The 92,499-nt window shown below is 64.5% G+C and carries 87 protein-coding genes, 1 tRNA gene and 6 pseudogenes; 30 read left to right on the forward strand and 64 right to left on the reverse strand.

All coding sequences use genetic code 11. The annotated features are described in order from the left end of the window. The 3 genes and pseudogenes from WKW82_RS33545 to WKW82_RS33555 all read right to left on the reverse strand — a co-directional run. A pseudogene (locus WKW82_RS33545) lies at window positions 1-178 on the reverse strand (IS1634 family transposase); the annotation flags it as partial. A 138-nt stretch (window positions 179-316) separates the two neighbouring features. Next, on the reverse strand, window positions 317-1,354 hold the full coding sequence (locus WKW82_RS33550) for a DUF1254 domain-containing protein (protein WP_340347301.1): 1,038 nt from the start codon (window positions 1,352-1,354) through the stop codon (window positions 317-319). Between the two features lie 117 nt (window positions 1,355-1,471). After that, a complete protein-coding gene (locus WKW82_RS33555) occupies window positions 1,472-2,173 on the reverse strand; it encodes a glutathione binding-like protein (protein WP_340347303.1) in 702 nt (233 codons plus the stop codon). Window positions 2,174-2,202: 29 nt separating this feature from the next. On the opposite strand from WKW82_RS33555, the gene WKW82_RS33560 reads away from it, so the two are divergent. Beyond that, complete coding sequence (locus tag WKW82_RS33560; RefSeq protein ID WP_340347305.1) at window positions 2,203-2,319, forward strand: TauD/TfdA family dioxygenase; 117 nt, start codon at window positions 2,203-2,205, stop codon at window positions 2,317-2,319. An 18-nt stretch (window positions 2,320-2,337) separates the two neighbouring features. On the opposite strand, the gene WKW82_RS33565 is transcribed toward WKW82_RS33560, so the two are convergent. The 10 genes from WKW82_RS33565 to WKW82_RS33610 all read right to left on the reverse strand — a co-directional run bounded on the left by WKW82_RS33565 (window position 2,338) and on the right by WKW82_RS33610 (window position 11,414). Further along, the gene (locus WKW82_RS33565) at window positions 2,338-2,934 is read right to left on the reverse strand and encodes a malonic semialdehyde reductase (RefSeq protein ID WP_340347307.1); all 597 of its coding nucleotides are present in this window, start codon (window positions 2,932-2,934) and stop codon (window positions 2,338-2,340) included. A gap of 10 nt (window positions 2,935-2,944) precedes the next feature. After that, a complete protein-coding gene (locus tag WKW82_RS33570; RefSeq protein WP_340347309.1) occupies window positions 2,945-3,934 on the reverse strand; it encodes an aliphatic sulfonate ABC transporter substrate-binding protein in 990 nt (329 codons plus the stop codon). Between the two features lie 242 nt (window positions 3,935-4,176). Continuing rightward, window positions 4,177-4,479 (reverse strand): DUF971 domain-containing protein, encoded by a 303-nt coding sequence (locus WKW82_RS33575; RefSeq protein ID WP_340347311.1) that lies wholly within the window; start codon window positions 4,477-4,479, stop codon window positions 4,177-4,179. Then, window positions 4,469-5,482, reverse strand: coding sequence for a HEAT repeat domain-containing protein (locus tag WKW82_RS33580; RefSeq protein WP_340347313.1), 1,014 nt, complete (start codon window positions 5,480-5,482; stop codon window positions 4,469-4,471). The genes WKW82_RS33575 and WKW82_RS33580 overlap by 11 nt, the downstream gene beginning before the upstream one ends. An 11-nt stretch (window positions 5,483-5,493) precedes the next feature. After that, window positions 5,494-6,342 carry an ABC transporter ATP-binding protein gene (locus WKW82_RS33585; protein WP_340347315.1) on the reverse strand — a complete coding sequence of 283 codons (849 nt, stop codon included), beginning with the start codon at window positions 6,340-6,342 and terminating at the stop codon, window positions 5,494-5,496. Next, on the reverse strand, window positions 6,339-7,142 hold the full coding sequence (locus WKW82_RS33590; protein ID WP_340347317.1) for an ABC transporter permease: 804 nt from the start codon (window positions 7,140-7,142) through the stop codon (window positions 6,339-6,341). The genes WKW82_RS33585 and WKW82_RS33590 overlap by 4 nt, the downstream gene beginning before the upstream one ends. Window positions 7,143-7,185: 43 nt before the next feature. After that, complete coding sequence (locus WKW82_RS33595) at window positions 7,186-8,595, reverse strand: ABC transporter substrate-binding protein (RefSeq protein ID WP_422823654.1); 1,410 nt, start codon at window positions 8,593-8,595, stop codon at window positions 7,186-7,188. 39 nt (window positions 8,596-8,634) lie between these two features. Further along, the gene (locus tag WKW82_RS33600; protein WP_340347318.1) at window positions 8,635-8,868 is read right to left on the reverse strand and encodes a 4Fe-4S dicluster domain-containing protein; all 234 of its coding nucleotides are present in this window, start codon (window positions 8,866-8,868) and stop codon (window positions 8,635-8,637) included. A gap of 22 nt (window positions 8,869-8,890) precedes the next feature. Continuing rightward, window positions 8,891-10,627 carry a fumarate reductase/succinate dehydrogenase flavoprotein subunit gene (locus WKW82_RS33605; protein ID WP_340347319.1) on the reverse strand — a complete coding sequence of 579 codons (1,737 nt, stop codon included), beginning with the start codon at window positions 10,625-10,627 and terminating at the stop codon, window positions 8,891-8,893. Then, the gene (locus tag WKW82_RS33610; RefSeq protein ID WP_340347320.1) at window positions 10,602-11,414 is read right to left on the reverse strand and encodes a GntR family transcriptional regulator; all 813 of its coding nucleotides are present in this window, start codon (window positions 11,412-11,414) and stop codon (window positions 10,602-10,604) included. Before WKW82_RS33610 ends, WKW82_RS33605 begins: the two co-directional genes overlap by 26 nt. A gap of 291 nt (window positions 11,415-11,705) precedes the next feature. Between WKW82_RS33610 and WKW82_RS33615 the strand changes: the two genes are divergently transcribed. After that, on the forward strand, window positions 11,706-11,978 hold the full coding sequence (locus tag WKW82_RS33615) for a type II toxin-antitoxin system Phd/YefM family antitoxin (RefSeq protein ID WP_340347321.1): 273 nt from the start codon (window positions 11,706-11,708) through the stop codon (window positions 11,976-11,978). After that, on the forward strand, window positions 11,975-12,295 hold the full coding sequence (locus WKW82_RS33620) for a type II toxin-antitoxin system RelE/ParE family toxin (protein ID WP_340347323.1): 321 nt from the start codon (window positions 11,975-11,977) through the stop codon (window positions 12,293-12,295). The genes WKW82_RS33615 and WKW82_RS33620 overlap by 4 nt, the downstream gene beginning before the upstream one ends. A gap of 13 nt (window positions 12,296-12,308) precedes the next feature. On the opposite strand, the gene WKW82_RS33625 is transcribed toward WKW82_RS33620, so the two are convergent. The 10 genes and pseudogenes from WKW82_RS33625 to WKW82_RS33670 form a co-directional block, all read right to left on the reverse strand. Beyond that, window positions 12,309-13,181 (reverse strand): CmcJ/NvfI family oxidoreductase, encoded by an 873-nt coding sequence (locus tag WKW82_RS33625; RefSeq protein ID WP_340347324.1) that lies wholly within the window; start codon window positions 13,179-13,181, stop codon window positions 12,309-12,311. An 11-nt stretch (window positions 13,182-13,192) separates the two neighbouring features. Next, window positions 13,193-13,966: pseudogene (locus WKW82_RS33630) on the reverse strand (SDR family NAD(P)-dependent oxidoreductase). Continuing rightward, window positions 13,963-15,312 (reverse strand): annotated as a pseudogene (locus WKW82_RS33635) (sulfatase family protein). Before WKW82_RS33635 ends, WKW82_RS33630 begins: the two co-directional pseudogenes overlap by 4 nt. 15 nt (window positions 15,313-15,327) lie before the next feature. Next, complete coding sequence (locus WKW82_RS33640) at window positions 15,328-16,416, reverse strand: ABC transporter substrate-binding protein (protein WP_340347325.1); 1,089 nt, start codon at window positions 16,414-16,416, stop codon at window positions 15,328-15,330. Window positions 16,417-16,452: 36 nt separating this feature from the next. After that, window positions 16,453-17,295 carry an ABC transporter ATP-binding protein gene (locus WKW82_RS33645; protein WP_340347326.1) on the reverse strand — a complete coding sequence of 281 codons (843 nt, stop codon included), beginning with the start codon at window positions 17,293-17,295 and terminating at the stop codon, window positions 16,453-16,455. Window positions 17,296-17,320: 25 nt separating this feature from the next. Further along, window positions 17,321-18,139 (reverse strand): annotated as a pseudogene (locus WKW82_RS33650) (ABC transporter permease). Between the two features lie 3 nt (window positions 18,140-18,142). After that, complete coding sequence (locus WKW82_RS33655; protein ID WP_340347327.1) at window positions 18,143-18,994, reverse strand: ABC transporter permease; 852 nt, start codon at window positions 18,992-18,994, stop codon at window positions 18,143-18,145. 14 nt (window positions 18,995-19,008) lie between these two features. Next, window positions 19,009-19,230, reverse strand: a complete 222-nt coding sequence (locus WKW82_RS33660) for a TOBE domain-containing protein (RefSeq protein WP_340347328.1) — start codon at window positions 19,228-19,230, stop codon at window positions 19,009-19,011. Window positions 19,231-19,238: 8 nt separating this feature from the next. Then, a complete protein-coding gene (locus tag WKW82_RS33665; protein ID WP_340347329.1) occupies window positions 19,239-20,264 on the reverse strand; it encodes a sulfonate ABC transporter substrate-binding protein in 1,026 nt (341 codons plus the stop codon). A gap of 123 nt (window positions 20,265-20,387) precedes the next feature. Next, window positions 20,388-20,840: a DoxX family protein gene (locus WKW82_RS33670; RefSeq protein WP_340347331.1), complete on the reverse strand. Its 453-nt coding sequence runs from the start codon at window positions 20,838-20,840 to the stop codon at window positions 20,388-20,390. A gap of 238 nt (window positions 20,841-21,078) precedes the next feature. On the opposite strand from WKW82_RS33670, the gene WKW82_RS33675 reads away from it, so the two are divergent. After that, the gene (locus WKW82_RS33675; protein WP_340347333.1) at window positions 21,079-22,407 is read left to right on the forward strand and encodes an LLM class flavin-dependent oxidoreductase; all 1,329 of its coding nucleotides are present in this window, start codon (window positions 21,079-21,081) and stop codon (window positions 22,405-22,407) included. A 210-nt stretch (window positions 22,408-22,617) separates the two neighbouring features. Here the strand turns inward: WKW82_RS33675 and msuE are convergent, their stop codons facing one another. Beyond that, a complete protein-coding gene (gene msuE / locus WKW82_RS33680; protein ID WP_340347334.1) occupies window positions 22,618-23,196 on the reverse strand; it encodes an FMN reductase in 579 nt (192 codons plus the stop codon). Between the two features lie 132 nt (window positions 23,197-23,328). On the opposite strand from msuE, the gene WKW82_RS33685 reads away from it, so the two are divergent. Then, window positions 23,329-24,393: a PLP-dependent cysteine synthase family protein gene (locus tag WKW82_RS33685; protein WP_340347336.1), complete on the forward strand. Its 1,065-nt coding sequence runs from the start codon at window positions 23,329-23,331 to the stop codon at window positions 24,391-24,393. Next, entirely contained in the window at window positions 24,390-25,436 is a 1,047-nt protein-coding gene (locus WKW82_RS33690) for a lipocalin-like domain-containing protein (RefSeq protein ID WP_340347338.1), read from the forward strand. The genes WKW82_RS33685 and WKW82_RS33690 overlap by 4 nt, the downstream gene beginning before the upstream one ends. Before the next feature lie 165 nt (window positions 25,437-25,601). On the opposite strand, the gene WKW82_RS33695 is transcribed toward WKW82_RS33690, so the two are convergent. The 12 genes from WKW82_RS33695 to WKW82_RS33750 all read right to left on the reverse strand — a co-directional run bounded on the left by WKW82_RS33695 (window position 25,602) and on the right by WKW82_RS33750 (window position 38,804). Continuing rightward, a complete protein-coding gene (locus tag WKW82_RS33695; RefSeq protein ID WP_340347339.1) occupies window positions 25,602-26,555 on the reverse strand; it encodes an SMP-30/gluconolactonase/LRE family protein in 954 nt (317 codons plus the stop codon). Further along, window positions 26,552-27,538, reverse strand: coding sequence for a branched-chain amino acid ABC transporter permease (locus WKW82_RS33700; RefSeq protein WP_340347340.1), 987 nt, complete (start codon window positions 27,536-27,538; stop codon window positions 26,552-26,554). The genes WKW82_RS33695 and WKW82_RS33700 overlap by 4 nt, the downstream gene beginning before the upstream one ends. A gap of 8 nt (window positions 27,539-27,546) precedes the next feature. Beyond that, complete coding sequence (locus WKW82_RS33705; protein WP_340347341.1) at window positions 27,547-28,422, reverse strand: branched-chain amino acid ABC transporter permease; 876 nt, start codon at window positions 28,420-28,422, stop codon at window positions 27,547-27,549. Between the two features lie 66 nt (window positions 28,423-28,488). Beyond that, a complete protein-coding gene (locus tag WKW82_RS33710; RefSeq protein ID WP_340347342.1) occupies window positions 28,489-29,682 on the reverse strand; it encodes an ABC transporter substrate-binding protein in 1,194 nt (397 codons plus the stop codon). A gap of 45 nt (window positions 29,683-29,727) precedes the next feature. Beyond that, window positions 29,728-30,924, reverse strand: a complete 1,197-nt coding sequence (locus tag WKW82_RS33715; RefSeq protein ID WP_340347343.1) for an ABC transporter substrate-binding protein — start codon at window positions 30,922-30,924, stop codon at window positions 29,728-29,730. A gap of 36 nt (window positions 30,925-30,960) precedes the next feature. Then, entirely contained in the window at window positions 30,961-31,671 is a 711-nt protein-coding gene (locus WKW82_RS33720; protein ID WP_340347345.1) for an ABC transporter ATP-binding protein, read from the reverse strand. 171 nt (window positions 31,672-31,842) lie between these two features. Continuing rightward, window positions 31,843-32,613 carry an ABC transporter ATP-binding protein gene (locus WKW82_RS33725; RefSeq protein ID WP_340347346.1) on the reverse strand — a complete coding sequence of 257 codons (771 nt, stop codon included), beginning with the start codon at window positions 32,611-32,613 and terminating at the stop codon, window positions 31,843-31,845. Between the two features lie 150 nt (window positions 32,614-32,763). Continuing rightward, a complete protein-coding gene (locus WKW82_RS33730) occupies window positions 32,764-33,780 on the reverse strand; it encodes a hypothetical protein (RefSeq protein ID WP_340347347.1) in 1,017 nt (338 codons plus the stop codon). A gap of 10 nt (window positions 33,781-33,790) precedes the next feature. Further along, the gene (locus WKW82_RS33735) at window positions 33,791-35,353 is read right to left on the reverse strand and encodes a DHA2 family efflux MFS transporter permease subunit (RefSeq protein WP_340347348.1); all 1,563 of its coding nucleotides are present in this window, start codon (window positions 35,351-35,353) and stop codon (window positions 33,791-33,793) included. A gap of 23 nt (window positions 35,354-35,376) precedes the next feature. Continuing rightward, on the reverse strand, window positions 35,377-36,753 hold the full coding sequence (locus tag WKW82_RS33740; protein WP_340347349.1) for an HlyD family secretion protein: 1,377 nt from the start codon (window positions 36,751-36,753) through the stop codon (window positions 35,377-35,379). A 31-nt stretch (window positions 36,754-36,784) separates the two neighbouring features. Further along, the gene (locus WKW82_RS33745; RefSeq protein WP_340347350.1) at window positions 36,785-38,272 is read right to left on the reverse strand and encodes an efflux transporter outer membrane subunit; all 1,488 of its coding nucleotides are present in this window, start codon (window positions 38,270-38,272) and stop codon (window positions 36,785-36,787) included. Continuing rightward, window positions 38,253-38,804, reverse strand: coding sequence for a MarR family winged helix-turn-helix transcriptional regulator (locus WKW82_RS33750; protein WP_340347352.1), 552 nt, complete (start codon window positions 38,802-38,804; stop codon window positions 38,253-38,255). The genes WKW82_RS33745 and WKW82_RS33750 overlap by 20 nt, the downstream gene beginning before the upstream one ends. 79 nt (window positions 38,805-38,883) lie before the next feature. Here WKW82_RS33750 and WKW82_RS33755 point away from each other — a divergent pair, with 79 nt between their 5' ends. After that, the gene (locus WKW82_RS33755) at window positions 38,884-40,671 is read left to right on the forward strand and encodes an ABC transporter transmembrane domain-containing protein (protein WP_340347354.1); all 1,788 of its coding nucleotides are present in this window, start codon (window positions 38,884-38,886) and stop codon (window positions 40,669-40,671) included. Between the two features lie 80 nt (window positions 40,672-40,751). Here the strand turns inward: WKW82_RS33755 and WKW82_RS33760 are convergent, their stop codons facing one another. Further along, the gene (locus WKW82_RS33760; protein WP_340347355.1) at window positions 40,752-41,996 is read right to left on the reverse strand and encodes a chitinase N-terminal domain-containing protein; all 1,245 of its coding nucleotides are present in this window, start codon (window positions 41,994-41,996) and stop codon (window positions 40,752-40,754) included. 606 nt (window positions 41,997-42,602) lie between these two features. Here WKW82_RS33760 and WKW82_RS33765 point away from each other — a divergent pair. The 14 genes and pseudogenes from WKW82_RS33765 to WKW82_RS33830 form a co-directional block, all read left to right on the forward strand. Continuing rightward, window positions 42,603-43,127 (forward strand): annotated as a pseudogene (locus WKW82_RS33765) (carbohydrate-binding protein); the annotation flags it as partial. A gap of 228 nt (window positions 43,128-43,355) precedes the next feature. After that, complete coding sequence (locus WKW82_RS33770; RefSeq protein ID WP_340347423.1) at window positions 43,356-44,723, forward strand: chitinase; 1,368 nt, start codon at window positions 43,356-43,358, stop codon at window positions 44,721-44,723. 186 nt (window positions 44,724-44,909) lie between these two features. Continuing rightward, window positions 44,910-47,030, forward strand: coding sequence for a glycosyl hydrolase family 18 protein (locus WKW82_RS33775; RefSeq protein WP_340347356.1), 2,121 nt, complete (start codon window positions 44,910-44,912; stop codon window positions 47,028-47,030). 256 nt (window positions 47,031-47,286) lie between these two features. After that, window positions 47,287-47,706 carry a type II secretion system major pseudopilin GspG gene (gene gspG / locus WKW82_RS33780; protein ID WP_340347358.1) on the forward strand — a complete coding sequence of 140 codons (420 nt, stop codon included), beginning with the start codon at window positions 47,287-47,289 and terminating at the stop codon, window positions 47,704-47,706. A 15-nt stretch (window positions 47,707-47,721) separates the two neighbouring features. Beyond that, window positions 47,722-48,891 (forward strand): type II secretion system F family protein, encoded by a 1,170-nt coding sequence (locus WKW82_RS33785; protein WP_340347360.1) that lies wholly within the window; start codon window positions 47,722-47,724, stop codon window positions 48,889-48,891. 1 nt (window position 48,892) lies between these two features. Then, the gene (locus tag WKW82_RS33790) at window positions 48,893-50,563 is read left to right on the forward strand and encodes a GspE/PulE family protein (protein WP_340347361.1); all 1,671 of its coding nucleotides are present in this window, start codon (window positions 48,893-48,895) and stop codon (window positions 50,561-50,563) included. Next, complete coding sequence (locus WKW82_RS33795; protein WP_340347362.1) at window positions 50,544-51,329, forward strand: hypothetical protein; 786 nt, start codon at window positions 50,544-50,546, stop codon at window positions 51,327-51,329. The genes WKW82_RS33790 and WKW82_RS33795 overlap by 20 nt, the downstream gene beginning before the upstream one ends. 8 nt (window positions 51,330-51,337) lie before the next feature. After that, entirely contained in the window at window positions 51,338-51,868 is a 531-nt protein-coding gene (locus tag WKW82_RS33800; RefSeq protein ID WP_340347363.1) for a hypothetical protein, read from the forward strand. Beyond that, entirely contained in the window at window positions 51,865-52,422 is a 558-nt protein-coding gene (locus tag WKW82_RS33805) for a hypothetical protein (RefSeq protein ID WP_340347364.1), read from the forward strand. The genes WKW82_RS33800 and WKW82_RS33805 overlap by 4 nt, the downstream gene beginning before the upstream one ends. After that, window positions 52,419-52,955, forward strand: a complete 537-nt coding sequence (locus WKW82_RS33810) for a hypothetical protein (RefSeq protein ID WP_340347366.1) — start codon at window positions 52,419-52,421, stop codon at window positions 52,953-52,955. The genes WKW82_RS33805 and WKW82_RS33810 overlap by 4 nt, the downstream gene beginning before the upstream one ends. Then, the gene (locus WKW82_RS33815) at window positions 52,952-54,838 is read left to right on the forward strand and encodes a secretin N-terminal domain-containing protein (RefSeq protein WP_340347367.1); all 1,887 of its coding nucleotides are present in this window, start codon (window positions 52,952-52,954) and stop codon (window positions 54,836-54,838) included. The genes WKW82_RS33810 and WKW82_RS33815 overlap by 4 nt, the downstream gene beginning before the upstream one ends. 43 nt (window positions 54,839-54,881) lie before the next feature. After that, window positions 54,882-55,355 (forward strand): type II secretion system protein, encoded by a 474-nt coding sequence (locus WKW82_RS33820; protein WP_340347368.1) that lies wholly within the window; start codon window positions 54,882-54,884, stop codon window positions 55,353-55,355. Further along, window positions 55,342-55,740 (forward strand): type II secretion system protein, encoded by a 399-nt coding sequence (locus WKW82_RS33825; RefSeq protein WP_340347370.1) that lies wholly within the window; start codon window positions 55,342-55,344, stop codon window positions 55,738-55,740. Before WKW82_RS33820 ends, WKW82_RS33825 begins: the two co-directional genes overlap by 14 nt. Before the next feature lie 31 nt (window positions 55,741-55,771). Next, window positions 55,772-56,272 (forward strand): type II secretion system protein, encoded by a 501-nt coding sequence (locus WKW82_RS33830; protein ID WP_340347371.1) that lies wholly within the window; start codon window positions 55,772-55,774, stop codon window positions 56,270-56,272. A gap of 239 nt (window positions 56,273-56,511) precedes the next feature. On the opposite strand, the gene WKW82_RS33835 is transcribed toward WKW82_RS33830, so the two are convergent. The 26 genes and pseudogenes from WKW82_RS33835 to WKW82_RS33960 all read right to left on the reverse strand — a co-directional run bounded on the left by WKW82_RS33835 (window position 56,512) and on the right by WKW82_RS33960 (window position 80,699). Next, a complete protein-coding gene (locus WKW82_RS33835; RefSeq protein WP_340347373.1) occupies window positions 56,512-56,937 on the reverse strand; it encodes a DUF1178 family protein in 426 nt (141 codons plus the stop codon). 11 nt (window positions 56,938-56,948) lie between these two features. Continuing rightward, the gene (locus WKW82_RS33840) at window positions 56,949-57,539 is read right to left on the reverse strand and encodes an NUDIX domain-containing protein (RefSeq protein ID WP_340347374.1); all 591 of its coding nucleotides are present in this window, start codon (window positions 57,537-57,539) and stop codon (window positions 56,949-56,951) included. Beyond that, window positions 57,532-57,846, reverse strand: coding sequence for a DUF2818 family protein (locus tag WKW82_RS33845; RefSeq protein ID WP_340347375.1), 315 nt, complete (start codon window positions 57,844-57,846; stop codon window positions 57,532-57,534). Before WKW82_RS33845 ends, WKW82_RS33840 begins: the two co-directional genes overlap by 8 nt. A 5-nt stretch (window positions 57,847-57,851) precedes the next feature. Further along, window positions 57,852-59,342: an NADH-quinone oxidoreductase subunit NuoN gene (gene nuoN, locus WKW82_RS33850; RefSeq protein WP_340347376.1), complete on the reverse strand. Its 1,491-nt coding sequence runs from the start codon at window positions 59,340-59,342 to the stop codon at window positions 57,852-57,854. A 22-nt stretch (window positions 59,343-59,364) separates the two neighbouring features. Continuing rightward, on the reverse strand, window positions 59,365-60,840 hold the full coding sequence (locus WKW82_RS33855) for an NADH-quinone oxidoreductase subunit M (protein ID WP_340347378.1): 1,476 nt from the start codon (window positions 60,838-60,840) through the stop codon (window positions 59,365-59,367). 24 nt (window positions 60,841-60,864) lie between these two features. Continuing rightward, window positions 60,865-62,892: an NADH-quinone oxidoreductase subunit L gene (nuoL, locus tag WKW82_RS33860; RefSeq protein WP_340347379.1), complete on the reverse strand. Its 2,028-nt coding sequence runs from the start codon at window positions 62,890-62,892 to the stop codon at window positions 60,865-60,867. Between the two features lie 12 nt (window positions 62,893-62,904). After that, window positions 62,905-63,213: an NADH-quinone oxidoreductase subunit NuoK gene (nuoK, locus tag WKW82_RS33865; RefSeq protein ID WP_340347381.1), complete on the reverse strand. Its 309-nt coding sequence runs from the start codon at window positions 63,211-63,213 to the stop codon at window positions 62,905-62,907. After that, complete coding sequence (locus WKW82_RS33870; protein ID WP_340347382.1) at window positions 63,210-63,866, reverse strand: NADH-quinone oxidoreductase subunit J; 657 nt, start codon at window positions 63,864-63,866, stop codon at window positions 63,210-63,212. Before WKW82_RS33870 ends, nuoK begins: the two co-directional genes overlap by 4 nt. A 27-nt stretch (window positions 63,867-63,893) precedes the next feature. Continuing rightward, a complete protein-coding gene (gene nuoI, locus WKW82_RS33875; RefSeq protein ID WP_218509108.1) occupies window positions 63,894-64,403 on the reverse strand; it encodes an NADH-quinone oxidoreductase subunit NuoI in 510 nt (169 codons plus the stop codon). Window positions 64,404-64,417: 14 nt separating this feature from the next. Next, window positions 64,418-65,494 (reverse strand): NADH-quinone oxidoreductase subunit NuoH, encoded by a 1,077-nt coding sequence (nuoH, locus tag WKW82_RS33880; protein WP_340347385.1) that lies wholly within the window; start codon window positions 65,492-65,494, stop codon window positions 64,418-64,420. Beyond that, window positions 65,491-67,668, reverse strand: a complete 2,178-nt coding sequence (gene nuoG / locus WKW82_RS33885; RefSeq protein WP_340347387.1) for an NADH-quinone oxidoreductase subunit NuoG — start codon at window positions 67,666-67,668, stop codon at window positions 65,491-65,493. The genes nuoH and nuoG overlap by 4 nt, the downstream gene beginning before the upstream one ends. Window positions 67,669-67,684: 16 nt before the next feature. Then, window positions 67,685-69,025, reverse strand: coding sequence for an NADH-quinone oxidoreductase subunit NuoF (gene nuoF / locus WKW82_RS33890; RefSeq protein WP_340347389.1), 1,341 nt, complete (start codon window positions 69,023-69,025; stop codon window positions 67,685-67,687). After that, window positions 69,025-69,555, reverse strand: coding sequence for an NADH-quinone oxidoreductase subunit NuoE family protein (locus WKW82_RS33895; RefSeq protein WP_422823652.1), 531 nt, complete (start codon window positions 69,553-69,555; stop codon window positions 69,025-69,027). Before WKW82_RS33895 ends, nuoF begins: the two co-directional genes overlap by 1 nt. Beyond that, window positions 69,552-70,805 carry an NADH-quinone oxidoreductase subunit D gene (locus tag WKW82_RS33900; protein WP_340347390.1) on the reverse strand — a complete coding sequence of 418 codons (1,254 nt, stop codon included), beginning with the start codon at window positions 70,803-70,805 and terminating at the stop codon, window positions 69,552-69,554. The genes WKW82_RS33895 and WKW82_RS33900 overlap by 4 nt, the downstream gene beginning before the upstream one ends. Window positions 70,806-70,807: 2 nt before the next feature. After that, entirely contained in the window at window positions 70,808-71,416 is a 609-nt protein-coding gene (locus WKW82_RS33905; RefSeq protein WP_340347392.1) for an NADH-quinone oxidoreductase subunit C, read from the reverse strand. 6 nt (window positions 71,417-71,422) lie between these two features. Then, a complete protein-coding gene (locus tag WKW82_RS33910; protein WP_140839331.1) occupies window positions 71,423-71,905 on the reverse strand; it encodes a NuoB/complex I 20 kDa subunit family protein in 483 nt (160 codons plus the stop codon). Between the two features lie 2 nt (window positions 71,906-71,907). Further along, window positions 71,908-72,267, reverse strand: a complete 360-nt coding sequence (locus WKW82_RS33915) for an NADH-quinone oxidoreductase subunit A (RefSeq protein ID WP_340347396.1) — start codon at window positions 72,265-72,267, stop codon at window positions 71,908-71,910. 57 nt (window positions 72,268-72,324) lie between these two features. Beyond that, window positions 72,325-72,409, reverse strand: a tRNA-Leu gene (locus tag WKW82_RS33920). A gap of 118 nt (window positions 72,410-72,527) precedes the next feature. After that, on the reverse strand, window positions 72,528-72,956 hold the full coding sequence (secG, locus tag WKW82_RS33925) for a preprotein translocase subunit SecG (protein WP_340347398.1): 429 nt from the start codon (window positions 72,954-72,956) through the stop codon (window positions 72,528-72,530). A gap of 44 nt (window positions 72,957-73,000) precedes the next feature. Then, entirely contained in the window at window positions 73,001-73,756 is a 756-nt protein-coding gene (gene tpiA / locus WKW82_RS33930; protein ID WP_340347399.1) for a triose-phosphate isomerase, read from the reverse strand. A gap of 10 nt (window positions 73,757-73,766) precedes the next feature. Then, window positions 73,767-74,762: an NAD(P)H-quinone oxidoreductase gene (locus WKW82_RS33935; RefSeq protein WP_340347401.1), complete on the reverse strand. Its 996-nt coding sequence runs from the start codon at window positions 74,760-74,762 to the stop codon at window positions 73,767-73,769. Between the two features lie 89 nt (window positions 74,763-74,851). Continuing rightward, on the reverse strand, window positions 74,852-77,248 hold the full coding sequence (gene pnp / locus WKW82_RS33940; protein ID WP_422823653.1) for a polyribonucleotide nucleotidyltransferase: 2,397 nt from the start codon (window positions 77,246-77,248) through the stop codon (window positions 74,852-74,854). 205 nt (window positions 77,249-77,453) lie between these two features. Beyond that, window positions 77,454-77,720 carry a 30S ribosomal protein S15 gene (gene rpsO / locus WKW82_RS33945; RefSeq protein WP_007837783.1) on the reverse strand — a complete coding sequence of 89 codons (267 nt, stop codon included), beginning with the start codon at window positions 77,718-77,720 and terminating at the stop codon, window positions 77,454-77,456. Window positions 77,721-77,811: 91 nt separating this feature from the next. Then, window positions 77,812-78,054, reverse strand: a pseudogene (locus WKW82_RS33950) (EamA family transporter); the annotation flags it as partial. Between the two features lie 101 nt (window positions 78,055-78,155). Next, the gene (locus WKW82_RS33955) at window positions 78,156-79,319 is read right to left on the reverse strand and encodes a pyridoxal phosphate-dependent aminotransferase (protein WP_340347404.1); all 1,164 of its coding nucleotides are present in this window, start codon (window positions 79,317-79,319) and stop codon (window positions 78,156-78,158) included. An 84-nt stretch (window positions 79,320-79,403) separates the two neighbouring features. Next, complete coding sequence (locus tag WKW82_RS33960) at window positions 79,404-80,699, reverse strand: branched-chain amino acid ABC transporter substrate-binding protein (protein WP_340347405.1); 1,296 nt, start codon at window positions 80,697-80,699, stop codon at window positions 79,404-79,406. A gap of 136 nt (window positions 80,700-80,835) precedes the next feature. Here WKW82_RS33960 and WKW82_RS33965 point away from each other — a divergent pair, with 136 nt between their 5' ends. Together WKW82_RS33965 and WKW82_RS33970 are read left to right on the forward strand one after the other, a co-directional pair. Further along, the gene (locus WKW82_RS33965) at window positions 80,836-81,210 is read left to right on the forward strand and encodes an Hsp20/alpha crystallin family protein (protein ID WP_340347407.1); all 375 of its coding nucleotides are present in this window, start codon (window positions 80,836-80,838) and stop codon (window positions 81,208-81,210) included. Window positions 81,211-81,402: 192 nt separating this feature from the next. Then, a complete protein-coding gene (locus tag WKW82_RS33970; RefSeq protein ID WP_340347409.1) occupies window positions 81,403-82,140 on the forward strand; it encodes an alpha/beta hydrolase in 738 nt (245 codons plus the stop codon). Here the strand turns inward: WKW82_RS33970 and tsaD are convergent. Continuing rightward, entirely contained in the window at window positions 82,100-83,137 is a 1,038-nt protein-coding gene (gene tsaD, locus WKW82_RS33975; RefSeq protein ID WP_340347411.1) for a tRNA (adenosine(37)-N6)-threonylcarbamoyltransferase complex transferase subunit TsaD, read from the reverse strand. The genes WKW82_RS33970 and tsaD overlap by 41 nt on opposite strands. Window positions 83,138-83,197: 60 nt before the next feature. Here tsaD and WKW82_RS33980 point away from each other — a divergent pair, with 60 nt between their 5' ends. The 7 genes from WKW82_RS33980 (at window position 83,198) to nirD (ending at window position 92,341) form a co-directional block, all read left to right on the forward strand. Further along, on the forward strand, window positions 83,198-84,457 hold the full coding sequence (locus tag WKW82_RS33980; RefSeq protein WP_340347413.1) for a nitrate- and nitrite sensing domain-containing protein: 1,260 nt from the start codon (window positions 83,198-83,200) through the stop codon (window positions 84,455-84,457). A 498-nt stretch (window positions 84,458-84,955) separates the two neighbouring features. Then, window positions 84,956-86,200, forward strand: a complete 1,245-nt coding sequence (locus WKW82_RS33985) for a CmpA/NrtA family ABC transporter substrate-binding protein (protein ID WP_340347415.1) — start codon at window positions 84,956-84,958, stop codon at window positions 86,198-86,200. 11 nt (window positions 86,201-86,211) lie between these two features. After that, window positions 86,212-87,168 (forward strand): nitrate ABC transporter permease, encoded by a 957-nt coding sequence (ntrB, locus tag WKW82_RS33990; RefSeq protein WP_340347417.1) that lies wholly within the window; start codon window positions 86,212-86,214, stop codon window positions 87,166-87,168. Beyond that, on the forward strand, window positions 87,165-87,995 hold the full coding sequence (locus tag WKW82_RS33995; protein WP_340347418.1) for an ABC transporter ATP-binding protein: 831 nt from the start codon (window positions 87,165-87,167) through the stop codon (window positions 87,993-87,995). Before ntrB ends, WKW82_RS33995 begins: the two co-directional genes overlap by 4 nt. 35 nt (window positions 87,996-88,030) lie before the next feature. After that, complete coding sequence (locus WKW82_RS34000) at window positions 88,031-89,362, forward strand: globin domain-containing protein (RefSeq protein WP_340347419.1); 1,332 nt, start codon at window positions 88,031-88,033, stop codon at window positions 89,360-89,362. 25 nt (window positions 89,363-89,387) lie between these two features. After that, window positions 89,388-91,901, forward strand: coding sequence for a nitrite reductase large subunit NirB (nirB, locus tag WKW82_RS34005; protein ID WP_340347420.1), 2,514 nt, complete (start codon window positions 89,388-89,390; stop codon window positions 91,899-91,901). 14 nt (window positions 91,902-91,915) lie between these two features. Beyond that, window positions 91,916-92,341, forward strand: coding sequence for a nitrite reductase small subunit NirD (nirD, locus tag WKW82_RS34010; protein ID WP_340347421.1), 426 nt, complete (start codon window positions 91,916-91,918; stop codon window positions 92,339-92,341). Window positions 92,342-92,499 lie beyond the last annotated feature (158 nt).

A 92,499-nucleotide genomic window follows, 5' to 3' on the forward strand; every position in this document is an offset into this window, starting at 1 on the left:
GGACACTGGGCACGGCCACGCCGCCGCGCAGCAGTACCTTCAAGCCTTCGATGACCTCATCGGGCAGGCAAGACAGGTTGGCAAGGGTGCGTTTGCGGACCTTGCCGTCCTGGCGATAGGACTCACGCAGCAGCACTGCGGCGGGCGAGTTGCGGTTGGGCACGGACTCGATGTACATGACTTCATTTATAGGCGGATTCCATAGGAGATTCAAGAAAAAAGCAATCTGTTCACATGGCTACAAATTGAAGCGAGAAAAAGACCAAAACCCGCGCCAATGCTGGGTTACGGCCTGATCAATGGTTCAAAGTTCGGCTTAGTTCACAGGCTGGGGCTCGGGGAAACGCCAGGCGCCAGAGAGGATGTCTGCCCGTGGACGGTAGAGCCGCACCGTGTAGTTCCAGCCCTTGACGATGGGCAGGCAATTGGCAGCTTGGCCATCGCACCCGCCGAACTGGATGGCGATGGTGCCGTCGTCGCTGCGCCTGGCTGTCAGGTTGTTCAACGAGTAGGCGTTCGATGCGTTCTTTTCATAGTAGCCCTCGGCGTTGTAGACGCTGACGGACCAGAAGCCATCCACCGGCACATCCTTGACCGCGAGGCGGTAGACGGTGGTGCCGTCGTTCCTCGCGGGCGTGAAGTTGAGGTAGGTCGCGTCCTTGTCCGGGTTGCCGCCCCACGCGGCCGCCGCGCCGACCAGGCGGCGGACCGGGTCGACGTCGCCCCTGGTGCCGAATGCCTTCTTGAAGTCGGGGATCGTGGTGGACAAGGTGATCAAGGCGTCGCGCACCTTCTTCTGGCTCACGGGATCCCAGTTCGGCAACTCGAGCTGGCCCGGCGCCCGCTGCGTCACCTTGACGGCGTCCTGCAAGGCATGGACCTGCTTGATGTCATCGGGACTGGCGGGGTCCACCAGCGTGCGTATGGCGATGACCACGTAGCGCGTGCCGACGTTCTCGCGCGTCAGGGTGTAGGTGCCTGCGCCATAGAACACGTTCGGCGTGTAGTGGTCCTCGTTGATGACCTGCAGCGCCATGTAGCGTTTGCCGGGATCAGGCAGCGTGATGGTCACGGGGCCCGCATCGAGATCGAAGACCGCTGAAGAATAGAAGGTGTCGCGGTTCAAGCGGATCACCGTCTGACGCTCGATCGATGCCGGCTCGCGGCGATGCAGCAGCTTGCCGAGCCCGCCACTTTGCTTGGCCAGGGCAGCGACGTACAGGTCAGTCTCAGCCCGGACGAAGTTGTCCACGGTAACCGGCGCAGGCGCTCCGCCAGCGGGCTGGGCGTGGGCAAGGTTGGACAGGGCAAGAAGCGCGCCGAGGGCGCAGTCGGTCAGGAGTTTGGTGTGCATGCGCAGCAGCCTAAGCGGAACGAATTGTGCGCACAATATTCCGCGCGGCTGGCGCAAGCAACTTCCACCGCGGACATCCGGCTATCGCTTTCTGCGGCAGCCGCAAATGAGACCTCCCTACGAAGCAACCGGCGCCGGACGCGCGCGCTGGTTGTAGAGGATCTTGCGGCGCCGCGCCTGCTCCTCCGGTGTGACGCTGGCGGGGTCTTCCGGTGGTCCGGCCGTCACCGCCAGTCCCCGCTGCACTGCGGGCCGCGCGGAGATCTCCTCGAACCAGCGCTTGAAGTAGCGGAACTCGTTCAGGTCGATGCCCTGCAGTTGCCAGCTGACCGTCCACGGATAGGCCGCGATGTCCGCGATCGTGTACTCGTCGCCTGCGATATGGCGGCGATCATGGAGCCGGTTGTTGAGCACGCCGTAGAGGCGGTGGACCTCGTCGTTGAAGCGGCGCTGCGCATAGGCTTGGTCGCCGGCACTCTCGGGCACGCGCGAGAAGTGGCCGCGCTCGCCGAACTTCGGCCCCTGGTTGGCCATCTGCCAGATCACCCACTGCACGACCTCGTAGCGGGCGTGAAGATCCTGCCGAGGCCAGAAGCGGCCTTCCTTCTCGGCGAGGTAGAAGAGGGGCGCCCGATTCGAAGACGCACGCCGGACATCGTGCCGCTGACGCCCTTCGAAGCGCATCCGCTGGTGCGTACCCATCCCGACAGCGGCCGGCGCCTGCTGTACCTGAGCGAGCGCACCGAGGTCGAGGTCGTGGACGTCGAGCCGCGGTACGGCGCTGCGCTCGTCGCACGCCTGCGCAAGCAACTGCTGCAACGCGCTTTGCCTGCACGCACCGCTGGTCGGTGGGCGACATCGTCTACTGGGGCAACCACGCGACGCTGCATACGCGCAACGGCTTCGACAACGGCGAGCGGCGGGTGATGAAGCGGATCAGCCTGTCGGGCAGCAAACCGTTCTGAAGGGACGCCGTCGCCAGGTCAGAGGATCTGCGCAGCGTCGTCGAACGACAGCCGTGGCCCGCGCGGCTTCGTTCCGGAATGATCCGCCACGCCGATGTTGACCAGGAAGTTGCTGCGCCAGCGTCCGTCCGGGAAGAAGGTCTTGTCGACGAGTCCCGCGTCGAAGCCCGATTGCGGACCGACGTCCAGGCCCAGCGCCCTCGCGGCCAGCACGAGGTAGGCGCCTTGCAGGCTGCCGTTGCGAAAGGCCGTGGCCTGGGCCAGATCGGCGTTGTTCGCAAAGATCGGCCTGGCGTCGTAGGCCGGGAACTGGGCCGGCAGGTGTTCATGGAAGCGCGTGTCGTGCGCCACGATCACCGTGACGCCCGCCGCGAGCGTCTGGGCGGTGTTGCCCGCCGACAGCGCGGGCCTCAGCCGTTCCTTGGCCTCCGCGCTGCGCACGAAGATGAAGCGCGCGGGCTGCGCATTGAATGCGGTGGGGCCCCATTTCGCGAGGTCGTAGAGCGCACGGATGGTCTCGTCGCTGATGGGCACCGGCTCGAACGCATGGACGGTGCGCGCGCTGCGAAACAACTGGTCGAGCGCCGTGTCGGAAAGGGCATGAAGAGCGGTCATGGATGCAGCCTCAGAAAGCGCCAGCGGATGGCCGCCAGACGATGTCGCGCACGTTGAGCTTGCGCGGGATGATGCCGAGTGCGAAGAAGCTGTCGGCCAGTTGCTGCTGCTGCGTGACATGGACATCGGTCACAGGGCCGAAGCTGAACTCCGCACGGGCGAAGGCGGCGGACCACGACTTGGCGTCGATACCGGTGGCCTCGGCGGCCAGCGCGGCGAGTTCGTCGCGGTGCGTGCCGGACCATCGGGTGAGCTTGCCGATCTCGTCGAGCACTGCGCTCAGTACCGTGGGGTAGCGCGTGGCGAAATCCTTGCTGGCCATGTAGTAGGAGGCGCTGGCCAGGCGCTTGTCGGTGGTGTCGGCGATCACGCGGGCGCCATAGCGTTCCTCGGCGATGGCGTAGAACGGGTCCCACACGGTCCAGGCGTCGATGTTGCCGCCAGTGAACGCGGCCGTGGCATCGGCGGGTGCGAGGTAGGTCGGCACGATGTCATTGAGCGACAGGCCGGCCGAGGCGAGCGCCTTGATCGTCACGTTGTGTGCGCTGGAACCCTTGGCAAAGGCGACCTTCTTGCCCTTGAGATCGGCGATCGACTTGATGGGCGAGCTCTTGGGCACAAGCAGCGCGTGCTGCGCCGATGGCGTGGCGGCGGCGTAGACGAGGTTGGAATTGCCAGCCTGTGCGAACACAGGTGGCGTGTCGCCGACCGATCCGAGGTCGATCGCGCCGGCGCCCAGCGCCTCCAGCATCGGCGGGCCGAACTGGAACTCCACCCACTTGACGTTCTGCACGCCCAGCGCCTTCAGCCGCTTCTCGATCACCTCCTGCTTGCGGGCCAGCACAAGAATGGCCGAGCCTTTCTGGGTGCCGATCCTGACCTCGTCGGGCAAGGCGCCCTGCGCACGGGCGGGAGTGCCCAGGCCAGCGGCAGCACCCAGTGCAAGAAGCGCGAGGCCCATGTCTCTGCGACGCAGGGTGAAAGGAAGATCGTTGGGCAAAGCAGGCTCCTTGAACGCGATGAATTGGCGAATTGGCCTGCACGATAGGTGGCGGGCGCGCCGGTGTCGAACTCGCAATTCGCGTTTGCTTATGCGCTTTGTGCGGCGGGGTGCCAGATCCCTGCCAGCAACATTTAACGCGTCGGTCTCGCCGACGCGTCTATCCCCGTGCTGCGGAAAAAATACCTGCGCCGCCACTCGCGCAGGTCGCACAAGGTGCGAGTCCGGCGACAGCGGGCAACCTACGCGATGCGACGCTCCAGCAAGTCCCTCAAGAACACCCAAGGGAAGATGCCCCGATCGTGTCCATCGCTGAAGACGAACTGCACGCCATAGGCGCCAACCGGCTGGATGTCGGTCACGCGGATGTCGTCGGCCGATGACGATGTCGCGACATCCCGGCCGGCCGCGCGCAATGCCTTGCAGTCGGCACAAGGGCAACTCGACCGGAGCAGCCGGTACGCAGCGACATGTCTCGCGCCGCTGCTCCAGCAGAACTCCAGCGCCGAGCGCTCCCGGTGGTCGACGATGGATTCAGGTGCCACTCGGGGAGCCGATCCGGGCGATCTGGACGATCTGACTGATGGCCAGTCGCGCCGACTTGCGCACTTCGGGGTCGGGATCGCTGGCGGCGACCTGAAGTGAAGGCACTGCCGCCGCGTCGCCGATCTCGCCCAGAGCCAGCGCCGCCTCCTTGCGCAGATTGCTGATGGCATGCCCGAGCGCGCCAACCAGCGCCGAGACGCTTGCCACGCTGCGCAGGCGCCCGAGGCTGCGGGCCGCGCGCAGGCGCACTTGCCAGTAAGGGTCGTCGAGTGCTTGCAAGAGTGCCCCGGCAACCGCCGGCTGCTGCAGCTTGCCCAGCGCGGTGGCTGCTTCTTCGCGCACCTGCCAGCTGGGGTCCTGCAACGCGGCTTCCAGCGCGTCGCAAGCGCCTGCATCCCCGGTTGCAAACGCCATCGCCCCCACGGCAGCGCGGCGCACTTCGTCGATCGGATCGGAAGCGGCAAGTCCTGCGAGCACGGGCACGGCAGCCGCATGCTTCAGGTAGCCGAGCACACCGATGGCTTCGCGGCGCAAGGCGATGGTGTCCGCGGTGTCCCTCGCAGGACGCGCCTCCTGCAAAGCCGCCAGCGCAGGTTCGGCACTGACGGGCACGCGCAGTTCGCGCAGCGCCCGCAGAACGGCAGCGCGCACCCGCGCCGGCCCGCTGCTCGCCAGTGGCAGCAGCCATGCAGCAGACGCCGGCTCCTTCACTTCGGCCAGGCTGTGGGCCGCGGCCTCGCGCACCGGCGCATCGGGATCGTCGAGCGCTTGCGCCAACCCTTCGATGGCCTCCTGGTTCTCCATGGTTTCGAGCGCCAAGGCCGCAGCAGCACGTACGGCCGGCTCCTCGTCGCGCAACGCTGCGACGAGCAAAAACGTGTGCGCCTCATCGGCGAGGTCGCCGAGGTCGGTCACCGCGATGCGGCGCACTTCGGGGTCAATGGACGCAAGGCGCTGCGCAATCGCCTGCACTTCGGGATCGTCAAGGTTGGTGGAGTTCATGGTTCTTCGTTCTAGATGGCATAGCGCACCTGCGCGGCGGCCGGCGCGCCCAGCGGCGTCAGTCGCCCGAGCGGTGCGGCCGGCGCGCCATGCGGGTGCAGCAACTCAAGGCATTGCCGCTTCAGCGCAGTGAAGGCAGCAGAGGTGACCAGCGACGGATCGCGCGGCCTTGCGAAGTCCAGCGCGAATTCCGCGACGATGCGACCCGGTCGCGGCCCCATCACCAGCACGCGATCACCGAGGAACAGCGCCTCGTCGATGTCGTGCGTGATGAAGACGATGGTGGTCCGCACGCGCGCCCAGGCGTCCAGCAACTGGCGCTGCATCATCAGCCGCGTCTGCGCATCGAGTGCGCCGAAAGGCTCGTCCATCAGCATCACGCGCGGGCGGTTGATGAGCACCCGCGCGATCTCCGCGCGCTGCTGCATGCCGCCGGAAAGCTGCGAGGGATAGAAGCCTGCAAAGTCGTCAAGGCCGACCAGTCGCAGCATCTCGTGCGCCCTGGCGTGTCGCTCGGCACGCCCCACGCCCTGCATCTTCAGCCCGAAGGCGACGTTGTCCAGCACCTTCTTCCACGGGAGCAGCGTGTGGTGCTGGAACACCAGACCTCGGTCCGGATGCGGCCCGCCCACTGGCTCGCCGTCCACATCGATCGTACCGCTCGCAGGCTTCAGGTGGCCGGCCAGGGCGCCCAGCAGCGTCGACTTGCCGCAACCGGACGGGCCGAGCAGGCAAAGCAATTCACCAGGCGCGACATCGATGTTGATGTCCTCGATCGCGTTGAAGGCATTGGCGCCCTGCCCCAGGCGAACACGCAAGTCATGGATGGCGATGCGGCCGGTGCGAACGTCCGCCTTCAAGATCTCTTCTCCTGCGCGGGACGCCACGGCATCAGCACCTGCCCGATCCATCGCACCAGCGCGCTGCTGCCCATCCCGAGCACGCCAATGAAGAGCATGCCGACGACGATGTCGGCGTAGTTCTGGATCGTGTACGACATCCACGTGTAGTAGCCGATGCCGAACTGGCCGGAGATCATCTCGGCCGTGACCAGGCAGAACCAGGCCGTGCCCATGCCGATGGCCAGGCCGGTGACGATGCTCGGCAACGCACCGGGCAGGATCACCTCGCGGAACACCGCCAGCCGGCGCGCGCCCAGGCTGCGCGCCGAGGCAACCAGGCGCGCATCCACCGCCTCCACGCCGTGCACGGTGTTGAGCAGCACCGGGAACAGCGCGCCGACAAAAGTGATGAAGACCATCGACGCCTCCGAGGACGGGAACATCAGGATGGCCAACGGAATCCAGGCCACGGCCGGGATGGGCCTCAGCACTTCGAGCGGCGGCAGCAACGCGTCTTCGGCCCAGCGGGCGCGGCCGATGACGAGGCCCAATGCGACGCCCAGGAGCGCTGCCAGGCCGAAGCCGATGAACACGCGGCGCAAGCTTGCGCCCAGGTGCTCCAGCACCAGCGGAGATCGCACCAGCGACCAGGCGGACTCGGCCACCTCGCGTGGCGGCGGCACGTTCTGGAAGGTGATGAAGCCCAGGTTCATGCGCCGTTGCGTGGCGATGTGCCACACAAGTAAACAGGCGAGCAATGCGGCGAAGCGCCACGCGGAACGCGGCACGCCATTGCGCAGGTTGATGAGGGATGCCATGTCGAGAATTGCTGCTGCCCAGGAGCACGTCGCCGGTAGCGGGTCAGACAGCGTGCGCGGAACGCACGCCCGCAAAGTCCACCACCTTGCCGCCGTTCTTCGTCGCCCAGGCTTCGGCCTGGTCCTTCAGCAGGAAGGCGTCGACCTGGCCCTTGGCGCCGAGCACGAACCACGCGTCGCTCGCGAGCAGCTTGTTGCCGCTGTTGCGGTCCTGCGCATAGACCACGCGGGCCTTCTTGCCTGCCTTCTCCAGCTTCTGCAGGTCGGCAAATGCGTTCTCGGGCGACGCGTAGTGCCGCACCTTCTCTTCACCCGCCACCCAGACCTGCGCGACGCGGCTCACGTCGGTGATCGGCTGTCCGGTCGTGGCGTCCTTGGCCACGAGCGGCGCGCGGGCGTAGTTCTTCAGCTGCCTGTCGTAGTCCTGGCCCGCCTCCTTGAATGCGGCGCGGATGTAGCCATCCCGGATGAAGGCTTCGGCGTCGATGTCGTTGTCGGTGCGCTTGAGCAGGCGCAAGGTGTCGAGCGAGGTCTTGACCGCCTGGCGGTACTCGGGCTTCCAGCTCAGGTCGCGCGTCTGCAGGCCCAGCGGGCCGTGGAACAGGTAGTTGACCTCGGCCTCGATGCCGGTCACCTTGGCAATCAACTCGCTGTGCTTCTCCGGTTCGGCGGCCATGAGCCGATCGGCCTCGAGCGCGGCGCGCAGGTAGGCGACAACGATCTCCGGGTACTGCTTCGCATACGCCTCGTCGACCAGGCTGCCGTGGAAGGTGGGCGCGTTGGCCTGCGAGCCGTCGTAGATCTTGCGGGCAAAGCCGCGGTACGGAAAGAGTTCGGCAAAAGGCACGAAGTCCGCGTGCGCCTCGACCTTGCCGGCCTGCAGCGCCGGGCCGGCCACTTCAGGCGCCTGGGTGGTGATGTTCACGTCCTTCAGCGGGTCCCAGCCTTGCGCCTGGATCGCACGCAGCAGCATGCCGTGCGAGGTGGACGCGAAGGGCACGGAGATGGTCTTGCCCTTGAGTTCGGCCAGCGACTGCACCGGGGAATCCTTGGGCACCACGATGCCATTGCCGCTGCCGGTCGTGCTGCCTGAAAGCACGTTGATGAAGATGCTCTTGCGCCCCGCCTTCTGGAAGGCCGCGCCATTGAAGCTGCCCGGGAAGTCCGCCATCGAGCCGAGGTCGAGCTTGCCCGCCACCATCTCGTTGGTGAGCGGCGCGCCGGAGGTGAAGTTCTTCCATTCGATCTGGTAGGTCGCGTCCTTGTACTTGCCGGTGCGCGGCAGGTACTTGTCCAGCAGCTTGAGTTCACGGATCAACAGGCCGCCGGTGGCGCAATTGATCGTGGTGTCCTGCGTGCCGATGGCGATGCGGATGGTCTCGGCTCCCGCGGCCGGCATGGCCAGCGCAAAGACAAGGGCGCCCCACAGGACGGATTGCTTCGTGGTGCTCATCATGGGTGATTACTCCGGTTGAGATGCAAGGGCCGCGGCTCAGCGCAGCAGGTACGGGATGTCGACGGTGACGGCGCCGGTGGGGCAGTCCTTCTCGCAAGGCATGCAGTACCAGCACTCGTCGAACTTCATGTAGGCCTTGCCCTTGCTGAGGTCGATCGCGAGCACGTCGAGCGGGCAGACGTCCACGCAGACGGTGCAGCCCTTGTGGGCGATGCACTTGTCGTCGTCGATGCGCACGGGCACGCTGGTGGGGTGGAAGGCAATGGGCATGGGGGTTCTCTTCTGTGATCTCTCAGGCTTCGACCGGCGTGCGCACCGTCGCGGGCACACGGAGGTGCTGGTAGGCCGACATCTCCTCGCTTTCCAGCGGCACGATGTAGGGCTCTATGGGGCGCTTGAAGCTCACCATCGCGTCGCCCTGCTTCTGCAGTTGCGCGTGGCAAAACCAGTCGCGGTCATTGCGCTCGGGAAAGTCCACGCGGTGGTGGTACAGGCCCCAGCGGCTTTCGGTCCGGTAGAGCGAGGCGCGCGCGGCCATCTCGGCGCAGTCGCGGATGGCATGCACTTCCATGGCGCGCATCAATTCGTGCGGGCCGGGGGCGCTGATTTGCTCCAGGTCTTCCCGGATCTGCTCGAATCGCGAGAGGCCGATCTCCATCTTGCGCGTGACCTTGGGCGGCTGCAGGTAGTCGTTGACCATGCGGCGCAGCTTGTACTCAACCTGCGCGGGCGGCAGGCCACCGGTGCGCAGCAACGGCGCGCTGACGCGGGCATGCTCGCGTGCCACCTGCCCTTCGTCGAGTTCGGGCAGATCCACCTCTGCGCAATGCCGCGCCGCGCTTTCTCCTGCGAGTCGGCCATAGACGAAAGCACCGAGCATGTAGTTGTGCGGTACGCAAGCGAGGTCGCCCGCGGCATGCAGGCCCGGCACCGTGGTGCGCGCATGCTCGTCCACCCAGACGCCCGAGGCCGAATGGCCGCTGCACAGGCCGATCTCGGAGATGTGCATCTCCACCATCTGCTCGCGATAGTCCGTGCCGCGCCCGGCGTGAAAGCGGCCGCGGCTCGGGCGCTCGTTGGAGTGCAGGATCTGCTCGATGGTGGCGATGGTCTCCTCGGCCAGGTGGTTCAGCTTGAGAAAGACCGGGCCGTTGCCGCCCTGGAGCTCGTTGTAGAACTCCATCATCATCTGGCCGCTCCAGTAGTCGCACTCGATGAAGCGTTCGCCCTTGTTGTTGGTGGTGTGGCCGCCGAAGGGGCCGGTCACGTAGGCGCACGAGGGGCCGTTGTAGTCCTTGATCAGCGGGTTGATCTGGAAGCACTCGATGCCCGAGAGTTCGGCCCCCGCGTGGTAGGCCATGCTGTAGCCATCGCCCGCGTTGGTCGGGTTCTCGTAGGTGCCGAAGAGGTAGCCCGACGCCGGCAGCCCGAGGCGTCCGGCCGCGCCGGTGGACAGCACCACGGACTTGGCACGGATCACATGGAATTCGCCGCTGCGGCAGTCGAAGGCCATGGCGCCGGCGATGCTGCCATCGGCCGCGGTGAGCAGGCGCGTCACCACCAGGCGCTGCGACATCTCCACGCGGGTGCGCTTGAGGCGCCGGTAGAGCACGTTCTTGATGTTGTGGCCTTCGGGCATCGGCAGCACGTAGGTGCCCATGTGGTGCACCTTGCGCATCGCGTAGTCGCCGGTCTCGTCCTTCTCGAACTTCACACCCCAGCGGTCGAGTTCCTCGATCATCGAATAGCTGTTGCGCGCATAGGCCATCACCGTCTTCTGGTTGACGATACCGTCGTTGGCGGTGGTGATCTCCTTGACGTACTGCTCGGGCGTGGCAAAGCCCGGCACCACCGCGTTGTTGAGGCCATCCATCCCCATCGAGATGGCGCCGCTGCGCTTGACGTTGGCTTTCTCCAGGAGGAGCACGTCCAGCTTGGGATTGGCTTCCTTGGCCTTGACGGCGGCCATCGGGCCGGCTGTGCCGCCGCCGATGACCAGCACGTCAACGGTGCGGGTGATGATGTTCATGGCTTGCCCTTCGGGGGTGGCTGTCGTTGTCGCCGTGCTGCATGCGCGAGATGCGAAGGCGATGCTGGAAGGCATCGCCGCGGAAATAGAGGTCTTCGAAATCCAGCGGTTCGCCGTCGGCGGTGTGGGTGAGGCGTTCCACGCGCAGCACTGCGGTGCCTTCGGGTACGGCCAGGGCGCGCGCCAGCACCTCGTCGGCCAAGGTCGCGTCGATCTGCAGGTCCGCGTGGCCCAGGGCCAGGCCGCAGTCGTTTTCCAGGATCAGGAAGATGTCGCGCCCTGCGAGGTCGGCCTGCCGAAGCCGCTCGCCGATCGTGTGCGGCAAGTACGTCACTTCATAGGACACCGGCGCGCGGTTGAGGTGGCGCACGCGCTTGATCTGTGCCACCGGCGTGCCTTCCGCAATGCCCAAGTGCTGCGCCACGCGGGGGGACGCCGGCACCGTCTTGTGGCTCACGACCTGGTTGCGGATCTCGTAGCCCATGCGCACCATGGCCTCGGCAAAGCCTTCGAGCTGCGTGAGATGCTGGAAGGCCTTGGGCCTGGACACGAAGGTGCCCTTGCCGGGGATCTTGAAGATCAGGTTCTCGCGTTGCAGGTCGCTCAGGGCCTGGCGCACCGTGATGCGGCTGACCTTGAAGAGCGCGCCCAATTCGCTTTCCGAGGGCAACTGCGCATGGGGCGCGTAGACGCCGTCGAGGATGCGCTCGCGCAGCGTTTCACGCACTTGCGTGTAGAGCGGCACGGGGGAAAAGGCGATGGGCTCGAGAGCCTTGAGGGCGGGCATTCGGCTGACCTGTCATGACGGGATGAACAGAGCCGGATGCTAGGGAGCAATGCTTCTTTCGCTAAATAACGGAAACGTGCTTCGATATGCGAAAGGCGCGCATCGCTTTTCGTGTCACCTGGGTGCGGGTTTCAGTCGATGACTTCGTAGACATGCAGCGTCAGTGAGGGCGGGATCGACCAGTCCCAGTGAACGTGCAGGCTTGCCGGTGACTATCGGCAAGCGAGTCAGATCGCACAAGAGACTAAATTCAGACTATAAAGAGTCCGTTGTCAGGACCAAGGACGCGCCATGAAGTTCTCCACTCAAGTCAAGCCGATCAGCTACCTCAAGAGCCACGCGGCAGAAATCATCAAGGACATCTCTGAAAGCCGGGAGCCAATGCTCATCACCCAGAACGGCGAGGCAAAGCTCGTGGTGATGGACGTTCGCTCGTATGAAGAGCATGAAGAGGCCCTCGCTCTTCTGAAGCTCCTGGCATTGGGCAATCGCGAGATCGAGCAGGGTCAGTTTCGCAGCGCGGCAGATGTCTTCGCAGAACTGGACAAGGAAGATCCGCAATGAGGGTTGTGTTTCTTCGTTCTGCCGAAGCCGACCTCAAAGATCTGAGGAACTACATCGTCAAGAATTTTGGCAAGGAAGCCTGGCAACACAGCTACGCAAAAGTGAAAGAGTCGGCCGAGATGATCCGGAACCATCCGCTGATCGGCAGAGTTCCCCCCGAGTTGGAGAACCTGAACATGGCCCAGTACAGGCAGGTTCTTTCAGGCATGAACCGCCTCATCTATGAACTCCGAGGCGACACGGCCTACATCCACGTCGTGTGTGACGTCAGGCGAGATCTCCAGGGATTGCTGATGAAGAGAATCGTAGGCTCCTGATACGCAAACGCGTTCACGCCGAGGCATCCTCCCCAGCGGGCCAGAACACCAATGCCCGCAACTCGATGCTGCGCCGAGGCGGTGCATCGGAGGGAGTGTCCGGATGCTCGAACGCGCTGTGTGCAGTGAGGCGCGCGGTGCCGTCTTCCTGCGAGTCGTAGATCTTCAGCAGCAGCGGCTCGTCGCTGCGCAGGCGCGGGAACCAGTACCAGCGGTGGGCGGGGTTGTGCAGGAAGGAATAGATCTCGCCCACCTTGTCGGGGTAGACCAGGTCGCTCGGCACCAAGTCCTCTGGCGCGATGGAGCGCGCGTCGCACATCGCCAGTGGTAGCTGCTCGACAGTGTCCAGCGGTCGCCCGAGGTTGATGATGGCGAAGCGGTGCTTCAACCGCTCGGCCGCCTCCTCGGGTGACAGGTGGTCGCGCACGCGGCGTGGACCGGAGACGAAGGTCTGGTCGTTGTGCACCCGACGCACCGGTTCGCGCAGGGTCTTCGTGGTGCGCGAGCCGTTCGCGCTGTCCCGCAGGGTGTGGTCGAACACCACGACCTTCTCCGCGCCTGTCGCGGCGCGCAGCAGGGCGACGGACTCGGGGTAGTAGATGCTCCGTATCGCCGCGTCATCGGAGAAATCGGTCAATGCGCTTCGGTGTGCGAGCTTCGCGAACCCGCTCCTGTCGAGCGAAAGTTCTCCCAGTGCGGCCAGTGGGCGCGCGTCGTGGATCGCCACGGTCTCGGGCGCGAGTTCGCCCGTGGTCCAGGGCGTGCCCTCGGGTGGCTCGAAGGTATAGCTCACCGGACGGGTCACGCCCGGTGCGAGGTAGTTGAGTTCGGCCTGCACGGCATGGCTCGTGCTGACGCTCGGTGATGGGCTGAGAACTGCGCTCACGGGATTACTCCTCAGAAGGCTTCCTTGAAAGGCCGCAGGTCGAGTTCCTGCGTCCACGCGCTGCGGTGTTGCTGGTGCAGTTGCGAGTAGGTTTCGGCGATCGCGTCGAGGTTCAGCAGACCATCGTCGCCGGCCTGCGCCACGCGCTGTGGTGCGGCGCTGCGCACGCGCTCGCCATCGATGCCACCATCGATCACGACGTGCGCAACGTGGATGCCTTGCGGGCCGAACTCGCGTGCCAGGCTCTGGCTCAGCGAACGCAATCCGGCCTTGGCGGCGGCGAAGGCTGCAAACGGTGGCTTGCCGCGCAGGGCCGCGGTGGCGCCGGTGAAGAACAGGCTGCCGCGCCCGCTTGGCGCATGGGTGTCGGCACCGTTGTCCAGCAACAGCGGCAGTGCCTCGCGTGCGAAGACAAAGCCGCCGAGCGTGCCGGTGCGCCAGGCTTGGGTGAATTGGTCGACCGTGATGTCCAGCGTCGCCGCGCGCACCATGCCGGCGGCGTTGAACACGGCCACATCGAGCGCGCCGAGCGAGCGCACGTGCTGTGCGATGCCATTGATCTGGGCTTCGCTCGCCACGTCGCCTGCGAACGCATGGGCCTGTCCGCCCGCGGCTTAGATCTCTGACGCGACAGTCCCCAGTTGCGCCTGCGTGCGGCCAGTCAGCACCACGGTGAAGCCGCCCTGGGCGAAGCGCCTGGCTACGGCCGCGCCCAGGCCCGCGCTCGCGCCGACACCGGCGATCCAGGCGATGCGCGCACGGCCCGCGGAAGTCGGTTGGCTCATGTTGTCCTCGCTGCACCGGGCGCGATGCGTACCAGCGTGTGCGGCACATAGCGGTCGGCCTGGATGTCCGGCGTGACGCCGTGGGTGAACATCTCATCGGTGATCGGCAGGAAGCCTTCGTTCCACTCGTCCCATTGGCGCTTGAGCCGCGCGAACACTTCCGGCTGCAGGTTGCGAAGGTTGGCGCGCTCGCGCTGGTCCACGGCCACGTCGAACAGGAACTCGTTGTCGTTGATCTTCAGATACTTCCAGTCCCCGTCGCGCACTGCGCGTTGTGCCTGTGCCTTGTAGCGCCAGTACAGGGTGCGGGGATATACGGGCGCCTGGCCTTCGAGCACGGGCAGGATGTTCTCGCCATCGCTCGGATACGAATCGTCGGGTGCGAGGCCGGCGGCAGCCAGCAGCGTCGGCAGCCAGTCCATCGTGATCGTGATTTGCTCCTGCACCTGCGGGCGTATGCGTGCGGGCCAGCGCAGCAGCGTGGGCACGCGCAGGCCGCCTTCGAGCAACTCGGTCTTCTGGCCCACGAAAGGCCAAGTGTTGGAGAAGCGCTCGCCACCGTTGTCGCTGGTGAAGACGACGATCGAGTTGCCGGACTGGCCCGTGTCGTCGAGTGCGGCGAGCACCTGGCCCACGGCCGCATCGAGCGCGCCGACGATCTCGCCGTACTTCCGGAGGTTGCCGCCGTCGTAGTGAAACAGGTCCTTGATGTCGCGCGAGACCTGTTCGTCCTCCGGTCCTTCCCAGGGCCAGTGTGGCGCGGTGAAGTGCAACGACAGGAAGAAGGGCTTGCGCGAATCGCGGCGGTCGCGCACATAGGGTTCCGCCTCGTCCGCCAGGATCTGCGTGTAGTAGCCGGTGCGCTCTACCGGCACCTCGCCTTCGAACAGGTCGCGCGGCACCTGTGCGCCAACGCCGGGCTTGTGGGTGAAGTAGTCGACCGCGCCACCGAGATTGCCGAAGAAACGGTCGTAGCCGCTCTGCCGCGGCCCGTACTCCGGCGGCCTGCCGAGATGCCATTAGCCGATGAGCGCGGTGTCGTAGCCTGCAGCCTTCAACAGCGAGGGCAGCGTCGGGTGTTCGGGCGGCAGGCCCAGTCCCTTGCCGTTGCTGGCGATGGGCTCCTCCAGCCCACCCCGCAGCCGATATTGGTAGCGCCCGGTGATCAGCGCGAAGCGGGTCGCGGAGCACACTGCCGAGTTGGCATAGGCCTGGGTGAAGCGCACGCCCTGCCCCGCCAAGCGATCAAGGTGGGGTGTCGCGAAGCCGGTCTGGCCGTAGACACCGAGGTCGGCCCAGCCGAGGTCGTCGGCCAGGATGAAGATGATGTTGGGAGCGCTGCTCATCGGCTTGCGGAACCCTCAGCGCTTCGCGATCAGACCGGCCGCATTCGTCAGCGCCCAGAACGATTCGAGCTGCAATTCCTTGACGGCCCGGTTCACGAAGGTCGGGTCTGCCCAGCTCTTCGCATCGAAGGTCTGGCGGATGATGCCGACCTTCTTCGCGCCGTCGATGACGTCGGTGTAGTGCGACACGAAGCCGTCGTCGAGCAGCGGCGAATAGCGCTCCTTGATGGACGTGCCTTCGAAGTCGCTGGCGAACAGCGCGACGGGCAAGCCGCTGATCTCGTTGAAGCGTGCAAAGAGTGCATCGCGCTTCGAATCGTCGGAGGCGTTCCTGGCCTGCTGCACGATGACCTTGACCAGGCGCGTCAAGGCCTCGGGATGCTGTTTCGCGAAATCGTCGGTGGCGATCACGCCGCCGTTGATGCCGTAGATCGGGCCCTTGTTGCGGGTGCTGACCGGGATGTCAGCGGTGCCGGCGATCTTGAGCAACTGCAGGTCGGAGCCGCCGAAGGTCGCGTCGATGTCCTTGCTCACCACTGCCGCCTTGGAGGTGGGCCAGTCGAGGTTGGTGAAGCGAACGTCCTTCTCGGTCAGCCCTTCGTCTTCCAGCAGACGGTTGAAGGACAACTGGTAGGCCGTGCCTCGCAGCACCGCAACACGCTTGCCCTTCAGGTCCTTGAAGCTCTTGATGTTGGAGCCCAGCGCCGTCGCCAGGTAGCTGTTGCTGCCGCGACCGGCTGCGGCGACCAGCCGTGTCTTGAGCCCGCTCGCGCGGCCGATCACGCCGGCCAGGTCACCCAGGAACACGACGTCGAGTTGCCCCGTCGCGAGTGCCTCGTTGATCGCCGGGCCTGCGCCCTTGAAGAACTTCCACTCGACCTGCACGCCGTCCTTTGCGAACTCGGCTTCAAGCGCCTTCTGCGCATAGACCAGCGACACCGGGCCGGCACCAGCAAAGGACTTGCCCTGGCTGCCCTGCTCGGGCGCCGCGAGACGGATCACCTTCAGGTCGGCGGCCGTCGCGGCGCTGGCGCAGAGCAATGTGGCGAGCGCGGCAGCGGCCAGGAGTGGCCGGCGGCCGATGGAATGGAAAAAGCGGGTCATGCAATGGCCTTGAAGAGAGAAAGAGAAGAAGCGGTGTCAGAACACAGTCACGGGAACGTCTGGCGCGACCTTGGTGGCACGCGTGTCCTCGACAACGGGAGATGACGTTGCCGATAGCGCGGCATCGCCCGAGAACTCCGCCAGCACGTTGTCCTTGATCTCGGCGAATGCCAGCGTGGCGCGATTGCGCGGATGCGGCAGCGGCACCGGCACGATGCGCCGGATGCGCCCAGGCCGCGGCTCCATCACCACCACCTTGTCGCCCAGAAACACTGCCTCCTCCACGTCGTGCGTGACGAGGATCGTGGTGATGCCCTCGGCTTGCCAGATGCGCTGCAACTCCTGTTGCAGGTGCGTGCGCGTGATCGCGTCGAGCGCACCGAAGGGTTCGTCGAGCAGCAGGATCTCGGGCCGGTTGACCAGCGCACGCGCGATCGCCACGCGTTGCGCCATGCCTCCCGACAACTGATGCGGCCAGGCCTTCTCGAAGCCCTTGAGTCCGACCAGCGCGATGTGGTCGCGCACCTCGAAGCGCTTCTGCCCCGGCGTCAGCGGCGCGTTGAGCAGGCCCAGCGCGATGTTGTCCTCGACCGTGAGCCACGGAAACAGCCGGTGCTCCTGGAACACGATGCCGCGCTCCAGGCTGGTGCCGACGATGCGCTGGCCGTCGAGCAGCACGTCGCCCTTGTAGTCATCCTCCAGACCAACCACGAGCCGCAGCAGCGTCGACTTGCCGCAACCGCTGGTGCCGACGATGCTGACGAACTCGCCCGGCTCGATGCGCAATGAAATGTCGTCGAGCACCTGCAGCGGCGCGCCTTCGACTTCGTAGTGTTTGCTCAGGTGCCGGATGTCCAGCGTGCCTGCGTTGTTGGCCATGATGAGGTTCTTCGTTCTTTGCGATTCAGAATTGCGCGACCGAGTGGCCGCGCCATGCGAGCAGCCGGTGTTCGATGCGCGTGGCGATCCAGTTGAGCGAGAAGCCCACCAGCCCGACCACGATGACGCCGAAGATCACCAGGTCCATCTGGAAGTGCTCGCGGCCATCGATCATGGTGTTGCCGATGCCCTTGCCCGCGACCAGCAGGTACTCCGCGCCGAGCGTGGCGAGCCACGCGTAGATCAGCGCCAGGTGGATGCCCGCAAAGATGGACGGCGATGCGCTCGGCAGCACCACGCGCGACAGCATCTGCCCGCGGTTGAACTTGAGGACGCGTGCCACCTCCAGCAGTTCACGCGGCACGCTGCGAATCCCCTCGAAGGTGTTGAGCACCACCGGGAAGAAGGCGGCCAGCGAAAGGAACGCCACCTTGGCCGCATCACCCAGGCCGAACCACACCGAGATCAATGGAATCCAGGCGAACAGCGAGATCTGCTTGAGCGTATGGAAGCTCGGCCCCACTGCGCGCTCGAATAGGCGGGAGAAGCCGAGTGCCGCGCCGAACACCAGCCCGGCACTCGCGCCGATCGCGAAGCCGGCCAAGTTGCGCCACAGGCTGGAACCCAGCGCCACCTGCAGCTCGCCGCTCGCGGTTTAGCGCACCGCGCGATCCCACACCGCAGCCGGCGACACCAGCAATGCGGAAGTGCTCCAGCCGAAGTGGAATGCGGCCCACCACAACAGCAACAGGCCAATCGGCAAGACCCAACCGCGGACCGCCTTGGGGACAGGATGACGAGAACGACGTACCGCCGGCACTTCGATCGCTTGCGTATCGCTCATGCCCTAGAACCCCGCCCGACGCCAGCGCGTCAGCCGCGCCTCGATCAGCGCCAGCGCCTTGTCCAGCGCAAACCCAACCGCACCGACGACGACCACCGCGGCCAGCACCACATCGAGCTGGAACAGCTGCCGCCCATAGACGATCAGGAAGCCGATGCCCTCGCTCGAGGCCAGCAGTTCGACCACCACCAGCGCCAGCCACGCATGTGTGAACCCATAGCGCACCCCGTTCCAGATTGGCGCGAAAGCAGACGGGAACACCACCTTGGTCAACAGTTGCCAGCGTGTGAAGCGCAACACCCGCGCCACCTCGATGTAGCGCGTCGGCACGCCCTGGATGCCCTTGTAGGTATTGAGCGCCACCGGCACCAGCGCGGCCTTGGCGATAAGGATGACCTTGAGCGCCTCGTCGATGCCGACCAGCAGCATCAAGAGCGGCAGCCAGCCCAGCACCGGGATCTGGCTGAACGCCTTGAAGAGCGGATAGACGTAGTCCTTGAAAGTCGGCGACAACCCCATCGCGACACCCAGCGCCCCGCCCGCGACCAGACCGACCGTGAAGCCGGCGAACACGCGGAACAGGCTGACTTCCAGGTGCCCCCAGATCTCGCCCGTGCGAAACAGATCGACCAACGTGGCCCACACCGACGCGGGCGACGGCAACACCTGTGGCGCGATCCATTCGTATCGCGCCCCGAGGTACCAGAGCAGCAGCACCGCCAGCGGAAACGGCCAGCCGATCAGGTGCGGCAGTACGCGCTGTCGCAAGCGTTGCCAGAGTGGTCCGAACGAAGCCCCTGCCGCGGTGTCGGCCACCGCGACGATTGGAGGAAGACCCGCGGAAGAAGACGACATGGATGCGTGCGCGCTCACAGCGTGGCGATCGACACTTCGGTCGCCTTGACCAGCGCAACCACATCCGAGCCCACCTTCAATTGAAGCTCATCGACCGAACGCGTGGTGATGACCGAAGTCACGATGCCGAACGAGGTCTCGACGTCGATCTCGGAGACGACCGTGCCGCGGATGATCTCGCGAATCTTGCCGCGAAACTGGTTGCGGACGTTGACGGCCTGGATGGGAGTGGACATGAGACGGCTCAGGGTTGGGCCACGACGACGGCGTCGCTGACCTTGATGGCCTTCGGAATCAGCTTGAGCTGGAAGAAGGTGTCGGCGATCTTTTGCTGGTCGGCAGCAACAGCGGCCGTGATCGGCTTGACGTTGAATTCGTAGCGACGCAGCGCGGTCTCGACCACGTCGACCGGCAGGCCCTGCAGCGGCGCGATGAGTTCGGCTGCCTGGCGCAGGTTCTTCTTGAGCCAGATGTCCTGCGTCACCGAGTCCTCGAACAAGGCCGCAATCACCTTCGGGTTCTTCGCGACGAAAGTGCGCTCGCCCAGGTAGTACTGGTAGTTGTTGACCACGTTGCCGGTGCCATCGGCCAGGACGCGTGCGCCGGTGGCTTTTTCGGCCGCGGCCTGGAACGGATCCCAGATCACCCAGGCATCGACGTTCTTGCTTTCGAAAGCGGCGCGACCATCGGCCGGTGCGAGGTAGATCGGCTGGATGTCGGTGAACGACAGGCCGTGCTTCTCGAGCTGCTTCACCAGCAGGTAATGCACGTTGCTGCCCTTGTTGAGCGCGACCTTCTTGCCCTTGAGATCGGCCACCGACTTGATCGGCGAATCCTTCAGCACGAGGATCGCCTCGGCCTGCGGCGCCGCCGGGTCATTCCCGAAATAGACGAACTTCGCACCGGCGGCCTGCGCGAAGATCGGCGGCGCTTCGCCGACATAGCCGACATCGACCGCGCCGACGTTGAGGCCTTCCAGCAACTGCGGCCCGGCCGGGAACTCGACCCACTTCACGCCGAAGCCGAGCGGTGCAAGCTTCTTCTCCAGCGTGCCCTGCGCCTTCTGCAGCACGAAAAGGCTGGCCGACTTCTGGTAGCCGATGCGCAACTCGCCCTTGCCCTGCGCGTGTGCGGAAGTGATGGTCAGGAAGCTCGCGATCAGCGCAATCGCGCAGGCGACCAGCACACCGAGCGCGAAGTTGCGCAGCGCCTTCCAGGTGAGGCCGCGCGGTGGGCTGAACTCGATGTCTTTGGAGATGACGGGATACATGAAAGAAAGTCCTTGGGTCGACGAATAAAGGCGGGCGCGATTGTCGGAAGCGCAAGCCGCGAGGGGAACGACCGTTAAGTCAGTTGCATATAGCGAACTCAACCGTCGCGCCGGCCTTCGGGTTCAGGCAGCCTTTGGAATGCCTGCAGGCTCGGCAGCTCTTGCGCGGCGCGCGTCGACGCTCCACGGACCCGCACCTGCTGCGGCGATGTAGAGGAACACGAACGAGAACAACACGGCGGCCTCGCCCTGGTTCAAGAACGGCGTCAACACGAAGCCCTTGGTCGCATGGCCGATGAAATAGGCAAAGGCCAGCAGGCCAGACAGCACGAACGCAGTCGGCCGGGTGAACAGGCCGAGCAACAGCAGCACGCCACCGACGAGTTCCAGGACACCCGCCACGCCAAGAAGCGACACGAGTTGCAGGTTGTCGAAGTTCGCCACGTGCGGAATGCCCAGCAGCTTCGCCGACCCATGCTGGATCAGCAGGAAGGCAGAGACGATGCGCAGCACCGACAGCACGCTTGGCGCGAAGCGCTCAGGATTCCGGAAGCTTTCAGGAATTCGATTGGACATGCGGTGACCTCCAAGAGAGTTGAAGAAGCCGACCCCACACATTGCGGGATCGATGCGACCGATTCTGCGGAGCGACCTCGTGCTTGCCAAAGAACGATTGCGAGTTACCAGATGCGATTTGCGTTGATGCGATGCACAGGCGGCGCACATGCGCACAACCCATATGCTCGGCACGATTTCGTCTTTGTCACGCCGAGCGGGATGGCATAAAAGGGCAGGCTCCTCACCTTCGCCCCCTATGCCCTCCCACCGACAACTCAAGCTCGGCGCGTTCATGCGCCCGGTCAGCATCCACACCGGCGCATGGCGCTACCCTGGCGCCTTTGCCGATGCCAACTTCAACTTCGCCCACCTGAAGCGCTTCGCGCAGACGCTGGAGCGCGCGAAGTTCGATGCCTTCTTCATGGCCGACCACCTGGCGGTGCTCAACATGCCGATCGAGGCACTGAAGCGCAGCCACACCGTCACCTCCTTCGAGCCGTTCACGCTGCTGTCGGCGCTGAGCCAGGCCACGGAGCACATCGGCCTGGTCGCCACCGCATCGACCACCTTCGACGAGCCCTTCCACATCGCGCGCCGCTTCGCCTCGCTCGACCACCTGAGCAACGGCCGCGCGGGCTGGAACGTGGTGACCACCTCCAACCCGGATGCCGCGCTCAACTTCGGCCTCGAAGATCACATGGAGCACGACGAGCGCTATGCGCGGGCGCGCGAGTTCCACGACGTCGTGACGGGCCTGTGGGACAGCTGGGCCGACGATGCATTCATCCGCGATGCCGCGAGCGGCCTCTACTTCGATCCGGACAGGCTGCACACGCTGAACCACAAGGGCAAGTACCTGTCGGTGCGCGGCCCGCTGCACATCGCGCGGCCGGTGCAGGGATGGCCGGTGATCGCGCAGGCCGGCGCGTCCGAGCCCGGCAAACAGCTCGCCGCCGAGACGGCCGAACTGATCTTTGCCGCGCACGGCACGCTGGCCGAGGGCCGCAGCTTCTATGCCGACGTCAAGGGCCGCCTCGCCGCACTGGGCCGCGAGCGCGACCACGTGAAGATCCTGCCGGCGGCCTTCGTCGTGGTGGGCGACACGGTCGAGGAAGCGCGCGCCATCCGTGCAAGGCTCGACAGCCTGGTGCACTATGAGAGCGCCATCGCGTCGCTCTCGGTCTGGCTCGGTGTCGATGCGTCGAAGTTCGACCCCGACAAGCCGCTGCCGCCCGTGCCGGAGACCAATGCGAGCAAGAGCAGCCAGCAGCGCGTCGTCGCGCTGGCCGAGCGCGAAGGCTTCAGCGTGCGACAGCTTGCGCAGCGCCTGGGCGGCTACGGCGGGCTGGCCTTCGTCGGCACCGCGCAGACCATCGCTGACGAGATGCAGGAGTGGCTCGAATCCGACGGCTCGGACGGCTTCATGATCATGTTCCCGTGGCTGCCCGGCGGGCTCGATGCCTTCGTCGAGAAGGTCGTGCCCGAACTGCAGCGGCGCGGCATCTTCCGCCGTGAATACGAAGGCAGGACCTTGCGCGAGAACCTCGGCTTGCCGCGGCCAGCGAACCGGTTCTTTGCGGCATGAGATTCAAAAAAACGGGCCCCATCGGACCCGTGAACGTCGTTTCCGGAACGACGAGGAGACAACCCCACCTACAACGATCTGCAAGCGAACCTGCTTGCGATGACCTGACGGTAGCTGCGTTCGGCGCACAAGCCAACGACGCTTGTCGCATATCGAAATGCGAGAACCGAACGCAGAAGTTCGCCTGCCAGCTCCCGCATCCCCCACCGATCAAGCCAGCGCCAACGTCGGCACCACCACCGGACGCAGTACGCGCTGGCGCAGCACCGGCAGCGCACGCTCGACCGCCAGCGCAATGCGGGCGCGCAGCGCATCGCTGCTCACGCGGTAGTTGCTGAACTCCTTGTCGGTCGCATACACCCCGATGGGCAGCGTGTGCGCCTGGAAGAAGCTGAACAGCGGCCGAAGCTGATGATCGATCGCCAGCGCATGCCGATCGCTCCCGCCCGTGGCCGCGAGCAGCACCGGAACGTCGATCAGCGCCTCGTGATGCACGAAGTCGAACAGGTGCTTGAACAGGCCGGTGTAGGAGCCGCGATAGATCGGGCTTGCCACCAGCAGCAGGTCGGCCGACTCGATGTCGCGCAGCACGACTTCGATCTCCGGCGGCAAGTGGGTGCGTTGCAGCACGCTGCCGAACTTCGGCACGATCGCGCCGAGTTCGATGAGCCGCGCGTCGACAGGCAGTGCATCCGACAGTCCCTCCAGCAATTGCTCGACCAGGGCGAGCGTGCGGGATGGGCGTTGCAGGCCGCCGGAGACTGCGACGACTTTGAGTTTTTGAGCCATGAGAGCGGGATGAGGAGAAAACACACGACTTTGCCGCCGTTGAAGGCCGCGCGGTGACATGCGTCTAGAAGCATTTCGGCTATCGATATGCGGATATCGGCGTCAAAGCCCGAGCGGGATGACAATTCCCCGATGACGCGACCGACCCCCACCACAGGCTGGCAGACCGAGGCGATCCGCCGCATCGACGCCGACTACCAGCGCAGCGCCGACACGCACCTCATCCCCCTGCCGTTGCCTGGGCTCGCTGCATCGGGCATCGACCTGTACCTCAAGGACGAATCGACCCATCCCACGGGCAGCCTCAAGCACCGCCTTGCGCGTTCCCTGTTCCTCTACGCCCTCTGCAACGGCTGGTTGCGCGAAGGCACCACCGTCGTCGAAGCATCGAGCGGCTCGACCGCGGTGAGCGAGGCCTACTTCGCGCGGCTGCTGGGCCTGCCCTTCGTCGCGGTGATGCCGCGCAGCACCTCGCCTGAAAAGATCGCGCAGATCGGCTTCTACGGCGGCCAATGCCATTTCGTCGAACGCGCCGCGCAGGTCTACGACGGGGCGCGCGCGCTGGCCGAACGCAGCGGCGGCCACTACATGGACCAGTTCACCTATGCCGAGCGCGCCACCGACTGGCGCGGCAACAACAACATCGCGCAGAGCATGTTCGAACAGATGACGCACGAGCGGCACCCGGTCCCGGCATGGATCGTCGTCGGCGCCGGCACGGGCGGCACCAGTGCGACGATCGGGCGCTTCGTGCGCTATCGCTGTCACGACACGAAGCTCTGCGTGGCCGACCCCGAGGGCTCGGTGTTCGGCGCCTACCACCGCACCGGCGATGCATCGCTGACCACACCGGGTTCGCGCATCGAAGGCATCGGACGTCCGCGCGTCGAGCCCAGCTTCATCCGCACGCTGGTGGACCGCATGGTCGAAGTGACCAACGTCGATTCGGTGGCCGCGATGCGCGCGCTCTCGGCCCTGATCGGCCGCAAGGTCGGGCCGTCGACCGGCACCAACCTGGTGGCGATGCTCGCGATCGCACAGGAGATGCGCGACGCCGGACGGCAGGGCTCGATCCTCTCGCTGCTCTGCGATGCCGGCGAGCGCTACCTCCCCAGCTACCACGATGCCGAGTGGGTGCGCGAGGCCTTCGGCGATGTCAGCACGTCAGAACGGCGCATCGAGGCCTTGTTGCAATGACGCTGGGCCTGTCGCGTCGCACGCTGTTGCTGGCCGCGCTGATGCCGCTACCGGCCTGGGCACTGCCGCCCCGCGCCTTGCAGTTTCCGCGCGACTTCGGCAGCCATCCCGACCTGCGCACCGAGTGGTGGTACATCACCGGCCAGGCGACCGCCGGCACGCGCGTGTTCGGCTACCAGGTGACGTTCTTTCGAACCCGCATCGAAGAGACGCAGTCCATGCAATCGGCCTTCGCCGCCAAGCAGTTGATCTTTGCGCATGCCGCGATGACCGACCTCGCCGGCGGCAAGCTCCTGCACGACCAGCGCATCGCACGGGCCGGCATGGGCGTGGCCGAGGCGAGCGAAACCGACACCCGCGTGCACCTGCGCGACTGGCTGCTCGAACGCAAGGCCGATGGCTACAGCGCCCGCATCCCGGCCAGCGGATTCGCACTCGACCTGCGCTTTGCGCCGACGCAGCCGGTGCTGCCGCAAGGCAACGCCGGCCTCTCGCGCAAAGGGCCGGAGCAGGCCAGCTACTACTACAGTGAGCCGCAGCTTGCGGCGAGCGGCCGGATCACCTTGCAGGGCCAGCCCTTCGAGGTACGGGGCACGGCCTGGCTGGACCACGAATGGAGCCAGGTCTACCTGCACCCCGACGCGGCAGGATGGGACTGGATCGGCATGAACCTCGCCGACGGCAGCGCACTGATGGCCTTTCGCACGCGCCTCAAGTCGGGCGGCGTGCTCTGGGCCGGTGGTTCATTCCGCACGGCCGGCGGCACGCCCAAGCCATTCGCGCCGGGCGAGGTCACGTTCGAGCCCTTGCGCATCTGGAAGAGCGCATCCAGCCAGACAAGCTACCCGGTCGAATGGAAGGTGCGCACACCTGCGGGCAACTTCATCGTCAAGGCCCTGCTCGACAACCAGGAACTCGACAGCCGCGGCTCGACCGGCGCGATCTATTGGGAAGGCCTGAGCGACCTGCTCGACGAGCAAGGCAGGCCCGTCGGCCGGGGCTATCTGGAGATGACAGGCTACGCCGCAGCGCTGCGGCTCTGAAGAAGGTCTGAATCTTTCTACTGCGGCCACCGATCTTGGGTCTGCGCTGTTGGCTCCGGCATATCAAGCGCTATCGCGCAGTTGTTAGCCTCTGCCGCAACTACGTTGTCGCCGCACGGGAGTGCGGCTGCGCTGCGCGAACCGACCTCCTGGCTGATGCCCTCGCTACGAAATCTTCATACCTTCTTGCGCGCCCTGCGTGTTGACGTAGAGCGCATAGACCGACTGGCTCGCCGTCATGAACAACCGGTTGCGCGCCACCCCGCCAAAGCAAAGGTTGGCGCAACGTTCGGGCAGCGAAACGTGCCCGATCGGCGTGCCGTCCGGCGCGAACACCCGCACACCGTCATTGGCCTCGCCCATGCCCCAGCCGGCCCAGAGGTTGCCGTCGACATCGCAACGGAAGCCATCGGGCCGCTCGCCAACCTCGCATCGGTAGAACACGTGGTCATTGAAGAGCTGGTCGCCGCCATCGCTGACATCGAACACGCGGATTTGCGGCGGCGAGGTCCCTGACTCGACCACGTACAGATGCCGCTCGTCCGGCGAGAAGCACAGGCCGTTGGGCCGGCTCACCCCACTCGCGACGACGGTCGCCTGCCCCGTATGGCCGTCCACGCGATAGACGTTGGTGGGCAATTCAGGCTCAGCCTTGTAGCCCTCGTAGTGGCCCAGGATGCCGAAGGGCGGATCGGTGAACCAGATCGAGTCGTCGGACTTCACCACGATGTCGTTGGGCGAGTTGAGCCGCTTGCCCTGGAAGCGGTCGAGGATCACGGTCACGCGGCCGTCATGCTCGGTGCGCGTCACGCTGCGGCTGCCGTGTTCACAAGTCAACAGCCGCCCTTGCCGGTCGCGCGTGTGCCCGTTCGCAAAGTTGGAGGGCCGCCGGAACACCGTGACGTTGCCGCTCGGCTCGTCCCAGCGCATCACGCGGTTGTTGGGGATGTCGCTCCACAGCAGGCATCGCTGGTCGCCGAACCACACCGGCCCTTCCGCCCAGCGCATGCCAGAGGCAAGCCGCTCGATCGCGGCGCTGAAGATCATGTACTTCGCAAAGCGCGAGTCCAGCGCCCGCACTGCCGGATCGGGGTAGCGCGTGGCCGGCTGCCAACTCACTTGGCCTGTCCGCGTTGACGGTCGATGAACGCAATGATCTCGCCCATGATCCCGCGCCGGAAGGCCAGCACGCAGATCACGAAGATCAGGCCCGTGACCATCGTCACCGACTCGCCCAGCGTGTTGAACCAGTCGATGGTCGTGATGCGCGCGAGGAAGTTGCCCAGCTCGCCGATCTTGTTCTCCAGCAGCACCACCACCGCCGAGCCGACCAGCGGTCCCGACAGCGTGCCCAGCCCGCCGACCAGCGTCATCAGGATCACTTGCCCCGATGCCGTCCAGTGCACGTCGCTCAGCGTGGCGAAGCCCAGCACCAGTGTCTTCAGCGAACCCGCCAGCCCCGACAGCGCCGCCGAGATCACGAAAGCCAGCAGCTTGAAGCGGCTCACGTCATAGCCCAGCGACAACGCGCGCGGCTCGTTCTCCTTGATGCCCTTGAGCACCTGCCCGAAGGGCGAATGGATGGTGCGCACGATCAGCAGGAAGGCCGCCACCACGATGACCAGCGCGACGTAGTACATCGTGAGGTCGTTCTGCAAATCGATCACGCCGAACAGCTTGCCGCGCGGCACGCCCTGCAAGCCATCCTCGCCACCGGTGAACTTGGCCTGCAGCGCGACGAAGAACATCATCTGCGCCAGCGCCAGCGTGATCATCGAGAAGTAAATGCCCTGGCGGCGAATCGCCAGGACGCCGAACACCCATCCCAGCAAGGCGCCCGTCAGCGTGCCGGCAATGAGCCCGACCTCAGGTGTCAGGCCCAGCACCTTGATCGCATGGCCCGCAACATACGCAGAGCCGCCCAGGAAGGCCGCATGACCGAACGAAAGCAGCCCGGTGAAGCCCAGCAGCAGGTTGAAAGCCGAGGCGAACAGCGCGAAGCACATCAGCTTCATCACGAACACCGGGTACGCGCCGAAGAACGGCGCGGCGATCAGCGCGACCAGCAACAGCGCATAGACGACGGAGGAAATCTTCTTCATGCGCGCTCTTACTTTTCTTTGCCGAACAGGCCGGCCGGACGAATCAGCAGCACGATGACCATGATCACGAACACCACCGTCGAGGAGGCTTCCGGGTAGAACACCTTGGTGAAGCCCTCGATCACGCCGAGTCCGAGCCCGGTCAGGATCGCGCCCATGATCGAGCCCATGCCGCCGATCACCACCACGGCGAACACCACGATGATGAGGTTCTGCCCCATCAGCGGCGACACCTGGATGACCGGTGCCGCTAGCACGCCAGCGAAGGCGGCCAGCGCGCAGCCGAAGGCATAGGTCAGCGTGATCATCAGCGGCACGTTGACGCCGAAGGCCTCGACCAGCCGCGGGTTCTCGGTGCCTGCGCGCAGGTAGGCGCCTAGCCGGGTCTTCTCGATCACGAACCAGGTCGCGAAGCAGATCACCAGCGAGGCCAGCACCACCCACGCACGGTAGTTCGGAAGCACCATGAAGCCCAGGTCGGTGGCGCTCGACAACGCGTCCGGCGCGTCATAGGCCAGGCCCGAACTGCCGTAGATCGAGCGGAACAAGCCCTCGATGAGCAACGTGAGACCCAGCGTCAGCAGCAGCCCATAGAGATGGTCGAGCTTGTAGATCCAGCGCAGCAACAATCGCTCGATCAGCACGCCGAGGATGCCGACCACGATCGGCGCCAGCAGCAGCATGAACCAGTAGTTGATGCCGAAATACTCCATCGCCATCCACGTGAAGATGGCGCCCAGCATGAACAGCGCGCCGTGCGCGAAATTGATGACGTTGAGCAACCCGAAGATCACCGCGAGCCCCAGGCTGAGGATCGCGTAGAACGAGCCGTTGACCAGCCCCAGGAGGAGCTGGCTCAACAGGGCCGGCATCGATATGTTCATGTGTGAAAGATCAGTTCCAGCAGATCGCCACGCACGGCCGCACAGAGCGGCCGCGTGGCAAGGTGATTACTTCCAGAGCGCGCACCTGCTCTCGGCCTTGGTCGTGAACACGTCCTCGCCCTTGAGCTTCTGCACGACCTTGTAGTAGTCCCACGGCTGGGTCGACTCGGCAGGCGACTTCACCTGCATCAGGTACATGTCATGCACCATGCGGCCGTCGGCGCGGATCGTGCCCTTGGCATAGAAGTCGTCGATCGGCGTCTTCTTGAGCGTCTCCATCACCTTGTCGGCGTCGGTCGTCTTGGCGGCCTGCAATGCCTTCAGGTAGGTCATGGTGGCCGAGTAGTCGGCGGCCTGGATGTCGGTGGGCATGCGCTTGGTCTTGTCGAAGAACTTCTTGCCGAAGGCGCGCGTCTTGTCGTCCAGGTTCCAGTCCCAGCTGGTGGTGAGCAGCAGGCCTTCGGTGTTCTTCAGGCCCAGGCTGTGCACGTCGGTCACGAACACCAGCAGGCCGACCATCTTCATGGTCTTGGTGATGCCGAATTCCTTGGCCGCCTTGATCGAGTTGATGGTGTCGCCGCCGGCATTGGCCAGCGCCAGCACCTGCGCCTTCGACTGCTGCGCCTGCAGCAGGAAGGACGAGAAGTCGGAGGTGTTGAGCGGATGCTTGACCGAGCCCACCACGGTGCCGCCCTTCTCCTTCACGACTTTGCTGGCATCGGCTTCGAGCGCCTGGCCGAAGGCATAGTCGGCGGTCAGGAAGAACCAGCTCTTGTCGCCGCGCGCGATCACGGCGCTGCCGGTGCCCTTGGCCAGCGCCACGGTGTCGTAGGCGTAGTGAACGGTGTAGGGGCTGCACTGCTCGTTGGTGAGCGCCGAGCTGCCCGCGCCGTTGACGATGAACACGCGCTTCTTTTCCTGCGCAACCTTGGCCATCGCCAGGCCGGTGCCCGAGCTGGTGCCGCCGAACAGCATCGTCAGGCCCTGCGTGTCGATCCACTCGCGCGCCTTCGAGGCGGCGATGTCGGCCTTGTTCTGGTGGTCGGCCGTGAGCAGCTCGATCGGCATGCCGTTGACCTTGCCGCCGAAGTCGTCGATGGCCATCTGGATCGCCAGCGCGCCGTTCTTGCCTTCCACGTCGGCGTAGAGGCTGGACATGTCGGTGATGAAGCCGATCTTGACCTTCTCCTGGGCCTGGGTGGCACCGGCGGCGAGCGCGAGCGCGAGGGAAACAGCAGTAAGTGCGAATGTGTTCTTCATCATCAAAGCCCGTTCAAAGAATGGAAAGTAAAAAGGAGGGGCGCATCACTTCCATGTCGCGCACTTGGTATCGGCCTTCGTCGTGAAGACCTCGTCACCCGGCATCTTCTTGATCACCTTGAGGTAGTCCCAGGGCTGCTTCGACTCGGCCGGCGACTTGACCTCGACGAGGTACATGTCGTGGATGAAGCTGCCGTCGGCGCGGATCTGGCCCTTGCCGTAGAAGTCGTCGATCTTCATGCTCTTGAGCTGCGCCATGACCTTGTCGCTGTCGGTGCTCTTGGCAGCGGCGACCGCCTTCAGGTAGGTCATGGTGGCGGAGTAGTCGGCGGCCTGCACGTCGGTCGGCATGCGCTTGGTCTTCGCGAAGAAGCGGTTCGCGAACTTGCGCGTGTCGTCGTTCAGGTCCCAGTACCAGCTCGTGGTGTGCAGCAGGCCCTCGGTGTTCTTCAGGCCCAGGCTGTGGATGTCGCTCAGGAAGATCAGCAGGCCGGCCAGTTTCATGGACTTGCCGATGCCGAACTCCTTGGCGGCCTTGATCGAGTTGACGGTGTCGCCGCCCGCATTCGCCAGGCCGAGGATCTGCGCCTTGGAGTTCTGCGCCTGCAGCAGGAAGGACGAGAAGTCAGAGGCATTCAGCGGATGCCGCACCGCACCCATCACCGTGCCGCCCTTGGCCTTGATCACCGCGGTGGTGTCGGCTTCCAGCGCGTGGCCGAAGGCATAGTCGGCGGTGAGGAAGAACCAGCTCTTGCCGCCGCGGTCGACCACCGCGGCGCCCGTGCCCTTGGCCAGTGCCACCGTGTCGTAGGCGTAGTGCACGGTGTAGGGACTGCACTGCTCGTTGGTGAGCGCGGAGGAGGCGGCGCCGTTGTTGAAGTAGACCCGCTTCTTCTCCTGCGCGACCTTCGCCGTCGCCAGCGCGGTGCCGGAGTTGGTGCCGCCGAAGACCATGGTCACGCCGGCGGTGTCGATCCACTCGCGCGCCTTGGAGGCGGCGATGTCGGCCTTGTTCTGGTGGTCGGCGGTGAGCAGTTCGATCGGCTGGCCCAGCGCCTTGCCGCCGAAATCGTCGATTGCCATCTGGATGGCGGTGGCGCCGCCCTTGCCTTCGAGGTCGGCATACAGGCTGGACATGTCGGTGACGAAGCCGATCTTGACCTTCTCCTGCGCCTGGGCCGGCGCGGCAGCCAGCGCCAGTGCGCTGATGGCCAACGCCAGTGCGGTGAATCGAACTCTCATGCTTTTCTTTTCCTCCATGCGATCCATGACAGGGCGTCAAACGCCCAGCAACTCGTTGAGCACCGGCATCTTGGCCTCGAGCTCCTTCGCCCCGAAGGCCTCGACCATGCGCCCGTGCTCCATCACGTAGAACCGGTCGGCCAGCGGTGCGGCAAAGCGGAAGTTCTGCTCGACCATGACGATGGTGTAGCCCTTTGACCGCAGCATGACGATCATGCGGGCGAGCGCCTGCACGATCACCGGGGCGAGGCCTTCGGAGATCTCGTCGAGCAGCAGCAGCTTGGCGCCGGTGCGCAGGATGCGCGCGACGGCCAGCATCTGCTGCTCGCCACCGGAAAGCCGTGTGCCCTGGCTGTTGCGGCGCTCCGCCAGGTTGGGGAACATGGCGTAGATCTCGTCGACCGACATGCCCTTGTCCCCACCCTTGAGCGCAGGTGGCAGCAGCAGGTTTTCCTCGGCCGACAGGCTCGCGAAGATGCCGCGCTCCTCCGGGCAGTAGCCGATGCCGAGGTGCGCGATCTTGTGCGTCGGCAGGCCCACCGTCTCGGTGCCATGCACCTTGATGCTGCCCTTGCGGCTGCCGGTCAGGCCCAGCACCGCGCGCATCGTCGTGGTGCGGCCCGCACCATTGCGACCCAGCAGCGTGACGACCTCGCCCGGCTGCACCACCATGTCGACGCCATGCAGCACATGGGACTCGCCGTACCAGGCGTGCAGGTCCTTGATTTCGAGTGCGGGGGTGGCCATCAGGACTCCCGCCGGGCCGCCCCAAGGGAGGCCTGCGCCCCCTCGGGGGGCAGCGAATACACGAAGTGATGAGCGTGGGGGCTCATGATTTCCCGCCGGGCCGCCCCAAGGGAGGCCTGCGCCCCCTCGGGGGGCAGCGAATACACGAAGTGATGAACGTGGGGGTTCATGTCAGTGTGCTCCCTGCAACTGGCCGTCCGTCGTGCCCATGTAGGCCTCCATGACCTGCGGGTTCTTCGACACCTCGGCGTACGGCCCTTCGGCCAGCACCGCACCACGTTGCAGCACGGTGATGGTGTCGGCAATCGTCGAGACCACGCTCATGTTGTGCTCGACCATCAAGATGGTGCGGCCGGCCGACACCCGCTTGATGAGTTCGGCCACGCGATGCACGTCCTCGTGCCCCATGCCCTGCGTCGGTTCGTCAAGCAGCATCAGTTCGGGTTCCATCGCCAGCGTCGTGGCAATCTCCAGCGCGCGTTTGCGGCCGTAGGGCAGATTCACCGTGAGTTCGTCGGCCAGGTCTTCCAGGCCCACTTCCGCAAGCAGTTCACGTGCCCGCGCTTCCAGCGGCCTCAGCGACTTCGCGCTCTTCCAGAAGTGGTACGAAGTGCCCAGCGAACGCTGCAGGCCCAGGCGCACGTTCTCCAGCAGCGTGAGATGCGGGAACACGGCCGAAATCTGGAAGGAACGGATGATGCCGCGCCGCGCGATCTGCGCGGGACGCTCCTGCGTGATGTCCTGCCCATTGAAAAGAATGGTGCCGGACGTGGGCTCCAGGAACTTGGTCAGCAGGTTGAAGCAGGTGGTCTTGCCGGCGCCGTTGGGCCCGATCAGCGCATGGATCGCGCCACGCTTCACCGCGAGGTCGACCTTGCTGACAGCGGTGAAGCCCTTGAATTCCTTGGTGAGCTGGCGCGTTTCGAGAATGATGTCGCTCATCTCGCGCGCTCGCCCTCATGCTGGCGGAAATTTACGGTCATGCAGTCCATCGGTGCGCGCTACCCATCGAGCGCGCACGGATGTTAGGCGCGGCTACATGCCCTTCCTACTGGGGCAAATGCCTATGCTGCAGTGCAACGCGGCGCGGTCCTACGCGCCGCCTGTAAGCCTGCTGTCAGTGAGCCCCGATGCCGTGTCGCTGCCTTGGCCGATGGTGGTTCGGATATGCCAGCCGTCCGCCATGCGGCTGGCGATCAAGTTCACGCTGCGGCGGCGAGCCCAATCGGGTTCCTCCGGGACCAACCGCATCTCCAGGCGATCCCCGGCGACATTGCAAGTGAACTGGCCACTCACCATCGCCGGCGTTCCATCGATGAGGAATTCGAACCTGCTTTCGCGGAAGCGCAGGCTCGCTCCCACATCGCGCCCTGCCGCGAGGATCTGTATTTCAGAGATGGCCTGGACGCCATCGGCGCATGTGCCACGCACCCTCTGCGTCTCGTCGCCCTCCAGGACCCAAGTGCAAACGCCGCCCTCCTCCGCGGTCTTCGCCCAACGTTGCCCCGCCGGCTGCACGACCACACCCCCGCGCAGGATGCCCATCCAGTGCTGGCGCGTGAAATAGCCATGCATGCCGACGTAGTGCGGGGCCCGATCGACCAGCACCGGCAGCGCGTGCGGTTGATCGTTGATCACCACCTTCGACCGCTGCGACGCCAGCGCGCTCTGGCCGCGCCACATCATCGGCAAGGACGCATTCCGGGCATGGTCTCCGGGGTCGCTCAGGCCGGCACGCGCGCTCGACGGCTGGCCGGCCGCATGCACTTCCATCACCACGGACTCGCCGCCGATGGCACTGAAAGCGACACGCGCCCACGGCCCTTCCGCCGACTCGCCCTCTTCGAATCCGATCTCACGTTCCACCGTCTGGCGGCCGGCGGAGGCAGACGCCGCAACGCGTGGGTCGTTGACGTGATCGACCTGCGATTGGTCATGTCGCGTCAGGATGGCGCGAACCGATGGCGTGCCATCGCCACGGTAGCGAACCATGGCTTCCACTGCTTCCCACTCCGGATGCCCCTGGAAGAAAGCCATGACATGCAGGTCGTCGCGCAGCGCCTTCAGGTCGAAGGGCTGCATCAAGCCGGCGGGGAGTTGCAGCGTCACAAGATGCGCCTCAGTGCGCCCCGGCCGCCGCGTCCCCTGCCCCTGCCCCGCCCTTGGCCGGACGCGCCAGCCACACCAGCGGGATCAGCATGATGAACAGCACCGCAGAGGCATAGAACAGGTCGTCCGCGGCCAGCATGAAGGCCTGCTGGTCGACCATGCGATTGACCTGCGCCAGCACCTGGTCGGTACTGAACCCGTTGCTGGTCAGCCCCGCGATCGCGCTGGTCGCCGCCGTGTTGCCGTTGTTCACCGCTTCCACGAGTTGCGCGTGGTGCAACGCGGCGCGGTCTTCCCATACCGTCGTCGCGATCGACGTGCCCATCGCACCTGCGGTGATGCGCAGGAAGTTCGACAGCCCCGAGGCCGCCGGAATGCGGTCCGGCGTCAGGCCCGACAGCGTGATCGTCACCAGCGGGATGAAGAAGAAGGCCATCGCCACGCCCTGGATGATGGTCGGGATCATCAGCGTCCAGAAGTCTGCCTGCGTGTTGAAGCGCGAGCGCATGAACAGCACCAGCGCGAACACCAAGAAAGAGAAGGTCGTGTAGCGCCGCGGATCGACCTTGGCCACCGTCAACCCGACGATCGGCGAGAACACGATCGCCAGCAAGCCCACTGGCGCCGTGATCATGCCGGCATCGGTCGCGGTGTAGCCCATCCATTGCTGCAGCCACAGCGGCATGATCACCACGTTGCCGAAGAACAGGCCGTAGGCCACGGCCGTCGCAAACGCGCCCGTCCAGAAGTTGCGCCGCTTGAACAGCGAAAGGTCCACGACCGGATGCTCTTCGGTCAGCTCCCAGATCAGGAAGAAGGCGAACGCAACCACCGCGATCACGGCCAGCGCGACGATGGTGCTCGAATGGAACCAGTCCAGCTCCTTGCCCTTGTCCAGCATGAGTTGCAGCGAGCCTACCCACAGCACCAGCAGCCCGAGCCCGATCGCATCGATCGGCACCTTGTAGGTCGCGCTGTCGCGGTTGCGGTAGATCCCCCAGGTGATGGCCGCGGCGACGAAGCCGACCGGCAGGTTGATGTAGAAGATCCACGGCCACGAGATGTTGTCGGTGATCCAGCCGCCGAGCAGCGGCCCCATCACCGGCGCGACCAGCGTGGTCATGGCCCACATGGCCATCGCAAGGCCGGCCTTGGCCTTCGGATAGCTCGCGAGCAGCAAGGTCTGCGACAACGGGATCATCGGACCGGCGACGAAGCCCTGCATCGCGCGGAAAAGGATCAGCGTCGTCATGTTTGGCGCCAGGCCGCACATCAGCGAGGTGAGCATGAACAGCACGATGCTCAGCACGAACAGGCGCACCTGTCCGAAGCGCTGCGTCAGGAATCCGGTCAACGGCACGGCGATCGCGTTGGCGACTGCGAAGCTGGTAATGACCCAGGTGCCTTGCGTCGTGCTGACGCCGAGGTCACCCGAGATGGCTGGCAACGACACGTTCGCGATCGACGAATCGAGCACGTTCATGAAGGTTGCCGCGGAGAGCGCAACGGTCCCCCAGACGCGCGCGGCGCCTTCGAGGGGTGCGTGGGCTACGTGGGCGGGAGCGGTAGCCATGGAAAGACTTGGAAGCTAGGGGATCAGCTGCGCGGCATCGACAGCGCGACGGCGGCCGAGTGCGGGCCATTGGCCTGCGGCGGCTCGGCGGAAGCACCCGGGCTCGGCACCGAAGGCACATGAGCCGGCGGCTTGGCGGCCGCGGGTGCGTGCGCGCCACCGAGGTTGGCGGCGATGATGCCGCTCACCACGGCGTCCGCACCGTCGTTCAGCGCGCTGTACACGGCGGTCTGCGACAGCGCAGCAGCGCGCGGCGCATCGGCCAGCATCTTGCCGTCCTTGTTCGACACATCGATGGTCGCGTCCATCGACAGGCCCACGCGCAGCGGGTTCGACTTCAGTTGCTCGGGGTCCAGCGCGATGCGCACCGGCACGCGCTGCACCACCTTGATCCAGTTGCCGGTCGCGTTCTGCGCCGGCAGCAGCGCGAAGGCGGAGCCGGTGCCCACGCCGAGGCCTGCGACCTTGCCGCGGTATTCGACCTTCTTGCCGTACAGGTCGGCGGTCATCTTCACGGGCTGGCCGAGGCGGATGTTGCGCAGCTGCACTTCCTTGAAGTTGGCATCGACCCAGACCTGGTTCAGCGGGACGATCGACATCATCGGCGTGCCGGCGGCGACGCGCTGGCCGAGTTGCACGGTGCGCTTGGCGACGTAGCCGTCGACCGGTGCCGGCATCGCGACGCGCTGCGTGGCCAGGTAGGCCTCGCGCACCTTCGCGGCGGCGGCGAGCACGGCGGGGTGCTTCTCGATGCTGGTGCCTTCGGTCAGCGACTGGTTGCTCACCAATTGCTCACGCGCCGACACGACGCCGGCCTGCGCGGCAGCGAGCTGGCTCTTGGCATTCGACAGTGCAGTTTCAGAGTGGCTCAGCTCTTCCTTCGAGACAGCGCCATTGCCGCTCAAAGCCTGGCGGCGCTTCAGGTCTTCCTGGGCGCGTGCGATGTCGCTTTGGGCACGCACGATGTCGGACTGGCGCAGGTTCACTTGCGCGGCCAGCGAGCCGTTGTTGGCGTACAGCGTGCGCACCTGGCGCACCGCCTGGGCCAGCGCGGCCTCGGACTGCTCCAGCGCGACCTTGGCATCGGCCGGGTCGAACTGCACCAGCGGTTGGCCGGCCTTCACGAAGTCGGTGTCGTCGGCGCTGATGGACATCACCGTGCCGCTGATCTGCGGCGTGATCTGGATGACGTTGCCCTGCACGTAGGCGTTGTCGGTGTCCTCGTAGTGGCTCGCGACCAGCCACTCATAGGCGGTCCACGCGCCACCGGCGATGACGACGGCGACCGCGAGCGCGGTGAGGGCACGGCGGCGCTTGCCGTTGGGTGCGGGGGCAGTTGTCGGTGTTGCCGGTGCGGCCGGTTCTGCGGTTGCGGCGCTTGTGTTGGCGGTGTCGGTCATTTGCGGCTCTCTGAAAGGGGTGGTGATGCGTTCACTGGATCTTGTTGGGGGCGACCAGCGCGGCGGTGCTGGTTTCGCTGTTCGGCTGCCAGCCGCCGCCGAGGGCGCGGGCCAGGCCGACTTGCGTGTCGAGCGCGCGGGCCGCGAGGTCGACGGCCTGCCGGCGTTGCAGCAGCACGGTGGTCTCCGCGCTCAGCACGTCGAGGTAGTTGCCCAGGCCAGCGCCGTAGCGCTGCGTGGCGATTTCGTAGGCACTCTCGGCCGCGGCCTGCGCCTCGCGCTGCTGCGCCTGCTGGCGCACTACCGACTGCACCGAGGTCACCGAATCGGCCACATCGCGCACGGCGTCGAGCACGGTGCTGTTGTAGCTTTCGATGGCCGCGTCCAGGTCGGCCGACTTGCCGCGCAGGTTGGCGCGCAGCTTGCCGCCCTCGAAGATCGGCAGGCGGATCGCCGGGCCGATGCCCCACTGCTGGCTGCCCGACTTCAACAGCGAATCGAAGCCGATCGACTGGAAGCCGGCGAAGGCGACCAGGTTGACGTTGGGATAGAACTGGGTCTTCGCGTTCTTCACGTCCTGCGTGGCGGCCTCGACGCGCCAGCGTGCCGCGGCGATGTCGGCACGGCGGCCCAGCAGGTCGGCGGGCAGCACGGGCTGCAGCGCGATGTTCCTGATCGCGGCCAGTTCGGGCGCCTTCAATTTGGCGGTGACGTTGGGCTGGCCGACCAGCGCGTCGAGCGCATGCTGCGACAGCGCGATCTGTTCATTGATTGCCTCGATCTGCTGGCGCGCCTCGGGGATGCCGCCTTCGCTCTGGCGCAATTGCAGGCGGGTGTCGAGACCGGCCGAGACGCGGTCGCGCACGAGGCGCAAGGTCTCTTCACGCTGGGCCAGGGTGCGCTTGGCCACCACCAGTTGATCGTCCCAGCGGGCCCACAGCAGGTAGCCGCGGACGACGTTGCTGGCGAGCAGCACGCGCGCCGCGTCGGCATCGGCTGCTGCCGCGTTGGTCGCACCGATGGCGGCATTCAAGGCCGAGCGGTTCTTGCCGAAGAAGTCGATCTCCCAGCTGCCGCTGAACTGCAGCGTGCCGGTCTCCTGGATCGAACCGCCGAGCGGCGCCGGGTAGATGTAGTTCTCGCTGAACAACTGGCGCGTCATGTCGAGCCCGGCGCCGACTTGCGGCAGCTCGGCCGCACCGACCACCTGGCTCTGCGCGCGGGCACGGGCGATGCGGGCCTGGGCCACTTGCAGGTTCGGATTGCCTTGCAGGGCCTGGTCGACCAGTGCGTTCAACTGGCTGTCGCCGAACGCGAGCCACCATTGACTGGCCACGGTCACTTCCGGCGCGGTCTGCGCGGGCAGGTCCAGCGTGGCGGGCTCACGCAGTTGCGCGGTCGAGCCGATCTTGCCCATGTCGGCACAGCCAGCCAGCAGCAGCGCCAGCGCAGCGGCGGCGACAACGGTGCCTCGGCGTACCGTCTTCACGGCAAGGGAATCAGGAAGAGGAAGAGTCATTTTTTTCTCCACGGGCCGCCAGGGCCTGTGCGTTGTCGAGGATGCGGCGCAGGAAGCTCTTGAGCAGTTCCCACTCTTCCGCACTGAAGCCGGCCAGGTGTTCGTTCTGCACGCGGCTCAGGATGTAGGGCACCTGCTCGGCCGCAATTCGGCCTTCGTCGGTGAGCTCGATGTTGACCACACGACGGTCGGCCACGGAGCGCACCCGGCGGCACAGGCCCTTGGCTTCGAGGCGGTCCAGCAGGCGCGTCATGGCACCGTTGTCGAGCTGGCATTCGCGCGCCAGTTCGGCCACGGTGGCGGCCTGCCGCATGTGCAGCTTGTGCAGCGGCACCCATTGCGGGAAGGTGGGGCTGCCGGGCTCGCACATGTTGAGCTCCACCGACTGCCCCACGGCCGTCATGATGCGGCGCATCAGGTAGCCGATGCTCTCTTCCGACCGGTAGTTCTCGCCCGAGTAAAAGCTCGGCACGATGCGCTCCGGCTCGGCATCGGGAATATCGGGCGACGTAGAAATGTCACGAACTGTCATAGATGGGCAAATATTAATTGCCTCGGCAATTATTGTCAAGGCTACCTTTGTGTCGGCAGGGGTTCGTTAGAATCGTGTCATGGCTGCAATCGCTTCGTCGTCTTCTCCCGCGAAGGGCTCGCCCCAATCGCTTTCCGGCCTCCGGCCCTTCCTGCGGCCCTACCGACTCCAGATCTCGCTCGCCGCCCTGTTCCTGGTACTGGCCGCTATCACCACCCTGGTCTTCCCGATGGCCTTGCGCAGCCTGATCGACGGCGGCCTGGTGTCCACCGACAAGGGCGAGCAGACGATGGCGCTGCGCGACCACTTCCTCGCGCTGTTCGGCGTGGCGGTGGCGCTGGGCATGTTCTCGGCCGCGCGCTTCTATACGGTGAGCTGGCTTGGCGAGCGGGTCACGGCCGACCTGCGCAACGCGGTGTACTCGCATGTGCTGCGACAGAGCCCCGCCTTCTTCGAGACCACCCAGACCGGCGAGGTGCTGTCGCGCCTGACCGCCGACACCACGCTGGTGCAGACGGTGGTCGGTTCATCGCTGAGCATGGGCTTGCGCAATGCCGTCATGGGCGCCGGCGCATTGGCCATGCTGGTGTGGACCAACCCCTACGTGATGTTCCAGGTGCTGCTGATCCTGGTGCTGGTGGTGCTGCCGAGCATGTGGTTCGGGCGCCGGGTGCGCAAGCTCTCGCGCGCCAGCCAGGACCGCGTGGCCGACTCCAGCGCCATCGCGGCCGAAGTGCTGAACGCCATTCCGGTGGTGCAGAGCTACACGGCGGAGGCGCGAGAGGCCGAGCGCTTCGGCACGTCGACACAGCATGCCTTCCTCACCGCGGTGCGGCGCACCAAGGCGCGCTCGGTGCTGGTGGCGTTCATCATCATCGCGACCTCTGCCGCGCTGCTGTGGGGCCTGTACCAGGGCACGCAGGCCGTGCTGCATGGCGAGATCACGGCGGGGCACCTCGGCCAGACCGTGGTCTACGTGATCATCCTGGCCAGTTCCGCCGCCGTGCTGGGCGAGGTGTATGGGGACCTGCTGCGGGCCGCGGGCGCAACCGAACGCTTGATGGAACTGCTGCATGCGGAATCGGCCATCGTGTCACCGGCCAATCCGGAAGAAACGCCCGTGCCGGCCGCCGGCAGCGCGATTCGTCTGGAGGACGTCAGCTTCCATTACCCCTCCCGGCCACAAACGCCGGCGCTGCGCCACTTCAGCCTCGATGTGGCGCCTGGCGAAACGGTAGCACTGGTCGGCTCCAGCGGCGCGGGCAAGAGCACAGTGTTCCAGTTGCTGCTGCGCTACTACGACCCGCAGTCGGGCCGCATCGTGCTGGACGGCTCGGCCTTGACGGACCTTTCACTCGACCAGTTGCGCCACCGCATCGGGCTGGTGCCGCAAGACGCGGTGATCTTCTCGACCAGCGCGCTGGAGAACATCCGCTACGGCCGCCCGGCAGCCACCGAGGCCGAGGTCCACGAAGCCGCCCGCGCGGCCTTCGCCGACGACTTCCTGCGCGCCCTGCCCGAGGGCTATGACACCTTCCTGGGTGAGCGTGGCGTGCGCTTGTCCGGAGGCCAACGCCAGCGCATCGCGATTGCACGGGCCATCCTCAAGAACCCGCCGCTGTTGCTGCTCGATGAAGCCACCAGTGCGCTCGACGCCGAAAGCGAACGCATGGTGCAGGCCGCGCTGGAATCGGCGATGGAAGGCCGCACTACCCTCGTGATCGCGCACCGACTGGCCACGGTGCAGAAGGCCGACCGCATCATCGTGCTCGACCACGGCGGCATCGTGGAGCAGGGAAATCACGCGACGCTGGTGGCGCAAGGCGGGGTCTACGCGCGCTTGGCGGCCCTGCAGTTCGCCGGCTGAAATGGGGGCGCACCCAACGGCCCGGCAAAGCCGGTTCCGCGGGTGCCCACGAACAAGCATTGCCCGCCCAACGGGCCGGGCTATTGCCCAGGGGATGATCGAGGCCGGTTGGTCGCGCGGCGAACGAGCGGCACCGACCGGCTGTCGAAGCAATCCGTTCCCGTGCATACACGAACCATGGTGGCTGCAGGCGCATTGACCGCCGGCAGCAATGCGTCGCCGCAATACCCGGCAAATACATCTTCCTGGTCCTTGCTGCTGACGGCCGGACACTGGCTCACCGACTGCTTCGCCACCAGCACCTGATCCGCGGCCGGGTTACGCAATTGCCAGCTGTCTGGCGGCCCGGTGCCATAGCTGTAGGGCAGGCGCCAACTCACCAGCCATTCCCCCTGGGGCGTCAAGCTTGACTGCACCTGGAGCGTTGGAGGCCGGGGCCCGGGCAGCAAGACGCTGACTCGGGTCGAATCGCTGGCCACGCACACGTTGGCACTGCAGAGGTTGACGCGCAGGTCGTGTGCCTCTGGACTGGGCGATTGAATTCGAAGGCTACCGGACTGGACTGCACGCTCCGACGGCGAAAACTTGCGCGACTCGTAGATCACGGCATCGTTGTCGAGCAATTGCCAATACTGCCCTGGCTGCCCCCACCAGACGTTCCATCGCACCTCCAGCGGTTCACCGGTATTGACCGAGGGCAGCGATTCCAACTGCGGTTTGCCAGGCGACGACTTGTCCTCGCCACCCACCCAGGTCACGGCCTCGTGCCTGGCACACAAGGGCTCGCTCCGCGCACCGCCGCTGCACAGGTTGACAGTGAGTTCATGCCGGCCAGGGACCAGCGTCAGGGTGTAGATCCCGCTCTGCATCGACAGGGTCCTCACGCTGAAGGCAGGACCTTCCAGTCCACTGTTGCTGGCGATGGCACGCTGCGTGAACTGCCGGCCCCGGTAGCGCAATTGGCCGTTGTCCCAGATCTCCCAATACTGAACCGGAATTCCGTAATTCAGATCCCACCCAATTTCTACGGAGCCTGTATCCGATGTGGCGGGAATTGGATCGAATCCGGGAATATTCGGGCGATTGATGGTTGTATTGGAAAAACTCTCCATCGAAAGGGGGATTCCGGGCAAGGGCTGGATGGAGGGATCGTTCGTGAGAGGCGGTGGCGGGACGGGAACAGGTACGCATGCCAGCAGGCCACTGTCGTCCGGTTGACATGCGACGTCCGCGGCTTGCTCCGCCTCGTCTCGCGTGACACGCGTTTGCGCGCCCGACACCAGAGGAAAAAGTATGAAAAGGGCGATGCAGAAAATTTTGTTCATGAACGTAGTTGCATCTCACCGCCAAGGGTCTTTTCAGGGCATCGCCATGGCTTGGACTTTGGGTTCGATCATTGAAACCTGCGGAACAGTTTGTTTTTGACTGCCGACCAAGAATCATTCTCTCGATCGCAGTGCCGCGTACGCGTCGAATGTGAATATATGTAAATTCGTGCTCGCAATTTTTTGCTCCACTCCACACGTCGTGCGGCAAAACGAAAATCACCATGAAATCATGTCAGGTAATTCAATGATTAATGCTTTTGTATTAATTGACGCATCCGACATATTAGCCAGCATCGACTGAGTTTGGTTTCACCACGCGCACGCAATCCGTCGCGTCGACCCCTTGCCACACCCGCTGGCAAACATCCCGCGGCAGCATGCGCACTCATTCGGCAAACGGAACACCGACGCGTCGCACGCAAGCTCGCCAAGCCTGCCAGCCCCTCTTCAGACAAGGGTCGCAAGCAATGAGACCGGCTGGACGCAGCCCGTCGGAATGCGTTCCTCGAACCTCGAAAACAGAGCCTTTGAAGTTACACATTTCGTTTTGACAGGGCTGCCGTAAGCGCTAACCATACGTCCCGCTCAAGACTGGAAAGAATCATGCATTCATTCAAAGTTAGATCGGCAACTGCGATTGCGCTATTAGCATCAGCAGCTGCCACTTGGGCCGCAACACCTTGGCAGGAGGGCGCCACTTATAAAGTGGGAGATATCGTGACTTATAACGGCCGTGACTATGCGGCCATTCAGGCGCACACAGCCTACATTGGAGCGAATTGGACACCGTCGGGAACACCGACCTTGTGGCGTGCACTCGGTGGCGCAGCGCCGGCCCCAGCGCCTGCCCCGGCACCCCCTCCGCCCCCGCCGGCACCGGCGCCCGTCCCGGTTCCACCGCCGCCTCCTCCTGCACCCGCGCCAGTCCCGGTTCCACCGCCGCCTCCGCCGGCACCAGCGCCGGTCCCGGTTCCGCCGCCGCCTCCGCCAGCTCCTGCCCCCGCTCCGGCCCCTGCCCCCGCTCCGGCCCCTGCGCCCGCACCAGCAGGCTGCTTCGCAGCGTGGTCGGCAGCGCAGGCTTATGCCCAGCCTGGCACCCGTGTGACCCACCAAGGGCGCAACTACCAGAACAAGTGGTGGACGAGTGGCGACGATCCTTCGCAGAGCGGCGCCTATGGCGCGTGGCAGGACCTCGGCGCCTGCAGCGGTGCACCGGCACCGGCACCGGCACCGGCACCGGCACCGGCACCTGCGCCAGCGCCCGTGCCCGTTCCGCCGCCGCCTCCTCCTGCACCTGCGCCCGCACCTGTGCCCGTTCCACCCCCGCCCCCTGCGCCCGCCCCGGCGCCCGTACCGGTGCCACCGCCGCCGGCACCCGCGCCTTCCCCGGCCCCCGCACCCGCACCCGCACCCGCACCTGCGCCCAGTGCATCCTCCAACAAGCCCCAGATCACGTTCGTTACCGCCCCACCGGGCTATCCGACTTCGGCGCAGTTCACAACGACGGAAGGCGAGCTTGGCAAAGGCGTCTCGTCCACGGATCCCGGCGTCCTCGACCGTATTCGCGCCGCATTGAGAACCTTGCCGGACGAACAGGTCAACGCCATCGCACTTGGCGCGGCAGGCAACCCGGACAACGTGAAGCGTGTCGAACGCCTCTTGCCGGCAGCGAAATTCGACGAGATGTTCCCCGTCCGGAACGTCAAGTACACCTATCTCAACCTGCTGAAAGGCATCGGCAAATTCCCAGCGTATTGCACGACCTATTCGGATGGACGCGATTCCGATGCGATCTGCAAGAAGCTGCTGCTCACGTCGTTTGCCCATTTCGTGCAGGAAACCGGCGCAAATTGGCCATCCCTGACGCCCGCCACCGCTCGCGGCTATCCCGACCAGAACAATGCGGTGCTGGCCACGATGCCCCAAGGCACCGCCATACCGTCACATCATCAGGGCTTGTGGTATTTGCGCGAGTCCGGTTATCAGGAGGGGTCCGCCGTCGGGTCCTACCAGGATTGCTACACCGGCCAAGGCAGCACGATCTTCTCGCTCTTCTATGCCTGCGGAGCCAATTCTCAGGGCGCGAACCTTGACTATTTCGGACGAGGGTCGAAGCAACTCTCCTGGAATTACAACTTCGGGCCATTCAGCAAGGCTGTCTATGGAGATCCGGCCGTTCTTCTGGACGATCCCGGAAGAGTCGCGGACACCTGGCTGAATTTCGCGTCCGCCGTCTGGTTTGCTGTCACACCGCAATCTCCAAAGCCTTCCATGATCTGGGTGGTGGACGGAACATGGAAACCGAACACGGTCGACGTGGCCAACAACATGTCGCCAGGATTTGGTGCAACGGTGCACATCATCAATGGCGGCATCGAATGCGGCGGTGGAACCGAGCGGCAACAAGTTGTCAATCGGATTGCTGCTTATCGCGCCTTGGCTGGCGAAATGAATATCACCATCCCGGCGGACGAACAATTGGGTTGCGCCAACATGAAGGGCTTCCAGCCAGGCTCCGCCGCAGTCACCAAGGTCTACCTTGACAAGGGGTGGAATTACAACCCGAACAACCCGGGCGGCGTCAGTTGGTCTTGTCAATTGGTGGATTACCAGATGCCCTTCTCACTGGTCAATCCCGGCGACTATCAATTGTGCGTCAATTACATGTTCCGCGGCCAGGTCTACTGGAAGGGCAACATGGTCATCGACAACACCAAGCAATAGCGGATGCGGCGCTGCCGACCCACGACCCGAAGGAGAAGAATCAATCAGGATCCGGATTCATTGCCAATCAGATGCACTGGGAATTGAATCATTCAAAATAATGGGACAGTGCAACCCATTCCAATAATTGAGGGTGACATGATGCGTTCATTCAAAGTTAGATCATCAATAGCGGTTGCCTTGTTGATGACAGCGGCTTCAGGCTGGGCCGCGACGCCCTGGCAAGAAGGCGCGAATTACCAGGTGGGCGATGTCGTGACCTACAACGGGCGCGACTACACCGCGGTCCAGGCGCACACGGCGTATGTCGGCGCAGGCTGGACGCCCTCCACCACCCCGACGCTTTGGCGGGAGCTGGCTGGCGCACCGGCGCCTGCACCCGCTCCAGCTCCCGCACCGGCGCCAGCGCCCGTGCCGGTCCCACCGCCACCTGCGCCCGTGCCGGCCCCACCGCCGCCCGCGCCCGCACCCGTGCCGGTCCCACCGCCACCACCGCCCGCGCCGGCCCCTGTACCGGTTCCTCCTCCTCCCCCGGCCCCAGCGCCCGCGCCCACCGCTTGCTTCCCCGCCTGGTCTGCGACACAGGCCTATGCGCAAGCCGGCACCCGCGTGACGCACCGGGGTCGCAACTACCAGAACAAATGGTGGACCAGTGGCGACGATCCTTCGGCCAGCGGAGCCTATGGCGCCTGGCAGGATCTGGGCGCTTGCAGCGGTGCGCCCGCCCCAGCGCCCGCTCCGGCCCCCGTCCCGGTGCCGCCACCACCGCCTGCTCCGGCGCCCGCACCCGTCCCGGTGCCGCCACCACCCCCTGCTCCGGCGCCCGCGCCCGTCCCGGTGCCGCCACCGCCCCCTGCTCCGGCGCCCGCGCCCGTCCCGGTGCCGCCGCCGCCCCCTGCTCCGGCGCCCGCGCCGGCCCCTGCGCCCGCGCCGGCCCCTGCTCCCGCGCCCGCCCCAGCACCCGCCCCGGCGCCAGCCGCCGGCGGCCCGCAGGTCGGTGCCTATTTCGCCCAGTGGGGCATCTATGGCCGCGGCTATCAGGTCAAGACCATCGACACCAGCGGCTCGGCCGCCAAGATGACCTTCCTGAACTACGCGTTCGGCAACATCTACAAGGACTCCGACGGTTCCTATCGCTGCAAGGCGGGTATCAACCAACTGGAAGCCGGCGCAACCGATCCCAACGCACCTGGCGCCGGCAACGGCGGGGATGCCTGGGCTGACTATCAGAAAGGCTTTACCGGCACGGACTCGGTCGACGGCCAGGCCGACGCATGGGGCTGGCCCGCATGGGATGACCCGCGCAATGGCAAGTCCGGTCCGCTCAAGGGCAACCTCAACCAGCTGAAGAAGCTCAAGGCCAAGTACCCCAACATCAAGATGATCATCTCGTTGGGTGGGTGGACATGGTCCAAGCACTTCGGCGCCCTTGCGACGACCGATGCCATGCGCAAGACGCTCGTCTCCTCCTGCATCGACGTCTACATCGACGGCAACCTGCCGTTCGACAGCGGCTCCAATGCAGGCGGCCCGGGCGTCGCGGCCGGCGTGTTCGACGGCATCGACATCGACTGGGAATTCCCTGGCGGTGGCGGACAGCCGTACAACGTCGTCGACCCCAACGACCGGCAGAACTACACACTGCTGCTGCAGGAATTCCGCAGGCAACTGGACACCAAGGGTGCCCAGACCGGCCAGAAGTACCTGCTGACCGTCGCCATCAGCGCTGGCAAGGACAAGATCGACAAGACCGACCCTGCCAACTACAGCAAGGTGCTGGACTGGATCAACATCATGGCCTACGACTACCACGGCGGCTTTGAATCGACCGGGCCGACGGACTTCCAGGCCAACCTGTACCAGGATCCCGCGAGCCCGAACTCCAAGGACCCGGTGCTGTCCACCTACAACACGGACAACGCCGTGAAGTTGCTGAGGGCAGCGGGTGTGCCGGCCCAGAAGATCATCATCGGGATTCCGTTCTACGGACGGGGCTGGACCGGTGTCGGCAACGCCAACAATGGCCTGTACCAGAAAGCCTCCAAGCCCGCGCCCGGAACCTACGAGGCTGGCATCGAAGACTACAAGGTACTCAAGAACGCGCCTGGCACGGTCTACACGAACCCCGCTGCGAAGCAGACGTGGAAGTACGACGGCAGCACCTTCTGGAGCTACGACACGCCCGCCGACGTGCAGACCAAGGTGGACTACGCGAAGCAGAACGGCCTGGGTGGCGTGTTCTCCTGGTCGCTCGACGGCGACCTGAACGGCGAGCTCATGAACGTCATGGGCAACATGAGGAAATAGCGCCGCCGAACCCGTTGACGTCGCGAGACGTCAACGGGCATCTCTCTCGCGTGCGGTATGCAAGGCCGCATTCGATCGACCACCCCCTTGCAGAAGTTGGACCGGGAGTCTCCCGATGGGTTTCAAGCAATCAGCGCCACTGCCTGCCAGATGGTCCATTTCTCACCCCGACGAACTCACTGTGCAGCGCCCGCTCGCAGAGCGTGCCCGGGTTCCAGCGGCCTCCCCCGCATCACCTAGGGATTGGAACAACGGAATGATCAATCGCCTGCGCAAATCCGGCTTCACGCTGCTGGAACTGCTGGTTGTCCTCCTGATCATCGCGTTGCTGGCCGGCTATGTCGGCCCGCGCCTGTTCGGCGAAGTGGACAAGGCAAAGATCAAGGCAGCGGCGAGCCAGATGAAGACCTTGAGCGATGCGATGGACCACTATCGCCTCGACGTGGGCCAGTACCCGTCCACGGAGCAAGGCACCAAGGCGCTCGTCGCGAAGCCGGACGGTGCGGGCAACAAATGGCAAGGCCCCTACCTGGCCAAGGACGTTCCCATGGACCCCTGGGACCATCCTTACCTCTACAGGAAGCCCGGGAAGGCTGGCAAGGAGTACGACCTCATCAGCCTGGGCGCGGACGGAAAAGAAGGCGGGAGTGGAATAGACGCGGACATTGAATATTGATGCCGGCCAACCGCTATGCGCTACAAGGTCAAGGTCCTGGCTCAAGGCCAACTGCAAGAGCGCGATGTCGATGCGCCCGACGAAAACGACCTGCGCCGGCAGCTCGTCGAACAGGGCTTGCAACTGGTCGGCTGGAAGGCGCAGAAGCAGTTTTCCCTTCGCAAGACAGAGTTCGGGATTTCGCTGTTCACGCAGGAATTGATCGCCCTGCTCGAAGCCGGATTGACGCTGGTGGAGGGTATCGAGACGCTCAAGGAAAAGAGCGCCCATGACACGAATCGAATCGTGCTGGGACGCATCGAGGAAGGCCTGTACCAGGGACTGACCTTTTCCCGGGTGCTGTCGCAGATGCCGGAATACTTCCCGCCGCTCTACATCGCGACGGTGAGTTCGGCCGAGCAGACCGGGCACCTGGCCGATGCCCTCAAGCGCTATCACCACTACGACAGCCGGCTCAGCGTGGTCAGGAAGAAGGTCGTGTCCGCCATGATCTATCCGCTGGTGATCATCTCGACCGGGGCGGGGATCATCCTGTTCCTGCTGTTCTACGTCATCCCGAAGTTCAGCCAGATCTATGCCTCGATGAAGAACATTCCCTTCAGCGCGCAGGTCATGCTGTGGTGGGGAGAACAGGTCCAGGCCCACGGGATGATGATGTTCATCGGCATCGTCGGAACCATGGCGGGCATCGTCTTCTTCCTGCGATCCGATGCGGTGCGGCAAAGAATCATGGCGAGTTTCTGGCGATTGCCAAGGCTCGGGGAATACCAGCGACTCTTCGCGCTCACCCGCTTCTATCGCACCGTCAGCCTGCTGCTTGCCGGCGGCGTCTCCGTCGTGGGGTCGATGGAAATGGCCGAGCAACTGCTCGCGCCAAATATGCGCGCCGAGATGAAGAAGGCGCTGGTCGACATCAAGTCCGGACAGTCCGTGTCCGCCACCCTGCCGCGCTACGGCATGACCACCCCGGTTTCGGAGCGCCTGTTGCGCGTGGGCGAGCAAGGCGGCGACCTGTCCGCCATGTTCGAGCGCTCCGCCCAGTTCTGCGACGAGGAAGTGGACCGCGCCATCGACCTGGTCACCAAGCTGGTCGAACCCGTCCTGATGCTTGTCGTGGGCGGGCTGGTGGGGGTGATCGTTTTCCTCTTGTACATGCCGATTTTCCAATTGGCGGGAAGTGTCTGAGATGGACACCACGAAGACGCCACTGAACCTGGACCTGATCCAGCGGATGCGCGAAGGCAAGGCGAACGACCAGAGCCTGTCGCAACGCCTGCAGGCCAATCTGCACCTGGATGACGCGAAATACGTCGATTCGGTCAGCCAGTTCCTCGGACTGCCGGTGATCGAGCGCGACCGGATGGACATGGGCAAGCCTCGCTATGACGTCCTGCCCTATGCGGAGGCGGTGTCGCGCCAATGCGTGCTGCTCGAATTCAGCGATGGTGATCGCGTGCTCGTGTACGGCGAGCCATTCGACGTGGTCACGCGCAACTGGATTTCCCAACGCCTGCAGATCGACTATCGCAATGCAGTGGCACATTACGCGACCGTCCACTCCTACCTGCAGCAATTCGAATCGTCCCATCGGACGATGGAGCAGATTTCGGGCTCAGGCCAAGCCGACGCAGGCGAACTCAATGCCATCGAGATTTCACTGGCCAGCATCGCGCACGACACGAACCCGGTCATCAAGTTCATCAATTCCACCTTGTACGACGCGCTCAAGTCCAAGGCGTCGGACATCCACATGGAGAGCACGCCCAACGGCATGGAGGTGAAGTACCGGATCGACGGCGTGCTGCTGCATGTCGGCGGCGCCAACGGAACGGACACGGCCGAGCAGGCCATCTCGCGCATCAAGGTGCTGGCCGACCTCGATATTTCCGAGCGGCGGATTCCTCAGGACGGGCGCTTCAAGGTCCTGATGAACCAGCGTGAGATCGACTTCCGCATTTCCATCATGCCGTCCATCCACGGTGAAGACGCCGTGCTGCGCGTGCTCGACAAGCAGGCCGGCGGCACCATGACGCAATTGCGTCTCGACGGGCTCGGCCATGAACCGGACAACGTGGAAGCCATTCGCAAACTGGCCAACGAACCCTACGGATTGCTATTGGTCACGGGCCCGACCGGCTCCGGCAAGTCGACCACGCTCTACGCCATCCTGTCCGAGATCAACACGGGCGAGGAAAAGATCATCACCATCGAGGACCCGGTCGAGTTCCAGCTCGGCGGGGTCTTGCAGATTCCCGTCAACGACAAGAAGGGACTGACCTTCGCGCGCGGCCTGCGCTCCATCCTGCGGCACGACCCCGACAAGATCCTCGTCGGCGAAATCCGCGATGGCGAGACCGCGGGCATTGCGGTGCAAGCCGCGCAAACAGGCCACCTGGTCCTCACCAGCGTGCATGCCAACGATTGCTTCTCCGTGCTCGATCGCTTCCTGCACATGGGCGTGGAACCGCACAGCTTCGTGGACGCGCTCATCGGCGTGGTGGCGCAGCGCCTCATCCGCAAGATCTGCCCGCACTGCATCACGGACGGCGACGTGGATGAAGAGCTGCTGCGCATCTCGGGCCTGACGCCGGATGACGTCGCGGACTGGACCTTCCGCAAGGGCGCGGGCTGCCAGGCATGCCGCAACACCGGCTTCCTCGGCCGCCGGGCCATTGCCGAAGTCCTGCGCCTCAACGATGACCTGAAGCAGGCCTTGATCCGCCGCGCCCCGCCCAGCGAGATGAAGGCACTGGCACGCAGCAGTGGCTACATGTCGATGCGACGCATGGCCTTGCGGCAGGTCGCACGCGGTGAAACCACATTGCAGGAGGTCAACCGTGCCACCTTTGTGGATTGACCACTCGCTCTGGATCCTGAACGGCAACCTGCGCCTGCTGAGCACGGTTCGCGGATCGAAGGAGCCTGGGCAGGAGCAGTTCGTCGAGGTCGACAACAGCGTGGACGATATCGTCCTGAGACTGCAGGAGATCCTCCTGCAAGCGCCTCACGGTCAATTGCGCATGGACGGCCTCAAGGTCCACGTCGGCTCGCCGTGGATCAAGTACGACATCGTTCCCTGGCAAGAAGGCTTGCGAAAGCCCGCCGACTGGGCGGCCTACGCCAGGATCATCATGGGCCAGCATTTCGACACGGATGCGCAGGGGTGGCATGTCACGGTGGCGGAAGGCGACTACGGTGAGCCCCGCGTCGTCGCGTCCATCGACGACATCCTCTACCAGGCCATCCTGTCTTTCGCCAAGTCGCAACGGCTGCAGATCCGCAGTTTCGAGACCGCGCTGTTCGCCACGGCGAACATGTTTGCCGACCAGTTCGTGGCGCCCGAGTTCGCCTTGCTGGTGCTCGAGCTGAAGTTCGCCAGCTATGCCTTCTACCGCGAAGGCGCATGGCAAGGCGTGGGCTCCTTCGCGACCCGCAACGACAAACCCGATGGCGCCCAACTCGCGGCGGTGCTGCGCGATGCCGCCATGCTGAGCAGCAGCTTCCTGCCGACGCAGGTGTACCTGAGCAGCTACGGCCAGATGCCCAGGGAGCTGCAAGGCATGGCGGGCTTCACGCCCAAATGGCTGGGCTTGAGCTTTCCGCAGGAGATTACCGCCAGGTAATTTCGACCATGAAAGTCAAACCGCTTCACCTGGACTTCTACAAGAAGGCGAAGCCATTCCCCTGGCTGGGGGCTGCACTGCTGGCGATCGGCGGGTTGGCACTGGTCTGGCAGGCGCATCGCGAAGAGAGCATCGATGTGCGCAAGGAACTGGTGGACCAGCGCGCAGAGAAGCTCTCGGCGCGCGCCTGGGAACTGGACCCCCAAGGCCGCGCCGGCCCCGCGGAACCCGGCACCGAGGAAGTGGTGGCCGCGCTCATCCAGAAACAGCAGGAGGCTCCGACGGTCGGCCTGCGCCTGCTGGAAAAAACCTGGTCCAGCGAGATCGCCTATCTGCGCGTGGACGTGGAAACGCTGGAGCGCAGCGTGAAGGTCGAGTTCGAGGCCAAGCACCGCGAAAACATCCTCGCCCTGGTCGACACCATCTCCAAGGAACCCCAGGTCGACCGCGTCACGCTGGTCCGCCAGACCGCCAAGATCACCGACCCCTTCCTGCCGACGCAGGCGCAGGTCGAGTTCTGGTGGAAAGAGACGCCATGAAGAAGCTGCCCGACACCGGCATCCTGCTGTGGCAGGCCGCCAAGCTCCCTGCGCTGACCGGGCTGTACGGCGTCGTGGGCATCGTCATGGTCGTCATGGCACTCTGGTCCTTCTTCGACAGGCAACGTCCCGTCGAACGTGACCTCGATTCGCGTGAAGTCGAATTGGCCAAGAAGGAACTGGACCTGGAGCAACGCGCCAGGGAATTGGCGGAACCGCCGGACCCCGATGCGCCAGTCCTCCACAACACGGTGCGCGCGGAAGAAAGCTACACCACCTTCCTGCGCGAAGGCGTGCGCCTCGCTGCGGACAATCATCTGAAAGGCACGCAGATCGAGTACCGCACCTTGTCGGAAGCTGGCGGCCGGCTGGTGCGCTATGGCCTTCAATTTCCAGTCAACGGGACCTATCCGGACCTGCGCAATTTCGTGATCCAGATCAGCCGGATTCCCGGGGTGCGAATCGAGCGCATGGAATTCACCCGCACGCAGATTGGCGATGCCGAAGTCTCCGCGCAGATTCAATTGACCTACCTGACCGAGGTCAAGAAATGAAGCTGTCGCGGCCCATCCTGATCCTCGCCATCCTGGCCATCCTGTCCGCTGCGTACCTGTACTGGCGGGATCGCACTGAAATCAATACCGTCCAAGTCGCAGTGCGCCGCCCCGTGACGCCGGCCACGACACAAATCAACAAGCAGGTGGAAGATCCTTCGGCAGTTCCCGCCGCGCCCGTCGAAGTGAATCTCTTCGGCACGCAAACATGGGCACCGCCCCCGCCGCCTCCGCCGCCGCCGCCCACGCCCGAGGAAATTGCCGAGCAATTGCGCAAGAACCCGCCACGGCCACCGCCATTGCCCTTTGCGGTCACGACCATCTGGCGCGAATCGGGCATCACTTATATCGGAATCACCGCCAACGGCCAGGACGTGATCGTTTGCCAGCAATGCACGCTGCCTGGCAGCGTCAGGCGGGGCGACACGCTGCTTCACAACTACAGACTGGACCAGATCAGCGAGAGAAGCCTGGTGTTTACCTTTCTGCCTCTGAAGATAAAACAAGAACTGCCACTAGGGGAAATGCCGTGAACAGATTGCTGACCTCGCTCGTGGCGACCGCCATGCTGACCGCATGCGCCAACTACGGCATGCAATCCGCCAGCGACCGGGCCATTGCGCAGCCCAGTCCCCAGCAAGCGCTCGTTGAAATGCGCGCCACCTTGGCCGCAAACCCGCTGGATATCGACACCCGGACCGCCTACAACGTCATGCTCAACAACTACACCAACAGGTTGTTGAACGAAGCCGCCACCGCCCTGCAGTCGGGCGACACCGACACCGCCACCGCGCGCTACGAGCAGGTGCTCTCCTGGGACGCACAGAATTCACGCGCGCTGGAAGGCTTGCGCCTGTCCAGCATGGGCCGGCGCCACGAGATGATGCTGCGTTTCGCAACGAGCATCCAGGACAGCCAGCCAGAGCAGGCACTGCGCATCCTGCGTGACCTGCTCAATGAAAACCCCCGCAACATGCTGGCGATCCAGCTTCGCACCACGATCGAAGGAAGATTGACGAGGGACGTCAACCTGCGCCCGTCCATCAGCGCAGAAATGAAGAAGACGGTGGCCATGCAATTCCGCGACATGCCGATCGTCAACATGGTCGATTTCATATCCCGCATCACCGGTGTCAATTTCATCTTCGACCGCGATGTGCAGAAGGCGGCGACCACGACCATCTTTGCACGGAGCACGACGGCCGAGGACGCGTTGAACCTCGTGCTGCTCACCAACCAATTGGACAAGAAGGTATTGAACGACAACACCATCCTGATCTATCCAAGGCGCCCGGACAAGGACCGTGACTACAAGGACCTGGTCATGCGCACCTTCTACCTGAACAACGCAGACCCCAAGCAGGTCGTCGCGATGATCAAGCAAATGACCAAGACCAAGGACGTCTATATCGACGAGCGCCTCGGCATGCTGGTCATGCGCGATACACCGGAAGTGATCGCGGTGGTCGAACGGCTCATCACCGCGCAGGACCTGCCCCAGTCGGAAGTCCAATTCGATGCCATGGTGCTGGAAGTCAACGGCTCCGACATCCTGAACCTGGGCATCCGGTATCCGGACACGATCGGATTCACGGCGGGAGGCATCACCGAGAACGGACTGTTCACGCCCGGCCAGATTTCGCTGCGGCAATTGAGCCAGATGAACAAGAGCAACGTCCTGGTCAACCTTGGCGACCCCACCATCTCGGTGAACCTGGCCCACAGCACCACCTTCGGCAACATCCTGTCGAACCCCAACATCCGGGTCAAGAACCGGGAGAAGGCAAAGATCCTGATCGGCGACCGGCTGCCCGTCGTGACCACCACCAATTCCAACGGCGTCGTCAGCGAAACGATCAATTACCAGGACGTGGGACTGACGCTGAACGTCGAGCCGACCATCGGTCAGGACGGCAGCGTGGGCGTCAAGATCCAACTTGAAGTCTCCAACGTCACCAGCACCATCCGCACGCAAACCGGCCTGCTCGCCTACCAGATCGGCACACGAAGGGCAGAAACCAACATGAACGTGAACGACGGCCAGACACAGGTACTTGCCGGCCTGCTGTCACGCACCGAGCAACGCAACACCCAAGCCATTCCGGGGATCGGCGACCTGCCCGTGCTGGACCGGATCTTCGGCAACAAGGGCGATACGGCCAACAAGACCGAACTGGTGCTGCTGATCACGCCGCACATCGTGCGCAACACGCCGATACCGGGTTCGGACATCACCAACTTCGCCAGCGGTACGGAGGGCAGCATCTCGATGACGCCGACGATGTTGCGCACACAGGGTGCCCTGTCGGTCACCGGTTCGCCGGGCGGTGCACCTGGCCAACCGCCCCCGCAAATGCCGCCACCGCAGGCGCAACCCCCGGGCCCGCCACCACAGGGCAGTCCGGGCCGGCGGTGACCGGTGTCTGCGTCCATATCGCGAAATTCACGTCGAGGGCGCCATGCGCAAGGTTTCGGGTTTCACGCTCATCGAACTGATCGTCACGCTGACCATCCTCGCGGTGCTGTCGACGGTCGCCTTGCCGCTCACGCAGATTGCCACCACGCGCAGCCACGAGCAGGACCTGCGCCGCGCCCTGTGGCAGATTCGCGGCGGGATCGATGCCTACAAGAAGGCGTACGACGACGGGAAACTGCCGAAGACGCTGGATGCCACGGGCTACCCGCCCAAGTTGAGTGCGCTGACGGACGGCGTACGGGATGCCACGGATTCCACCGGACGCCAGATTTACTTTTTACGCCGTATTCCCCGGGATCCATTTTGTGACTGTCCCAGTCGCAGCAACGAGCAGACCTGGGGGCTGCGCAGTTACGCCAGCCCGCCAGACTCTCCACAAGAAGGGCGCGATGTGTTCGACGTTTACTCGATGTCCAAGGGCGTGGCAGTCGACGGTACCGCCTATGCAGACTGGTAGCCCTTTCCTGGCGAGATGGCGCAGGCGCGCTTTCACGCTGATCGAGTTGCTGGTGGTCCTGGCCATCATGGCGACCCTGCTGACGCTGGTCGTGCCGCGCTATTTCCAGCACACCGACCGCGCGGCGGAAACCGTGCTGAAGCACAACCTCGTCGCCATGCGCGACTCCATCGACAAGTTCCGCGCCGACAACAACCGCTATCCCGCGAACCTGGAAGAGCTCGTCACCAAGCGCTATTTGCGCGAGATCCCCATGGACCCGGTGGCAGGCACCAACAGCGGATGGGTCATTACCAGCCCGCCCGATGGCACCACGGGGGTCTACGACGTGAAAAGCTCGGCCAAGGACAAGGACCATGACGGCAAGCTCTTCACGGAATACTAGGGAGTTTCCGAACAACGCCTCCGGACGACGCGTGTCCATGCAGCGCGTCAACCGCGCCAGCAGGACGCAATGCGGCTTTACCTTCGTCTGGGTGCTGATGACGATCTTCGTACTGGGCATCTATCTGGCCCAGGTCGGCACCTTGTGGCGCACGGAGATCGCCCGGGACAACGAGGAGGTCCTGCTGCACCAGGGCGACGAAATCCGCGACGCGATCCGGCGCTACATGGAAGCAGGCGGCCCCCAGGGCGGATTTCAGTACCCCCGCAACCTCGCCGATCTGGTCAAGGATCCTCGCGTACCTTTCGAGCGACGCTTCCTGAGAAAAGCCTACAAGGACCCGATGACCGGCAAGGACTGGTCTTTCATCGGTGCGCCGGGCGGCGGCATCATGGGTGTCTACAGTTCGGCCAGCGGTACACCCTTCAAGACGGAGAACTTCCCGAAGGTCTATGGCTCCTTCACGGGACAGACGAGCTACGAGGGCTGGAAGTTCGCGCACTACCCCGGCAATGCGGGACTGCGTCGCTGAGATGAAGCCCACCCCCGAATGCGCTTGCGGCGCCGGGGCGGCTGCCAGAGGCGGCTGCTCTTGCGGTCCGTCCAAGCCTGCTCAGGCAGGCTTGTAGCCGCGGCCCTCAGCCCCTCGAGGGGGCGCACCCAACGGCCCGGCAAAGCCGGTTCCGTGGGTGCCCACGAAAGCTCATTGCTCGCCTGATGTCCGTGCGTCACGGGGCACGCGATGGCGTGGCCGAGGTCTTCTGCCCACTTCTATTGCAGCGTTTCCTTGAGCACCGCCGGAATCGGCAACTGCAGCACGGGAATGCCCTCCTCCGCCAGTGCCTCGGCTTGCTCGCGGGTCGCCTGGCCGCGAATGCCGCGGTCCGCGGCTTCGCCGTAGTGGATCCTGCGGGCCTCGTCGGCAAAGCGATCACCGACGTCTTCCGTCCTGGCCATCAATTCACGCGCTGCCTGCATCCAGCGCGCCGACGCATCTTCAGCCGGGGCAGGTACTTGCGAAGGCGCCGCCGCGCCCAGGTTCAGGCGAGGCGCACTCAGCAACTTCGTGATGTGGGTGTCACCGCAAACCGGGCACTCGACGAGTCCCCCGGCCAGTTGGGTTTCGAACGCTTCGTTCGACCCGAACCAGCCTTCAAAGCCGTGCCCCAGCGCGCATTGGAGGTTGAGAACCTTCATGCAGTCGATTATCAGGCCCCGCCTGCGCCGTCCAGGGGCTGCCAGTCGAGTGACCACGCGCCCGACTGCACGTTCTGCAGCCACAGCGTACAAGTCAGGGTCTTCGCATCCGTCACGGTGCCATCCCGGCACCAGCCCAGCAGTTCCTCGGGCGTGGCGGCGATGACATCCAGAAACTCGCCGTGGTCGAGCTGGCGTGCACCCAACTCGAGGCCGCGTGCAAAGTACACGTGAATGATCTCCGTAGAGTACGCCACCGCCAGGTGCATCGCGCCGGCATGTGCCCACTCGCGCGCGCGGTAGCCCGTTTCTTCGAGCAGCTCGCGCTGGCCGCACAGGAAAGGATCCTCGCCCGCGTCAAGCTTGCCCGCAGGAAACTCCGTCATCACGTGGCCAATGGGATAGCGGAACTGCCGTTCGAGCACCACGCGCCCGTCGTCGAGCAATGGCACCACGACCACGGCGCCAGGATGCACGACGTATTCGCGCGTCGCGCTGTGGCCATCGGGCAGGCGGACGGTGTCGCGCCGGGCGACCAGGAACTTGCCCTCGAACAGCAACTCGCTGTCCGTGGCCTCTTCTCTCAGATGTGAATCAGGCATGGCCGCCTTTGCGGTGTTTGAGCAGGTAGCACCAGGTGAAGCCGGGGAACGCGAGCACCAGGAACAGCGCCCCGGTCACCGCGTAGAACTCCCAACCCTGCGGGGCGATCTGTCCCACGCGGCGCTCGAAGAGCAGGCCGACACCGATCGCCACGAAGTACAGAACCACAACTTCAGCCAGGCGCGTGGCCAGCGACTTGCTACCAGACAAGGGCACCACCGCCAGCAAGCGCCCATTGACGAAAGGCAGGTTGGCAGCGACCAGCGCCACCAGCAGGACCACCCAGACCGACGCCGCCTGCGACACGCGGATCAGGTGGCCAGCGTGGCCACGATCGCCTTCGCGCAGAGCGTCATCAGGCCGCCCGGCAGGATGCCGAGGATCAGGATCAACGCGCCGTTGAACGACAGCACCGTACGCACATCGAAGGGTGCCGAGACCGTCGTCGCCGTCACCGGCGCATCGAAGTACATGACCTTGACCACGCGGAGGTAGTAGAACGAGCCGACCAGCGACATCATCACGGCGAACACTGCAAGGCCGATGTAGATCGGCTGGCCCGAGGCGATCAGCGCCTGCAGCACAGCGAACTTGGCTTGGAACCCGACCAGCGGCGGCAAGCCTGCCAGCGAGAACATCGCGATCGCCATCACGCCGGCATACAACGGGCTGCGCTGGTTGAGGCCTGCGAGGTCGACGATCTCTTCGCTCTCGAAGCCTTCACGCGCCAGCAGCAGGATGATGCCGAAGCTCGCCAGCGTCGTCAGCACGTAGCTGATCACGTAGAACATCGACGCGCTGTACGCATACTGGGCGTTGTAGGTGTTGTCGTTGACCACGCCTGCCACCAGGCCAAGAAGCAGGAAGCCCATCTGCGCGATCGTCGAGAAGGCCAGCATGCGCTTCAGGTTGCTTTGCGCAATAGCGGCCAGGTTGCCGACCAGCAGCGAAGCCACGGCCAGCACGGCCAGCATCTGCTGCCAGTCGATCGCGAGCGGCAGCAGGCCTTCGACCAGCAGGCGGATGATGATCGCGAAGGCGGCCAGTTCCGGCGCGGCGCCGATCAACAGCGTCACCGCCGTCGGTGCCCCTTGATACACGTCCGGCACCCACATGTGGAAGGGCGCGGCGCCGACCTTGAAGGCCAAGCCCGAGACGATGAACACCAGCCCGAACACCAGCACCTGGTGATCCACCTTGCGGCTCGCGATGGCCTTGTAGACCTCGTTGATGTCCAGCGAACCGGTGGCGCCGTACAGCATCGACATGCCGTACAGCAGGAAGCCGCTGGCCATCGCGCCCAGCACGAAGTACTTCATCGCGGCCTCGCTCGCCACTGCGTTGTCGCGGCGCAGCGCCACCAGCGCATAGCTCGAGAGCGTCAGCAACTCGAGGCCCAGGTAGATCATCAGGAAGTTGGCGCCCGACATCATCACGAAGATGCCCAGCAACGCGAACATGCTGATGGTGAACATCTCGCCGCCACGCAGCATGCCGCGATCGGCCGCATAGGGGCGACCATAGACCAGCGTGACCATCAGCGCGATGGTGGCGAAGCACTTGAGCCAGTTGCCCATCGGGTCGCTCACGACCAGGCCGCCAAAGGCGTAGGCCGTGGTGCCGCCGGAAGCATTGAGTCCGGTCAGCAAGGCCACGACGGCCAGCGTCAGCGACGTCAGGACATAGGTACGGGTGCGCCGCGGACTGGTGTCCGACAGGTCGACCAGGCAAATGATGCAGGCCATGACCAGCAACACCACCTCGGGGTAGACGGGAGCCAGCCAGCTGAGTTTGTCAATCATCTCGTTCTCTTCTTCAGCGGGTTCAGGGCAGCTTCGACACGGCGACGTGCTTCAGCAATCCGTCCACCGAAGCGTTCATCACATCGGTAAAGGGCTTGGGATGGATACCCATCCACAGCACGGCGATCGCCAGCAGCGACAGCATCAGGAACTCGCGGGCGTTGATGTCCGACAGTTCCTTGACGTGGTCGTTGCCCGGGTCGCCCAGGTAGACGCGCTTGTACATCCACAGCGTGTAGGCCGCGCCGAAGATCAGCGCCGTCGCCGCTGCGAAGCCCAGCCAGAAGTTGGCCTTGACCGCACCCAGGATCACCATCCATTCGCCCACGAACCCGGCGGTGGCCGGCAGGCCGCAGTTGGCCATCGCGAACAGCAGCGCGAATGCGGCGAACTTGGGCATGGTGTTGACCACGCCGCCGTAGTCCGCGATCTGGCGCGAATGCACGCGGTCGTACAGCACGCCGATGCAAAGGAACATCGCGGCCGACACGAAGCCGTGCGAGATCATCTGCACGATGCCGCCCGACACACCGAGTTCGCTGAAGATGAAGAAGCCGAGCGTCACGAAGCCCATGTGGGCCACCGACGAATAAGCCACCAGCTTCTTCATGTCCTGCTGCACCAGCGCCACCAAGCCCACGTAGATCACGGCGACGACCGACAGCGCGATGACGAACCAGGCCCATTCGTGCGAGGCATCGGGCGCGATCGGCATCGAGAAGCGCAGGAAGCCGTAGGCACCCAGCTTCAGCATGATGGCCGCCAGCACGGCGGAACCGCCGGTCGGCGCTTCGACGTGCACATCCGGCAACCACGTGTGGACCGGCCACATCGGCACCTTCACCGCAAACGCCGCGAAGAAGGCGAAGAACAACAAGGTCTGCGCCGTGCTGCCCAGCTTGAGGTCGTGCCAGGTGAGGATGTCGAAGCTGCCGCCGGACGTGTTGTAGAGGTACACCAGCGCAACCAGTGTCAACAGCGAGCCAAGCAGCGTGTAGAGGAAGAACTTGAACGCCGCGTAGATCTTGTTCGGCCCGCCCCAGATACCGATGATCAGGTACATCGGGATCAGCGTGGCCTCGAAGAACACGTAGAACAGGATGCCGTCGAGCGCGCAGAACACGCCGATCATGAAGCCCGACAGGATCAGGAACGCGGCCATGTACTGGTTGACGCGCTCGGTGATCACTTCCCAGGCGGAAATCACCACCACCACGGTGATGAAGGCGGTCAGCAGCACCAGCCACAGCGAGATGCCGTCAACGCCCACGTGGTAGTTGATGTGGAAGCGGTCGATCCAGGGCGCCCTCTCCACGAACTGCATCTTGGCAGTCGTGATGTCGAAGCGCGTGTACAGCGGAATCGTGACCAGGAAGCTCGCGATGGAGCCGACGAGTGCGACCCAGCGCACCATGCGCGCGTGCTCTTCGCGACCGAACGCCAGCAGCACGGTGCCGATGACGATCGGCATCCAGATGGCAAGGCTCAACAAACCCATTTTTCTTTTTCTCCAGCCTGCCGGTTAAGGCTTGACCCAGATGAAGTACGTCATCAGGACGAAGACGCCAAGCAGCATTGCGAATGCGTAGTGGTAGATGTAGCCGGTCTGCAACCAGCGCACCGCGGCGGAAATACGGCCGACGAGCTTCCAGGAGCCATTGACGATCGCGCCGTCGATGATGGCCTGGTCGCCACCCTTCCACAGACCCGTGCCCAGCGCGCGTGTGGCGCGTGCGATGACGTTCTCGTTGAACCAGTCCATGTAGTACTTGTTCTCGAGCAGGTTGTAGATCGGGCTGAACATGCGCTTGATCGCGGCCGGCAGCGCCGGGTTGATCATGTACATGTAGAAAGAGAGCGCGACGCCGGCAACAGCCAGCCAGAACGGCAGCGAGGTCAGGCCGTGAATCGCCATCGCGACCGGGCCGTGGAAGGCCTCTTCCATTTCCTTCATGGCATGGTGCTTCGTCGCGTCCACGAAGATCGCGTCCTTGAAGAACTCGCCATAGAGCATCGGCTCGATCGTCATGAAGCCGATCACGACCGAAGGAATCGCCAGCAGCACCAGCGGCAGCCAGACCACCCACGGGGACTCGTGCGGCTTGGCATCGTGGCCATGGTGATCGTCGTGGCCGTGATGGTCGTCGTGGTGCGCGTCCGGATTCTGGTCGTAGCGCTCCTTCCCGTGGAACACGAGGAAGTACATGCGGAACGAATAGAAGGCCGTCACGAAAACACCCGCCATCACCGCGAAGTAGGCGAAGCCCGAACCCCACAGGTGGCTCTCGTGCACCGCCTCGATGATGCTGTCCTTCGAGTAGAAGCCCGCGAAGAACGGTGTGCCGATCAGCGCCAGCGAACCCAGCAGCGAGGTGATCCACGTGATCGGCATGTACTTGCGCACGCCGCCCATCCAGCGGATGTCCTGGTTGTGGTGCATGCCGATGATGACCGAGCCCGCACCGAGGAACAGCAGCGCCTTGAAGAACGCGTGCGTCATCAGGTGGAACACCGCGACCGAGTAGGCCGAGGCGCCCAGCGCCACCGTCATGTAGCCGAGCTGCGAGAGCGTCGAATACGCGACCACACGCTTGATGTCGTTCTGGATGATGCCCAGGAAGCCCATGAACAGCGCCGTGATCGCACCGATCACGAGCACGAAGCTCAGTGCCGTGTCGCTCAGTTCGAACAGCGGCGACATGCGCGCCACCATGAAGATGCCAGCCGTCACCATCGTGGCGGCGTGGATCAGCGCGGAGATGGGTGTCGGGCCTTCCATCGAGTCGGGCAGCCACACGTGCAACGGGAACTGCGCGCTCTTGCCCATCGCACCGATGAACAGGCAAATGCAGATCACGGTGATGAGCATCCACTCGGTGCCCGGGAAAGTCAGCTTGGCCAGGCTGTCGGCCTTGGCGAAGGCTTCTGCGTAGCTCAGCGTGCCGGCATAGGCCACGATGAGGCCGATGCCGAGGATGAAGCCGAAGTCACCGACGCGGTTGACAAGGAAGGCCTTCATGTTCGCGAAGATCGCGGTCGGGCGGTTGTACCAGAAGCCGATCAGCAGGTACGACACCAGGCCCACCGCTTCCCAACCGAAGAACAGCTGCAGCATGTTGTTGCTCATCACGAGCATCAACATCGAGAAGGTGAACAGCGAGATGTATGCGAAGAAGCGGTTGTAGCCGTCGTCTTCCTGCATGTAGCCGATGGTGTAGATGTGCACCATCAGCGACACGAAGGTCACGACACACATCATCATGGCGGTGAGGCCATCGACCAGGAAACCGACCTCCATCTTCAGACCGCCGACAACCATCCATTCATAGAGGGTCTCGTTGAAGCGGGCGCCGTCGGACACCACGCTCTTGAGCGTCATGGCCGAGATGATGAAAGCCACCAGCACGCCGAGGATGGTCAGCGAATGGGTGACCGTGCGACCGAGGCGGTCGCCGGCGAACTTGGTCCCGAACACGCCGGAGACGATGGCGCCAACCAGTGGCGCCAGTGGGACGACCAGCAATGTGGATGCGGAAAGCGTTGCGCTCATGGTGATCTCTTGTTATCCCTTGAGTGCGTTCAATTCGTCGACGTTGATGTTCGACTTGTTGCGGAACAGCAGCACCAGCAGCGCCAGCCCGATGGCCGACTCGGCCGCGGCCACCGTCAGGATGAAGAACACGAACACCTGGCCGTGCATGTCGCCCAGGTAGTGCGAGAACGCGACGAAGTTCATGTTGACCGCGAGCAGCATCAGTTCGATGCACATCAGCAGCACGATCAGGTTCTTGCGGTTCAGGAAGATGCCGACGACCGCCATCGCGAACAGCATGGCGCCGAGCGACAGGTAATGAGGGAGCGACAAGGTCATGCTTTTTTCTCCGCTGCGGCCGCCGGGGCCTCTTCGGTCGGGGCTGCCGGTGCTTGGGCCGGCTGCGTGGCCGCCACCTTGACCAGCGCCATGCGATCACGCGCCTTGACCTTGACCTGGTCATCGACGTGGACGAACTTGGTGTCCTTGCGCGCCCGCAGCGTCAACGCGATGGCCGCGATCATCGCCACCACGAGGATGACGGCCGCGATCTGCACGGGGTAGAGGTATTCGGTGTAGAGCAGGACGCCCAACGCCTTGGTGTTGGACACTTGGCTGGCAACCGCCTGCGCCACCGCCGGCACTTGGCGGAAGCCGCCCATCAGCACATAGGCCATCTCGAGCGCGATCACCACGCCGACCAGCGCGGCCAGCGGGAAGTGCTTCCAGAAGCCCTGTCGCAGGCTGTCGATGTTGAGGTCGAGCATCATCACGACGAACAGGAACAGCACCATCACGGCACCGAGGTAGACGAGCACCAGCACGATGGCCAGGAACTCGGCTTGCAGCAGCAGCCACACGGCCGATGCCTGCGAGAACGCGAGCATCAGGTACAGCACCGCATGCACGGGATTGCGCGCGGTGATCACCCGGAAGGCTGCAAACAGCAGCACGACCGAGAACAGATAGAAGAAGCCAGTCTTGACGTCCATGGAATTTTTCTTTGGGGCGTCTGCCGATTAACGGTATTTCGCGTCCGCGGCCTTGGCGGCAGCGATTTCGTTTTCGTAGCGGTCACCCACGGCCAGCAGCATTTCCTTCGTGAAATACAGGTCGCCGCGCTTTTCGCCGTGGTATTCGAGGATGTGCGTCTCGACGATCGAATCGACCGGGCAGCTTTCTTCGCAGAAGCCGCAGAAGATGCACTTGGTCAGGTCGATGTCGTAGCGCGAGGTGCGGCGCGAACCGTCGTCACGGACTTCCGATTCGATGGTGATCGCCACCGCCGGGCACACGGCTTCGCAGAGCTTGCAGGCGATGCAGCGCTCTTCGCCGTTTTCATAGCGGCGCAGCGCATGCAGGCCGCGGAAGCGCGGGGATAGCGGTGTCTTTTCCTCGGGGAACTGGACCGTGATCTTGCGCTTGAATGCGTATTTTCCGGTGAGCATCATGCCCTTGAACAACTCCGCGAGCATGAAGCTCTTGAAGAAGTCCTTGACCGAAAAGGAGGAGGCAGCAACGGCTGTCATTTTTTTCTCTCCGCTTATTTCCAGATGTTCCAGGGCGTCTGCATCCAGCCCCCGACCACCAGCAGCCACACCAGCGTGACCGGAATGAAAATCTTCCAGCCCAGGCGCATGATCTGGTCATAGCGGAAGCGCGGGAAGGTGCCGCGAATCCAGATGAACAGCGAGACCACGAAGAAAGTCTTCGCGCCCAGCCATATCCAGCCCGGAATCCAGTCGAGGAAGCCGACCGGCGACAGCCATCCGCCCAGGAACATCAGCGCGGCCAGGATCGCCACCAGCCACATGCTGGCGTACTCGGCCAGGAAGAAGATCGCGAAGCCCATGCCCGAGTACTCGACCATGTGGCCGGCCACGATTTCGGCTTCGCCTTCCACCACGTCGAACGGGTGGCGGTTGGTCTCGGCCACACCCGAGATCACGTAGACCACGAAGATCGGCAGCAACGGCAGCCAGTTCCACGATAGAAAGCCCAAGCCCATGTTCGCGAAGGTGCCCTTGCCCTGCACTGCGACGACGTCGCCGAGGTTCAGGCTGCCCGAGACCATGATGACCACGACCAGGCAGAAGCCCATCGCGATTTCATAGCTCACCATCTGCGCCGAGGCACGCAGCGCGCCGAGGAAGGCGTACTTCGAGTTCGAAGCCCAGCCCGCGATGATCACGCCGTACACCTCGATGGAGGTGATCGCCATGATCAGCAGCAAGCCGGCGTTGACATTGGCCAGGACAGCTTCAGGGCCGAACGGGATCGCCACCCACGCGGCGAGCGCCGGCATGATGGCCATGATCGGACCCAGGCGAAACAGGCCCTGGCTCGCGGCCGAAGGGTTGATCAGTTCCTTGGTCAGCAACTTGAGCGCGTCGGCGATGGGCTGCAGCAAGCCAAAGGGACCCACGCGGTTGGGCCCCAGGCGCACCTGGATGAAGCCCAGGAACTTGCGCTCCCAGAGCGTCAGGTACGCCACCGCGCCCAGCAGCGGCAGCAGCACGGCCACGATCTTGATGAGCGACCAGATCACCGGCCAGCCACCACCAACCCACCAGCCCGCGGAACTCAGTCCGCGGCCAAAACCATAGATGGCGTCGATCATGCGGGGACTCCGTCGAGCGTCGGAACAGTGCCGCGCACGGCTTGGCCGCGGGCATCTGCTGTCAGCTGAAGCGAAGTCGCGCGTCGCACCAGGCCGTCGAGTTGATAGATCGCAGCGACTGCCGGCACCACGGTGGCGCCTTGCGCTACGACAGGGAAGTTGCCCACCGCAGGCGCCGCGTTGCTAAGGCGATCGGCCGGGACATGCGTCGCCGCACCTTGCGCGCCTTGAACCGATGCCAGCACCTCTTGCGAGGACTCGAAGTCGAAGCCTTGCAGGCCCAGCATGTTGCCCAGCACACGCAGCACCTTCCAGCCCGGACGTGCGCCGCCTTGCGGCTTGACCACCGCGTGGAAGCTCTGCACGCGGCCTTCCGCATTGACGAAAGTACCCGGCGTTTCAGTGAACGGCGCGATCGGCAGCAGCACGTCGCTGAACGCGAGGTTGGCCTTGAACGGACTCAGCGTCACGACCATCTGGGCATGCTCGAGGCCGGCCGGTGCATCGGAACCGATGGCCGAGTCGAACTCGGGTTCGTTGTTCAGCAGGATCACCGCCTTCAGCCCGCCCGTCAGCATCTGCGCCGCGTTCAGGCCGCCGTTCTTCGGCGTGGCGCCAACCCATTGCGCGCCAACCGTGTTGGCCGCTTCGGTGAGGTAGCCGACGCTGGCGCCGGTCTGCTCACCGATCCATTGCGCCACGGCCAGGAGTTGCGAGGCCTGCGGATGGTGGGCTGCAGCGTTGCCGAGCAGGATCGCCTTGCGCTCGCCACCGAGCAGCGACTTGCCCAGCGCCTTGGCGGCATCGTTCGCATCACCTGCGGCCGGCGCAGAAACGCCCTTCTCCGCACCGATGGCCGAAGCCAGATCGTTCAGCGCCGAGATCCACTCGCCCGAAGAGGCCGTCTGTGCACTCGCGAGCGACATCGCCCATGCATCATGCGAAGCGAGTTCGGTGGACGAGTTGAGTGAATGCACCTTCGCACCTTTGCGCGCCGCCTGGCGGATGCGCTGTGCGAACAACGGATGGTCCTTGCGCAGGTTTGAGCCGACGACCAGCACCCGTTGCAGTTGCGACAGCGATGCGATCGAAGTGCCGAGCCAGCGGATGCCGCTGGCAGCCGTGAAGTCGGCATTGCGCAGCCGGTAGTCGATGTTGTCGCTGCCGAGGCCGCGCACGAGGCCGTTCGCCAGGGCCAGTTCTTCCACCGTGCTGTGCGGGCTCACCAGTGCGCCGATGGCGGAGGCGCCATGGTCGGTCTTGATCTGGCGCAGGCCGTTCGCGACGTATTCCAGCGCGGTCTGCCAATCAACCGCCTGCCACTTGCCGCCCTGCTTGAGCATGGGCTGCGTCAGGCGCTCGTCGCTGTTGAGCGCTTCATACGAGAAGCGATCGCGGTCGGCGATCCAGCATTCGTTGACGTCCTCGTTCTCGAGCGGAACGACGCGCATCACCTTGTTGTTCTTGACCTGCACGATCAGGTTGGCGCCCGAGGAATCGTGCGGCGCCACCGACTTGCGGCGCGACAGTTCCCAGGTGCGGGCGCTGTAGCGGAAGGGCTTGCTCGTGAGCGCGCCGACCGGGCAGATGTCGATCATGTTGCCGGAGAGCTCGGAATCCACCGTCTCGCCGAGCACGGTCGTGATTTCGGAATGCTCGCCGCGATGAATCATGCCGAGCTCCATCACGCCGGCCACTTCCTGGCCGAAGCGGACGCAGCGCGTGCAATGGATGCAACGGCTCATCTCTTCCATGCTGATCAGCGGACCGACGTCCTTGTGGAACACGACGCGCTTCTCTTCTTCATAGCGCGAGGACGAACCACCGTAGCCCACGGCCAGATCCTGCAACTGGCATTCACCGCCCTGGTCGCAGATCGGGCAGTCCAGCGGGTGATTGATGAGCAGGAACTCCATCACCGATTGCTGGGCCTTGATGGCCTTGTCGCTCTTGGTGCGGACGATCATGCCCTGCGTCACCGGCGTGGCGCAGGCCGGCATCGGCTTGGGCGCCTTCTCGATGTCGACGAGGCACATGCGGCAGTTGGCCGCGATGCTGAGTTTCTTGTGATAGCAGAAGTGGGGGATGTAGGTTCCCGCCTTGTCGGCCGCATGCATGACCATGCTGCCTTCGGTGATCTCCACCTTCTTGCCGTCGATTTCCAGTTCAACCATATGTGTTTCCCGTCCCTCAGGCCTTGGCGGCCGCTGCGGGGACGTAGCCCGGAATGAGCGCCTCGAACTCGTGGCGGAAGTGCTTGATCATGGCGCGCACCGGCATCGCGGCGGCGTCGCCGAGTGCGCAGATCGTGCGGCCCTGGATGTTGTCGGCCACCGAGTTCAACAGGTCCATGTCGGTTGCCTTGCCCTGCCCGTTGTGGATGCGCTCGACCACGCGGTACAGCCAGCCCGTGCCTTCGCGGCACGGCGTGCACTGGCCGCAGGATTCGTGCATGTAGAAGTACGAAAGCCGCTTGAGCGACTCGACCATCGAGCGGCTGTCGTCCATGACGATCACCGCGCCCGAGCCCAGCATCGAACCGGCCTTGGCGATGGAGTCGTAGTCCAACGTGCATTCCATCATGATGGACGCCGGCAGCACCGGCGAGGACGATCCACCCGGGATCACCGCCTTCAGCTGGCGCCCCTTGCGAACACCGCCGCAGAGTTCAAGCAGCTTGCTGAACGGCGTGCCCATCGGCACTTCGTAGTTGCCGGGCAACTCGACATCACCGCTGACCGAATAGATCTTGGTGCCGCCGTTGTTCGGCTTGCCGCATTCGAGGTACGCCGGACCACCGTTGTTGATGATCCACGGCACCGCCGCGAAGGTCTCGGTGTTGTTGATCGTCGTCGGCTTGCCGTAGAGGCCGAAGCTGGCCGGGAACGGCGGCTTGAAGCGCGGCTGGCCTTTCTTGCCTTCGAGCGATTCGAGCAGCGCGGTTTCCTCGCCGCAGATGTAGGCGCCGAAGCCGTGGGCCGCGTGCAACTGGAAGTTGTAGTTGCTGCCCATGATCTTGTCGCCGAGGTAGCCAGCGGCACGCGCTTCTTCCAGCGCTTCTTCAAACCGGTCGTAGGTCTGGAAGATCTCGCCGTGGATGTAGTTGTAGCCAACGCTGATGCCCATCGCGTACGCGGCGATGGCCATGCCTTCGATCACGATGTGCGGGTTGAACTGGAGGATGTCGCGGTCCTTGCAGGTACCCGGCTCGCCTTCGTCGGAGTTGCAAACCAGGTACTTCTGGCCCGGGAACTGGCGGGGCATGAAGCTCCACTTCAGGCCGGTCGGGAAGCCAGCGCCGCCACGGCCGCGCAGGCCCGAGCTCTTGACCTCGGCGATCACCTGGTCCGGCGTCATGCCTTCGCTCAGGATCTTGCGCAGCGCGGTGTAGCCGCCACGCGCTTCGTAGTCGGCCAGGCGCCAGTTGGTGCCATCGAGGCCCGCATAGATCTGCGGTTCGATGTGGCGGTTGTGGAAGCAGGTCTGGACGCCCGTCGCCTGGAACTGGGCGAGGACTTGATCGGCGTTCATCACGAGGCACTCCCTTCGGCCGTGCGCAGGCCGTCGATGAGCTGGTCGAGCTTGTCGTTGCTCATGAAGCTGCACATGGTCACGTCGTTGACGAGCATCACCGGCGAATCGGCGCAGGCGCCCAGGCATTCGCTCTGTTGCAGCGTGAACAGGCCATCCGCCGTGGTGTCGCCCATCTTGATGCCGAGCTTCTTTTCCAGGTGCGCCAGCGCGACCACGCCGTCACGCAATTGGCACGGCAGGTTGGTGCACACGTTGAGCTTGAACTTGCCCAACGGATGCTGGTTGTACATGTTGTAGAAGGTCGTCACTTCATGGACGGCGATCTGCGGCATGCCGAGGTAGTCGGCAATGACCTTCTCGCTTTCGATGCTGACCCAGCCGTGCGCCTTCTGCACGATTTGCAGGCAGGCCATCACGGCCGATTGCGCCTGCTCGGCCGGGTACTTGGCGACTTCACGCGCAAAGCGCGCGAGCATCGCATCGTCGATCACCTGCGCGCTCGCGGGTGTGTGGTGGGGGTTGCTCATCGATCGATCTCTCCGAACACGATGTCCAGCGTTCCGATCACCGCCACGGTGTCGGCGATCATGTGGCCGCGCGCCATTTCGTCGAGCGCGGCAAGGTGCGCGAATCCGGGCGCGCGAATCTTCAGGCGATAGGGCTTGTTCGCGCCATCGCTGACCAGGTAGATGCCAAACTCGCCCTTCGGGTGCTCGACGGCCGCATAGGCCTCGCCTTCCGGCACGTGGAAGCCTTCGGTGAAGAGCTTGAAGTGGTGGATCAGCTCTTCCATGTTGGACTTCATGGATTCGCGCGCGGGGGCCGCCACCTTGTGGTTGTCGGTGATCACCGGACCCGGGTTCACGCGCAGCCAGTCGACGCACTGCTTGATGATGCGGTTCGACTGGGCCATCTCTTCCATGCGCACCAGGTAGCGGTCGTAGCAGTCGCCGGTCTTGCCCACTGGGATGTCGAAATCCATGCGGTCATAGACGTCGTAGGGCTGCGTCTTGCGCAGGTCCCAGGCGATGCCGGAGCCGCGCAGCATCGGGCCGGTCAGGCCCAGGCTCAACGCACGCTCTTGCGTCATCACGCCGATGTTGACGGTGCGCTGCTTCCAGATGCGGTTGTCGCTCAAGAGCGTGTGGTACTCCTCCATGTGCTTCACGAAGCGCTTCGTGAAGTCATCGATGAAGTCCAGCATCGAACCCTGGCGGTTCTCGTTCATGCGAGCGAGCGCCTTGGCATTCTTGATCTTGCTGACCGTGTACTGCGGCATGGTGTCCGGCAGGTCGCGGTACACACCGCCCGGACGGAAGTAGGCCGCATGCATGCGCGCACCCGACACGGCCTCGTACATGTCGAACAGGTCTTCGCGTTCGCGGAACGCGTAGATCAGCACGGTCGAGCTGCCGCAGTCGTTGGCATGCGAGCCGAGCCACATCAGGTGGTTCAGCAGGCGCGTGATTTCCGAGAACATCACGCGGATGTACTGCGCGCGGATCGGCACTTCAAGGCCAAGCAGCTTCTCGATCGCCAGGCAATAGGCGTGCTCGTTGCACATCATCGACACGTAGTCGAGACGGTCCATGTACGGCAGCGACTGGATGAAGGTCTTGCCTTCGGCGAGCTTTTCAGTGGCGCGATGCAGCAGGCCGATGTGCGGGTCGGCGCGTTGCACGACCTCGCCGTCCAGCTCGAGCACGAGACGGAGCACGCCGTGCGCGGCCGGATGCTGCGGGCCGAAATTCAGGGTGTAGTTCTTGATGTCGGCCATGATTACTGCAGGCCTCCATAGTTCTCTTCGCGGATGATGCGCGGCGTGACTTCACGCGGCTCGATCGTCACGGGCTGGTAGACCACGCGCTTGAGCTCTTCGTCGTAACGCATCTCGACGTGACCCGACAGCGGGAAGTCCTTGCGGAACGGATGGCCGATGAAGCCGTAGTCGGTCAGGATGCGGCGCAGGTCGACGTGGCCATCGAACACGATGCCATAGAGGTCGAAAGCCTCGCGCTCGAACCAGTTGGCCGAGTTCCAGATGTGCATGACCGAGGGAATGACCGGGAAGTCGTCGTCCGGGCAGAACACCTTGACGCGCACGCGCTGGTTCAACGACACAGACAACAAGTGGGAGACGGCGCAGTAGCGCGGGCCATCCCACTCAGTATCGCGCCAGGCCGAATAGTCCATGCCGCAGATGTCGATGAGCTGCTCGAACTTGCAGCCCGGCGCATCGCGCAAGGTCTCCATGACTTCGAGGTAGGCGTCGGCCTTGACGGTGACGGTCACCTCGCCCAGCGCCACCTTGATGCTGGCGAGCTTGTCGCCGAGCGCGGCGGAAATCGTGTCCCTGAGAACTTCGGGAGCAATCGCAAAAGTGGTCATGAATGCTCAGGCCCGCGCGATGGTGTTGGTTCGGCGAACCTTCTGCTGAAGCTGGATGATCCCGTAGATCAGCGCTTCGGCGGTCGGCGGGCAGCCCGGCACATAGACGTCGACCGGCACGATGCGGTCGCAGCCGCGCACGACCGAATAGCTGTAGTGGTAGTAGCCACCGCCGTTCGCACAGGAACCCATGGACAGCACCCAGCGCGGCTCCGCCATCTGGTCGTAGACCTTGCGGAGCGCCGGTGCCATCTTGTTGCACAGCGTGCCGGCCACGATCATCAGATCGGACTGGCGCGGGCTGGCACGGAACACCTCGGCGCCGAAGCGGCCGATGTCGTAGCGCGCAGCAGCCGCATGCATCATCTCGACCGCGCAGCAGGCCAGACCGAAGGTCATGGGCCACAGCGAGCCTGTCTTGGCCCAGTTCACCACGGAGTCGTACGACGTGGTGACAAAGCCTTCCTTGAAAACGCCTTCAATGGCCATTGTTATTCCCAGTCAAGCGCGCCTTTTTTCCACTCGTAGACGAAGCCCACGACGAGGATGGCGAGAAAGATGACGACGGCCCAGAAACCTGCTGCACCCACTTCCTTCAGCGCGACGGCCCAGGGAAACAGGAAAGCGATTTCAAGATCGAAAAGGATAAAGAGGATGGCCACCAGGTAGTAGCGGACATCGAACTTCATGCGGGCATTCTCGAAAGCTTCGAAGCCGCACTCGTAAGGGGAGTTCTTTGCTGCGTCGGGACGATTCGGCCCGAGGATGTAGCCGAGGATCTGGGGCGCAATGCCTACCCCGATACCGACCAGGATGAACAACAGGACTGGGAGGTATGTTTCGAGGTTCATCGGGAAGGTTCTATCACCGCTTGCCACGAACAGGAAGAGATTCCTGCTCGTGAGATTTGGTGCGGTCGGCGAGACTCGAACTCGCACAGCTTTCGCCACTACCCCCTCAAGATAGCGTGTCTACCAATTTCACCACGACCGCGGTTTTTCTTGTCTATCTGGATGGCATGAGGACCATGAAGGATTTGGCTTTCCAGACAGAGTCAGAGTTTACCCTGAAATGAAACGTTTTCTTGCAGCGAGTGCATCGAACGATGTATTTACTTCGATGGAATCTGCGCGGCGCCGCCTGCGGGTACGGCTGGCTCCGCTGCTGGCGCGGCAGTGCCTGCTGCCGGTGCTGGCGTCGCCGGGATTTGTGCGGCCGAACCCGATGCCGGAGCGGCAGGTGCGGGCGCCGGTGCGGTGGTCGCGGCGCGCTCGATCAGGCTGCCGCCACCGCTGCTCGGACGTGCGTGACTGAGGTAGGCCAAGCCCAGCGTGCAGGCAAAGAAGACTGCGGCCAACACCGCCGTGGTGCGCGACAGGAAATTGGCGCTACCGCTTGCACCAAAGAGGCTCCCGGCACTGCCGCTGCCGAACGCCGCACCCATGTCGGCACCCTTGCCGTGCTGGATCAGGATCAGGCCGATCATCGCCAGCGCCGAGAGCATCTGCACGCCGGTCAGTATGTTGAGAAACACGTTCATTCGTTCTTACTCCAAGTTCGATTCATATCGCGGTGCACTGAAGATCAGCGCGCCGCCGCAATGATTTGCAAAAAGTCAGGGGCCTTGAGCGACGCGCCGCCGATCAGGCCACCGTTGATGTCGGGCTGCAAGAGCAACTCGGCCGCATTGGCTGCGTTCATGCTGCCGCCGTAGAGGATTCGGATACCGGCCGCATGTTCGCTTGCGGCATGATGCAGTTGCGCACGCAGCAAGGCGTGCACCGATTGCGCCTGCGCAGGCGTGGCCGTCTTGCCGGTGCCAATGGCCCACACGGGCTCGTAGGCCACCACGATTTCGCTGATGCAATGGCCATTGAGATGGATCACCGCGGCAAGCTGGCGCTTGACCACTTCTTCCGTCTGGCCCGCTTCGCGCTCCGCCAGGGTTTCGCCGACGCAGACGATCGGCGTGATGCCGTTGGCCAGAGCAGCCGCCGTCTTCGCAGCCACCGTCGCATCCGTTTCACCGTGGTACTGGCGGCGCTCCGAATGGCCGACGATCGCATAGCGCACGCCGAAGTCCTTCAGCATCACGCTGGATTGCTCGCCGGTATACGCGCCTTGCGCATGGGCCGACACGTCCTGCGCACCCAGCGCCAGCGGCGAGCCGGCCACCAGCGACTGCACCTGCGCCAGATACGGCGCCGGCACGCACAGTGCGACGTCGCAGGCTGGCTCGCCCACGCCCTGCTTCAGCGCATCGACCAACGCCGAGTTGGCAGCGAGGCCGCCGTTCATCTTCCAGTTGCCCGCGATCAGCTTGTTCTTGTGAGTTGTCATTTTTCTCGTCCTACCAGGTCAGCACGATCTTGCCGATGTGCTGGTTCGACTCCATCAGTTCGTGCGCCTTCACCGCACCGCCCTGCTCTCCCGCCGCAAACCTGCTGTGGATCACGGGCTTGATCGCGCCGCGTTCCAGCAAGGGCCAGACCTGTTCGCGCAAGGCCTTCGCAATCGCGCCCTTGAATGCAACGGGGCGCGGACGCAGCGTCGAGCCGGTGACCGTCAGGCGCTTGCGCAACACCAGGCCGGCATTGATCTCGCTCTTGATGCCGCCCTGCACCGCGATGATCACGAGCCGGCCGTCTTCGGCCAGGCATTCGATCTCGCGTGCCACGTAGCTGCCGGCGACCATGTCGAGCACCACGTCGACGCCCTTGCCGCCGGTGAGCTTCTTCGCTTCCTCGACGAAATCGGCGGTCTTGTAGTTGATCGCATGGTCGGCGCCGAGCTTCAGGCAAGCTTCGCACTTGTCGTCGCTGCCGGCCGTCACGATCACGGTGGCGCCGAGCGCCTTCGCCATCTGGATGGCGGTCACGCCGATGCCGCTGGAGCCGCCCTGGATCAGCAGCGTTTCACCGGCCTGCAAGCGACCGCGTTCGAACACGTTGCTCCAGACGGTGAAGAAGGTCTCCGGCAGCGTGGCCGCCTCGACGTCGCTCCAGCCCTTGGGCACCGGCAGGCATTGCGCAACGGGCGCCACGCACAGCTCGGCATATCCACCGCCCGCGACGAGCGCGCAGACGTGGTCGCCGACCTTCAGGCCGGCGGCTGCCATCGCCTCGGCATCGCCGGAAACGATCTCGCCTGCCAGTTCCAGACCGGGCAGATCGGACGCGCCGGGCGGCACGGGATAGTGACCCATGCGCTGCAGCACGTCGGGCCGGTTCACGCCGCTGGCCGCGACACGAACCAGCAACTCACCCGCACCCGCCACGGGCGCCGGACGCTCGCTGACGCGCAGCACCTCAGGGGCGCCGAACGAAGTGATTTCAATGGCTTTCATGGTCTCTTCGGACTGCATTCCGTCGCGGGGACGAAACGCTGTGGAACAAAGGACAAGGGCCGCCTTGCGACGGCCCCTGCCTGCCGGCCTCAGGGCTGACGATCGCCGCTGTTGTCGCTCTCGACGCGCGAGGCGTAAACGCTTTGCTGCGGCTCGGCCAGGGCCGGCGCGGCTTCGCGCGGTTGCTGTTGCTGCGGCTCGTTGCGTTGCTCACGCGGTGCATCGTTGCGCTGTTCGCGCGGCGCTTCATTGCGCTCGCCTTCGAAACGCGGTGCACGCGGCTCGCGGTCGCCACGCGGCGGACGATCGCCACGCTCACGACGCTCGCCACCACGGTCGCCGCGATCACCACGGTCTTCACGCGGCGCACGTTCCTGGAATTCCATGCCGGCCGGACGCTCGGTCAGCGCCTTCATCGACAGCTTGACGCGACCCTTCTCGTCGGTCTCCAGGACCTTGACTTTCACGATCTGGCCTTCGCTCAGGTAGTCCGTGACCTTCTCGACGCGCTCGTGCGCGATCTGGCTGATGTGCAGCAGGCCGTCCTTGCCGGGCAGCAGGTTGATCAGCGCGCCGAAGTCCAGGATCTTGGTGACCGGACCTTCGTAGACCTTGCCGATTTCGACTTCAGCCGTGATCTGCTCGATGCGCTTCTTCGCGGCTTCCGCCTTTTCAGGATCGGTCGACGCGATGGTGATGGTGCCGTCTTCGTCGATGTTGATCTGCGTGCCGGTTTCTTCCGTCAGTGCGCGGATGACCGAGCCGCCCTTGCCGATCACGTCGCGGATCTTCTCGGGGTTGATCTTCATCGTGAACAGGCGCGGTGCGAAGTTCGACACTTCGGCCTTGGCCTCGCCCATGGCTTCCTGCATCTTGCCGAGGATGTGCATGCGCGCTTCCTTGGCTTGCGCCAGGGCGACCTGCATGATTTCCTTGGTGATGCCCTGGATCTTGATGTCCATCTGCAGCGCGGTGATGCCGTTGGTGGTACCCGCGACCTTGAAGTCCATGTCGCCGAGGTGGTCCTCGTCACCCAGGATGTCGGTCAGCACCGCGAAGCGGTTGCCTTCCTTGATCAGGCCCATGGCGATGCCGGCGACGTGCGCCTTCATCGGCACGCCGGCGTCCATCATCGACAGGCAACCGCCGCAGACCGAAGCCATCGACGAGGAGCCGTTCGACTCGGTGATTTCCGAGACGACGCGGATGGTGTACGGGAACTCTTCCTTGGTCGGCAGGCAGGCGACGAGCGCGCGCTTGGCCAGGCGGCCGTGACCCACTTCGCGACGCTTGGTCGAGCCCATGCGGCCCACTTCGCCGGTGGCAAAGGGAGGCATGTTGTAGTGGAACAGGAAGCGGTCTTCGTACTCGCCGGCGAGTGCGTCGATGCGCTGTGCATCGCGCTCGGTGCCGAGCGTGGTCACGACCAGCGCCTGCGTTTCACCGCGGGTGAACAGGGCCGAACCGTGGGTACGCGGCAGCACGGAATTGCGGATCTCGATCGGGCGCACGGTGCGCGTGTCGCGACCGTCGATGCGGGGTTCGCCTTCGAGGATCTGGCTGCGGACGATCTTGGCTTCGATACCGAACAGCAGGTCGTTGACCTTGCCGGCGTCGAAGGGTTCGCCGCTTTCCTTGAGCGAGGCCATCACGGAAGCATTGGCTTCGCGCAGGGCTTGGGTGCGGGCTTGCTTGCTGCGGATCTGGTAGACGGCGCGCAGCTTTTCTTCGGCCAGGCCCTTGACCTTCGAGACGAAGTTTTCGTCTTCGGCCGGCGCTTGCCAATCCCACACCGGCTTGCCGGCGTCGCGCACGAGTTCGTGGATCGCGTTGATGGCGATGTTGGCTTGTTCATGGCCGAACACCACGCCGCCGAGCATGATTTCTTCGCTCAGTTGCAGGGCTTCGGATTCGACCATCAGCACGGCGGCTTCGGTGCCGGCGACGACCAGGTCCATCTGCGAATCCTTGCGGGCGGTCTGGCCCGGATTCAGCACGTACTGGCCGTTGATGTAGCCCACGCGGGCGGCGCCGATCGGGCCGCTGAACGGGATGCCGGAGATCGACAGCGCGGCGCTCACACCGACCATGGCGGCGATGTCGGCATCGACTTCAGGGTTCAAGGACAGCGTGTGGATGACCACGTGCACTTCGTTCAGGAAGCCTTCGGGGAACAGCGGGCGGATCGGGCGGTCGATCAGGCGGCTGGTCAGCGTTTCATGTTCGCTGGGCTTGGCTTCGCGCTTGAAGAAGCTGCCGGGGATCTTGCCGGCGGCGTAGGTCTTCTCGATGTAGTCGACGGTCAGCGGGAAGAAGTCCTGGCCCGGCTTGGCGGACTTGGAAGCAACGACCGTGGCCAGCACGACGGTACCGTCGATGTCGACCTTGACGGCGCCAGACGCCTGGCGCGCGATTTCGCCCGTTTCCAGGACGACGGTCTTGTCGCCCCACTGGAAGGACTTGGTGACTTTGTTGAAGAGGCTCATGTTTGCTCCTGTTTTGATAGCAGGGTCACACGACCCTGCGGGCTTTTGGAGCGCTCGTCAGAACACGATGCCATTCCAGCGAAGCTCGACCGAACTTCCCTGGAATGACACAGCTTCGCTCTGTTGGGCACTCCGAAAATGGAACCGCGAAGTAAAAAACGCCTGAGCTAGCGGACTAACTCAGGCGTTCTTGCATGCGGTTGGCTTACTTGCGCAGACCCAGCTTGGCGATCAGCGCGGTGTAACGGTCAGCGTCCTTGGACTTGAGGTAGTCGAGGAGCTTGCGGCGACGGCTCACCATGCGCAGCAGGCCGCGGCGACCGTGGTGGTCCTTGGCGTGCGTCTTGAAGTGAGGGGTGAGCTCGTTGATGCGGGCGGTCAGCAGTGCGACTTGGACTTCGGGGCTGCCAGTGTCATTGGCGGCGCGGGCGTTGTCTTTGACGACTTCGGCCTTGATGGAGGCTGCGATCATTTGAAATTTCCTTGTTCCGGGTGGAATTTGACTTGCGGTGCGCGCTGGAACTGCACGCACCGTGCGCCTTGCGGCATGCAAAGCCTGTCGATTATAGCCCGAGCGCCCTGGATGGTCTTTCCGGCCGCTTGCTGCCGGATTCACCCCGTGATGCCAAGGCGACCACGCCAAGTACGCAGAGCGCACCGGCGATCTGCGCGGCGCTGATGCAGTCGCCGAGCCACAGTGCCGCCAGCACCAGGGCGGACACGGGCAGGATCGCGGTGAAAAGTGCCGCTTCCGCCCCGCTCAAGCGCGAGGCACCGGCAAACCACAGGAGGAAGTCCAGGATGGTCGGAACGAAGGCACCGACGCGACGGTTTGCAAGCCGGCGAGCGCCGAACCGCGAACGCGCACTTCATCCATCGGAGCGCCTGGACGTCATCGAGACAGACCTCAGGTCCTTGCGTTCAGCAGCCATCCGCGCAGGCGCTCGACGCCCTGGACCAGGCGCTGCGGGTCCTTGGAGGCGAAGCACCAGCGCAGCCAGCCCTGGGCCTCGGGAGCGAAGGCGTTGCCGGGAGCGAGGCCCAGGCCGGCTTCGGCGACGAGGCGCTTGGCGACTTCCAGGGAGTCCGAAAAGCCCTCAAGCTGGAAAAAGGCGTACATGCCGCCCCTTGCCGGCGCGACCTTGACGCCGGGGACGCCTTGCAGCAAGGGCACCAGCGTGTCGCGGCACTGCTTCAGGTGCGCGACGACGCGGGGCGTGACTTCGTCGGTGCGTCGCAATGCCTCGATGCCCGCACGCTGGGTGAAGACGCTGGCGCAGGAGGTGTTGTATTCGATGAGCTTGCCCATGCCGTCCATCAGCGACGGCGGCAGCACCAGCCAGCCCAGGCGCCAGCCAGTCATGAGGAAGCTCTTGGAGAAGCTGTGCGCGACCACGAGGCGATCGTCCGGCGTCGAGATGTCGAGGAAGCTCGGCGCACACCCGTTGGGCGCGGGTTCGAAGTAGAGGCGCTCGTAGACCTCGTCGGCCAGGATCCAGGTGCCGGTGGCGCGGCAGTGGTCGAGGATGGCTTGCTGTTCGTCGCGCGTCAGCGTCCAGCCGGTGGGGTTGTTCGGGGCGTTGATGATCAGCAGCTTGGTTCGGCTCGTGACGGCGGCGCGCAAGGCGTCGAGGTCCAGCGTCCATTCGCCGTTCCTGGGGACCAGGGAAACGCAGCGCACGGTTGCGCCAAGGATCGCCGGCTGCGCCGTGAGGTTCGGCCAGACCGGCGTGACCGCAACGACCTCGTCGCCCGCATCGACCAGGGCCTGCACGGCCAGCATCAGCGCATTGACGCCGCCGGAAGTGACCGCGATGCGGCCGGCATCGATGCGCGGATGCAGCTTGCTCGCATAGTCCGCGATGGCCTCGCGGAGCTCGGGCAGGCCGAGGTTGTGGGCATAGAAAGTTTCGCCCCTGGCGAGGGAATCGATGGCGGCCTGGCGGATGAAATCGGGCGTGACTTCGTCGCTTTCGCCAAACCAGAAGGCAAGCACGTCGTCGCGGCCAAGCCCGGCATTGGCGACTTCACGGATCTTCGAGGCTTCGAGATGGAGGATGGTTTGACGCATCGGGAGATTCTGCCTGCCGCGCCATCAACGACAGGGCAGCGTGTCCGTCAACAAGGGATCGGCTGGCGCCTTCCCCCTGGCGAATCAGTCGTACCGGCGCATGCGGCAGGTGGTGGGCATTTCGGCCCGCGTGGCGTCGATGGACTTGATCACGCGGAAGCCGTAGCCCGAGCCCTCGACGTCGAATTTCACGCCGGGCGCACCCTGCCGGTCCATGACGCCGACCACGAGTTGCTGTTGGAACTGGTGGTCGCTGGCGCGCATGCGGCCGCGCCGGCCGGCCAGGGTGACATCGGCATGCTCCAGCGCCTTGGCCAGCGGTACCGCCTCGGTGCTGCGGGCGCGCTCCAGCGCCTGCGCCAGTGCCTCGATCAACAACTGCATCCGCATGTGGACATAGTCATCGGCAGGGTTGGGAAAGCGCGTGCGGAACGACTTGTAGAAGGCCTCGGAGGCCGGCGTCTGCACGTTCGGCAGCCAGTCGGCGACGGCGATGACGCGGCCGATGCCGGCGTCGCCCATCGCGGCCGGCGCGCCCAGGGCGTTGCCATAGAAGGTGTAGAACTTGCCTTGGTAGCCGGCCTCGCGTGCGGCTTTCACGAGCAGCGTGAGGTCATTGCCCCAGTTGCCCGTGACCACGGCCTGCGCGCCGCTTGCGAGGATCTTGCTGGCATAGGGGGCGAAGTCCTTCACGCGGCCCATCGGATGCAAGTCCTCGCCGACGATCTGGATATCGGGCCGCAGCAGCCCGAGCTGCCGCTTTGATTCACGCAGCACCGACTGGCCGAAGCTGTAGTCCTGCCCGATCAGGTAGACGCGCTCCAGGGAGGCGTCGTCCTTCATCACATCCATCAGCGCGGTCACGCGCATGTCGGCATGGGCATCGAAGCGGAAGTGCCAGAAGCTGCAGCGCTCGTTGGTCAGCGCCGGGTCGACAGCCGAATAGTTGAGGAAGATCACGCGCCGGGACGGGTCGCGCTCGTTGTTCTTGTCAATGGCGTCGACCAGCGCGGCGGCCGTCGCCGACGAGTTGCCCTGAACCACGATGCGCGAACCATCGTCGATGGCGGCGCGCAGGGCGGACAGCGCCTCCTCGTTTTGTCCCTTGCTGTCGTAGCGCTCGAGCTTGAGCGGCCGGGCGCCGCCGGGGAGCTTGACGCCGCCGCGCGCATTGACGCGCTCCACCGCCCATTGCAGATTGCGAAACACGGCCTCGCCGGTGTTGGCGAAGGGCCCGCTGAGGCTTTCGATGAGGGCAAGGGGAATCGGTGCAGGGGCCGTCGCGTGCGACGGGAACGATATCGATGCGGCGAGCGCGCCACCTAGCGCCAGCGCGCCGGATTTCAAGGCCCGGCGGCGCGAAATATTGGAGGAGTTCATGCTCTTGAAAGGCGTCCGCAAAGGCCTAGATGAGGTGGCATGCGGCACTCATGATGGAAAGGCCGCGCAGTGTAAGGGGCTGCCAGTGTCCGCCCCTTTTGTCCTCAACGACCCCTTCGATATCAGGAGATTCAAGATGTTCTTTGCACCCACCCTCTACAGTTGCTCGCCCCGCGTCAATGACCGCAGCTTCGAGCGCTTCGTCAACCGCGCATTTGCCAATGCTGCAATCGCGCGGCAAAACGTGAATGTGGAGCAGGACGACACCAGCTGGACGCTGTCCTTCGACGTGCCCGGCCTGAGCCGCGACGACCTGTCGGTCAGCATCGAAGGCGCCGTGGTTCGCGTCGAGAGCAAGGCAGAAGCCCGGCGCCAGGTCAAGGCGGCTTACGAGATGCCGCTGGAAATCGACACCGCAACCAGTGAAGCGAAGCTCGAGCACGGCGTGCTGACGCTCAGGCTCGGAAAACTGGTGCCAACGTCCAATAAGGTGGACTTGTCAATTCAGTAATTCGCGCTCATCTTGCTCAAAGCCGGTAACTCCTTGTTGCTGGCTTTTTTTGCTTTACAGCCACAATAACTAGCGACCTCACATATTGTGACGATTAATAAATATTTTTTCTTACATTGAGTTGGAGGAATTGGTCAATTGGCGAACTCCATTCAGTGTTATTTGTTACGGCAATCACCAATGGATACGCAATTGCACCCTGCCCAACCGTTTTCACGCGCCGACACCTTGCTGGTGTTCCTGCCCGGCGCGTTCCTGAAGCCGGAGGAATTCGAGCGCCAGGGCTTCGTGGACGCGGTACGCCAGCACCGCGTCGAGGCTGACGTGCTGATCGTGGATGCGAATGTTTCGTACTACTACGACCAAACCTTCATCGAGCGCCTGCAGTCGGGCGTGATCCAGCCGAATCGGAAAAAGGGCTACAAGTCGATCTGGCTCATCGGCATTTCGATCGGCGGCTTTGGCGCGCTGATCCATGAGTTGGCGTCGCCGGGCAGCGTGGACGGCATCGTGGCCATCGCGCCCTATCTGGGTCGCCGGCCGCTAGGCGCTGAAATCGCGAGGGCGGGCGGACTGCGCGCCTGGCGAGCGTTGGAAGGTCCGCCTTCAGATTCGGAGGCCGACCGGCTGCTTTGGCCCTGGCTGCAGCAATATGCCTTTCCGACACCATCCCGCCGCTTGCCGCCGCTTTACCTGGGTTTCGGGCGCAGCGACCGGTTCGCTGGCAATCACAAGGTGCTGGCCGAGGTGCTGCCCGAGGGCCACGTGTTCACCACCGAGGGCGGCCATGACTGGCCGCAATGGGCGCAACTTTGGCGCGACATCGTCCAGGTGTTGCCGTTGCCCGCCCTGCGTCCGGTGCCCGCGCCGGGAATTCAACAACGCCAGGCTACGCAGCCTGCAGCGAATCCAGTGGCCATCGGGGCTTGACGTCGAAGGCGTAGCGCGTGCTGGCCTCCGCCATCCCGGCCTGCAGTCGCATGGCCGCAGCCATCGCGATCATGGCGCCGTTGTCAGTACACAAATGAAGTTCCGGATAGTGCACTCGCACGCCGCGCTTGGCGCAGGCGGCATCGAGTTGCCGGCGCAGATCCTGGTTGGCGCCCACGCCGCCGGCCACGACGAGGCGATTCATGCCAGTGGCCTCCAGCGCCGCGATGCTTTTCTTCAGAAGCACTTCGACGATGGCCGCCTGGGTCGACGCGGCGAGGTCGGCCTTGCGCGCTTCGAGCTGGTCACCGAGCTTCCTTGCTTGCGTCATCACTGCGGTCTTGAGGCCGGCAAAGGAGAAGTCGAGGTCGCCGCTGTGCAGCAATGGGCGGGGCAGCTTGAAGGCCGTTGCATCACCCTGCTCCGACAGCCTGGCCAGCCACGGGCCGCCGGGGTACGGCAGGCCCATGAGCTTGGCACTCTTGTCGAAGGCTTCGCCAGCGGCATCGTCGATGGTTTCGCCGAGGATTTCGTAGTGGCCCACGCCGTCGACCCGCATCAACTGCGTGTGGCCACCCGAGACCAGCAACGCGACGAAGGGAAATTCAGGCGGATCGGCACTCAGGAAGGGCGACAGCAGGTGGCCTTCAAGATGGTGCACGCCGAGCACCGGCTTCCCGAGCGCCGCGCCCAGGGCGCATGCCACGCCGGCGCCCACGAGCAGCGCGCCGGCCAGGCCCGGCCCGCGCGTGTAGGCCACCACGTCCACATCGCCCAGTTGTCGCCCGGCCTCGGCAAACACGGTCTGCGCAAGCGGCAGCACACGGCGGATGTGGTCACGGCTGGCGAGTTCCGGCACCACGCCGCCATAGGCCTGGTGCATGGCGATCTGGCTGTGCAGCGCATGGGCACGCAACAGCGGCGTCGCGCTGCCTTGCGCCTCCACGAGGGCAACGCCGGTTTCGTCGCAAGACGATTCGATTCCGAGTACAAGCATCCGGGGAGTTTAGAAGCCGCACGGTTTCGGGGCACGGATGTTGCTGCATGACCTTCCACGATGAAATCAGGACTTAGCTTTCTAGTTGCAGCACGACGCTGCGAAATCGACGAACTGGACCAGCTCGGGCGCACCAGCGAATTGGTGGGAACGATCGGCCGGCTGGTGCATGCGCTGCAGCGCGAGCGCGGCTTGTCGAACGTGCTGCTGGCCTCGCAGGGCAAACGCTTTGCCGCGCAACGCAGCGTACAGATCGGCGAATGCCTCCGGCTGGAGAACGACGTGCGTACCGGCTTCGATCGGCTGCAGGCGGAGGCGCGCCGGCTGGGCAGCGGCACACGCTTGTTCAGTCGCATCGCGTGGGTGCTGCCAGGGCTCGATGCCCTGCCCGTCTTGCGGCGGCGCGTGGGCGCGCTGGAGATCGGCGTGGCCGATGCGACGGCTGCCTTCGCCAAGCTGATCACCGGGCTGCTGGCCGTGGTGTTCGAGGCGGCTGATGGCGCGACGGACCCGGAGATATCGCGACTGCTCGCGGCCATGTTCAATTTCATGCAAGGCAAGGAGTTCGCCGGCCAGGAGCGTGCGTGTGGCGCCGCCGCCTTTGCCGCGGGTCAGGACGACGGCTCGCGGCAGCAGCAATGGCTGCAGCTGATTGCAGCGCAGGAACGTTGTTTCCACGTGTTCACCGAGTTTGCCGGGCCGGTGCTGGCGACGCTCTGGCGCGACAGCCAGCCCGCGGAGGAACTCGCCGAGCTGGAACGCCTGCGCCGCGCGGCCATCACCACCGCGCCCGGCGAGTCGCTCGACTCCGAACTCAGCACGGTCTGGTTCGACTGCTGCTCGCTGCGCATCGACGCCATGAAGGCGATCGAAGAACGGCTGGCGAGCGATCTGCGCGCACTGTGCGACCGCAAGATCGCCGAGGCGCGGGCCGAAGCCGATGCCAACGAAGCACTGCTGGACCAGATGGCCGGGGCGCAGGAGGCCAGCGGGGCGACCGCATTCTTCGATGACATCGCGCCCCAACCGCCCACCGTCAAGGCTTATGGACACCAACTCGAACGCTCGGTGCTCGACATGCTGCAGGAGCAGTCGCAACGCTTGCAGGCCATGAGCGACGAGTTGGAAACCGTGCGCGCCGGCCTCAACGAACGCAAGCTGGTGGAGCGAGCCAAGGGCCTGTTGATGGCCCACAAGCGCATGACGGAGGAAGAGGCCCACAAGATGCTGCGCCAGACGGCGATGAACCAGAACCGGAGGCTGGTCGATGTGGCCGAGTCGGTGCTTTCGATGGCGGATTTCCTGCCTTCTGGAAACTGAATTGGTGCGCTGCACAAATCGGGTGCCTGGGTCCTGATCGAAGGCTCATACACCGCTTAACCCCATCGCATCGACGTTTGATGCTACTGATTTGATAGCAAACGACAAACCCGAATCGCTGGCACGCTGCTTGCAATCACTCCTGGCATAGACCAACGACGGTCTCCAGGCAGGTGGCATCCAACGGAGGTTGCCGCCAACCCAGAAGGTGTGAAGATTTCGTAGCGAGGGCGCCGAGGTCGGGTTGAGGAGCGGAACCGCACTCTCGTGCGGTGACAACGAAGTTGCGGCAGAGGCTAACAATTGCGCGAAGCGCTTGTTATGCCGGAGCCAACGCCGCAGACCCGAGATCGGTGGCCGCAGTAGAAAGATTCACACCTTCGCACAGGACAAAGGCGTCCTTGCCCGCATGCACTCGTAATTCAAGTTCGAGCAGCAGATGCGTGGCAAGGGCGCCTTTTTGTTTTTCGTTTTGTTGTTTTGACCGGAGTTCGCCCCATGACCGATGCGCTGAAATTCAAGTTGAGCCGACGCACCGCGCTGAAAGCCGCCGCCGCAGGTGCGGTCGGCATCGCCCCCGCGTTGCGTGCCGCCGTCTGGGCCCAAGGCTCGGACAAGCCCGAGAAGACCGAGGTGAAGATCGGCTTCATCCCGCTGACAGACTGCGCCAGCGTGGTGATGGCCTCGGTGCTCGGCCTCGACAAGAAGTACGGCGTGAAGATCACGCTGAGCAAGGAAGCCAGCTGGGCCGGCGTGCGCGACAAGCTCGTCAACGGTGAGCTCGACATGTCGCATGTGCTCTACGGCCTGATCTATGGCGTGCACGTCGGCGCGGGTGGCCCGAAGAAGGACATGGCGGTGCTGATGGGCCTGAACCGCAACGGCCAGGCGATCACGCTGTCGAAGACGCTGGCCGACAAGGGCGCGGTCGATGGCCCGTCGCTGGCCAAGCTGATGGCCAAGGAGAAGCGCGAGTACACCTTCGCCGGCACCTTCCCGACCAGCACGCACACGATGTGGCTCAACTATTGGCTGTCGGCCTCGGGCATCAGCCCGATCAGCGATGCCAAGGTCATCGTGGTGCCGCCGCCGCAAATGGTGGCCAACATGCGCGTGGGCAACATGGATGGCTTCTGCGTTGGCGAGCCCTGGGGCCAGCGCGCCATCATCGACAAGATCGGCGTGACCGCGATCACCACGCAGGACATCTGGAAGGACCATCCGGAGAAGGTGCTCGGCACGCGCGCCGAGTTCGTGAAGGCCAATCCCAACACCTGCCGCGCCGTGATGATGGCCGTGATGGAAGCGGGCAAGTGGATCGACGCCAACCTGCAGAACAAGGCCAAGATGGCCGAGACGGTGGCCGAGAAGTCGTACATCAACACCAGCGTCGACGCGATCAACCAGCGCATCCTGGGCCGCTACGAGAACGGCATGGGCAAGACCTGGGACGACCCGAATCACATGAAGTTCTTCGATGACGGGCAGGTCAACTTTCCGTACCTGTCGGACGGCATGTGGTTCCTCACGCAGCACAAGCGCTGGGGGATCCTGAAGGAGCATCCGGATTACCTCGGAGTGGCGAAGCAGATCAACCAGATCGACCTGTACAAGGACGTGGCCGGGGCGATGAAGGTCAGTGTGCCGAAGGATCCGCTGCGCACCAGCAAGCTCTTCGATGGCGTGGTGTGGGATGGCAAGGATCCGAAGAAGTACGCGGAATCGTTCCGTGTGCAGGCTTGAGGGAGGCGGACATGGTCAGTGCTGTTTTTCACTCTCCCCTCGACGCTTCGATTCCTCTCCCTCTCCCTCTCCCTCTCCCGCGCGCGGGAGAGGGTCGGGGTGAGGGTGTGACCCGCGTCGAGGCTGCCCCTCACCCCAGCCCTCTCCCCAAAGGGGCGAGGGAGGAAAAGGCGCGCAGGTCGATTGATCTGCGCTGGTTCTGGATGCGTGTGCTGCCGCCGCTCGCGGGCTTCGGCTTGCTCGTGCTGATCTGGGAACTGGTGGCACTGCGCAGCACCAATGGCTTCCCCTCGCCGCTGGAGACCTGGAAGCAGGCGCTCGATGTATTCAGCGATCCGTTCTACAGCAAGGGGCCCAACGACCAGGGCGTCGGCTGGAACGTGCTCTCTTCGCTGCAGCGCGTGGCGCTGGGCTTCGGGCTCGCGGCAGCGGTGGGCATTCCGGCGGGCTTCGCGATCGGGCGCTTCGAGTTCCTCTCGCGCATGTTCAATCCGCTGATCAGCCTGCTGCGGCCGGTGTCGCCACTGGCCTGGTTGCCGATCGGGCTGCTGGTGTTCAAGGGCGCCAACCCGGCGGCGATCTGGACCATCTTCATCTGCTCCATCTGGCCGATGATCATCAACACCGCCGTCGGCGTGCAGCGCGTGCCGAGCGACTACATGAACGTGGCCAAGGTGCTCAATCTGAGCGAGTGGAAGATCATCACCAAGATCCTCTTCCCCGCCGTGCTGCCCTACATGCTGACCGGCGTGCGCCTCGCGGTCGGCACCGCCTGGCTGGTGATCGTCGCGGCGGAGATGCTGACCGGCGGCGTCGGCATCGGCTTCTGGGTGTGGGACGAGTGGAACAACCTCAACGTCAAGAACATCATCATCGCGATCTTCGTGATCGGCATCGTCGGCCTGTTGCTGGAGTTCGCGCTCATCAAGATCGCCACCGCGTTCACGTTCGAAGAGGTGAAGTCATGAGTGAAGTCGCATCCGTGGCCAGCAAGGCCGACAAGAAGTTCATCGACATCAGCGAGGTCGAACAGACCTTCAAGACGCCCAAGGGCAGCTTCCAGGCATTGCGCGACATCAACCTCACCGTGGCCAAGGGCGAGTTCGTGGCGTTGATCGGGCACTCGGGCTGCGGCAAGTCGACGCTGCTCAACCTGATCGCAGGGCTGACCAGGCCGACGCATGGCGGACTGCTGTGCGCCAACAAGGAAATCAGCGGCCCGGGGCCGGAGCGTGCGGTGGTGTTCCAGAACCATTCGCTGCTGCCCTGGCTGACCTGCTACGAGAACATCTACCTTGGCGTGGAGCGCGTCTTTGGTGCCACCGAGAAGAAAGCGCAACTCAAGGCGCGCACCGATGCGGCGCTGGCACTGGTCGGGCTGACCCCGGCGACGAACAAGCGGCCCGGCGAGATCTCAGGCGGCATGAAGCAGCGCGTCGGCATCGCACGCGCGCTGGCCATGGAACCCAAGGTGCTGCTGATGGACGAGCCCTTCGGTGCACTCGATGCGCTGACGCGTGCAAGGCTGCAAGACGAGTTGCTCGCCATCGTGCAGAAGACGCAGAGCACGGTCGTCATGGTCACGCATGACGTGGACGAGGCGGTGCTGCTGTCCGACAAGATCGTGATGATGACCAATGGCCCCTCGGCCACGATCGGTGAAGTGCTCACGGTGAACCTGGAGCGCCCGCGCAATCGCGTGGAACTGGCGGAAGACCGCAACTACGTCCACTATCGGAAGGCGGTGATCGACTTCCTGTACACGCGTCAGGGCCATGTCGAGAAAGCCGCGTGAGTGTTCGTGTTCAACAACCAACAAGGAGCTTCACGATGACCCCCGATCAAATCCAACTGGTGCAATCCAGCTTTGCCAAGGTCGTACCGATATCCGACCAGGCCGCGGAAATCTTCTATGCACGGCTGTTCGAACTGGCGCCGGATGTGCGCTCGCTGTTCAAGGGCGACATGGTCGAGCAAGGGCGCAAGCTCATGACGATGCTGGGCAGCGTGACCCGGGGCCTTGGCAACCTCGACACGCTGGCGCCAGTCGCTCAGCGCCTGGCTGAGCGGCATGTCGGCTACGGCGCGCGGCCCGCGCACTATGCGGTGGTGGGCGCGGCCCTGATCGACACGCTCGACAAGGGCTTGGGCGCAGAGTTCACGCCCGATGTGCGCAGCGCCTGGGAGACGGCGTACGGCACGCTCTCGGGCGTGATGATCGCGGCGCCGACAAGACGGCCGCGGCCTGAAGCAGGAGATACGGCCGTGAAGACATTCATCCGCGTCATCGAATACTGGGTGCCCAGCGAGGATGGCAGCCTGCTTGAATTCGGCGGTGGCCTGTTCGGCCCTGCGCATCGCTTCGCGGCCGTGAGCCAGAACCTCTGCTTCGGCCGTGGCGAAGGCTTGCCGGGCCGGGCCTGGGAAACGGGCCGTCCGATCGTTCTCAAGGAGCTGTCGGGCTCCTACTTCCGGCGCGCCGCGGCAGCGAAGACGGCGGGCCTGACCTGCGGCATCGCGGTGCCGATCTTCAAGGGCGAGCGGCTGAGCTCGGTGGCCGTGATCTTCTGCGGCGACGACGAGGAGCATGCCGGCGCCATCGAACTCTGGGGCAACGACCCGGAAGAGTCCAGCGACATGACGCTGGTCGACGGCTACTACGGCACGACCGGCGACACCTTCGAGTTCATCTCGCGCGCCACTGCGTTCCGTCGCGGCACGGGCCTGCCCGGCATGGCATGGGATGCGCAGAAGCCAGTGTTCCTGCCGGACCTCGGCAAGGGCGCGGGATTCATCCGCGCCGACAGCGCGGTGAAGGTCGGCATCAACCGCGGCTTCGCGATCCCGTGCTCGACGCTGGACGGCTCCAGCTTCGTGATGGCCTTCCTGTCGGCCCGCGCGACGCCGATTGCGCGCCGCATCGAAGTGTGGGAGCCCGACGCGAGCGGCACGCACCTGCGCCGCAGCATCGGCTTCTCGGATGCCGCGGCCAAGAACGAGGACGCCTTCGAAGCGATCGCGATGGTGGGCAACGCGCCGGACGCTGCCGGCGCCATCGCACGCGCCTTCGCGAGCGGCGTTCCGTTCACGGCCGAACCCATGATCGCCATCCCCGTCGCGCCACAAGGCCGCATCACCGCGGTGATGGCGCTGCACTTCTGATCACCTCTCAATCGGGAAGCACACGATGAAAAAGATGAAACTGGTCCTGGTGGGCAACGGCATGGCCGGTGTTCGCGCGGTGGAAGAGTTGATCAAGCTCGCACCCGACCTCTACGAGATCACCGTGTTCGGCGCCGAGCCGCATCCCAACTACAACCGCATCCTGCTTTCGCCGGTGCTGGCCGGCGAGCAGACGGTCGACCAGATCATCCTGAACTCGTGGGAGTGGTACGCAGAGAACGGCATCACGCTGCATGCTGGCAAGCTGGTGACCGAGGTCGACCGCGTGAAGCGCATCGTGCGCGCCGAGGCGGCGGACGGCAGCGTGGTGGAAGCGGAATACGACCGCCTGCTGTTGTGCACCGGCTCCAATCCCTTCATCCTGCCGGTGCCCGGCAAGCACCTGAAGGGCGTGATCGCCTATCGCGACATCGCCGACACCAACACGATGATCGAGACCGCGAAGACACACAAGCATGCGGTCGTGATCGGCGGCGGCCTGCTCGGCCTGGAAGCCGCCAACGGCCTGATGCTGCGCGGCATGAGCGTGACTGTGGTGCACGTCAACGCCTGGCTCATGGAGCGCCAGCTCGACGATGTGGCGGGCGGCCTGCTGCGCAAGTCGCTGGAAGAACGAGGGCTCGATTTCCGGCTGAATGCGCAGACGCAGGAACTCGTCGACGACGGCGAAGGCCGGGTCAAGGCGGTGAAGTTCAAGGACGGCACCGAGGTGCCCGCCGACCTGGTCGTGATGGCGGTGGGCATCCGGCCCAACACCACGCTGGCCGAATCGATGCGCCTGCATTGCAACCGCGGCATCGTGGTCAACGACACGATGCAGACGGTGACCGATGCGCGCATCTACTCGGTCGGCGAATGCGCGGCGCATCGGGGCATCGCTTACGGACTGGTGGCACCGCTGTTCGAGCAAGCGAAGGTCGCGGCCAATCACCTGGCGCAGTTCGGCATCGGGCGCTACATGGGCTCGCTGACCTCGACCAAGCTCAAGGTCACGGGCATCGATCTGTTCAGCGCCGGCCAGTTCATGGGCGGCGAAGGGACCGAAGAGATCGTGATGAGCGACCCCTTCGGCGGGGTCTACAAGAAGCTGGTGATCAAGGACGACAAGCTGGTCGGCGCCTGCCTGTACGGCGATACGGTAGACGGCAGCTGGTACTTCAAGCTGCTGCGCGACGGACGCAGCGTGAGCGACATCCGCGAGAAGCTGATGTTCGGCGAATCCAACATCGGCGACGTCGGGCACGAAGGCCACAGCAGCGCAGCGACGATGCCGGATGAAGCCGAGGTCTGCGGCTGCAACGGCGTCAACAAGGGCACGATCTGCAAGGCGATCAAGGACAAGGGCCTGTTCACGCTGGACGAGGTGAAGAAGCACACCAAGGCGAGCGCTTCATGTGGATCGTGTACCGGACTGGTCGAGCAGATCCTGATGTTCACGGCCGGCGGCGACTACTCCGCCGCCCCGAAGAAGAAGGCGATCTGCGGCTGCACCGACGCGAGCCACAAGGACGTGCGGGACGCGATCCGCGCACAAAAATTCCTGACGCATGCCGAGGTCTACGAAGGCATGGGCTGGCGCACACCCGACGGCTGCGCAAGCTGCCGACCCGCGGTCAACTACTACCTCATCAGCACCTGGCCGAAGGAGGCGAAGGACGATCCGCAGAGCCGCTTCATCAACGAACGCAGCCACGCGAACATCCAGAAGGACGGCACGTATTCGGTGGTCCCGCGCATGTGGGGCGGGCATACGACGCCGGACGAACTGCGCCGAATTGCCGACGCAGCGGACAAGTACAAGATTCCGACGGTCAAGATCACGGGCGGGCAGCGCATCGACCTGTTGGGCGTGAAGAAGGAAGACCTGCAGGACGTGTGGAAGGACATCGGCATGCCCAGCGGCTTTGCGTATGGCAAGTCGCTTCGCACGGTGAAAACTTGCGTGGGCAGCGAATGGTGCCGCTTCGGTACGCAGGACTCGACGCAGATGGGCAAGGACCTGGAGCATGCGCTGTGGGCGATGTACTCGCCGCACAAGGTGAAGCTGGCGGTCTCGGGATGCCCGCGCAACTGCGCCGAGGCCGGCATCAAGGACGTGGGCGTGATCGGCGTGGACTCGGGCTGGGAGGTGTACGTCGGCGGCAACGGCGGCATCAAGACCGAGGTGGCGCAGTTCCTCGTGAAGCTCAAGACGAGCGAGGAAGTGATGGAGTACACGGGGGCGTTCCTGCAGCTGTACCGCGAGGAAGGCTGGTATCTGGAGCGCACGGTGCACTACATCTCGCGCGTGGGCCTGGACCATGTGAAGAAGAGGATCCTGGAAGACGTGGCCGGGCGCAAGGCGTTGTGGGAGCGGCTGCAGTTCGCGCTCGATGGCGAGCCGGATCCGTGGTTCGAGGCGAACCGGGCGCAGGTGGACGTGCGGCAATTCGTGCCGGTGGCCGATGCGGCGACGGCGCCGTTGGTCTATATGCCGAAGGCGAGCATCGCCTCGCCGGACCTCGCCGATATCTCATGAAGCAGGAGGCACCGATGACCGAATGGAAAACCGTCTGCCGCGTCGACGAGATCCCGGTGCTGGGCTCGCGCCGCGTGTCGCGCCCGGTGGGCGTGGCCGTGGCGGTGTTCCGCAACAGCCAGGACGAGGTGTTCGCTTTGCTGGACCGGTGCCCGCACAAGGGCGGGCCGTTGTCCCAGGGGATCGTGTTCGGCAACAGCGTGGCGTGTCCGTTGCACAACTGGACGATCGGGCTGGATGACGGCTGCGCGAAGCAATCCGACGAAGGGTGCACGCCGAGGTTTGCATGTCGAGTCGAAGGTGGGCATGTGTTGCTCGATGCGCACGAGTTGGCGACGCATGCGTTGGATCTCGTTGCGCCGCGTGCCGGGCCCGGTGCGGCGACGGCCGGGGCGATCGGCGATGAGACCTTTGATGTGCAGGCGCCGCATGGTGCTTGAGTTGGTCACCATGGGCGCGTGTGGTGCAAGGGCCGGGGGCGCGTCGACGGGCGGCATGCGGTACGGGCCGGCCGACCCTACTGCGCAGGTCGCTTCGCGACTCCCCTGCAGTGCTCGCGTTCGGCGGGGTCCACATGAACTCGCTTCGCTCAAACAGC

The sequence above is a fragment of the Variovorax rhizosphaerae genome (assembly GCF_037889975.1).
In the GTDB taxonomy this organism is placed as follows: domain Bacteria; phylum Pseudomonadota; class Gammaproteobacteria; order Burkholderiales; family Burkholderiaceae_C; genus Variovorax; species Variovorax rhizosphaerae.

Coding starts and splice junctions, on each gene's coding strand:
- WKW82_RS33550 (WP_340347301.1), bottom strand. CDS start 1,354: ATGCACACCAAACTCCTGACCGACTGCGCCCTCGGCGCGCTTCTTGCC.
- WKW82_RS33565 (WP_340347307.1), bottom strand. CDS start 2,934: ATGACCGCTCTTCATGCCCTTTCCGACACGGCGCTCGACCAGTTGTTT.
- WKW82_RS33580 (WP_340347313.1), bottom strand. CDS start 5,482: ATGAACTCCACCAACCTTGACGATCCCGAAGTGCAGGCGATTGCGCAG.
- WKW82_RS33590 (WP_340347317.1), bottom strand. CDS start 7,142: ATGGCATCCCTCATCAACCTGCGCAATGGCGTGCCGCGTTCCGCGTGG.
- WKW82_RS33595 (WP_422823654.1), bottom strand. CDS start 8,595: ATGAGCACCACGAAGCAATCCGTCCTGTGGGGCGCCCTTGTCTTTGCG.
- WKW82_RS33600 (WP_340347318.1), bottom strand. CDS start 8,868: ATGCCCATTGCCTTCCACCCCACCAGCGTGCCCGTGCGCATCGACGAC.
- WKW82_RS33605 (WP_340347319.1), bottom strand. CDS start 10,627: ATGAACATCATCACCCGCACCGTTGACGTGCTGGTCATCGGCGGCGGC.
- WKW82_RS33610 (WP_340347320.1), bottom strand. CDS start 11,414: ATGCCCGCCCTCAAGGCTCTCGAGCCCATCGCCTTTTCCCCCGTGCCG.
- WKW82_RS33615 (WP_340347321.1), top strand. CDS start 11,706: ATGAAGTTCTCCACTCAAGTCAAGCCGATCAGCTACCTCAAGAGCCAC.
- WKW82_RS33620 (WP_340347323.1), top strand. CDS start 11,975: ATGAGGGTTGTGTTTCTTCGTTCTGCCGAAGCCGACCTCAAAGATCTG.
- WKW82_RS33640 (WP_340347325.1), bottom strand. CDS start 16,416: ATGACCCGCTTTTTCCATTCCATCGGCCGCCGGCCACTCCTGGCCGCT.
- WKW82_RS33645 (WP_340347326.1), bottom strand. CDS start 17,295: ATGGCCAACAACGCAGGCACGCTGGACATCCGGCACCTGAGCAAACAC.
- WKW82_RS33655 (WP_340347327.1), bottom strand. CDS start 18,994: ATGTCGTCTTCTTCCGCGGGTCTTCCTCCAATCGTCGCGGTGGCCGAC.
- WKW82_RS33660 (WP_340347328.1), bottom strand. CDS start 19,230: ATGTCCACTCCCATCCAGGCCGTCAACGTCCGCAACCAGTTTCGCGGC.
- WKW82_RS33665 (WP_340347329.1), bottom strand. CDS start 20,264: ATGTATCCCGTCATCTCCAAAGACATCGAGTTCAGCCCACCGCGCGGC.
- WKW82_RS33670 (WP_340347331.1), bottom strand. CDS start 20,840: ATGTCCAATCGAATTCCTGAAAGCTTCCGGAATCCTGAGCGCTTCGCG.
- WKW82_RS33675 (WP_340347333.1), top strand. CDS start 21,079: ATGCCCTCCCACCGACAACTCAAGCTCGGCGCGTTCATGCGCCCGGTC.
- msuE (WP_340347334.1), bottom strand. CDS start 23,196: ATGGCTCAAAAACTCAAAGTCGTCGCAGTCTCCGGCGGCCTGCAACGC.
- WKW82_RS33685 (WP_340347336.1), top strand. CDS start 23,329: ATGACGCGACCGACCCCCACCACAGGCTGGCAGACCGAGGCGATCCGC.
- WKW82_RS33690 (WP_340347338.1), top strand. CDS start 24,390: ATGACGCTGGGCCTGTCGCGTCGCACGCTGTTGCTGGCCGCGCTGATG.
- WKW82_RS33700 (WP_340347340.1), bottom strand. CDS start 27,538: ATGAAGAAGATTTCCTCCGTCGTCTATGCGCTGTTGCTGGTCGCGCTG.
- WKW82_RS33705 (WP_340347341.1), bottom strand. CDS start 28,422: ATGAACATATCGATGCCGGCCCTGTTGAGCCAGCTCCTCCTGGGGCTG.
- WKW82_RS33710 (WP_340347342.1), bottom strand. CDS start 29,682: ATGAAGAACACATTCGCACTTACTGCTGTTTCCCTCGCGCTCGCGCTC.
- WKW82_RS33715 (WP_340347343.1), bottom strand. CDS start 30,924: ATGAGAGTTCGATTCACCGCACTGGCGTTGGCCATCAGCGCACTGGCG.
- WKW82_RS33720 (WP_340347345.1), bottom strand. CDS start 31,671: ATGGCCACCCCCGCACTCGAAATCAAGGACCTGCACGCCTGGTACGGC.
- WKW82_RS33725 (WP_340347346.1), bottom strand. CDS start 32,613: ATGAGCGACATCATTCTCGAAACGCGCCAGCTCACCAAGGAATTCAAG.
- WKW82_RS33735 (WP_340347348.1), bottom strand. CDS start 35,353: ATGGCTACCGCTCCCGCCCACGTAGCCCACGCACCCCTCGAAGGCGCC.
- WKW82_RS33740 (WP_340347349.1), bottom strand. CDS start 36,753: ATGACCGACACCGCCAACACAAGCGCCGCAACCGCAGAACCGGCCGCA.
- WKW82_RS33745 (WP_340347350.1), bottom strand. CDS start 38,272: ATGACTCTTCCTCTTCCTGATTCCCTTGCCGTGAAGACGGTACGCCGA.
- WKW82_RS33750 (WP_340347352.1), bottom strand. CDS start 38,804: ATGACAGTTCGTGACATTTCTACGTCGCCCGATATTCCCGATGCCGAG.
- WKW82_RS33755 (WP_340347354.1), top strand. CDS start 38,884: ATGGCTGCAATCGCTTCGTCGTCTTCTCCCGCGAAGGGCTCGCCCCAA.
- WKW82_RS33760 (WP_340347355.1), bottom strand. CDS start 41,996: ATGAACAAAATTTTCTGCATCGCCCTTTTCATACTTTTTCCTCTGGTG.
- WKW82_RS33775 (WP_340347356.1), top strand. CDS start 44,910: ATGACAGCGGCTTCAGGCTGGGCCGCGACGCCCTGGCAAGAAGGCGCG.
- gspG (WP_340347358.1), top strand. CDS start 47,287: ATGATCAATCGCCTGCGCAAATCCGGCTTCACGCTGCTGGAACTGCTG.
- WKW82_RS33785 (WP_340347360.1), top strand. CDS start 47,722: ATGCGCTACAAGGTCAAGGTCCTGGCTCAAGGCCAACTGCAAGAGCGC.
- WKW82_RS33790 (WP_340347361.1), top strand. CDS start 48,893: ATGGACACCACGAAGACGCCACTGAACCTGGACCTGATCCAGCGGATG.
- WKW82_RS33800 (WP_340347363.1), top strand. CDS start 51,338: ATGAAAGTCAAACCGCTTCACCTGGACTTCTACAAGAAGGCGAAGCCA.
- WKW82_RS33805 (WP_340347364.1), top strand. CDS start 51,865: ATGAAGAAGCTGCCCGACACCGGCATCCTGCTGTGGCAGGCCGCCAAG.
- WKW82_RS33810 (WP_340347366.1), top strand. CDS start 52,419: ATGAAGCTGTCGCGGCCCATCCTGATCCTCGCCATCCTGGCCATCCTG.
- WKW82_RS33820 (WP_340347368.1), top strand. CDS start 54,882: ATGCGCAAGGTTTCGGGTTTCACGCTCATCGAACTGATCGTCACGCTG.
- WKW82_RS33825 (WP_340347370.1), top strand. CDS start 55,342: ATGCAGACTGGTAGCCCTTTCCTGGCGAGATGGCGCAGGCGCGCTTTC.
- WKW82_RS33835 (WP_340347373.1), bottom strand. CDS start 56,937: ATGAAGGTTCTCAACCTCCAATGCGCGCTGGGGCACGGCTTTGAAGGC.
- WKW82_RS33840 (WP_340347374.1), bottom strand. CDS start 57,539: ATGCCTGATTCACATCTGAGAGAAGAGGCCACGGACAGCGAGTTGCTG.
- nuoN (WP_340347376.1), bottom strand. CDS start 59,342: ATGATTGACAAACTCAGCTGGCTGGCTCCCGTCTACCCCGAGGTGGTG.
- WKW82_RS33855 (WP_340347378.1), bottom strand. CDS start 60,840: ATGGGTTTGTTGAGCCTTGCCATCTGGATGCCGATCGTCATCGGCACC.
- nuoL (WP_340347379.1), bottom strand. CDS start 62,892: ATGAGCGCAACGCTTTCCGCATCCACATTGCTGGTCGTCCCACTGGCG.
- nuoK (WP_340347381.1), bottom strand. CDS start 63,213: ATGACCTTGTCGCTCCCTCATTACCTGTCGCTCGGCGCCATGCTGTTC.
- WKW82_RS33870 (WP_340347382.1), bottom strand. CDS start 63,866: ATGGACGTCAAGACTGGCTTCTTCTATCTGTTCTCGGTCGTGCTGCTG.
- nuoI (WP_218509108.1), bottom strand. CDS start 64,403: ATGACAGCCGTTGCTGCCTCCTCCTTTTCGGTCAAGGACTTCTTCAAG.
- nuoH (WP_340347385.1), bottom strand. CDS start 65,494: ATGATCGACGCCATCTATGGTTTTGGCCGCGGACTGAGTTCCGCGGGC.
- nuoG (WP_340347387.1), bottom strand. CDS start 67,668: ATGGTTGAACTGGAAATCGACGGCAAGAAGGTGGAGATCACCGAAGGC.
- nuoF (WP_340347389.1), bottom strand. CDS start 69,025: ATGAACGCCGATCAAGTCCTCGCCCAGTTCCAGGCGACGGGCGTCCAG.
- WKW82_RS33895 (WP_422823652.1), bottom strand. CDS start 69,555: ATGAGCAACCCCCACCACACACCCGCGAGCGCGCAGGTGATCGACGAT.
- WKW82_RS33900 (WP_340347390.1), bottom strand. CDS start 70,805: ATGGCCGACATCAAGAACTACACCCTGAATTTCGGCCCGCAGCATCCG.
- WKW82_RS33905 (WP_340347392.1), bottom strand. CDS start 71,416: ATGACCACTTTTGCGATTGCTCCCGAAGTTCTCAGGGACACGATTTCC.
- WKW82_RS33910 (WP_140839331.1), bottom strand. CDS start 71,905: ATGGCCATTGAAGGCGTTTTCAAGGAAGGCTTTGTCACCACGTCGTAC.
- WKW82_RS33915 (WP_340347396.1), bottom strand. CDS start 72,267: ATGAACCTCGAAACATACCTCCCAGTCCTGTTGTTCATCCTGGTCGGT.
- secG (WP_340347398.1), bottom strand. CDS start 72,956: ATGAACGTGTTTCTCAACATACTGACCGGCGTGCAGATGCTCTCGGCG.
- tpiA (WP_340347399.1), bottom strand. CDS start 73,756: ATGACAACTCACAAGAACAAGCTGATCGCGGGCAACTGGAAGATGAAC.
- WKW82_RS33935 (WP_340347401.1), bottom strand. CDS start 74,762: ATGAAAGCCATTGAAATCACTTCGTTCGGCGCCCCTGAGGTGCTGCGC.
- pnp (WP_422823653.1), bottom strand. CDS start 77,248: ATGAGCCTCTTCAACAAAGTCACCAAGTCCTTCCAGTGGGGCGACAAG.
- rpsO (WP_007837783.1), bottom strand. CDS start 77,720: ATGATCGCAGCCTCCATCAAGGCCGAAGTCGTCAAAGACAACGCCCGC.
- WKW82_RS33955 (WP_340347404.1), bottom strand. CDS start 79,319: ATGCGTCAAACCATCCTCCATCTCGAAGCCTCGAAGATCCGTGAAGTC.
- WKW82_RS33960 (WP_340347405.1), bottom strand. CDS start 80,699: ATGAACTCCTCCAATATTTCGCGCCGCCGGGCCTTGAAATCCGGCGCG.
- WKW82_RS33965 (WP_340347407.1), top strand. CDS start 80,836: ATGTTCTTTGCACCCACCCTCTACAGTTGCTCGCCCCGCGTCAATGAC.
- tsaD (WP_340347411.1), bottom strand. CDS start 83,137: ATGCTTGTACTCGGAATCGAATCGTCTTGCGACGAAACCGGCGTTGCC.
- WKW82_RS33980 (WP_340347413.1), top strand. CDS start 83,198: ATGAAATCAGGACTTAGCTTTCTAGTTGCAGCACGACGCTGCGAAATC.
- WKW82_RS33985 (WP_340347415.1), top strand. CDS start 84,956: ATGACCGATGCGCTGAAATTCAAGTTGAGCCGACGCACCGCGCTGAAA.
- ntrB (WP_340347417.1), top strand. CDS start 86,212: ATGGTCAGTGCTGTTTTTCACTCTCCCCTCGACGCTTCGATTCCTCTC.
- WKW82_RS33995 (WP_340347418.1), top strand. CDS start 87,165: ATGAGTGAAGTCGCATCCGTGGCCAGCAAGGCCGACAAGAAGTTCATC.
- WKW82_RS34000 (WP_340347419.1), top strand. CDS start 88,031: ATGACCCCCGATCAAATCCAACTGGTGCAATCCAGCTTTGCCAAGGTC.
- nirB (WP_340347420.1), top strand. CDS start 89,388: ATGAAAAAGATGAAACTGGTCCTGGTGGGCAACGGCATGGCCGGTGTT.
- nirD (WP_340347421.1), top strand. CDS start 91,916: ATGACCGAATGGAAAACCGTCTGCCGCGTCGACGAGATCCCGGTGCTG.